This window comes from Vibrio sp. PSi01, from assembly GCF_054960695.1.
Window position 1 is genome coordinate 172,425 of sequence record NZ_JBHNYN010000002.1, and the last position, 115,343, is coordinate 287,767.

Below are 115,343 nucleotides of genomic sequence, written 5' to 3' on the forward strand. Positions count from 1 at the left end.
CTTATCGTTGCATCCATAGTCAGTTTGTTTTCAAGCAGTTATGCTTTTGCAAGCGAACCTCTTCACTACTACATTATTGCGAGCCAAGCGCAACCTTTTCAAATCGAATCTGACGGGTCATCTCACAGAGGAATGGTTTCAGATATTGTTGAAGCGGTATTCGACGACAGCCAATACGAGATCAACTACCACACTTACCCTTTCAATCGAATGATCGACAAGCTCGATGCTAGAGAAAACCCAAACTGGGTAACCTACGGCAGCCCTAGTTGGGGAAACATCCAGTCGGTTAATCTGTCTGAAGAGCCAATTTACAATGTAAAACATGTATTACTCAGCAGCGGCAAGGAGCCATTTGAGTTTAATACTATTGACGATCTAAACGGAAAAGCCGTTGTGTTGCTTGTAGGTTTCGAGTATCCGAACCTAGAACCTTATATCCAGCAAGGTAAGCTCAACGAAATTCGAGTAAAAGATTACACAGCAGCGTTTCGTGTACTAAATCGTGCGCCAGGCGATACCGTGTTTGTTGAAATGGAATCGAGAATTAAATACAACCTAAATCAGCAAAAGTTAAGTATCGATGATTATCAGATGCAAGAATTTGGTTCTGTGATCAATAACTACCCTATCCATTTGGCATTTGACCCTGAGATGGATCCTAAACTGCAAACGTTCATTAACCAGCGTCTCGATCAAATGAAAGACGATGGCCAGCTCGAAGACATCGTACAAAGCTATCTATAGCTTCAGTTGGTTATATTAGTTTTATATCAAGTTATAGGACCTCACTAGCCCTGTGGCACTTATTTATTTTTGCAGCGCCAGTATGACGCGGTAACGCGTTTTTGTACTTTTACTCACAATGAGTCAACTTCCCAAGAAAAAGGCCGCCCTGTTCGCTGAGCGGCCTTTAAAATTCAGTTTTGGTGACGACAAGTCGTTTAGTTAAAATCCAATAGACGAATAGGTTAATGCTAAGCGGTCAGATACAGTAATCGGTCAAATGTGATGGCTGAGTACGCAGTTGTTGTCGCACCGCCATCAATATCTCGCCCAAACGGTTCTCGCCAGTTCCATCGCCCCCATCCCCCCAAAAACTATCTTTGTGAGAATGTTCTTTAATCACTGAATCACCCGTATTAGTAAGAAACAAAGCAAACTGCGGATTCTGTCTGAACTTCTCGGCCACGATGAACTCCATCACTTCAACACGAATATCGTACCAATCCTCACGTACTTGGTCTTCATAATCACGACTTAAGGAAAAGGCTTCTGCGGGCGTTCTGGCTTCGAGAATGATATTGCGTAACGCTTGAGAGGAGAACTTCATCGCTTGGTAATAATGTTCGCTGGTAGCCCAAATTTGGTCACCAACCTCGATAGGACAAGCTGCAAAGTTTGAAAGGTATCCGTTTGGATCTTCAGGTTCATAAAACAGCACCTCTTTCGCGTGAGCCACAGAATTAGACATAGCTTTCTCCTTACCTTACCAACGACATCGCATATTTTTGCGTTAACTTTAAAATTAGTGGCGTTGAATATTGCTGTCAAACCACTTAGTTCAAGAGTATGTCTTGAGCGTATATTTAGTTAGAAAGAAGGCATATTAAAAAGACGAGGCAGGTTTCAAAGGCAGGAATAAAATCATCCATATTAGGGGTTGGACATAGAAGAATCATAAAAACACTTATAAATCAAAGGGTGGCATTGCACCACCCTCTTAAATGCAATGGGAATGATTAGTGAATCAGACCTAACTCCCTCGCCTCTTCCAGACTCAAACCGCTTTCTCTAATTTCTCTTAGAGCCTCGATACGGCGACGAGCTTCAGCAGATTTCATTTTCTTCTCTGGTTTGAAAGATACTTCTTCTTCAGCATCCCACTTATTTGCAATATTTGTCATTTCATCATGGTTGATAGAATTAATGGACATGTTTTCCTCCGAAAAGCACCATGTAATGGACAGGTAATCTGTAGCAAATGCTATTTCGGTTGTTAAGAAGTTCTGTACTGAAATGTGATGATTCCGACGCTTCACAAAGCTAATTAATAAATGCCTCATTTAAACTTTGCCAAAGCCATTTTCTGCAATTACATTTAAAAGATTCCCCATAAGAAATGTGGTTTGATCCAACTCTCATTTTCCCCTCTTTCAATGCTTCTCTTCTGCTGGAAATTCGTGAAATAACCCAAGATAAATTTCGAGGCACTTCATCCTTTTCGTGCTCATCGCTTCCACTAAATCCAACACATGCTAATGCTAATGATAATGGTTATCAATATCATTACTAAGTATCAATCATGTCTATGGAAAATTCAGATACACCTCTTCTTAAAGTAAAAAATCTATGTGTCGACTACATCACCGATGACGATGATTTCAATGCGGTCAAATCCGTTAGCTTTAGCACCGGCCAAGGCGAAATTTTCGGCTTAGCCGGAGAATCAGGTTGTGGCAAAAGCACAATCGCATTTGCCATTAACCGCCTGCATAAGCCGCCGGCTTTCATGTCAGGGGGAAAGATACTGTTTAAAGGGCAAGACCTATTGAGCTTGTCGGATAGCCGCTTGAATACATTGCGTTGAAGTGAGATTGCGATGGTATTCCAGAGTGCAATGAACTCTGGAATACCCTGTATTAACCATCGAAGAACAATTTGCCGATGTACTACGTCATCACAAAGGGCAGATCGTCGAATGGGGATCAACTCAGTCGATCTTGACCAATCCACAACACCCTTACACTAGTTGTTGATCTCTGCAGTTCCCGATCCCAATCTACCATTTGGCGAACTCGTCAAAAATGAGCCAAACTATTCAATAGGCGCTGATCGTATTCGAGATCAGAGCAGCGAAATACAGCATGAAATCAAACAAGTTGCCAATAATCACTTTGTAAAACAATGGGATAAAATTGCATGAATGAACTAGACACTTGGTTAGAGCGGATCGGAGATTGGTACAAAAACCGAAAGCATGATCAAGTGGACCGGTTAGAACCTTTGATCTTAACGCCTCCAGATGCACTCTGGGGGCCATTGATCACGAACGAGCAGAGCAAAGGCATCGCATGTTGGCTAGACGGATGCCTGAGAATCTTTACGTTTTATCGACATAAAGACGTAACGCTGACGACATCAACAAAGTTTGCAGCACCAAGCGTATCATCGCTCTCAAACGAGGCTGGTGGTTCGCACAATCAAGAAAAGGCCTATCAATACCTGATGTTTGCCTATAGCAAGCTGCAGGCCGTGTCATGCGACCCAAAATCAGAGCCTGACTTGCAAGAGTGGTGTACGCAGCGGCTCCAGCATTTATGTGTACTGGCTTTGGAATTTACTAACCAACAACAAGAACCGCGCTGGAAAGAAGAGTCAGAAAAACTGATCGAATCGCATGTGCGTTTTATGGCAAATCAGCACCAGAACGATGATCAAGGTAGTATTCAAAGTCACCTCCACTGATCAAGCCCTTCACGATCAAACATCAAATCAGAATCTCATCAGAGTTAGATCCGCAGAAAGAATGATCTAACCTTGATCATGCTTCGGCATCTAATTCTTTAAGCTATTGAATTTTAATGATTAGCTGAATTTCAGGCAAAAAAAAGCGAGTCCCTCAGGAACTCGCGAAAATCTATTCAGTATGATGTAACAAAATATGAGCCAATCTATTAATCATAAGAAAGGACAAAGGTTGTCTATTCGGGATAAATAATAATCAACTGGATGCGTTACATTGTCATCAATTTGTCAGCATTAGGTGCGATTTTAATCAACACCCAATGTGTTCAACCTATCCATTCATCGACCATCAATACGGGCTTACTGCTTGCGGGAAACGGATAATGGCTAATGGCCGATCGCCATTTCATCGAGCGCTAGGAATACATTCTCGTCCAAATGGCCTTCGTGAACTTGTTTACATACTTTGCGACGCACAGCCAAACCTGAGATCAAACGTTCAATCGACAAGTGTCGGTTGCTGGTGCTATCACGGTCGTTATACAACTCAATCAATCGACTCAACGTTTCGTATGGGATGACCTCATCTCCTACTCTCAGCCAATCAAGCTTCTCAATAAGCTCAGAGCACTCTTCTTTGATTGAGGCATGTGAGTGCCCTGTCATTGCAGATAAAGCCGTTATACTGCGCTCCAGAGCCTCTGCAGAGGTATATTTAGAGAGAGTTATCATGATCTCGTCGGCATTTATCTCAACAGAGTGTTTACGCTGTTTAACTCGACGTCCCAATTTACCTCTTGGTGACGGTGCTTTACGTTGGATAGGTTCAAACTCACCATCAATAATCTCAGACAGCTCTTCTAACTTCTGCTTAGATACCATCTCATTACGAAGTGGATTAGGTAACGTTGGTGCCATATTGCGCTTACCGGCGTTAGTGGTTCGTGCTCTTGAGTAACGTAATACCTCTTCCACGTTACACTTGATATCCACTTGGTAATCGGTCGTTTTTCCTTTTTCGATCAGCGATGTGATCGTCAAGTGGTAACCCCACAAGTTCACTAAGAAGGTGTCTTCTTGATCCCCGACTTCACCTAACTTTCTGAGTTCACGTACCAGATCCATCGAGAAGCGACGCCAATCGATGTTACGAGCTAGTTTCTGATTGAGTTCGCTCAACAACATACAGTCCGTATGCCGACGTGCCATGCGGCTTCTGAAGTAAGAATACATTTGGAAAACCAAGGTATGCTGCTTCAGGATTTCTGGCGGGAATAGGAAAAAATAATCACGGGTTAGAAGCTCTTCATAGAACGAAGGTTCCCAGACTAGGATATATAGGTTCGGTTTAATGCGAATTTCGCCGTCAGAGCCTTCTGTAGGCGCTTCTTCCGACGCGGTAATGGTTCTCGCTAGGAATCGGAAACGATCACTCTTAAAGCCTTCTGGCATGTTCTCACTAAGCCAGCGGCCAGTAAGTTCATGAAGTTGGAAATCGGTAAACTCGATACGATCAATACTATCGCGGATAGAGTCACGAGCTGGACCACTGTCCTTCTTGCCTCGTAATGACAAAATATCCGTAATGTAGAGCGGTGTTTTGTTCGGGGTATGTTTTGCGTCTAGATGGTAGTCATCTTGGTGATGATCATGATACTGAACAGTAAGTGTGAATAACGCAAATAACGTCATCAGATCATCAACCGTCATAATATTTTTAGAAGATCGTGTCTCGATCACAGCTCGAGTGCCAGAGATCGAAACCATCGATTTTTGGTAGCTCTTGCGCGTTCTTGGTGGCGCTAACGCTTGATCAATAATCCCTGCCCAATTGGTTGGCGAAACAATGAATTGATCCGCTTCGTCTTTCATCGTTGGCGGGGTATTGAGTCCGTGTTCATTCAATAAACGTTTGTTTACTTTGGTTTGCGCCAGCGCTTTAGAACGTTTTTGTTTTTCATTTTGCTTAACGCTTTCCGTTACTAAGCTAGTAGCACCTAATACCGATATTAATTGGTTTGGATTAACAAAGCGATGCAACATAGTTTTACCTGCAAGACCTTCTTCAAAGCGAACTGGAAGCTGCTTGAAAAGACCGATATTTACAGCGGCTCTAAGCCTTTGTTGCAAAGCAGCTCGAGTTACTTGACCATCGGTTGATTCGATAATCTCAGTGGTAGAAACATATCCGTCTTTGCTACTAAACCCGCGTAGTGAAATTAGGTTAAGAAGCTCAACTATGCTTTTAGTGACACCTTTGAAGTGTTGATATTGTTCTATCCATTCAACGGCTGTTTCAGATACCTCAAATAAATGACCATCTTTGTGGCTTCGTGCCTTAATTAACAATTTCTCTTCTGGTTTCATTTTTGATCCGTATCACACTAACCGTAATTTCACTATAGTTCCTAAATGATAAAGAAAGAATGATCATAAAGAAAGAGAATTTATCGGCTTTTAAATAACTGATCTTTTTGATTAATATGATCTTAAATGATTAAGTGATCTAATGATCTGTGTGCAAATTATAATTTAAGTGTTTGAATCTAAAGAATTAAAAAAAAATCTCTTGGAAAGCATGATCATAAAGAGCACGAAACTATGATCATTAAACTTAAGAAAGCATGATCACAGAACTTCAGAACTATGATCATTAAGTGATTGTAAGCATGATCATTATTGATTCGAAAGTATGATCATAGTGCTTGTACAGCTTATCCACAGTCCACAATTCTTCAAGCACCTCTTCATCACTTCTAAGTCGCCAATGTGGATATTTTTGACAGCCAATTCATCGGAACAATGATCAAGTAATGGGGCTTTTATATCGTTGCTCCCCTTTTATGTTTAAAAATTGGTCGAGATTGGTCACACCGTCAGTGGTTGGGCACTTTTAGCTCGCAACATAATAAATCAGGAAGCATGATCATGAAATTGTCATGTTTCTGCATTTCCATTCTGTGTCGATTGAATTTCTAACCAATCAGGCCTTATAGAGCTTGAATCCCCATTGCAAAAGCATTTGTCCGTAAGTTAGCTATAAATTTATATGCTTCCGGAACGATATTTACTTGATCATTTTTCCGGAGGTTGATCATTTCGAACGGACATTCATACGGATCAATATTGATGAGTTTACACCTTGATCATGCTTCATAATATGGACTTATCAATTTTCTGACGTGTTATATATACCATGATCATTCTTCCGGTTGAGGCTCAATTCTCTTTTGTTTAGTGACGTCTCATCTTCGCTTTGTTTTCTATTAACCAAGCTCTTTTTTAGGTTTTACTCTTTGTTGGTTGAAAATCTGTCAATTTCTAATGCAAATCACACAAACCGTAATCTACGGCTGTATTTCAATCGTTCCGAAGTTTTTTCTCTGAAATTCCATTTACATTGTAAATAAGTGATGCTGTAACATTTAAAATGTAAGGTAGAAATAACACTGTTATCGGTGACAAAAATGGATGTTTTTGTGTTCATCTAAGACTAAGTTTCATCAAATTGTAAAAACTCAGTCTATTTTATGTGATTTTACTCATAAATGTATGTTCACGTTTTTGTTGTGTTTGTTGTTAATCGCTGTACAATTTGTACTTGGTTAATCATTACGGAAACTGGCAATGAAAAGAGAACAAACGATTGATAAGCTCTATCAGCTAGCCGAACAAACTCAACAAGTTCAGGCTGACCGAATTGAGATTATTTTGGAAGAGCGAAGTGATGAACATTTCCCTCCAATGTCTAAAGCTATGATGGAGACTCGTTCTGGCTTAACTCGTCGAAAATTGGATGAGGCTATTACTAAGCTTGAAGCGGACGGTCATCAATTTACCAAGAACAACGCCAATCATTACTCGATTTCATTGACCGAAGCTCATATGCTTATGGACGCGGCTGAGGTGCCAAAGTTCCATCAACGCAAGCAGCATGTTGACAATAAACCGTGGATTATCAACGTACAAAACCAAAAGGGTGGTACGGGTAAATCAATGACAGCGGTTCATTTAGCGGCGTGTTTGTCTCTGAATTTAGATAAGCGTTACCGTATTTGTCTAATCGACTTAGACCCACAAGGTTCTTTGCGCCTGTTCTTAAACCCACAAATTAGTGGTGCAGAACACGACAGTATCTATTCTGCAGTCGACATCATGTTGGACAATGTGCCTGAAGGCCAAGATGTTGACCTAGAATTTCTGCGCAAGAATGTACTATTGCCAACTCAATATCCAAACCTAAAGACCATTTCTGCGTTCCCAGAAGATGCGATGTTTAATGCTGAAGCGTGGCAAAGCCTGTCGCAAGACCAGTCACTTGATATCGTTCGCCTTCTAAAAGAGAAACTGATCGACAAAATCGCCGATGATTTTGATGTGATCATGATTGATACCGGTCCGCACGTAGATCCTCTAGTTTGGAATGCCATGTACGCATCAAACGCACTTTTGATTCCATGTGCTGCAAAGCGTTTGGACTGGGCTTCAACCGTTAACTTCTTTCAGCACTTACCAACCGTATACGAGATGTTCCCGGAAGATTGGAAAGGGCTTGAGTTTGTTCGTCTAATGCCAACCATGTTTGAAGATGACAACAAGAAGCAGGTCTCTGTTTTAACTGAAATGAATTACCTGTTGAATGACCAAGTAATGATGGCAACCATTCCACGAAGCCGTGCATTTGAAACCTGTGCAGATACCTACAGTACGGTTTTCGATCTTACGGTGAGCGATTTTGAGGGCGGTAAGAAAACGCTAGCTGTCGCTCAAGACGCCGTGCAAAAAAGTGCTCTAGAATTAGAGCGTGTATTACATAGCAACTGGCCTTCACTTAATCAGGGATAACAACAATGGCAATTAAAACATCTGACTTAAATGCGAAGCTATTTGGTAAAGCAAACAAACGTCGCGTAGCAACGCCGCAAGAAGCGCAAACTGCTGCTAAAGAACAGGCTCAAGTCATCGAGCTTTCTGTTGCAGGCGAAGATTTGGTTTCATTTGAATTAGTTCGAATTCCAGCAGCTGAAGTTGCGACTCGAACGGTTGTTTTTGAAGAGAATGCACGTGAGCAATCTTTCTTAAATGAACATGCGCTTTCTGACGTTCTTACAACGTTAAAAGAGCGTGGTCAGCAATATCCAGCGGTTGGTCGTAAGAACAAAGACGGTAAGATTGAAGTTCTTGACGGTAGCCGTCGTCGTATGTCATGTATTTTGGCCGACAAAGAATTCCTAATTTATGTTGCTGAAAACATTAATGGCGAACACGCTAAGTTCTTATCAGACGTTGCTAATGCTCATAAACCACTTTCTCTGTATGAGAAAGGTAAAGAGATGCAAGCTAAGCTGGATAAAGGTGAAGCTGAAGACCAGAAAGCACTAGCGAAAATGTTCCAGTGCAGCGAGGCTTTGGTGAGTGGTGCGTTGAAAGCGGCTGCTTTACCGCTTGAATTGCTACAAGCTTACCCAAATGTGAGCGACCTTGGTCGTCCTACAATTGTTAAACTACACAAACAATTTGGTGGTTTGACTAGCGAACAGCAGCAAGCATTACTAGCGAAGTGTGATGCTTCAGAAGGCTTTGTATGGCAGCGTAGCGAAGCTCAAGGGGTCACTCGTTTAACGAAAGACGTGACAGAAACTTTGGAAGGTTGGATTCTTGAATTGGCGCCGGCTCCTGCGAAGAAAGCATCTCCAAAAGTTGAGCTTATTAAAGGTCGTGCATCATACAGCCGTAAGGGGTTGAACTTAGCACTAAACCTTAAGAAAGTGGATGATGCAACAATGGAAGAGATTCTAGCGTTCGTTCAAGCTAAACTCGATTAAGTCGACTGCTTTCCATCACTACTCTAGAGCCGCTTTATGCGGCTTTTTATTTGGCTGTGATAAACTGTGTTCAGACGAATCTGGACGCTAACTATGACAAACCCAACCGATACTTTTCTCCATACTCTTGCCGATATTGCCCAACATAATGATCACCGTTACGGCGTTGTTTTTGATGGTGACTTCAATTGGCAAAACATGGCTATTTCCGCCTTTCTTGAAAACGCCAAATCTCAAACTACTTTTCAGCTTGGTGGCGTTCCGCTTAACGACGTGACTCATGCTCCAGTAAAAAAAGGTCAGAAGCTACTTGGTCGCGAATGCCAAGTTCTTGTTTGTGATTTTAGAGAACAGTTTGACGCGAATGGTTTCAGTGCTGCATTGGGGTCGTTAATGGGGGGCGGTTTATTATTGGTGATGCCGCCAAGTGTTGGTAAATCTGAAACTGGGTTGGATTCAGATTTAGGCAAACGTTGGTTGAAAATGCATTTTGACCGATTATTTTCAGTTTCGCAGAGCAATGAATCCGTAGATGTGATTCAAGCGGGTAACTCACTTCCAGAAAAGAGAAAAACCGAAAAAGAAGTAGACCGATTTGAACAGCAAAACACGGCTGTAGATTTAGTTAAAAAAGTAGTCTTTGGACACCGTAAGCGTCCCTTAATTCTTACTGCCGATAGAGGTCGTGGAAAAAGCTCAACATTGGGTATCGCCGCAGCGCAACTTTTGCTTGAGCGTCCTGGTCTAAACATTATTGTTACCGCGCCTTCGATGAAAGCGATTGAGCCAGTTTTTTCTCACGCAAGCCAACGACTCGATTCTTGCGAAGCTATTAATGCGGCCTATATTTGCTATCAAGGTGGAAGCCTAAGGTTTGTAGCGCCAGACGAGTTACTTAAATCTAATCCAGATTGTGACTTACTTTTGGTGGATGAGGCTGCGGCTATTCCTGTTCCGATGCTTAAATCTATGGTCGATATTTATCACCGCATGGTTTTTTCGACCACTGTTCATGGATATGAGGGAAGTGGGAGAGGTTTTGGACTTAAGTTTGAAGCTTGGCTTTCTGAGTATCGCCCAGGCTGGAAAGGCTACAAACTTGAACAACCTATTCGTTGGAATAACAATGACCCGTTAGAACGTTGGCTGTTTGATTGCTTCCTATTGAATAGTGACTTATCAACTAATGACTCAGCTTTTAACGAGCTAGCTAGTTTTGCAGAAAATGGAATAAATCATCTTAACTTGGTTGAGTTGTCCAAAGAAGATGGTCTTGCTTACCCTGAAAAACTTCAACAATGTTTCGCACTGTTGGTCGATGCTCATTATCAGACGTCTCCAAATGACTTAATGCAGTTCCTTAACAACCCATCTATTCACTTATACGCGGCTTGGCAGAAAGATAACTGTTTAGGCTGTGTGTTAGTGACGGAAGAGGGCGGTTTGGGTGATGAATTAATTCTTCAAATCCAAACTGGGAAACGAAGACCACAAGGTCATCTCGCTCCGGTTTTGTTGGCAAATCAACTTGGCTGTGCACAAGCGGCAACGAATCGTTGCGTTCGAGTGATGAGAATTGCTGTTTCATCCCGACATCAAGGTTTGGGCATCGGCAGTTGGATGCTGGCTAAGTTGTCTGAGCAAATGGAACAAACCGATTATCTGGCGACGAGCTTTGGTGCGACTAGTGAGTTGATTTCTTTTTGGCGAGATAATGAATTTTTACCTGTCCATATTGGCCACCAGCGAGATCAGGCAAGTGGATGTCACTCTGTGTTAATGGTTAAGCCACTTAACAAGATAGCTCAACACTGGATCAGTAAGCTAAAAAATCACTTCGAAAGTAGCTTCTGTTTTTTGGTGTCCGGCTCTTTGGTCTCGCTTGAAACTGAAATGGTGCGAGCGTTACTCCCCAATATTTCTAATCCGATTTCTGAGTTCGAAATCCAACTTCTCAAGAACTATGTCGACGGTGGCAATAGCTACGACAGCATTGGTTTTAGTGTGTTGAAGCTGGTTTTGCTGAGTAATGCTTGTCAAATTCAGACAACTAAATCAGAGCTTGTGGGCAATGCTAGTTTCGTTGTCTCTGACTTAGTTATCGCGAAAGTGGTCCAACAGAAAGAGTGGGGGACATGTGTTGAACAATTTAGCCTTGTTGGACGAAAGCGAGCAGAGCTTCAATTTAGACAAGATGTCGGTGTCCTATTATCCAATTTACAGTGTAAATAGCGTAGCTGGTTTTTGAATTGGATTTACAGTGTAAATTAGAATGACGAATTTACACTGTAAACTGAACTTCAATATTGATTCCCAACCTTTCCCATTATCCCCAGACTCATTCATATCATTGATTTTCAATTTTCTCCTGCTATCACTAAATCATACTTTGGCTAAACTAGTTTGAATTTAGCTGATTCACTATTCATTGCGTTTAACTTTAAATGGCGAAAGACATCCCACTCAACCTTTGTAAATACGAATTTGAAGATAAAATGGGTAAGTCTTATTTATGAGTCAGCTTTGCAAGATCGAAAGTAAGTGATGTGACGCTGATTATTCAAATGCGGAGATTCTAAGGTCTGAACGAATTATATAGACTGAATATCAACTGAGTCATTAGGGATACTCAATTCGAATGTGGGATAACATCGTTACATTGTCAGAAGACAAGCAACAAGTAGTTGCTCGTCTACCATCGGGAGTTGTGGTCGACGCAAGCTTCGACAACAAGCCACTACCATCAGTTTTGGAAACGTTAGGCGCGTCTAACTATTTTCTTTTTGAAGAAGAGGTGTTGCGCTTTGTGACTCTTGCTAAAGAAGGAAAAGGTGAAGCGTACGACGGTATGTTGATTGCTGAGGTGCGTGATGCAAGTGTTGCTGTCGAACTGTCTGATGATGAGATGCTCGCGAGTCTTGTGGTTACTGGGCCGTATAATGGTAAACCACTGCTTGGTAGTGACATCATTCACTGCTTAGCTCTGGCACACATAACAAAAGGGATTAATAAGTTAGCGCTCAGAAAAGTATTGATGATGAGTAGCAAGCTGAAACCGGGTGAAAAGTTTATTCAGCCGGTTGCTAAAGGTACACAACCGGTAAAGGGTAAAGACGCTAAGTTTGCCGCGTTAGTTGAAGATATCACGCGACAAGTATTGAAGCCACGTAGTAAAGACGAAGGCAAAATTGATATGCGAGACTTAGGACAAACCATTACTGTTGGTCAAAATGATCACTTAATGAAGCGCACTCCTGCCACCAAAGGTATCGCTGGTTTTACGGTCCAAGGTCGAGTTATCCCGCCTCTTCCCGGACAAGACAGTTTGATTAAGCCCGGAAAAGGCACTTATATTTCCCCTGATGATCCCAATTTACTCCTCGCTTCATACCCCGGATTACCCATCATTAAAGATCGAACCATTGAAGTGGATGACGCCTTGTGTGTTAGCAACGTCGATGTATCCACCGGCCACGTTAAATTTAAAGGCAATGTGTTTGTCTCTGGAAACATAGAACCGGGAATGATAGTTAAGGCGACGGGGAGTATTACAGTTGGTGGTTTTATCGAGTCGGCCGAAGTTCAGGCTCAAGGTGACATTAAAGTCGCTAAAGGCATTATCGGCCACACCACAAAAGAGGGTGAGCCAAAAAGTTGTAAGGTATTTACGAAAGGATCTATAACAGCAAGCTATGCGCAGAATGCAGAGCTGCAAAGTGCGAATGACATCCGACTTGGCGTACACAGTATGAGTAACGACATTCGCTGTGGCAACAACCTTATTGTCATGGATTCTTTGAAGAAACACGGAACGCTCAGTGGGGGCGAAGCTAAAGTTGGCGGCAAAGTGGAATGTGTGTTCTTAGGCGTTGAGGGAGACACCGCGACCAAGGTCCATGGATTTGCACGTTACGATGGATATAGACAAAAAATTGTTGAACTAAAGGAAACTTATAAGCACGCTCAAGAGCAAACCATGGAAGTGATTCGTCAAGAGCTTGAATTTAAGAAACGCTCAAAAGCCGAGAGAACTGAGGCTGAAGCACTAGAAATCGAGCAGCAACGAGAAAAGAATAACCTCGCGATTGAGAATACCAAATCACACTTGGACACACTCGAAGCCGAGTTTGAAACCAACCTTGCTGAATGCACTGTTGAGGCTCATGAAAAGGTATATACCCGAGTTACGATTCAGTTTGGTGATGAGACAGTCACAACCAAGCGAACCCACGGCGGCAGCGTGTTCTCATTTAACCAATATGAGATCCAGTGTTCGTTTAAAATGGAACAAGAAGACCTCGCTCTGTAACCAAGAGATTTGGCGTTAATTAGTTAATTAGTTGATTGGTTGGTTTTGTTGAGTGGCTAATTAGGTGTGCGGCAAATATAAGAAAGGGGAGCTAATGCTCCCCTTTCTATTTCTACTCGCGTTTAAATTCGTTTCATTTTTCCAATTAGCTAGCAGCCCTTACTTTGCCTTGCTTGAGGTCTGATAGAACTTGTGCTTTTGGACCGTCGGCGATAATGCTGCCTTTTTCCATCACAATTACTCTGTCTACAATATCCAACATCGAAGTCTTGTGCGTAATAAGGATTAGGGTCTCACTTGGTTGCAATTGACTCAGCTGATGCTTGATGTGCATCTCTGAGCGATTATCCATGGCGCTGGTTGGCTCATCTAATAAAAGTACTGGCGGGCGACCTAGGAATGCTCTGGCAATGGCGATCGATTGACGCTGGCCACCAGAGAGCAAAGCACCGCCTTCACCGACTTGACGTTCTAAACCTGCAGGATCTTGCTGAGTAAAGGCGGTAACACCGGCACGGTTGGCTGCATCCATCACATCACGATCGTCGACTAGAGGGCGGCCTAATGTAATGTTGTCTCTCACTGAACCATAGAATAGGTTACTGTCTTGAGGAACACAGCCTATGTTGCGTCGTACGTCGACATGGTGCAGTTGTTCCATATCGGTGTCATCAATGCGTACATGGCCTTCTGTGGGCTTATACAGGCCCATAATCAGGCGTTCCAGCGTTGTCTTACCCGAGCCAATACGACCAATAATGGCAACTTTCTCACCCGGAGAAATGTTTAGGGTGAGATCTCTGATAGAAGCAACTGGAGAATCAGGATAATGAAACGTTACTTTATCTAGCGCAATATGGCCTTGGATAATAGGACGGTGGATGTAGCGTTTACCTTCTTCTTGCTCGTCTGGCATCGACATCACTTGTTCAATCAAAGTCATTGATGATTTCGCTTGGTTATAGCGGGTCGAAAGCAGCGACAACTGAACAAGAGGGCCAATGGCACGGCCGCTCAACATGGTTGCGGCAATTAAACCACCCATAGTGAGTTCACCTTCCGCGATGAGATACACCCCGAAAATGATCATCCCAACGTTGGTACTTTGTTGAACGAAGCCAGCAGTGTTTTGGATGCTGTCGGTGATACGTCGACTTTTAATGTTCCAGTTTGCCATATGAGCAACGGCTTCTTCCCAGCGGAACTGAAATTGGCTTTGCGCGCTGAACAGTTTAACCGTCTCTAACCCAGCCAAACTTTCAATTAAGTTCGCGTATTTTTGAGAAGCAAGACGTGACCCTTCTTCAATCGTACGACGCAGTGGTCCTTGGATTAACAGTGCGTAGATAATCAGGACTACTACACCAGCAACAGGAACAAACACGAGGTTCCCTGCCATTAACCAAATTAAAGCAAGGAACATCAACGCGAATGGTAAATCGATTAATGAACCAATAGTTGCAGAGGTAAAGAACTCACGAATAGACTCGAACTCTTGCAGGTTTTTTGCGAAAGCGCCAACTGAAGCGGGCTTGGCTTCCATGCGAATCCCTAACACTTTGCTGAAAAGCTTAGAGGAAATAAGGATATCGGATTTCTTACCCGCGACATCAATAAAGTAACTTCGCATTAATTTTAAAAGCAGGTCGAAAAGGAAGACGACAAAAATACCACTCGCCAATACCCATAGGGTTTCAAATGCGAGGTTCGGTACTACTTTGTCGTATACCAAACGAGTAAACATTGGCGCAGCAATCGCGAATATATTGATCAGAATAGAGGCAATCAACACATCGCGATAGATGTTTTTAGATTCCCAGATCGTACTCCAAAACCAGTGACCCTTACGTGTTTTTAGGACTTCTGGTGAGCGCTCATCATAACGGAACTGTTTTTTTACTAGGAAGTAACGACCGATGAATTGCTCTTTCAGCTCGTCTAGTGGAATGATGATCGGCACCATTCCACTCTCTGCTGTGATGATCTCTGCTTCTTGTTTTTCTGAATCAATACTATTCAGAACGCATGCCTCGCCCTGCTTGAGAAGTAAAATAGCAGGTAGAATGAGGTGAGGAATACTTTCTAAGTCGCAACGATTTTCTTTCGCCACTAATCCTGCTCGTTCAGCTGAACGAGGGAATAGGAAAGGGGTTAGCTTCCCATCAGATAGTGGTAGCCCATTGATCAACGCTTCGGGCGAGTTAGCTAACCCGTAATACCGGCTAACGTAGATCAATGAGTTCAATAGTGGATCTTGCATGTGATATAACCCTTACAACTATTTATCAACAATGAAGCCTTGGAACACTTCTACGTAGTTATCAGACAAAATGTCTAATTGAGTCTGAGTTTCGATTCGAGACGCAATAGTTGTCACGCCTAGGTTGTGAGCGGTTCTAGAGATTGATGTTAAGGTGAATTTCTGTTTTTCGTCATCAAGGTTATGTGTGAACAAGTAATCGAGCTTCACATAGCTTGGACGGTATTCGTTGATGTAATCGAGCGATTGGAAATTACGGCCGTAGTTATCGACACCAAACACCGCATCTGCGTTACGAATGGTGTTACACAATAGCGCCGTGTAGTGTGGAACATTGATGAAGCAACTTTCTGGAATCTCAAAGTGAAGCAAGTGTGCGATAGAAGCGTTTTGATCCAGAGTATTTCCAATCCAACGGATAAAGCTTGGTTGAGAAATACTGCTCGGTGAGATGTTGATAGCAATTGGGCTGGTCACCTCTTTTGCATTCAGTTTCTCAATCATCTTCTCGATAACGTATTGGTCGAGAATGTGGCTCATTTCAAGTTGTTCTAGTGCGTATAGATACTGGTTAGCCCCGTAACGAACACCCTCTTTCTCAATCGCAGAGAACACCTCTTGGTGATACGTTTTGCCAAAAGCGTTATTCGCCGCTTGCAGACGGAAAGTCATTAGGTCGTTGATGATCGCTTCTTCAACCAGCATGCGCCATTGTTGTTTGCCCATCACTGCACCGTGGTCATCAGCTGTTACGTAGCCGTAAGCTAGCTCGCGGTTTGCTTTCGCATTTGATAATGCGTTATCCACCAGCGACATAATTTCGGTACTGGTTTTTCTCTTGTTACTGTAGGTAACACCAAGTGCAATGTGTGGATTCGCCATACCGGTTGGATCTGAACCTAGGTTTTGAATGCAGTTTACGATACTGCTCGCGACGAGTTTAAGTTCGCTCTCGTCGATGTTTGGCATAATAAAGCCAAATTCGTCACTAGAAATTCGAGCTATAGTTATATCTGGCGATGAAATCGAAGCTTGCAGCAGATCGGCAAGTTGGTGTACCAATGCATCGCCTTCTTGATAACCTTTTTCATCGTACTCTTCACTAATAAACTCGGCTTTTAGTACCGCTAAACCACCTAAACTTGACTCTTCTAACCACTGAGTTAACTGAGACATGTAGTAAGCGCGGTTACCTAGTTGAGATACAGGGTCGATATAAGCGCGTTCACGTAGCTTCTGCGCTTCTTTCGCTTGGTTCTTAAAGGCCTGTTCAACTTGTGTCGACATGTGGTTAATTCCATCAACCACTAAGATCAAATCTTTTGTTTTCGGACGAACCAATGGTTCACCAAACTGATTCTTGGCGATTTGATCCATTTTGGTAATGATCAATGAAAGAGGACGCAGTGCTCGTTTAAGGATCCAAGAGATAGAGACCAAACCCAGCAAGAAGATGGCTCCAAATATGGTCACTAAGCGCGTAAATGCTTGCCAAAGTTGATCGTAGGCTGGGCCTGGATGGCTTACAATCTCGACTTCTGCCAGTTGCATCCAACCACTGGTAATTACGCGACGGTCATGAACCGGTTCAAACAGGTTAAGGTTGGTAAACCACTCTGGTACGCCTGTTGGTTTTACTGGGTATGAGCGAAGAATGTCGTCACCGCTGTCGAGAAAAATCAATCGTACGACAGAGTAAGAGCTGCCATCAAACAGGGCGTTGATAACAGACTCTACAGCCACCTTGTCCTTTTCTTCTAGGTAAGGGGCGAGAGCCAGTCCAACAGTATTAATGGTATTACTTACCTCAGAGCGTTGCTGCTCTTCTAAGTATCCACGGGTGGTGTTGAATTCGATCATAAAAACTGACGTCATCAGCAATATGAACACTGCAACCATCCCGACCACAAGCTGTTTATATAAAGTCATTGTACCTACTCATCGTAATTGATAATGGGTTTGTTTAATTTAAGAGAGCGCTCACGAGAACGTAAGTCGTTCCATAAGCTCAATCGTGAAGATTTCCCTGCTAGCTTTCCGCTGCCTGCTGCCGACTTGATCAACCAAAGGTTTTTACCGTTGAAACTGTATATCGGTCGCAGGTCTCTGCGTTTGGAGCCGCGTTTTATTTCAGGGTTTAAGTTGTCTAAAATTAGTGGTTCGGCACTGGGTGTTGAGTAGTATGCCAACACCATATGGAATTGGTTTAGCTCAAGTGCTTTTACATACACTAATCGTAATTTTTTATCTGAGACGCCCAGTTCAAGTAAAGAGAAGTACTTTGCGATAGTGAAATCTTCGCAGTCACCGGCGTTGCTTCCCAAAAATTCCAGTGGTGTCGCCCAATAGTCGTTCTTTCCCCAAAGTATGCTGTCGTCGACAAAGTACATTTGGTTAAAGAACTGGTTAACAGACTCGAGTTTCTCTTTTTCACTCAATCCATCGTATGACGTCATATTTGAACGCCATGTTGCGACTCGCTTTCCGGCTCTTTCCCCATAGGTTTCAGAGACGGCATCTATCCATCGTTGGTCGCTCTTGTTCAGCGCCCCAGAGGTAAAAGAGGTAAGGACTAACAACAAGAGCGAAAATTGAGACTTCATAGCCTCTGCTCTTGTCTGTTTTCCGAGTGTTTAAAGACGTTGTAAACCATCAAGCGTCCTTACTCTTTTAGTGCGTTATTTTGAGCGCTGAGGATCGGTTTCAACATGTACTCAAGCACAGTTCTCTTGCCGGTTATGATATCGACTGAAGCCGTCATTCCCGGAATAATAGGTAGCTCTTCATTGTGGCCAAAGCTGTATTTCTCGGTACGTACACGCACGATGTAATAGCTATTGCCCTCTTCATCTTGGGTAGTATCGGCACTGATGTGTTCTAACACGCCCTCTAGACCACCATATTTAGTGAAGTCATAAGCGCTAAATTTAACAATGGCGGGCAGCTCAGGGCGTAGGAATGCGATGTCTTGTGGGGCGATTTTGGCCTCGACTAATAGAGAATCTTCAGTCGGTACAATCTCTACGATGTCCATACCCGGTTGGATAACACCGCCCACGGTATTAATACCAAGCGTTTTAACGGTGCCAGTTACAGGAGAAACCACCACTGTCCGATTTACTCTGTCTTCAAGCCCAACCGAAGATTCTGTCATTGCTGAGAGTTTGTCTTGCGCTTGGTTGAGCTTTTCCTGTTGTTCTGAGCGGAAGCTCAATGCGGCATCGATACGGCTTAGCATCGCTTCTTTAATCGCTGAGCGTAGGAGAGGGATTTTGAGCTCGCTAGAGGTCAATTCTCGACGAGTATCATTCACTTGTCTTTGAAGCTTGAGTAGCTCAATTCTTGGTACTACCCCTTCATCTGCAAGTGGTTTGGTGATGTCTAGTTCTTGGCGAGCAAACTTATAACTCTGTCTCAAGTTATCGACACGTGCTTTTATCTCAATTAAATCTTGTTGTTTCTGTTCAACTTGTTGATCAAAAACGGAAAGTTGGTTTTTTAGGTTGTTCAAATCTTGGCGGTATTCTGCTTTTTGGCGATTGACCAATTTAGGCTGAAGCTCGTAAAGTGCGGGTGGGAAGGCAAGTTTACCGTAGTCTAGAAGGACACTTTTTTTCCAGTTCTCGACCGAGAACTCTTCATTGATCACGACACTGTTAAAGGAAGCGGAAAGCATTAAAACGTTGGCGGTTAAGTTGGCGACTTGTTGTTCGCGTTCTCGGAAGTCAGAACGAAATCGAGTATCATCGATCAAGAGCAACTGTTGACCTTTTTGAACTTGTTGACCTTCTCGAACTAATATCTCTTTTACCAAGCCGCCCTCAAGGTTTTGCACCACTTGAATCTGGGAGGAGGGGATGACTTTGCCTTGGCCAACGGTGACTTTGTCGATTTCGGCCCATGCAGACCACCCAATAGCAGCAATAAAAAACAGAACGATCACCCATAGCATAATACGCGCACTGGTTGGCGTATTGAGGAGCAGCGCCGCTGTCTTATCATCGACGTACTCAAGTTCGGTTTCGTTCAATTTGCTGAAATTCTTCTGACTCATAACAGTCCTTGTTCGCTAAATAAAAGTGCAAGCCTATTGAGTGTATTCTTACTTTTGATAAATGTTAAGATTTTGCTCCTTTAAATCTTTGAATTTATATATTTTTTAATTCTTATCGATTTTTGAAATCCGTTTTATCAAGTTGGTGCTTTCTTAGCTTGTCATACAGTGTCTTTCTCGATACTTGCAGCTCTTGCTGTACCTCTTTTAATCGTCCTTGGTGGCGATGTAGTGCTTCGATCAAGATGATTTGTTCAAAGCTATCAGTCCGCTGACTTAGTGACTGCTGTTGTTCTTCTATGCTGACATCAAGTTTATTCTCACCAACTTGCTCATCATCTTCATTACTGTCGAGCGGTGGCTGCTTGATTTGCGTTAGTACTCTGAGCTCGGCATGTTGACGAAGTTGTCGAATGTTTTCACTCCAATGAGTGGCAATTAACCGTTGAATCTCTTTTTCAGTAATAACAGGCGGTGGTAACTGATATCGACTTGCCGCACCGCGAGCAAAATGTTTGAACAAAGAGCCAATGTCTTCTGTTCTTTGCGCCAAAGGTAGTAAATTAAATCGACGTAGTTCATTGGTAATTGTAGTAGGAACTATTGTGGTTGCGATAATGATACAAGTTGCATTGGTCTTGCATGAGTTTTCACGAAGTAGAATGGGTTTTAGACGTGCCAACCACAGCCACTGTTCTTGAGTTAGTGCTTGTGTTTCATGAATATAGATCGTTCCACCTTGATATTTGTGGAACAGTTGTAAAACAAACTGCTGAAATGTCGCTTCATCGCTGCGTGGTAAATTGAAGGCGGCGATTGGACAAAGCTCTGCTGTGTGATGACTGTGTAAATCATGGGTGTATTGCGCTGTAACTCTTTTTCCTGTTCCTATGTCTCCAACAAACAGCAGTAGTGGGGTTTCTTTACAGTTCAGAGTGATTAACTCACGGCGTAAGGCCTGCATCGCTGGTGATTGACCGATCAGTTTTGGCCCTACTTGATTTTGCATTGCCAATTCTTTTCTTAATAGGTTGTTCTCTTCAACTAATGCGAGTTTATCTGCTGCTTTTTTTACTGCTGTCAGCAGATCGTCGACCACAAAAGGTTTCTCTAAAAAGTCATAAGCGCCGGATTTCATCGCAGATACCGCTGTTTGGACGTCACCATGTCCTGTGAGCACGATGATTTGAAAGTTGGGGTTATGGCTCAAAAGCTTGTGGGTGAATTGAATGCCATCCATTACTGGCATGTGAATATCTGTTATCACGATTCCTGCTTGCGCGACGTCGATCTGCCTCAATGCCTCAATGGCATTGGGGAAACAGACGATAGTGATGCCTTCTATGAGCATGGCTTGTTCTACAGAGTCCCTAATCGCGGGTTCGTCATCGACAAAATAGAGTTTGGGCATAGAGTGCAAAAGCCGAGTCCTTAACAATGGTGTGAAATTGGCATAATCGTGAGTAAACAAAACAAGGGAACTAACCCTGATTCTTATAGAGTGGAATATTTAACGAGAATACCATGCCTGACGGCTCTAACTGTGCTGCGTTAATCGTGCCGTGATACGCTTCAATGATTCGCTTCGAGATCGATAGACCAAGCCCTAAGCCTTCTGGTTTGGTGGTGAAAAATGGGTCGAAGAGCTGTTCAAGCTTATCTTTAGAGATACCTATGCCGTTGTCCCATATGATCAGCTGGCAGGTGTCATTCTTGCGCTGCCATTCCACTCCAATTTGTGGGATCGTTTGTATGTCTAAAGCTTCTAGCTTGGAGCTTTGCTCTTCTAAGATGCTTTGCCCCGAGGTTTTTAGTCTTGGAGTTGACTGTTCCATAGCCTGCTGCTGAAGTGCTTGAGTCGCGTTGTGAATCAGGTTAACCAACACTTGTTCTAGCTCAGTTGGGTGAATTGCTAGATTTATGTCATCCGGCATTGTACTTAACCTCAGTGTAATGCCTTGCTTAATCATCAGCGCACTGAGAATACTGGTGGCGTTATTGACCGCTTGATGCAAGTTTGCCACGTGATGCTCTTGCTTGGTGACTTTGCGGGTGAAGACCTTGAGGCGCGCGATGATCTCAGTAATTGATGTATTTAAAGCAATCATTTTATCTAGGTTGCTTTTGACTAAATCTGTTCGTTTCATTTCAAGCAGCTTCAAGCTGTTCTCGCTGTAAGTTCTCAGCGCTGCAAGTGGTTGGTTGATTTCGTGATTAATGCTAGCCGACAATTCGCCCAATACCGCTAACTTAGCCGTCTGAGTTAACTCTTGTTCGGTCTGCTTTAATTTCAGTTGTGACTCTTGGTATTGAAAGATGGTTTGTTGGAGCTGTTGGTTAGATTGCTTTAAATAATGAGTTCGTTTATCAACGGTCTGTTCTAGGTTCTCATTGAGTCGAGTTAACGCGACCTTCGCAATGTAGGTTTGACGCCACGACCAAGCAATCAGCATCACCAAGCTATAGATGATAATAAAGATGACGTCGATCTGTAGCACTTTAAGCAGCTCGGCTTTTGTCTCTTTTAGCGCAACGACTTGATACTGATTATTGCTAATAGGGGCAGGATATAGGTTGAAAGCACCAAGTTGAAACAGCTGATTGGAGACGAGTTCTTTTTGAATCTGATTTGGTTGAAGATCGTTAGGTTGGATTGTGTCGTTAGCTTTTTGTTGAAGCTTTGCCGATCGAAAGTCTTCGATGATCGAAATTTCACTTTGGCCGTATTGCCGCTGAGTCGCTATCTCTGTTTGTTGTTGTTCACTTAATGGCAACAGTGAATGATACAACCACGAAGTTTGGTTCGACAGAAAGACCACTTGGTTGGAATCGAGTACTACGATCTCAAAATCATCGCTGGTTAGGATGTTTTCGAGATTCTCTAAGCTTACTTTTACTGTGATAACGCCGACTATTTCTTTATCGGTGTACAGTGGCGAGGATAAGAAATAGCCTCGTACATTCGAGCGAGCACCGAGCGCCACGTATTGTGTGTTGTTGCCCTTTATTGCAGAGGCAAAGTAAGGGCGAAACGAGAAGTTTTCTCCAACAAATGTGCGGGGTTGTTGATAATTACTGGAAGCGACCACTGTGCCGCTTCGGTCATGAATATAAATGGTGTCAGCCTGGCTTTGGTTCGACCATTCAAACAACAATTTATTAAGCTGTGTTACGGTTATCTTGTCGGTTTGTGGTGATGAGGTGAAATAAGAGATCAGGCGTGGGTCATGACTGAGTAAATCGGGGATCTGTTTGAACTTATCCAGCTCGGAGTCGATTTGCAGATTCGCTTTGTTGGCTGCTTCGTTGAGTTGCTGAGTAACGATCTTCTCTTGGAATTGTACGGCAAGAAAGTGAGTTGCAGTCAGCCCTGCAGCTCCCAATATTAGTGAGAATAAAACAAAAGGTGTGATTAGGTTGGGCGATTTTTTAGTCACTATAAACTCAGGTTACAATCAGTTTACACATAGACTATCAATATGACGGTTAGCGTACCGAGATCTCGTTAACACAGAGCACCTTCTGTAAGACAAAACCAAGGCTTAGACTTGTGTTTCAAAGGATTACGGCGCAAAATCACAAAAAAATCAAAAGGAGCAACCAAATGGAACTGACAGACATTCGTCGTGAATACGCTCAGGGTGGATTGAGACGCAAAGACTTGGCCGCAGACCCAATTGACCAATTCAATCAATGGCTAGAACAAGCCATTGAAGCTAAGTTGACGGATCCTACTGCAATGACAGTAGCGACAGTTGACGAAAATGGTCAGCCATTCCAACGAATTGTGTTGCTGAAAAATGTTGATAAAGATGGCTTCGTTTTCTATACCAATCTAGGTAGTCGTAAAGCACACCAACTTGAGCACAATAGCAAAATTAGTTTGCATTTCCCTTGGCATCCTCTAGAGCGACAGGTTCATGTCACAGGTACAGCTGAAAAGCTGACCGCGTTGGAGAACATGAAATATTTCACATCTCGCCCGAAAGAAAGCCAATTGGCTGCCATTGCAAGTAAGCAAAGTAGCCGAATCTCAGCTCGCGGAATACTGGAAGGTAAGTATTTAGAGCTTAAGCAGAAGTTCGAGAAAGGAGAGATTCCAGTGCCTTCATTTTGGGGTGGTTTCCGAGTACGCGTTGATAGTATTGAGTTTTGGCAAGGTGGCGAACACCGTTTACACGACCGTTTCTTGTTTTCACGTCAAGACAACAGCTGGGACATTGACCGCCTAGCGCCATAATCTGTTTTATAGATTTGCTAACGGATTAACTGCTTTAAAAATCCCGTTGATTTGGTGACTAAACACATCAAACAACGGTATTTTTTTGTCTGACTCTCGCTCATTCGCTGTGCAGAACCACGGAAATCTGCTTTTTGAGCAGGGTTTCGGGGATCACTGAGCCCAACCCCGAGTCCAATGCATACTCAATCAATTGGCTTTTGCTGCTCGCATCAAATTTTTGCTTCAATCTGGCGACATGGCCTTCGACAGTCTTAATTGAAATATTTAACGTTAATGCAATGTATTGCGGTTTCTTGCCGAACAGCAGCAAAAATAGCACTTCTGATTCTCGCGAAGTCAGTCGTTTTTTGAGTTTAGATGTGCGTGGCGTTGAACCTGCAATGGATGTCTGACCATCTTTGGCACCTGTCGCCTGGCAAACCCAATGACCAACCTCTAAAATTGCGGTGTCAGTGAGTTCTTGACCGTAGAAGATCGTGCCTTGTACGTTGTTGTTTGCATCAAGCCAAGGGGTTTTGGTAAAAATATGCGCGTGCCAGCGTCCGTCTGGGTAGGGGTGAATATCAAGAATCTTCAGGGTAGTGCGTGTTTCCATCACATGCTTATCTTGAGCCCTGAAATCTTGCGCACACTCAGTGGTTTGACTCGGCATATCGAAATCGGTCAAGCCAGTGCAACTCTCGTTGGGTTTTAAGCCAATCAATTGGTTGTAGGCGAGGTTCGCGTAAACGAAAACCGACTCAGTATCTTTGCAGCCCCAGCAGCCTGGGAGTTGTTCAAATAAAGAACGATGTATGGCATTGAGTGACTCTGGCAAGGTTTTATCTCGTAAGCAGAAGTATGTTAATGATATCAGTTTCTTATAGCGCTGCAATGGCAATTAGAGGCTGAATCCTGAGAGATAAATAGAGCTTGAATCATAGTTAAACGAATTGTTGGTTTACTGTATATATCAAGAGTGATTGGTGATCGAAGTGACTGGTTAATAGCCGAAAAAAAGCCAGCCTGAAGAAGGGCTGGCTAAAGACAAGATATGTCTTGTCGACATGTAGAAGATTTCAGATTAATTCACGAGGGTCATGTAAATTAACCTAAGGTATCAGCTAGATACCTAGAGTGACTTACTACTCTATCGATAAATTTACTCCTAGGAATGCTTGTGCATAAGGGGGGAATTCCCCCATAAATACAACTCAATGCGATATTTGAGAGCCTAGCGTAAATATTAGAAACTATTGAGTTGGTTATTGAGTGCTACAGTTCGCGCAATACTCTGAAACCTAAGTAGTTTGCTGCCGTTGACGTTGGCACGTACAGTTCGTTAAACACTTTTGCTTCTTCTGGTGAAAAACTCCACGCACCACCTTTAGCCAAGCCTTTCTGAACGGTTGTCCATTCCCAAACGTTGCCAACCATATCGTAGAAGCCTGTAGGTGTTGGTAAGAATGACTTAACTGGAGAGGTGCTGATGTTTGACCACGGTGTGCCAGCCCAACCGGTATTGGCTTTACCCGAAAGGAATTCATTGCCCCACCAGAAGTTAGTATCTTGGCCTGCTCTTGCTGCGGCTTCCCATTCTTGTGGTGTTGGTAAACGGTAGGCATAGCCTGTATTTTTAGATAACCAGCGAGTATACGCTTTGGCATCACTTTGACTAACACAAACTACCGGTGAGTTATCAGCTTGCTTAAAGCCAGGGTTCAGCCAGTCATTGTCTGAAACCGTTGTGATCTCGGCATTAACGAAGGTATCGCAGGTGTTCATCAGTTCTGCGTCTGTCTGGTAGCCAGTGCTTTCAACAAACGCTTTAAAATCTTGAACGCGAGTTGGTGTCGCTGCTAATGCAAATGGCTGTTTGATCGTCACTTGTTTAGCGTTGTTTTCACCCAATAAATAACGGCCTGAACCCACCACAATCATTTCTGGACTTGGAGTGTCATTTCCCATTGGGTCGGCAAATTTGGTACCGACATTCAGCGAGTTTTGTTTGGCTTGTAATACCGCTCGTAGGTTGTGATCACGGGCGATTTTCAGTTCTTGATGGAAAGAGAGGTAGCCTTCTTTCTCAATTGTGACCATGTGTTGGCCTGTTGGTAGCATTACTTCAACCGGTGTGCTGCCATAGTCCACGCCGTTAATCGATACCTTGTCATTATATTGGTTTGAACGAACCATTAAGTTAACCCAAGCGACTTCTTTTTGCTGGCCATTGGCTTGTTGATCGCTCTGTGTGAAACAGTTTGATGACTGGATACCAAGCAAGCGACAAGGTGTGTTTTTGTCTGGGCGAGTCTCTAAGTTCGCTGCAATCACTGCTCGGTAACGGCTATCTTCAGAGAAACCAGAAGATTTCACTTTGTGTTGTAGAACGTGAATGTTTAGCGAAGCAGACGATAGGTGCTCTTTCACTGTTTTTGATTCAGTCGCGTTGTCTACCAAGCTATGCTGGAATTGCTTAACGGCTTTTTGAAGTGCCAAGGTCACCGTTTGGTCTGCACATTGCGCGAGTGTCATGTCACTGCTACAACGGTTGGTAAAGCTGACCGTTTGCTCTTTGGTTTGAGTGACCTCGTTTCTTAGTCGTTCAGCTCTTGCTCTGAGTTTATCTTGATTGAGGTTTGCGATTGAAGCTTCAGCAGCCGCTTTTTCTGCTTGGATGGCTTCTAGTTCCATCACCAAGCCTTGTTGCTTCTGTTCTGAGTCTGAAATAGCAAGCTTGCTCTCTTTTACAGTTTTCCAAGCGTTTTGGAAACTGTTTTGAGCCGGCGAGATGTCGAAGTCAGGCTCGTCAATCATGCGGGTGTAATCTTGTTCTAGACTAGCTTTCGCTGCTGCGAGTTTTTGCTCAGCTTGAGTGGATAACTTGGCTAGATTTGCCGTTTGCTTTGCTTGGTTATCGACTTGGTTTTGTTTGTCCGTCAGCTTCTTCTCGACAGCCGTTAAAGTGGTATACTTTTCGAAGAGTGAGCTTTCAATGTTGGTGACAGATGTTGTGATTGCTGGTGGTATTATTTCAGCGAAAACAGCTGGTGTCATTAAGCAAGGGGCAAGTGCAAATAATAGAGTGGGAAAACCTTGGCGCATGTTGGGCTACTTCAATCGTAAATTAGGTTAATCGAATAATCTAAACGAACACGCCATTTCGTTTGCAGCTACTTTTTATAACTATCAACAAAATGGCGAGTATTCATTCAGCTTTGTGAAATAGGCACGGCTATCTTAATTAGAGCGCTGAGCTATTCATACTGGACTTAGCTTTCCTTGCTAGGAAGAAGCTTAACCCAAATAGTGTCGCTACCGTTGATGGTAACTGTGCGGTTGTAAGACTCGTAACCTTGTTTTGAAATAGTCACTTGGTGACGACCGCTTGGGAGTGCAACCTCAATCGGTGTGCTGCCGTACTTAATGCCGTTGATCGTCACTGAATCATTGTACTGATCAGAACGTACCATCACGTTTGCCCACTGTTTATCACTCTTTTTAGCCACGGCAACATCACTGCCCTTTAAACAGTAGCGTGTTGAAACGTTCAATAAATTACACGCTGCTACCGCTTCCGGTTTTGCTTGAAGCTGAGCCTGCATTTGCACGAAGTAAGCGTTGTTACCAGAGAAACCACTCTTGATTGCTTGGCTGTCTTGAACATGGATATTCAGCTGAACACCTTGTAAGTTTTGCTTCGCTAGCGCGCTTTCTGTGAGCTGCTCAAGTAATTGGCTTTTGAACGTTTGCACGGCTTTTTGATTGGTCAAGTACTTGCCTTGAGCAGTACACTCTCCCAGTGTCATTGTTGATGCACATGTCGTGGTGTAGCTGGTCTCAAGAACGGCACTTTCACGGAGTTCTGTTGCAATACGTTTTACGCGAGCTTCAACTTTTGATTCTCTTAAGTTAGCCAGCTCATTGTTCAGGCGAGCTTGCTTTTGCTTGATTTGAGAAAGGTGAATTTCACTCTCGTTCATCGCTTGTTGGTTGTCTAACTGAGACGATTGGTTCTCTTTAACGGCCGCCCAAGCATCTTGGTAGCTTTTCTGAAAAGAGACCAAATCAGTTTCTGGATCTTCCAGTAAGCGACTGTACTGTTTGTCGAGTACAGACTTGGCTCTGTTACGTTTTGCCTTGAGTTCTTCACCTTCGCGCAACAACTTACTGTTTTGGTTCTGTAGTTGTTTTAGGTTTTCAGTCGCTGATACCTGGGTTGCTGAAATACGCTCAATATCTGAGTTTTTCTCTGTTAGCTTTGCATCGATAGCTGAAACGGGATCGACTTGATTCAGTTCTTCAGCGGATACCGATGCAGATACCCAAAGTGGGGATAGCGCAAGTAAAAGCGCTGAAATTCGAAAGTTAGTCATAGGTCCCTGCAACTTATAGATTGAAATTGGCTCGTTAATAAAGTGTCTACTTCCTAGTTGTGAGTCACTAGTTATTAGCAATTAACACAGTACCCGTCTTTATACCGTTTTATCGTCACCCAATCTACTCAAAAGCCGAGTTTCGCTACTTCGGATACACTTTTTACAAGTTAAAGCTAAATTATTTGAGCTATATAAGAAAATTATTTCTATATGTGGTGGTGAAAATACATCTATTTTAGATATGCATTGCACCTTGTTGCACTTGCTCGCTTTTAAGTACTGAAGCCGCCGGAACGATTGGTTTTACAATGACCGTAGTTTGTACACTCTTGATCATCTTTCCGGAGGCATGATCAAGACGATCTCCGACAATGATCTTTTGTTTAAGGCGAGGAAATGACTCTCATGATCATTTACAAATTCATCTTATGCAGATTTCAGAGTATTATTCTTACTATGTCGACCTGAGTATTTTGATGTTATGCCAAAACCTTTACCCTTTCCAAACCTAGACCTGTCCCCGCTAGGTCTTACGGGCCCTCGCCCGGCTGAGATCATCACTTTGCCATCGCATATGGATTGCCACGAGCATCATTATTCGCAGGTGGTGATTGGCTTAAAAGGTCAGGCGGAGTTTGAAGTCAGAGGTAAAGGGAATTTGGTTGGTCCCGGTCAAGGTTGTGTGGTAACGGCGAGCTCTGATCATGCTTTCGGTGGCGTGGTTGGTCAGTCGGATATTCTCGTACTCAATATGCCTGTGCCAACCGATGATGACCCTCTAATGTTGGAGAAGATTAACCAGCTAGAGTCATCGAACGTATACTTTCAATTAGACGCGCAAATTCAAAAGCTTATCCATATGTTGGTGCAAGAAATGCAGTCGAGCCCTGATGATTTGTTACTGAGTCGAGCATGCAATGACACGGTGATCGCGTTGATGCAAAGGCATATATCCGCATTCGAAACTCCGATTAAAGACTCGCGTTTTGATCTTGAAGCATTGGATCGTTACATCGAGCAACACCTTGCGAACAAGATCTCTGTGGCCCAACTTGCAGGCAGTGTGTTCCTGGGTGAAAGCCAGTTCCACATGCTATTCAAAGATCAAATGGGAATCACCCCACATCAGTATGTGTTAGGTAAGCGTATAGACCGATCTCGTCGTTTAATCGAACAAGGTAACCTTAGCCTTGGTCAGGTCGCTGAACTGGCTGGTTTCTCCGGTCAATCTTCCTTTACTCATACCTTTTCACGCCTTCAAGGCATGTCACCATCTCAATACAAAAAGAAAATTTCTGTTAAATAGTGAAACAAAACGGCATATTATTTTAAAGTTTCATATGTGACGTTGTGTTTGTTTTGTTAATAAAGCGAGTTTTTAGCAAAAAACTCGGAGTTTTTGACAAGTAATCCTTATATACTCTACATACACTGCAGCCATTGTAGAGATCCCGGGCTAATTCCGGGTGTGAGATTAAGGAAAACGCATGTTTACAGCTACTGATGTGTTAAAGCCAGAATTCAATGAGCAGTCGCTTACTGATCTATGGTCGCTTATCTCACCATTATATATGGTGGATGAAACCCAATGGCTAGAGCAACTTCTGCCACTAGCTACCCCTTCTGAATCTGAAAAGCAGCAGATCACAGCCAAAACGACCTCATTGATCGAAGCTATCCGTGCGGATAAGACTTCTATCCAGATGATCGATGCACTGTTGCTTGAATACAGCTTAGATACTCAAGAGGGCATCTTGCTGATGTGTCTGGCGGAAGCCTTAATGCGTATTCCTGATTCAGCTACTGCTGATGCGCTGATTCGCGACAAACTAAGCGTTGCGGATTGGAAGTCTCACCTTAAGAATTCTGATTCAGTGTTTGTTAACGCATCCACTTGGGGCCTAATGCTAACGGGTAAGGTGGTTGGACTTTCATCTAAAGAGCAGAGTGCTGGTCAAGCGGTTAACCGTTTAGTGAATAAGCTTTCTGAGCCGGTAATTCGTAAAGCGATGCACCAAGCAATGAAGGTGATGGGTCACCAATTCGTTCTTGGCCGCAGCATTGCTGAAGCGCAAAAGAACGGTAAGTCTATGCGTGACAAAGGTTTTACCTACTCATACGACATGCTAGGTGAAGCAGCACTGACTACTGCAGACGCAAACAAATACTTCAAAGATTACCTAATGGCGATTGAAGCCGTAGGTAGAGACACATACGTCTCTTCAAAATCGAGCCCAGCACCGTCTGTTTCTATCAAGCTTTCCGCACTTCACCCACGTTATGAAGTAGCGAACGAAGACCGCGTACTGACAGAACTTTGCGACACGCTAGAGCAGTTATTGCGCCGAGCAGTAGAGCTTGATGTTGCGATTACGATTGATGCTGAAGAAGCGGATCGCCTAGAGCTTTCTCTAAAATTATTCGAAAAACTGTACCGTACCGATCTTGTAAAAGGTTGGGGTAAATTTGGTCTGGTTATTCAAGCTTACTCAAAGCGCGCACTACCGGTTCTAGTATGGCTAAACCGCTTGGCGAAAGAGCAGGGTGATTTAATCCCGCTTCGCTTAGTGAAAGGTGCGTACTGGGACAGCGAAATCAAATGGTCACAGCAAGCTGGCTTTACTGATTACCCAGTTTACACACGCAAAGAAGCGACAGATGTAGCTTACCTTGCATGTGCACGTTACCTACTGAGCCCAAGTGTTCGTGGCAATATCTTCCCGCAGTTTGCGAGCCACAATGCTCATACGGTTTCTGCAATTGCAGTGATGACTGAACATAAAGATTTTGAATTCCAACGCTTACACGGCATGGGTGATTCTCTTTATAACCATGCGATGGAAGCTTACCAACAGTCGGTACGTATCTACGCACCGGTTGGCAGCCACAAAGATCTGCTGCCATACCTAGTACGTCGCTTGCTAGAGAACGGCGCAAACAGCTCGTTTGTACACCGTTTGGTTGATGCTCGCTGCCCTGTGGCAGAGCTAACACAACACCCGGTCGATATGCTTCTGGCGTTTGATACGCTGAACAACACTAAGATTCCTCTGCCGCCAGCGGTATTCCCTGAGCGTAAGAACTCTTACGGTGTGAACATTGATATCGAAAGTGAAGCTCACCAGTTTGAAGAGCAGGTTAAGTCTTTCCTTAACAATCAATGGACTGCAGGCCCTGTGATAAACGGTGAATCTCTTGCCGAAAGCATGATCAAGGCAGATCAGAACGTTGAGCAAGTCACCGCACCTTACGATCGTCGTATTCATGTGGGTCAGGTGGCTTTCGCTAACCTTGATCATGTTTCCGCAGCGATCACTGGTGCAGACGCAGCATTCGCTGATTGGAACGCGACTTCGGTTGAAACCAAAGCGGCTGCGCTTGAGAAGTTGGCTGACCTGATGGAAGACAACCTTGCTGAATTGGTGGCGATTTGTCATCAAGAAGCGGGTAAGACAATTCACGACAGTGTTGATGAAGTACGTGAAGCGGTCGACTTCTGTCGTTACTACGCAAAACAAGCGGACAACCTGCAAGGTTTCGAACTAAAAGGTTTTGACGGCCAAACTCGAATCGCTTCACGACAAGGTCGTGGTGTGTTCGTTTGTATCAGCCCTTGGAACTTCCCTCTCGCTATCTTCCTTGGCCAAATTACAGCGGCACTCGTCGCGGGTAACACGGTTGTGGCGAAACCTGCTGAGCAAACAAGCTTGATTGCAGCTCGCGCGGTGGAACTGATGAATGAAGCGGGTTTCCCTGCTGGCACGATTCAACTTCTACCTGGTCGTGGTGCTGAGATCGGCAGTGCGCTAACCAGCCACGATGCCATTGCGGGCGTTGCCTTTACGGGTTCAACCCCAACAGCACAACGCATCAATGTGTCATTGGCAAGCCGTAACGCTAAGCCAGTTCCGTTTATCGCGGAAACCGGCGGCCAGAACGCAATGATCGTCGACAGTACTGCACTGCCTGAACAGGTGGTTCGTGACGTGATTCGTTCTGCATTTGCTTCTGCAGGTCAACGTTGTTCTGCACTGCGTGTGCTTTACATCCAAGAAGACATTGCAGACCGCGTAATTGCACTGATTCACGGTGCAATGGACGAACTGAGTGTTGGTATTCCATACCTTCATAAAACGGATGTTGGTCCGGTTATCGATCAAACAGCGAAGCAAAAGCTGTTAGCTCACTTGAAAAATATGACCCAAACACAGAAAAAAGTCGCTCAACTTACATTGGGTTCTGATTGTGAACATGGTGACTTTGTTCCACCAAGTGCGTTTGAAATCGATGACATCAGTTGCTTGAAAGAAGAACAGTTTGGCCCTGTACTGCACATCGTTCGCTTCAAGGCGAGTGAGTTAGCGCAAGTGGTAGACCAAATTAACCAAACCGGTTTTGGCTTAACTATGGGTATTCACAGCCGTAACGAGACAACTTACCGTTGGATCGAAAAACACGTGCGCGTGGGTAACTGCTACATAAACCGTGACCAAGTAGGTGCTGTTGTTGGTGTTCAACCATTTGGCGGTCAAGGTTTGTCAGGTACAGGCCCTAAAGCAGGTGGTCCTCACTACCTATATCGCTTTACTGATGTTCATTTTTCGCAATCACAAGACAAGGCATAAGGAGCAGTATCATGGTTCATCAAGTGACAGGTTTTTCTGATGCATTGCTTGCGTGGGAACAATGGAATCTGACCGATTTTGATTATAAGAGTGCTCAGGTACTTGCATTGAAATCAGAGATTGAAAGTCAATCTGCGCCTTTGGCTGCAGTGGCGACTTATCATCTAGAACAAGCGTCAGCACTACTTGCGGAGCATCACCTTATGGCAGGCCCAACGGGCGAAACCAATGAGTTGTATGCTGCAGGTCGTGGTGTGGCTTTGGTAATTGTTGATGATTGCCAAGACAAACTGCCAGCACTACAAACGGCAATGGCTCTGATTACTGCTGCACTATTAGCAGGTAACAGCGTTCAATTGTGTAGTGATGATGTGCAGTTTAATACCTTAGTTGCCGATGCAGCTAAGTCGGCTAATTTGCCAACTAACTTGGTGCAGGTTGCCTCGTATGACGCTTCTCAACAGTTGTTGTCTTGCGATGTACGAAGTGTGGGTTATGTCGGTAACTCACAAACGGCACAAGCTATTAATTTACAGCTTGCTAAGCGTGACGGTGCCATCGTCGGTTTAGTCGCTGAAACGGATCTGAATGCAATGAATGTTGCTAACGATCCACACCTATCGCTGCGCTTCATTACCGAGCGTACGCGAACTATAAATATAACAGCTGTGGGCGGTAACGCGACCTTGCTCGAACTTGGAAGCGAAGCTCACTAACCTTCAGTAAAATTGGCTCTAAGGACTTTTGGTTTTCTCCATGAGTGCTTTGGAGCCTCAATACCTAACTCAATGCACTCGCTCGCCTTTACGGTGAGTGTCTTGCATTGAATTAGGCATGGAAGGCTTTCTACAAAATGAGGACTATCAAATGATAGAAAACAGTTTTGCAATAACGACGACGTTCATTGCGTATCTAATTATGATGCTAGCGATCGGTGTTATTGCTTACAAACGTACATCTAACTCAACTGACTACTTCCTAGGTGGTCGTTCGTTAGGCCCATGGCCTGCTGCACTTTCTGCGGGTGCATCAGACATGAGTGGTTGGTTGCTACTTGGCTTGCCTGGTTACGCTTATGCTGCTGGTTTTGAAGCGTTTTGGCTTGCTGGTGGCCTACTTGTGGGTACTTGGGCAAACTGGTTAATCAGTGCTAAACGTCTACGCACTTACAGTATTACAACAGAGTCGCTGACGTTGCCTGAGTTTTTATCTCGCCGCTTCAACGATAACTCTAAGCTGATTCAAACAATCTCTGCTTTCTTTATCCTTTTATTCTTCCTTTTCTACACAAGTTCAGGCTTGGTAGCAGGTGGTAAATTATTTGAAACGGTATTCGGCCTAGATTACACAACAGCGGTAATTATCGGCACGGTATGTGTGGTTTCGTACACCCTGTTTGGTGGCTTCCTAGCGGTATCTTGGACTGACCTAGTTCAAGGCTTGCTAATGTCTGCTGCACTATTGATTGTACCCATCGCAGCAATGAATGGCGGCCTTGGTCAGTTATCTAGCGACCTACACAACATCAACCCAGAGCTACTCACGTTATGGAATGATGCGAAGGGCGAGCCTCTTTCTGCAATCGCGATCATCTCGCTAGCGGCATGGGGTCTAGGTTACTTCGGTCAGCCACACATCCTTGCTCGTTTCAAAGCAACACGTAGCAATAAAGATCTAACAACAGCGCGTCGCATTGCGGTTATCTGGACTGCGCTGTCTATGGTTGGTGCAATGCTTGTGGGTCTTGTTGGTCTGATCTATGTGACTAACTCTGGCGCACCTAAGCTAGACGATGGCGAGAAGATCTTCATGCTTCTTGTAAATGCGATGTTCCACCCAGTAATCGCAGGTATCCTACTGGCTGCAATATTAGCGGCAATCATGAGTACTGCTGATTCACAACTTCTTGTTTCTTCATCTGCAATGGCAGAAGATCTGTACAAGCAAGTTCTGAAGAAAGATGCTACGTCAGAAGAGATTGTTCGTGTAGGCCGTTTCGCGGTTATCCTGATCTCTCTTATTGCACTTGTGCTAGCGATGACGCCAGACAGTTCAGTACTTGGCCTTGTGTCTTACGCATGGGCTGGTTTTGGTGCAGCATTTGGCCCAGCTATCGTATTGAGCCTGTACTGGTCTCGCATGAACCGTAACGGCGCTCTAGCGGGTATCGTGGTTGGTGGTGTGACTATCGTACTTTGGAAACAGTTCACGGGCGGTTGGTTCGATGTGTACGAAATCGTACCAGGAATCATCCTATCGACTCTTTCTATCGTTATCGTGAGCCTAATTACGGGTGAGCCAGAAGACGAAGTGAAGAAGCAACACGCTGAGTTCGAGAAGAATCTGGTAGAACTAGACTAATTTACATTGTAAAACAGATGTGAATTAGCAAAGAACATGAGCTAAAAATAATAGAGTCACTTCGGTGGCTCTATTTTTTTGCCTATTTCCCTAATGCTTTCGACCTCTTTCTGGTCTATATGTCCAAACACTAAAACCCTATGCGAGCGGTCAGATCCATCGCCTCACACGGCTTATGCCAGATCTGAATGAACATTGACTCTGTCCGATATGTTTTTTATTCGTACTTTCTATCATTGTACTTGTGCTGAAATGGAGTACTAAGCCAGAGGATATTGCTGAGCTGTAATTTATAAAATTAAGTGTTAATTCGACTAAAGTGCAACGTAGTTTTGAGGTTTACAATGTAAATTGAAACTAGGTTTTAGTGGGTGATAAATGAAAGAGGAAATATCTTTACGACGTTTGATGTCAAAAAATAGAAGAGAAAAATGGCTATTTTTTGAACTTGGCGCTCACTTTTGTTATTAGCTCGGTGAATTGTGGAACCGAATTGGACATGATATGTCAATTGTCAGTAACCACTAAAGACCTATAGGACAAAGGTATGCCTGATCTCTATTGCAAAGGATGTAAAAAAACAACACTACATAAGTCTATAATGAAACGTTGTGAATCAGAGCCCGAGACAGCTTCTGGCCGTATGATGCAATGGACGTCAAAGCTATTTAGTGGAAACCTGTATTACGATATGGAAACTCAGCACTTTTGTCGAACGTGCAACTGTCGTTGCGAAACGGCAAGTTCTGTTCCCCAAGTTGGTTTGGCTTAAATATAGTAAGTGCTTACTAACTTAGATCAAAAAACCTCCGTATAGGAGGTTTTTGCGTTTCTATGCGGCTTTGAGTGTCAGCTTTGTTTCAATGGCACAGCCATCAATCTTCACTTCCCACCCATAGTTTGAGTACTCATTTGCGAGTGCTTGAGCAACATCTTTAGAAACGGTAACGTGTGTCCATGGGCCAATACCGTATGGCTTGTATGCGAGTTCTTGTGTTTTCATAATAGAGTCATCCTTTCTCTTTGATAGTCATATTATTCACTTTGACCTATATCCTTTCTTTCGTTTCTAGCTCAACTTATTTGTTCTTAAGGTCATTTCTATAATAATTTGTTAATGGTCAACGACTGATTTATAAGGCTTGTTATTGGTGTTTGTTGATTTATATTTAATGTGAATAACGCAAGTGTATTTAGTTTTTTAAATGTGTGAGCGGGGTTTTGTCTGATAGCCCTCACTATAGAATATACTGAGCCGAATTTAGAATGTTTAAGGAATATTATGTCTCAGCATCAACTCGACCGTATCGATAAAGAGATACTAAGAATTCTGCATATGAAAGGGCGCTTGCCCGTGGTCGAGCTGGCAAAGCAGGTCAATCTAACCACTTCCCCTTGCTCTGATAGACTCAAGCGATTGGAAAAAGAGGGGTACATAACGGGTTATCACGCTGAGTTATGTTCTGAAAAGTTGGGGCTGGATGTCCAAGTTTTTATCCATATTCGACTCGATCAAACCAGCTTTTCGATTTTTGATAAATTTGCTCAGGCCGTTGAATTGATGCCTGAAGTTGAAGAGTGCTATTCGTTGTCTGGTGATTTTGACACCATGATCAAGGTGCGGGTAAAAGACATGAAAGCGTACCAGGCGTTTATGGCTACTAAATTGGGGACATTACCTGGAGTGATTCAGACACGCAGTGAAGTGGTGATTGAAGAACATAAAAAGGGTTTTGGAGTGAATCCGGAGCTATTATCAACCTTAAAGTAGGGGCTTTCTAGTTAATTCTCGGCAGTTTCTCGTTGCTGTAGCGAATGTTATTCAGATATAAAAATGGAAGCTATTGAGCTTCCATTTTTTATTGAGTGCGGATATATCGGCTAAACGATCGAGTTAGCACTGATAGACAGTTTACAGCGTGATGGCCGCAGAGATTAAGCCAATCACACCACCGAATACACCGCCCCAAACCACTAGCCAGCCAAGGTGCTTCTTGATCATGGTTTGAACCATCTCTTTCACGAGTTTTGGTGTTAGTTCATTCAAACGCTGGTCGATGATCGCTTCAATGTTCTCTTTGATTTCATCCATCATTGCAGGCGATTCAAGTTCATCTTTGATGGCATTTTTTACAGAGTCACTCTTGCTGATTTCAATTACTGACTCTTGCATCTTCTCTACAAATGGCGCTTTCATCGGCTGCAGGGCTTCTGTGCCGCCAACCATCGCCAACATGCCACCAAACTGTGAGTTCTCGATAACATGAACCAGTGAATCGAATGCAGGGCTAAAGTCGATCTTCTTAATCACGGGTTCTAGATTCAGCGACTTTCCGGTCATCTCACTGCTTAGGAAGCGGTCGATGTTACTTTCGGTAAAAAATTGTTCCATCATCAGTTGTTTAATGGCCGCCTTGAACTCTTCAAAGCGCGCTGGAATAACGCCAGAACCGTATAAACCGGGCACTTTCTCGAACAACATGTGAATTGCAAGCCAGTTGGTGATGGCACCAGAAAAGGCAAATAGGCCTGCATAAAGTAAGTATTGGTTGGTCGTCGCATAGCCGCTAGCAAGTAGTAATAACGCTATTACGTTAGTTAAGACACTTTTGTTCATGGTTGATCTCTCGAAAGAATATTGCGTATTGCGCGCATTTTAAGAAAAAAACGCCAAGAAAAAAACAAAAGGATCGACGAAGTTTATCGTGCAGACAGAATAGATGAGAAAGGGCCGAAGCTGAACAGGTATAAAAAAGGCTAGCCTCCCCCCGAAGTCTAGCCTTATTCCAGAACGCGCAAGCGAAGCGTCTTGTCCCGTTAATGTCATTATATAATTACGACATAACATTCTGCTATGTGTAATTTACCAGTAATTGACAAATTGGTGTGAAACACGCCGCACTTTTAAAGTAGCACATAAATTAAACGTTGGTCGCTTGCTCAAGATCATCTGCGATGAAGCCACCCGTTTGATGATTCCACAATTGAGCATAGATGCCATTTTGTTGAATCAACTGTTGGTGCGTGCCTTCTTCTACGATATTACCTGCATCGAGTACGATCAAACGATCCATTGCTGCAATCGTTGATAAACGGTGTGCAATCGCGATGACCGTTTTGCCTTCCATTAGCTCAATCAAACTTTCCTGAATGGCGGCTTCCACCTCTGAATCGAGTGCTGAAGTTGCTTCATCTAGAACAAGCAGTGGAGCATTCTTTAGTAGGACGCGAGAGATAGCGACACGTTGACGCTGACCACCAGAAAGCTTAACACCACGCTCACCTACTTGTGCATCGTAACCAACGTTACCAAATGGGTCGGTGAGCGTTTCTATGAACTCATGCGCGTGCGCTTGCTTCGTGGCTGCATACACTTCTTCATCCGATGCTTCAGGTCGACCGTAAAGAATGTTGTCTTTGATTGAGCGGTGAAGCAATGAAGTATCTTGAGTCACCATACCGATGTTACTACGTAGCGAATCCTGGGTAACGCTCGAGATCTCTTGGTCATCAATTAGGATGCGGCCGCTTTCTACATCGTGGAAACGTAGCAGTAAGTTAACTAGAGTTGACTTACCCGCACCTGAACGGCCAACCAAACCGACTTTTTCGCCTGGTTTGATGTTGAGGTTTAGGTTGTTGATCACCCCCTTATTCTCACCGTAGTTAAAGCTCACGTTATCGAAGTGGATGCCGCCTTGCGGAACTTTAAGTGGTTCAGCTTCTTTTTTATCTTCGATAGCGATAGGTTTAGATAGCGTTTTAATACCATCAATCACAGTACCTAGGTTTTCAAACAGACCACCGATCTCCCACATGATCCACTTAGACATCCCGTTAATACGTAAAGCCAAGCTGACAGCAATGGCAATCGCACCGACCGTGATTGCGTTATCTAGCCATAGGTAGATAGAGATACCAGCAATGCTGAACACCAATAGGTAGTTAGCGAATTCAACGCAGATGTTAAAGCCGGTAACTAAGCGCATCTGACGATGCACAGTATCAAGGAAGCCTTCCATGCCTTCTTCGGCGTATTCGGTTTCTCTTTTACTATGCGAGAACAGTTTCACCGTCGCGATGTTGGTGTAGCTATCGACGATACGACCTGTCATCAGTGAACGAGCATCGGCTTGTTCGGAAGAAACATCTTTTAACTTAGGGACAAAGTGCAGTTGGATACCGACGTAAATGAATAGCCAAATTAGCATTGGAGCCATTAAGCGCCAGTCTGACTCCGCGAGCATGAATAACATCGCCGTAAAGTAAACCGTCACATAGACGAACACATCGACCATTTTAGTCACGGTTTCACGCACCGCGAGCGATGTTTGCATCACTTTTGTCGCAACACGCCCGGCAAAATCATCTTGATAAAATGACAAGCTTTGCTTTAGAAGGTAGCGGTGTGCTAGCCAACGAATCGACATTGGGTAGTTGCCCAGTAAAGTTTGGTGAAGCAATAGCGAGTAAACACTGATTAATATTGGCATCACAATCAACAGCAAAACACCAAGACCCATCAGAGTGGATCTATTGTCGGCCAAAAAGGTGTCTGGGTTGCTTGTTGATAGCCAGTCCACCAGTTGCCCCATATAACCAAACAGTGCAACTTCGATGATCGCGATGGTCATACTCATTAATCCGAGCACGATTAATGGTTTTTCAAAGCCTCGAGTGTAGTGGCGACAAAACGCCAGTATTCCTGTGGGAGGTTGTATCGGCTCTCCCTTTGGAAAGGCTTCGGTAAAGCCTTCAAATTTCTTGTACATAGATTTCCCTTTATAACTAATGCATCTATTAGCAACTGCATCGTCGTGAAGCTTGTTTTTATAAATTTGGTTTGAAATTTTATAAGTGCTAATGAGTTCTTATCAGTATGACCTCATTAGATAGATTTTCGTTGTTAGTTCTTTTTAAGTGACGCAGGAAAGGTTCAAAGAGTGTCTTTCACGACGCTTATTTTAGATTGATACGGACTGGAAAAGTTAGGCTTATTTCAAACGTAATTGATTGTTATGCAACGGTGATAATCCTAACGTTAAATGAATTAAATTGTAACCTAAACTCGAGCCAAGCTAGAGAATGACGTTGGGATATTTATTCATCAGTTTCTCTAACTAATATGCAAACAGTTGGTTCTTTCTGATGTGCTGTTATCTTGCAGTAAAAATTGCGGAATAAACTGATTTTTGCAGTAATTGTTTGGGATAAATATTCAAATCATTATTATTTTCAGTGAATCTTGTCGTAACAAGTTGTTTACAATTCTGAGGTAGATAAAAGATAGGGACGGTTGAGATGTTAAACCTACACAAAAAGTCACTTCACATTAGTAGTGTTCAAAACGCCAATTGCGTTGTTATGGTGCCACCAAAAGAGTTTCGTTTTAACGAAGAAACTGCGCGTGATAATGAGTTTCAGAACAGAGTGAATCTGACTGAAGCCGAGGTGAAGCTAGAAACGATGGCCGAATTTAAGGCTATGGTGGTTTCGTTGCGTAAAGAAGGTGTGCAAGTTGTAGAGTTTGATTACCCTGAATTGGGTGTAGAAACCCCTGATGCGGTTTTTCCCAATAACTGGTTTAGCACTTGCAGTGACGGTAGTTTATTCACCTTTCCTATGGCGTGTGAGAACCGCCAGCATGAAGTTAAGCCACATGCTCTTATTGAAGCGTTAGAAGCCTCTGGCCGCATTGTTAATCACAGTGAGTCTCTAGAGTCGTATATTGACCAAGGTTCCTATCTAGAGAGCACTGGTGTGATGGTGATCGATCATATTAATAAGACGATCTATGCAGCGCTTTCTCAGCGTTGCGATCGTGAAGTATTAGAAGATTATGCGAAGCGTATTGGTTATTCGCGCGTAGTTTCCTTCCAAACGGCATTACCGTCTGGTCAGCCGATTTACCACACCAATGTGATGATGGCGATTGGTGATAACTTCTGCGTGATCTGTGATGAAGTGATTCCTGAATTTGAGCGTCGTTTTGTGGTGAAATCTCTTGCTAAAGACAAGCAGGTTGTCTCTATTTCAATTGACCAGATGAACCGATTCTGTGGCAATATTTTGCAACTCGAAACGGTGAATGGCGATAAGGTGATTGCAATGTCTCAATCTGCTTATGATGCATTCTCTCCAGCGCAGTTAGCCCAGCTTTCGACACACGGAAAACTGCTGCCATTCAATGTAAAAACGATTGAAGACATTGGTGGTGGTTCGGTTAGATGCATGTTGGGTGAAGTGTTTTTGCCAACACGAGTGAATCTTTTGTAGCTGGCTGCTTATTTCTAGTAATGAATCTTTTAATACCACTCTATCTGTAGAGTGGTATTTTTGTTTTATAAGGGAGTGTATTTAGTTTTTGGCTTTTAGCTATAAAAACCTAGAACCCAAGAAAGCGAAAAACAGCTAATCAGGCAGCTTTGAAAGCTCGGTGCTCTATGAACTGGGCAGAGAGAGTGACCACTTCTTTCGAATATACGAGCGCTGTGTGGTTGAGCTTGAGAGCACAGGTGTCTGTAGCGCCTCTTAGGTTCGCATCTTCGAGTGTGACCGTGCCATCGCCTGGATTCTTGCCTAACACAATTCTTCCTACACCAGCGTCGTAGGTGCCAGTGATCACACCTATCGGCACGTCGATATCATAGTCACCTAAGCCATCACTTAAGATCATTTTGCTCGAACCAAATATAAACCCGAGGCCATGATTAGACAGTGTTTTAGCGATGGTTGCCCCATTGTGAGGTGTACCTGCGGTAATAATGCAGGTGTCTGCAAAGTTGGGTTGGTAGAATTTAAAGTAGTGGCGAATCAGTAAGCCACCGAGTGAATGGCCAAAGAAGTAGACTTCATCATGCTCATCAAACCGCGCATTTATAAAGCGATTAAGGCGCTTTGCAGCAGAAGGAAAACGCAGAGAGTTGTAGGCGAACTTGTGCGTTGTAAAGCCACGTTTTTTGAAGTTCCTATCCAGATATTGCATGATCAACGCAGGCATATATAGACCATGAATTAAAACTATATGTTTGTTTTTATTATTCATTTTTATCCTCCGTATGATGGTGTCTCCAGTATATTTAGTCGCAAATCTAAACTCAATAAAACTTGCGGCTAATGGGACACAAAAGACAGAGGTGTACGTTATAGACAGAGTGCTCGTTATAGATAAAGAGTGGTTACTCCGATCTCACTCCACCATAAACATCAATGGTTAAGCCACCGTTTAGCGTAAGTATCGGGTGTCAGACTTTTTACCTTATTGAAGCTTCTCTCTAATGTTTTTTATTAGCAAGTCACTTGTCACTAAACTCTGCAATCGGTTTTGAACTAAGCACTGTTAATACCTTACGGGTCGGTTCGTTGAGTCTATAAATCTTACGATTTTGAATTTTCAGCTTTGATGAGTTTTGTATCGACAGTTTCACTCTTTAACTCAGGCTCAACTAGTACCTTTATCACGCCTTTTTGTAGGATCAGGTTATTAGGGTAGGTGATGATGTTGCCCGAACTGTGTCGAAGAATAACGTGGAACATGGTGATATCGATGATCACGCCACTGATATCTTCGTCTTTCTCTGCGACTCTTACTCTGTCGCCAATGCGATAAGGGAAGACGAAAAATATTAGTACGCTGGCTGTGAGGTTACTTAGAATCGACCATTGCGCGAATAAAGCGACACCCAGCACCGCAAATATGGATGACAAGAACAGCGAAATATCACCAAAACCCAAGTTAAGAACAATCGTAAACACAGCGATGAAGAGCAGAAACAGTAAGATATTGAAACACTTAATCACGAACTGTTTTCGCTTCAATTCGACGCGCTTATTTTCCGCTAATGTTTCTATCCAATTTTTCCCCAAGCGTTTTATCACCCAATACACAGTGATAAGAAGTAAACCTAAACCCACTTGTTTAAGCCACATATTGGATTGCAAAAACTCAACCATTAAATAAACCTTAATTTTTTCAAAATAACGACTTCAATCGCAACGACCATCAACAGTCCAATACAAAACAGCGGGAATGCCACAGGGTTGTCTGTTCCTGGGATTCCAGCAATATTGACGCCCAATAAACCGGTGAAAAATCCGGCAGGGAGGAAAATACCCGCAATGATAGAAAATAGGTATGTATTTCTATTCATTTTTTCAGCTTGTTGCTGACTTCTACTCGCCAAAAACACATTAATCTGGTCGATATAGAACTCAACGGATTCGTTAATCCTCAAAATGGTATCAAGACTGTTTTTGATATGACTGTTGTGCTTACTCAGCGGGGCTGGTAAGTCATTCATTAAATCCTCGAAAACGTATTTCTGTGGCTTCAAATAGCGTCTTAGTCTGAGTAGCCTAGAATGCAGAGCATTGATGGACTTAATATCGTGATGAGATTCAGACTCTAGCTCATCAATCAGTTGTTCAACGGGAGTCAAGAAGCTTGATATGTAATGGTTGATTCCTCGGATCATGCCTAGTAATACATCAGGTAACGATGTCGGGCCTTGGCTTTGTTTGAGATCAGATATTAGGTTGCTAACCGCTTTTGAAGGGACCTTGCGTGTCGATATTAAAGTGCCTTTGTACCATAAGATACGTAGGCTAAGCATGTCGTCAGGGTTGGCACCTTCGTTTAGATTAATGCCTCGCAGAATCATTAAAAAGCAGTCGTGCCCAAATTGTTCAAATCGAGGACGAGTGTCATCGGTAAGTAGTGAATCGATGATGGCGTTTGGAACCGTATTACTGTGGAGCCATTCTCTCAAACCGTCAGCATCTCTTTGGCAATGATACCAAGTTGATTGCTCGAATTGGGCTGGGCTGGTGGTGTGCTCATGTGCCACACCTTCTGAAAATTGCCAGCTTGAAATTATGAAAGCGTCCATTCGCTGTCCTTAATGATATGACGAAACCATCGATATTAGAGCACGATTTAAGTGCCTATATTAGCTCTATTTTCTTAGAGAACGAGAGCCGAGATAACAAGTGCTGGTAGAACGTTTGGTTAGAGAAGTTACTCTTATGAGTTCTCGGATTTATAAGTACCGTTCCCTAATAAATGTAGCTCATTGTTTCGTCGTTATAAATTAGCACTCTGGTCCCATGTTAGCGACAAAAAAAAAGAAAAGACCGAGGTCTTTTCTTTTGAGAGAGAGTTGAGGAGAGCTTGTCAGGCAACTCGAGTTTTCCGATGGTTTACATAAGCAAAAGCGCTAACGACACGGTGCGAAGATATCTTGTTCCTCTCTATACTCTTTGGTTTGTACATCCATCAGGCCAAGCAATGAATCGAACAAATTGTCGTGAGAAAAGCTCTGTTCCTTTCCTTCTTTACGCAAGCAAGTGTCACTGAGCCCTTTCTCTGTAGCAAAGTCATCAGACATCCATAGAATCATCGGAACATGGGTTTGTTCTTTCGGTGCTAATGAATAAGGCATGCCGTGTAAGTAGACGCCATTTTCTCCCAATGACTCTCCATGATCGGAAATGTACATCAGCGCGACATTGTACTTATCGGTGAGTTTTTCTAGCTTCTTAATAGCCTGTGAGAGAAAGAAATCTGTGTACAAAATAGTGTTGTCGTAGGTGTTGACGACTTGCTCTTTGGTACAGTTTTCGATGTCAGAACGTGGACAATCTGGCATAAATTTCCTATGTTCTTCAGGATAACGCTCATAGTAAGTTGGGCCGTGAGAACCGGAAATATGATAGAAAATGATACTATCTTGCTTAAGATCTTGGGTATCTTGCTCAAAGCTCTCTAACATCGCTGTGTCGTAACACACATCGTTGTTACATAGCGGGTCGCTGTCTTTGGCGACGAGAGTCATCTCTTTGATTCGGTGCGCAACGGCTTTGTCTCCACCATCATGTTCTCTCCAAATAGAGTGAATCCCTGCGCGGTTCATGATGTCGACTACGTTGTCTTGGTTGTAGGCTTTGTCGCGATCATAGTTGCTGCGATTCATGTTAGAAAACATACACGGAACAGAAACTGCAGTGGCCGTTCCACACGACTGAACATCAGAGAAAAATATCGGATTGTAGGGCTTGGTATGAGCATTGGTTTCTTTCTCATAGCCATAATATTGATAGTTGTATACACGTGCTGTTTCACCAAGAACAAACACCAATAAGGTTGGTTTTTCTGCTTGTTTAGTTTCTGGTTTTAGCTGTGCGTCTAAGCCTATTTCTTGGTACGGGATTGGCTCTTTGATATAAGTATTATTGATGTACTTAACGGTTGATGCCACGTACTCCGTTGGAATGATCATCTTCTTGAGATGAGAATTATTTCGGCCAATCGATACGTAATCTTTGTAAAATAGCCCTGCAATAATGGCAATGACGATTAACGAACTCAATAATCCTATCGATTTCCAAATAGCAAAATCTTTCCAAGACTCTCTTTCAAGGTTCGTCAATAAAAGCACTAGTGATGGTATACCACCCATCAAAACAAACCAGAAAATAGAATATAGGCTTAAATAACTGGCGGCTTCTCCACTGTTGGTTTCAAAAACGTTTTCTATCATTCCATAGTCAACAAAAATGCCATAGCTGAACATGCTGTAGCTGACCAGAGAGGAAGTAAGCAGTAACAAGATGAAAAAGGCCTTGGCGAATATCGGCCAGTTAAAAACTTGAAAGATAAAGTTGAATGCAGCGAGAAAGAAGAAGGGAATTGAGATTATGAACCCAATACTTTCCGTTTTTGAGGCACTCAGAATGTTGAATAGCTCGCGCGAAATAGGCAGGTTAATGACAAGTAGGTAATACACAGCCAGCACGAAAGGGAGTTTGTTTATCGACATATTTAAGCGCGGTAGATTCATTGTCTTGTTTTCCTGCGTCTCTTGTCCCTTTATTTTAGTCTCGCTACCAAGAAAGCTCTAATATCAATGCATAAAGCTCAGGAAGTGATGGAGAGCGATAAACCGGCTAAAGTGAAATGATGCGATAGGGCGTGTAGAAACAAAAAATTCACTTTACTGAGTGACCTTCATGACAAGGTGGAACAGCAAAGTGAATTAGTATATTTAGCTTATTCTATGTAATTCAATCACATTAGAAGTTGTATGAACCACCGAAGCTAATGCTGTTGAAGGCAAGTGTTTTGTCTTCTTTCTTAAAGCCGTAGTCGTTCTCAACACTCACCGCATCTGCTTGTGAAATTAGGCGAAGTGTTAGGTGTTCGATTGGCGTGTATTCAACACCGACACCAAAGTGGAAACCAGTACCACTGTCGTCATCATAACCAGCACTCTTGTTTGCATTTAGGTCAACAGAACTTAAACCAGCCAATACGAATGGACGGATAGTATTGTCGAACGTGTAACCGATGTTTGCAGATGCTGAAATAGATGTTGGCGACAGTTTTGCTGCCCCCTTTTTGTAGTCTGCGTAATCGTTGTAGCCAAGCTCAACACCAATGATGCGATTGAATTGGTAACCGCCGTATAGGTTGTAGCCCATGCCATTTGAATCTAAATTACCTTGACCATCTGTATCAGAATCTTGGTAGATACTAAGTCCGCCACCAATGTAAGCACCGCCGTCAGTTCCTGCTGCTAAAGCTGGAAGAGAAACTGCGCCAATTAAACCTAGTGCTAATGCTGATTTCGCTATCTTGTTCATCTTTGTTACTCACTCTGTCATGTCTTCAAATGTGATTGTCAGTCACTATCGATTGTTAATCGTTTTTAGTTTGTGGCCTCTAGACCGTTGTTGACAATTATCCCTGAGTTTTTTACTCATTACTGTATGGCTTTGTAAGTTGAATCGTTACATAGAAACAAAAATTCACTTTACTGTGCTGTCTTATTACAGGGCAGAGCAGCAAAGTGAATTTTGGTTATTTACTTACTATGTAATCACTGGGAGCACATCAGAAGTTGTATGAACCACCGAAGCTAACACTATTGAACGCAAGTGTGTGATCATCACTTTTGAATGAGCCGTTACTTCCGAAGGAATAGTTGTCTTCCACATTTACCGCATCCGCTTGAGAAATCAGGCGAAGTGTTAAGTGCTCAATTGGTGTGTATTCAACACCGACACCAAAGTGGAAGCCAGTGCCACTGTCGTCATCATAGTTTGCTGCGCTATTTGCATGAAGGTCGACCGAGCTTAAACCTGCAAGTACAAATGGACGAATGGTGTTGTCGAACGTATAACCGAGGTTAGCTGATACAGAAATAGACGTTGGTGAAAGTTTGTCTGTGCTGTTCTTGTAGTCTGCATAATCGTTGTAGCCAAGTTCCACGCCAACGATACGGTTGAATTGATAACCGCCGTATAGGTTGTAGCCCATTCCGTCTGAATCTAGGCTTGGCGCACCGTCTGTGTCTGAGCCTTGATAGACACTAAGCCCACCACCGAGATAGGCACCTCCATCAGTGCCTGCTGCTAAAGTTGGAAGTGAAACTAAACCAATTAAACCGAGTGCTAATGCTGATTTTTTCATGATAATACCTTGTTTACTTATCCTGTGATGGAAGTCACGGTATCGCTGATTTTTGATCTGTAAAACCCTCAGAAATGAAACCTATCTTCTCATTCATCGTGCGATTATATGCGGCTCTAGAGTTTTCAATAGTTAACGAGATTTTGCGCGGTTATATTGTATATAAATAAAATTCATATATTGACAAATGGTTAAATTTGCTAAATAAAACGATGTTTTTAATTTTTCCTTGATTGGCTTTTTATACTAAACTATTGAAATAAAAATATTTTTTAATGGCTCGCTAGCGCTGTAGGTGATTTTTTTTGATAAACCCAAGCGTTTGATTCATCCATAACAAGGAAAAAGTAATGCTAATCAAAGAAAAGACAGGCTTGGTTGTTGTGGATGTTCAAGGCAAGTTAGCGTACCTCGTCGATGAGAGCGATACGCTAATTTCTAACTGTAGAAAGTTGATTAAGGGCGTGCAGGTTTTGGGGCTGCCAATTGTTAGCTTGGAGCAGAATTCTGAGAAGTTAGGTGCTACGGTCGACGAACTTAATGACCTATTGAGTGATGCTAAGCCGATACAAAAATTTACGTTCAACGCGTGTAACGAGCCCAAGTTTGTTGAGGCAGTGCAAGCCAAAGATGTGGATACGTGGTTGGTTTGTGGTATTGAAGCTCACATTTGTGTCTATCAAACCGCAGTGGGTTTGTTGGAACTTGGGTTCAAGGTTCAAGTGGTTAGTGATTGTATTAGCTCGCGAACCGCACTCAACAAAGGGCTGGCAATCCGTCGACTAACCGATGCTGGTATCCAAATCACAGGATTGGAAATGAGCTTATACGAGCTAGTGAAAGATTGTCGTGCACCAGAATTTAAGTTCATTCTATCCTTAATTCGTTAACTTGGGTTTCGTTTAGGTTCGATTCGTTAACTTTCCATTTTGAAGAGGTTTATTTGAACAATCTAATCGTATTTACCGGAGGGCCGGGATCTGGAAAAACCTCAGTCATCGATGCTTTGAAAAGTCTGGGCTATCGCTGCGCACCAGAAGTTGGACGTAAAGTGATTCAGCAACAAGTCGAGCAACAAGGTAGAGCCTTGCCGTGGTTAGATAAAGTGGCTTTTCGTGACGAAATGGTGCGAGAGGAGTTAGCGAATTACCAAGCGTTTGAGGAAAGTGAGCAACTCGTTTTCTTTGATAGAAGCATCGTAGATTCATACGGTTACAGCTTGTTAGAAACGTTGCCTATTTCAGAGTCTTTGATGAATAACTGTAATGAACTGGAATACAACAGCAAGGTATTTATCTTCCCGCCATGGGATTCGATTTTCATCAATGACCAAGAGCGCAAGCAAGATTTTAATGAAGCGATCGCCACCTATGAAAAGATGGTGACAGCCTATAATCAGTTTGGTTATCAGCTGGTGGAAGTGCCTAAGCTATCTGTTGAGGTACGAGTCGAGTTTATCTTAGCCTCGGTTGGTTAGATTAATCGAAACAGTCGGTGTTACGGCTCTTGAGAGGCGATTGTCGAACCGCCACCTATACCGACAGCAATGATTTGTCTGGTGCTATGCAGCCAGCTGGCTGCGGTTTCAACGTCTTGCCCTTTGAACAGAGTGCGGTTCATGTGTCAGACACGAATACCTACCAAGATGTACTCTCTTAATAAGCTAAAATATATACGAGTCAATTATCGTAATTTTTGAGTCTTATTAGTAACTACTCACTATCACTATTCTGTAGCGTTAACGTGAATGTCATGCCTTGATCTGGGTTGTTCTTCGCTATCAAGGTACCTTGCATATCCCGAACATTGTTTGCTGTTATAGCCAGCCCGAGTCCTAAGCCTTCGCCCATCTTTTTTTTGGTATGGAAGGGTTCGAAAATGGTTTCGAGTTGGTCTTCTGATACGCCGCAGCCATTATCTTGCACTTTGATGATCACGCGTTGTTGATCGGTATGTGCGCTGATAACAATGGTCGCGGGTGTTTGATTTTGAGTGGCGTCTATTGCGTTTCGAATCAGGTTTCCAAGAACTTGGCTTAGCCTGGCTTCTTCACCCATCACCATAGAAATATTGGAGGCGATTCGTACTCGAATATCGACGTTTTCGAGATCGGCTTGGTGAATGCGTAGGGTTTCTTGCAGTGCGTCTGTCAGTGACACTGGGTATGGTTTTTCAAGTCTTTTAAAGGCGAATGACTTCAATTGGCTGGTCATGTTTGCCATTCGGTCGATAAGACTCATCACGAGATCCATGTTCGCTTTCAACATCTTGGTCTCGCCTCGTTCCATCAGTAATTGATTACTTGAAAGCAGAGTTTTTAGTCCTGTCAGTGGCTGGTTAAGTTCATGAGTGATCGCACTCGACATCCGCCCTAGTGCGGCAAGTTTGCTTGATTCAACCAGTTCTTGTTGTGCGTCTTTCAGGTCTTGTGTTCGCTCTTCTACACGTAGTTGAAGCGTTTTATTAGCATTTTGCACTGCAATTTCTGCTTTTTTACGCTTACTAATATCGATCACGGTACACAGATAATAAGTGGTCGCATGCCAAGGAAAAGCACTTATAGAGAACAGTACCGGAAAGTAGCTACCATCGCTGCGCCTTGCCATAGTTTCGACGCTGGTTATTTCGGCCAGTTCTTGGTGTTGCTCTAGGTTCTGAAGCAATTGCAAGGTGGTTGAATTTGGATTGCCTGCCTCAAATAACTGCCAAGCTTTGATGTTACTGATCATTGAATCGGATAGTGAGAAGTAGTTCTTGGCCATGAGATTAATATCATGGATATGACCATGTTTGTCGATCAGCACTAGCCCAACGTGCGTTTTATTGATCATCCCAGACAGACGCTTTTCCGACTCTTCGATGAGTTTTTGTATTCGTAAATTGCTGAGCTTTTTCTGACGTCTTTGATAAAGAATAACCAGCAATAACAGAATGAACAGACAACCTACTGCGACGCTCCAACTTATCCAACTTGTGGTTTGGTTTAGGCTGGTTAACGGCGTTAGGTAGGTTAAGCGCCAATTCAGGTCGTCTAACTTTATGGATTGAATAAGGTAATCTTTATCTTTCAGTCGCCATACGCGAATGTGGGTTTGGTCATATAGCTCACGCTTTGTAGCGAGCGGTTGTGAAGTGAAATTTTCATTGAACCAATCTGCATTCAATCGGTGATCACTCGATAGAAAAAACTGATCGCGAGGGTTTTGAAACAAGATGGCTTCACCATCGGCAAACCATTGGTCGATCAGTAATGATAAATCAATTTGTACTGCAACAATGCCTACCACATCGGATGCTCGATAAACGGGTGCAGCAATAAAATAATCGGGTGTGACGCCTTTATTTTTGGTTACTAGGGAGATCGCACCGCCTTGCTGGTGGATCTTAGCGACAATAGTGCTGGCGCTTTTTTTACTGAGTTTGTTCCTTTCTACGCTAGAAACAAGCAAATCACCGTTTGCAGAGAGTAGATACCATCCTTTGGTGTTAGCCGCTTTGTCTAACTGAATCAGCTGTTTTTTAATGTGTTTTTGGAGGCGAATGTCACCATCAATAAAACGCACGCTGGTTTCATCGTTCGTCACGAGATAAGGCAAATAGTAAAAACGTTTGAGCGTGCGTCTTGCTTCGGCAATGTATCCAAGGAAGCGCTGTTCTGCGTAACGCTGAGCTTGTTCTAGCTTCCATTGGCTTATGCCACTTTTGGTAGTTACCTGAACTAAACCAATCAATAAACAGGCAAACAGGAACAACCAATATCGATTTTTGTTAACCATTCTTGATTAAATCCTTTTTAAATTATTGAGTTGAAAAGCTGCGTTTTATTACCACATGGAAGGTTGAATCTGGAACAAATTGAAGCTAGCAAACATTATAAAACTGTTAAAGGAGTGTTATTCAAAGTGGGAGCTAGCTCCTTTTAGTCTGCGGCTTTTTTACATACCGTGGTCGATATTATTTAGGTGTAAGCGATGGGAAGAGATCATGCAACGTATTGCTTTGATTGAAGATGATGCAATTGTGCGTCAAGCAACCAGCCAATGGTTGCAGTTGGCAGGCTTCGATGTCACCGCATTTGAGGTTGGACAAGACGCGTTAGATGCGGTCGTGGAAGGTGATTTTCAGACCATCATTAGCGATGTGCGCTTACCTGATATTGATGGTGTTGAACTGTTAAGTCGCTTTAAAGATTTGGTGCCAGAAGTACCTGTTATCTTGATCACCGGACATGGTGATGTCGATATGGCCGTTAAGGCATTACAGCAAGGCGCGTATGATTTTATAGAAAAGCCGTTCGATCCAGAGCGTTTGTCTCAAACGGTATCGGAAGCGGTAGATAAACATCAAAGTGGTCAAGATAGGATAAATCGTCAAAGCTATTTGGATAACCTGAAGGGCATTGAACAAGTTCTGATTGGCCGCAGCAGAGTGATGTGTGCATTACGAGAACAAATACAAAAGGTCGCCTCGATTGATACCAATGTGATCATTTATGGTGAAACCGGCTGCGGTAAAGAGCTGGTCGCCTCTTGTCTGCATAAATTTAGTCAGCGTAAACCTCATCCTTTTGTGCCACTAAACTGTGGTGCGATTCCAGAGAATCTATTTGAAAGCGAGCTGTTTGGTCATGAAGCCGGGGCATTTACTGGTGCTGCTAAACGACGCATTGGTAAGCTTGAATTTGCCGACAAAGGTACGGTCTTTCTTGACGAAATAGAAAGTATGCCGTTGTCGATGCAAGTAAAAGTGCTACGTACTTTACAAGACAATGTTGTTGAACGTGTCGGTGGTAATCAACAGCAACATGTTGATTTAAGAATAGTTTCAGCTTCGAAATGCGACCTTTTAAATCATCCTGACTTTCGCCAAGATCTTTTCTATCGTTTGAACGTTGCTCAACTGCATTTACCTCCCCTTAGTGAACGAGAAGACGATGCTCTTATCCTTTTTGAACACTTCACTCAAGAAGCGAACAGCGAAACCCGAGCGGCCAGTGAAGCCGATCGCTATGCCTTGTTGTCGTATGCATGGCCGGGCAATGTGCGTGAACTGCGTAATGTTGCGATTCGTTTTGCGCTGGATGAAAGCCTGACCGTTGGTGATATTTTGGCGTGTCGTCCTAATTCTGTCACAGAGTCCACAACGGCAGGCATCCCGTTGGCGGTTCAAGTGCAGAGCTTTGAACGGAAAGTGATTCATGATGCGCTAGTGCGTTATCAGGGACGCATCAATGATGTTATGCAAGACTTGGATTTACCTCGTCGAACATTGAACCAAAAGATGGTGCGTTATGGGTTGAATCGAAGTGACTACGTCGATTCTCAATGATCGGTTTGACAGTCGTGTTTATTGGATATTGATGAGCAATAAATGGCTCATCGTATATTTATCACTTTACAAACATTGATCACATAAATATAACATGATGTGACCTGACCACCTTTAAGGGGATGTTAACTGCGGCTTTGGATAAGCAAAAAATAGCTTACTCATTAGTAGTGAAATAAGCAGAAAATGGCTTACTTTAGGTGGCTTTTAAAATAAATAATAATAAAAACAGTAGTTTAAAAATTGGCATTGTGCTTGCTATCTAGTGATTGTTGTTAACAAAAATATAACGTGAATAACCCTACATGGAGAGTAACAATGAAATACAACAAGCTAGTTAAAACTTTAGCGATAGCAATGGCTTCTCTTGGCCTTATCAGTCATGCGTCAGCTGAAGAAGATCGCAGCTATATTTTAGCGACGGCCTCAACGGGTGGTACTTACTATCCGGTAGGTGTGGCCTTAGCGACATTGAGTAAAGTTAAGCTTGCGCCTAAGCAGCACTTTTCTTTAGCGGCTATCAGCTCTGCGGGCTCGGGTGAGAACGTAAAGTTGTTGAACGAGAACGAAGCTCAGTTCGCTATTCTACAAGGTTTGTATGGTGCTTGGGCTTGGCAGGGTTTAGGGCCATATGAGAAATCTGGCAGACAAACTCAACTGCGTTCAGTTTCCATGTTATGGCAAAACGTAGAACACTTTATTGTGCGTTCAGATCTAGCAAAAACAGGTACGGTAAGCGATCTAGAGAACCTAAACGGTAAGAAATTCTCTATCGGTAAGAAGAACTCTGGGACTGAAAACTCAGGTCGTCAAATCATGCAAGGCTTATCCGTGGACCCAGAACAATTTAAACTCGCCTTTATGGGTTACGGTGGCAGTGCGAGCGCATTACAAAATGGCACAATTGATGGTATGAACACGCCTGCTGGTGTTCCTGTTGGTGCGGTGACGCAAGCCTTTGCAGCACTGGGTGAAGATATTCAAATCTTGTCGTTTACCGATGCACAAATCAAACAAGCGAATGGTGATTACAATATTTGGACCAAGTATGAGATCCCAGCAAACACTTATCCAGGTGTCGATAAACCAATTACTACGATTGCCCAACCTAACTTCCTAGCGGTTCGTGAAGACATTTCTGAAGAAGATGTGTATCAACTGACCAAAGCTATCTATGAAAACCTACCTTTCCTACAAGGTATCCACAAAGCAACCAAAGCAATGGCACTTGAGAAAGGGATCGCAGGCCTTCCTGTTCCGCTTCACCCAGGTGCTGCTCGTTACTATAAAGAAGTGGGTATAGAAATCCCTTCTGAGTTGATCGTCGACTAACCCTTTGTCTTCGATTAGCCATTTATCTTTAACTCGCTATTTGGCGTGAACTGAATATTCGCGTTAATTAATTGCTTGGTGCGTTTTCATCTGTTTCGGCTACTTTGTCTGATTTGACCGTCTCCGACTCGTTCGATTATTTGAAGTGAAAACGCACCACCTTACTTTATGGATTTTCTCTGCGCGTTTGGCTGTGGAGAGCAGGAGTTTTCTATGAGCGATTCGCTGCAGCAGGAACTGAAAAAATTCGAATTGCCTACCCGAACAGATTTCCCTTGGGTAGGCAAAGCAATAACGACAATGGGAGTGATACTCTCCCTCCTACATATTTGGTTTAATACCTTATCTACCTTGCCAGAGCTTTGGATTTCGGCGACGCATTTCGCTGGTTTCGCAATCATTTGCGCACTTTGGTATCCCGCCCATGTCTCGCTTAAAAAAAGCAAAATAGCATTAGCTATCGATATTGGGATTGCCTTGGCTGCTTTAGCTTGCCTTATCTACATTCCCTTTGCCGAAGATGCGTTGTATGACCGAGGCGTAAAATTTATCGCCAGTGATTGGTTTTTCTCTATCTTGGCGATTGCCATCGTCATTGAGCTGATTAGACGCACTATGGGCTGGTTCATTCCAGTGCTTATCTTAGTGTGCTTAAGTTATGTAGTGCTTTGGGGACAATGGACCAGCGGTATTTTTCATTTTCCGGGTTTAAGCCTTGAGACGTTACTTTATCGAAGCTTTTACTCATCAGAAGGGATGTTTGGTTCGATCTCAAGAATCAGTTGGACCTTCGTGTTCATGTTCATCTTATTTGGCGCATTTTTAGTTCGATCTGGTGTCGGCGACTACATTATTGATGTATCCCGTGCCGCGGCGGGCAAAGTGATTGGTGGCCCTGGTTTCATTGCCGTTATTGGCTCCGGCTTGATGGGCTCTGTCTCCGGGTCGAGCGTAGCAAACACAGTATCGACGGGCGTGATCAGTATTCCCTTGATGCAAAAGGCAGGTTTCCCTTCGCGTTTCGCGGCAGGTGTTGAAGCGGCTGCATCCACTGGCGGGCAGTTGATGCCACCTGTGATGGGTGCGGGCGCGTTCATCATGGCCTCTTACACGCAGATCCCTTATGTCGATATTATTGCGGTTTCCTTTGTTCCTGCGCTTATCTACTTTTTGTCAGTGGCCTTTTTCGTGCGTATCGAAGCGAAGCGTAGTGGTGTACAAAAGGTGACCTCTGGCTGTGAACCTTTGTTAAAGGTATTGCTGTCGGGCTGGCACAACCTGATCCCATTGGCCGTGTTAGTGACTTTGCTCGTTCAAGGCTTTACGCCGACTTACGCTGCGGGTATTTCGATTCTTTCTGTGGTGGTGGCATCATGGTTCTCTAAAAATCACAAAATGGGACCGAAAGCGATCATTGAAGCTTTGTCTCAAGGCGCAAAAAACATGGCGACAACGGCTGTGTTACTAGTTGGTATTGGTCTAGTTGTTAATGTCATTAGCACTACGGGAATTGGTAACACCTTCTCTTTGATGATCAACAGCTGGGCGAATGGCGAGTTACTGGTGATGATTGCGTTGATCGCACTGGCGTCTTTGATTCTGGGTATGGGGTTACCTGTAACGGCGGCTTATATTGTGTTGGGAACATTGTCTGCTCCTGCCTTGTATAAATTGATTGCTGAAAGTCAACTGCTCGACTTGTTGGTGTCAGGGCAGCTTCCTGAGCAAGCTAAAGCCATCTTTATGTTGGCTGCGCCAGATAAGCTTGATCTATTGAACGCACCGATGGCGTTGGAAACGGCGAAAGAGATGATTGCGTTAGTTCCTGCTGATTTTGTGGAAACTCTGCTTGAACAGAGCCTTGGCTTAGAAGCTATCAGCCTTGCACTGCTTTCGGCTCACTTAATTATTTTCTGGTTATCGCAAGACAGCAACGTGACTCCGCCTGTTTGTTTAACTGCATTTGCGGCTGCAACCATTGCTAAAACACCCCCGATGAGAACGGGCTTAATGGCATGGAAGATCGCCAAAGGCTTGTATTTAGTACCATTGTTGATTGCCTACACTAACTTGGTAAGTTGGGATGTGGCCTCCGTGTTAGTCACGGGTGGCTTTGCTGTTATTGGTACTTACGCGTTTATCGCGGCGATTGAAGGTTATTTAGAGAGCGAAGTTAATATTGTTACTCGAGTAGTGTTGGTTGCGATAGGTATAGCTCTAGTATGGCCTGATGTTTCAGTCGTGATCCGTTTGGTATGTGTTGCCATTTTTGTTGGTATCTTCATCTACAGCGGTCGTAAATACGATGCAAATCAAGTGAAAAAGGAATCAGAAAGTGAGGAAAAAAAGTTACCTCAAACCGGATCTAACACTGTCGCGTCTTCCCTATAATTAAAGGATTGAATGTAGGAATATTATGAACTCAACATACGACTATATTATCGTTGGTGGTGGCATCGTTGGTGTGTCGACGGCATGGCAATTACAGCAAGCTCACCCTGATAAAAGTATCCTTTTAGTCGAAAAGGAGCGTGGCTTCGCGCAGCACCAAACTGGCCATAACAGTGGTGTGATTCACGCTGGCGTTTACTATGCTCCAGGCAGTTTAAAGGCCGATTTTTGTAAGCGTGGCGTCGAGCGAACTATCGCCTTTTGCAGCCAACACGATATCCCTGTCGAAAACTGCGGTAAGTTGTTGGTCGCAACCAATGAGCAGGAAGTCGAGCGCATGAATGCGCTCTATCAACGTTGTCATGATAACGACATTGATGTCGATTTGTTGGACCAAGCGCAACTGAAACTTGCCGAGCCTAACATCACGGGCTTGGGCGCGATTTATGTCAAAACCACCAGTATCGTCGACTACAGAAAAGTGACCGAAGTAATGGCTCAAGAGTTTGTTGAGACGGGTGGCAAGCTCAGTCTAGGCACAGAAGTGATCATGGCGGATGAACTGGAAGATGAAGTACAGTTAACGTGCAAAGTAGATGGTCAAACTCTACAACTGAACAGCCGATTCTTGATCACTTGTTCTGGTTTGATGGCCGACAGAATGACTAGCATGCTTGGCATTGAAACCGACTTTCAAATCGTGCCTTATCGTGGTGAGTATTATCAGTTGGACGCGAAACACAACCAGGTGGTGAATCACCTTATCTATCCGATCCCTGATCCAGAACTGCCTTTCTTGGGGGTGCACTTAACACGTATGATTGATGGCTCCGTAACAGTAGGGCCAAATGCAGTTCAAGGTTGGAAGAGAGAAGGCTATGGCAAGCTGAACTTTAGTTTTAAGGACACTTGGCAGATGTTGAGATTTGCGGGCTTTTGGAAAGTGACTGCGAATAATCTGAAAACCGGTTTGGTCGAGCTTAAGAACTCGTGGTGGAAGCCGGGCTATCTAAAATTGGTCAACAAATATTGCCCGAGCATTACGGTGTCAGATTTCAAACCTTACCCAGCAGGCATACGCGCTCAAGCGGTGCTCAAAGATGGCACTTTGGTTCATGACTTCCTGTTTGCAGAAAGCCCAAGAAGCTTGCATGTGTGTAATGCGCCATCGCCTGCAGCGACTTCTGCGATGCCGATTGGCGAATACATTTGTGGCAAGGTGATGAAAAAGACGGCTTGTGATAACTGAAGATCATTGATCGAACTTTTCTCCGAAGATAATAAAAAATCCGCCAGCTCCATTCTATTTAGGATCGAACTCGCGGATTTTTAGTTTTAGCCGTGTTTGCTCGAGTTAGTTGCTAGCAACTAAACTTAAAGCTAATCAGGAACGAAGGTTGCGACGATAGTGACATCGTTAAAGTTACGATAACCATGCACCATGATGTTGAATTCACCGGCTGGTTTGTTCAATACACACTGTTCGTTGCTGCTATTTTGGTATGGGCGGCAATCGTAGCTTGTTTTCGATACTGTACCATTGTGTTTCACATATAAATCCGCATCACCACTACGAGGGCCTGTTAATGTCACCGTTAACTGACCTGCACTTTCCGTTGTAAATGTGAAGAACTGCTCTTCACCATATCCTGCAGTAAGCCCTTCAACAGGCACGTCATTTTGCAGCTCTTTAGGGCCTGCAACGGGCGAATCAAGGCTGGTTTCGACAAGGTAAGCAATGGCCAGTTTGGCGAACTTGGTCGCATGTGTCGCTGTTGGATCGGAGTTCTCAAGCGTGTCGTGCTGAGTATGAATGTTTGGGTTGTAGTCGTTGAACATACTTTCGAATGGCATGGCTGCTGGGTAGCCAACATTGTGCCAAGAGGCGTGGTCAGAACAGGCATAGCCACAATCATCGAAACCGTAACTGATGTCGCTAGCGTAAGTGTCGATCAGCTCGCTTAAGTAGGCGTTTAGGTTGCTGTCGGTATAGTCCGTGATGAAGGTGATATCGTGCGCTGAACCGTTGTAGTTGGTCATGTCTAATTGCAACACCGACACAACGTTTGCTTGCTCGTCTCTTAAAGCGTTGGCGACATCTTGTGAGCCGCGCAGCCCTACTTCTTCTGCTGCATAACCATAGAACTTAATTGTTTTGTCGGGCTGAATGCCACTGGCGATCATCAGGCGAAGCGACTCAGTTACGGTCGCAATACCAGACGCATCATCATCGGCTCCCGGTGAGATGGTGCCTTCGCTTGTCCAAGATCCAACAGTCGAATCAAGGTGTCCGCCAACAACGACGATCTCTTCAGGATATTTAGCGCCAAGCAGTGTCACTTCAACGGATTTTTGCGGATATTCGGCATGAGTGATCTGGCGTGCAGACGCATACGGTACGTCTTTAATTTCTGATTCCCAACGATCTAAAAGCCAATCTGAAGCAGCGACACCAGTAGAAGTAGTATAAAAACGGTTGGTGAAGTTGGTTAGATTTTCGATGGTCGTGACCATGTTGTTCGGCTCGACCTGAGCGAGTAGGTCGTTCACTGTGTCTTGATGGCTGATCACCGGCTTTTCGAAGGTGCTCATTGTCAGTGGCATCGCTGCGGCTTTGAGTGCGCTTGCTTTGTCTTCATGCACCATGTAGCCACCACAGCGGTGGGTTTCTTCGTGCATGTGGCTAGAGAGTTTAGCCAGCTGTTTTGCGTTGATTTTCGCGACGATGGAATGCTTGTTTCCAGTCACGCTTGGGTAAACCGTTGCGCCATGCTGAGTCATTATATGCTGTGCGTCAGCATCGGTGGTGATCCAAACCTCCTCGTTCGCTGGTGGTGTGATGCCTAGGGATGCGTAAGCCGAAGTACTGTTGATTAAGGCTAGAGAACCTCCGAGTACAGCTAAAGCTAGCATGCTTTTTTGAATAGCCATTTGTCGTCCTTTTTATGGTGAGTATTGTTATCTTGATGGGTGTGATTTTTGTGTAATGCGTGGATGTTTTTGTGTAGATGTTTCATGCGCTAAACAGACAATAGAGAAAAGGGCCCCTTGCGGAGCCCTGAATTTGCTATCGATTACTGTGCTTTAATGAAACGGTAGTGCTTGGTTTCTGAACAGATATCGCTTGAGGTACACACTTGGTACTCCACATCTACTGTGCCGTTGTGACGGAACTTGTCTACGTATGAGTTGAAGTCTGTCGCACCAACATTCTTGCCGTTACGCTTAATCACGAAGTAGTCGTTGGTGTCGTAATCCCACGCCAGCTTAACGCGAGCCTTGCCGTTCGGATTTTTGTTACCAAACTTCAGTTTTAGTGGGAAGCCTTCCGCTGAATCACCTTCAATCGTGATCGACTTGCTTGTTGATGTCGCAACACCTGCATCGTCAGTCACTGTTAGGGTAACCACGTAGTCGCCAGCTTCAGCATAGGTATAACGAGTCACTTCACCTGTTTGCGTGTTGCCATCGCCTAGATTCCATTGGTAAGAGACGATCTGACCATCGCTGTCCGAACTTGTGCTGCGCAGCTCTACTTCTTTACCTACAATGGTGTGTTCGAAAGAAGAAACTGGCGGTACGTTAGCGTTGCCTGATTTGTACGATGCTTTTAGGTTTGCACCTGCGTAATCTGAGTAGCCTAGAATGTTTACTGTGTAGCGACCTGAGGTTGGGTTCTCAATCACACACACTTCGTCAGTCACGGTTTCACTCTTACAAATATTTTCTTGAGAGCTTGGCGCATAATCTAGACCGACATACATATCCGGGTCACCAGTAGATACAGCAAGATCAATCGTCAGCTTGTCTTGGCCTTCTGGTACTTCGATATCGAAGTAAGTTTTTGAGCCTGTTTCACCAGCAACTGCCGCTTCAACACCATTTTCAAGACGTCGATATTCAGGTTCTGGCGGAAGTGGTGGCTCGCCACAAGGGGATACGCCCACTAAGTTGAACGCAGAAACCACGTCATCGGCACTGTAGCCAAGATCGGTTGCTGAGTTCTTCACGCCACAAGCGCCCTGCCAGAAATCACTGTTTTCAGACCAGTAGATTTGGTTGGCTAACACGAACAGTTCGAACGCTTTTTTAGTATCCCAGCCTTGCGTGGTTGCAAGGTGGTAGAACGCTTTGTTGAACACACCTGAGCTGTAGTGCACGTTCAAGCCATCGTAGTATTCAGATGCGTTGTTGATTGAAGAGCCATCGCGTGATGGATCGTCCATGTAACGCAGAGCGCCTTCGCCTTTGAAGATATTGCGGCCGACCATCCAGTCGTTGGTGCCCTTCATGTAGTATTCAGCCGCTTCACCCGCCATGTCAGAGAAAGCCTCGTTCATACCCCCGGATTGATTCGCGTAAACCAAACCTGAGTTTTGCTCAGTGAAACCGTGGCTCACTTCGTGTGCTGACACGTCTAGGCTAACAAGTGGATAGAAGAAGTTTTCACCATCGCCAAAGGTCATTGCCTTGCCGTCCCAAAATGCATTCTCGTAGTTGTTACCGTAGTGAACACGCATCATGAGTTTAAAAGAGAGTGGCGCTGTGTCGAACCAGTTCTTATACATGTCGAACACGATGTTACCGAAGTAGTGTGCATCGTTGAGCGGAGAGAAGGCTCCATTCACTTCTTTATGTTCGTTACGAGGACATTCATAGCTATACGTGGTGTCGCCGTCGGTCGCACCATTTAGGTCAACGGTGACAACATTTTCCGATTCCATGACACACTCTGTGCCATTTTCTACCACATCAAGGTAGTGGTAGTCGGTACCGTATTCGTAAATGCCTGTTTTTTCGTTACCACCGGGGCCTGTTCCGATCTGTGCGTGAGCAATACCTTCCCAACGGTCGATAACTTCGCCTGTATGTGCATCAAGCATGGTGAATGGTCGAGTCGGCTGTTCTCTGCCTTCAACGAGATAAGAGACAACGTAGACTAGGCGTGTTTTGTCATGTCCTTGTTTTCCTGAACTTTGATAAATAAACAGTTCATGTTGGACGTTGTCTAAAGATTTGCTGGTTAAGCCCTGAACTTTGAGATCTTTACTCGCAAGCTCAACCGCTTGAGAGCTGTTGATCGATGGCTTAACAAAAGATCGCTCTAGGGTCGACGTTTTAAGGTAGTTGCCTTGAACAGACTTGAGTGCGCCACCTTGGACACTTTGGGTGGCATTTAGGTAGTGCCCCCAAACAGGTGTTCCCCAGATGTTCTGTTGGATCTTAACTTTGTAGATACCACGCTTTTTGAGGCTCACCTCTTTTAGCATCTTAAAGCTAGAGGCATTACTGACACCTAATTGAGCATTTAACCCAGAAAAGTTAGTAAAATTGATCGGTTGATTGATTTGAACGGATTCACTTGCGTGCACAGACAAAGACATAGCGCTGGCTATAGCAACGGCAACTAAACGTTTCTTTATTTTCATTGTTATTTTCTCTTTCCATGTAAAAACAAAGACGAAAGTAACAAACTCATTACAAATAATTTACATCATTCGATCTGATTAATTAGTAGCATGGCAATGATCGCTTTTATTCATGAAACTTATATCTTGCACATTTACAGCTAGTAATCATTTCTGTTTATTTTTGAACCAATTCACCTTTTTTGTTTATAAAATGATGACACTTTTATTAAGTGTTTATTTTTCAAGAGAATTAAGTTTTTTGCGAAAATTGAACTGTGCCGCAATTTACGTGCGATGGGTTGATAGAAGGATCAACGATTTGGGGAGTTCAGTTTGAACGAAAGACTATTAAGCCGAATTTAAAGGAAATTTTGATAAGGAATTGACGACTTTTGGTCTTATTTTCTGAATTGTTAGTTACAAGAGAGTTAGCCAAGTGGAGCTTTATCTAGCACAGAGCACAAAATAAGTGGTATGAAAAAGCCAGCGACGGATAGTCACTGGCTTAGAATGTTTCAGCTTTCTAAAGCTAGCGTTTAAAGGTACGCAAGCTTTATCAAGTTGCTGTTTTTTTAAGAATTATTGCTTTTTACCGCCCACTTGAACGTAGTCGATGCCGATAATACGGTTGATGATACCCATAACAGAGCTTGTATCAGAGTTTGTTGAGCGAATTGTTTCAACCGTTGCACCTTCTGGCACTAATTCCATTGCACGATCTTGAGTGTTACCAGGAACTTGGAAACCCACAATATTGAAGCTTTCAGCGTGTGCAGTGTAAACTTCATCGTTGTGACTAATACCTGAACAACCTGCTAGAGAGATAACGCCTAAAACACACAATAACTTTTTCATAAAAATACCTTAAGAATGATTGGGAATTTAGATAGTAAGCCCATGGCTTCAACTGCTAACAAAGTGCGAGTTAACGAGTAACGGTTTACTTTGCTACTACTTAGCAGTGCTGTAATGACAAGCCATAAACGACAGTGTCATGATTATCTAGACTCAATAAGTTCATTGGGAGACAGCATCTCCCGACCGATGTTGAACATTATTCCAGAGGTGTTTTGTAGTTACTGTATGGGTTTGTCAGCTGAATCGTTACATAGCCGAATTATTACATATCTGAATGGTAATGGTGAATACGGCTCCCTTTAAAGTTTGGCTCTGGCCAACTTCCACGGTTGCGTTATGTTGAGCACAGATCTTATCGACGATAGAAAGCCCCAAACCATGGCCGCTCTTGGCTTTGTTACGCGCTTTGTCGCCAACGTAAAAAGGTTCAAACAGGCGAGCTTGGTGTTCTTGTGCCACGCCATCACCATCGTCATGTACCGCAATCTGTAGTTGATCTTGATGCACGCTAGCCTCAATCGACACCTGTGAACGCGCAAACTTCATTGCGTTACGTACTAGGTTATCTAAGGCTCGGTTAAGCAGCGTTTCATCTGCTAGTATCGAGCTAGGTTGTTCTGGCAGTGATAAGCTGATGTTGAGTTCTGTATCTTTGTTCCAGCGTGTCATCGCATGTTCAAGAAAGTCTCTTATCTCTAATGGCTGTTGTAGGTTTTCGAGGCCAATGCTATCAAGTTTGGCGTAGCACAACAGTTCGTCGACCATCTTTTCCATCTCTTCTGTGTCTTCGACGATACTTTCAACGGTGTGTTGTTGCGATTCATTGAGCGGCGTGTCTTTGAGCATTTCAGCTTGCCACTGTATACGAAATATTGGCGTGCGTAGCTCGTGAGCAACGGCATTAGTAAGTGAGCGGTTACTCTCAATTAAGCGATGAATACGGTCAGCCATTAGGTTGAAGGATTTATTGAGTGAGCCAATGGCTATGCCGCTTGAAGTCTCTGCTCGTGAAGAGAGATCCCCTTCCGCAAAGCGTAGGGTGGCGTATTCAAGTTTTTTGACCCGTCGGAAAATAATAACTAGGTGGCATAAGCCGTATAAGATAAAGCTTGCTAGGAAAAACAACCAAATGAGATCATCTTCAAGCTCGATTTTTTGCCGAACGAACGCTTCATTATCAGGTAAGTAATGGTAGGTATTATCACTGCCTGTGAGGCGAAACCATAGATCTCGTTCATCATCGTGAAAGATAAAGGTATTCGGGTTAGTACTGAAGAACTCTGAAACGGGGGTTGGTATTTCATCTTTTGGACTGAACATGACCAGTTTATTTCGTGTGGTTTCGACAAACTGATTTATCGCTTGTTGAGCTGCTTCAAGACCTTGATTTTTAGCGATGTTTTCTATCAGTTGTTGGTGGGCCGTCGCTTCGTAATCTTCCATTACATATTCGTAGTCGGTATTGAGCTGGTAGACAGAAATTTCGTAGGCAACAAGGCCGGTCATAAAGCAAACTAACAGCCCAAGCAGGGACTCCAAATAGATACGTCGCATAATCGCTCTCTTTCATTACGCTCGTATTGAGCGAGGTTAATGCCAGGCGGTCGAAACAAATAAGTAACCTTTCCCGCGAATGGTCTGAATTTTCTCTGCTGGTGTGTGATCGTCACCGAGTATCTTTCTTAGACGCACAACCTTGTTATCAATTGTCCTATCGATCCCGTCATACTCAATCCCGCGCAGTGTTTGGGTTAAATAGTCCCGTGATAACGGCGTATCTGGGTTGCTTGCCAACAACCAAAGTAGATCAAACTCGCTGTCTGTGAGTGACAAAACAGCACCTGCAAGTTCACACTTCTTGTATGTGTTTTTCAGTACGAGTTGATCAAATTGAAGGTTATCAGAGTCATCAATTGAATGAGCCACCGTTTCTTGACGGCGTAATAGTGAACGGACCCTTGCTAGCAAAACTCTTGGTTTGATTGGCTTGGTGACATAGTCATCAGCCCCTGTCTCTAAACCAGCGACATGATCAAAGTCGTCATCGCTAGCGGTGAGCATCAAGATTTTACCTTTATAGTGCGTACGCGTCTGTCGGCAGATTGTCAGCCCATCGGTTACAGGAAGCATTAAATCCAGCAATACGATGTCAGGTTGTTCGGCAAGAATGGTTTGCGCGGCATTACTGCCATCGTCCAGAACCAATACATCAAAATCTTGCGCGACAAAGTAGTCTTGCAACATTTTCTGAAGTTTCAAATCGTCTTCCACGATGATCATTTTAGGTTTTGTCATTCCATTCCCAGCCTTATCGTGTGTTTAGCTTATACGAGATTACGTGAGTGAACCTTGTTTAGTAATTAATCGCTATTGCATATTGAGTCTAATTGCTTCGCGAAAAATATCTGAGATGAATGATTAAACACTTTTTAAGCTAGTTCAATGCTGATATGAAATTAATAGGAAAATAAAAAACAATGTTCAAAAAGAACATACATACTCTTACATTCTCAAGACAGATAATTCGAGAGCTAAATAATAGAATTTCCCTATCAAATATTTTGGGAAAATGGCATGAACCACTATCAAAAGATTTTACTAGCATTACCTTTGATTCTCTTAGCGGGCTGTAATTCAAGCTCTAACTCGGGTAAAGCGGCAAACAAAGTGCAAATGAAACCTAAGGCCGATTATGTATTTTCATCGGCTAAATTGGGTGAGTTATATCAAGAGAGGCAAGATCTCCAAGAATCCATGAAACTCACCTACGATGGTGTGCTGTATGAAAATATTCAGTTTGCTGAAGACATCAGTGATAAGCAAAAAGTGGTAAGGCTAGCAAGTCGCCTAGGTCAGAGCGTTGATCTGTATCTTCCTGATGCAGGAGTCGATGACTGTGCGATTTACAGTGAGGGTAATTTTTATGACTCCTTTGATTGCGGTACTGCGTTGCGCTCTGTTTCTAATGAAACTACGTTAATTCAAACGAGCGCGACCAGTAAAAAAGCGGTTGAGCTTGAGTATCACAATGAGATGTCGCAATACGTGACGAGTCTTGGCTCTACGATTCTGAGCAAAACTAAAAATGGTAACAAAGTCACTATCATTACTTCATTTGCCTTTAACGCATTTTACCGTGATGTACTCCAGAACACTGGTGCTGTTGAGCGAATTACTTCTACTCTTGGGGTTACAACCTATTCGCAGCTTTTCGATATCGTTAAGCTATACCCAGGCAGTGAAATGATCTTGAAATTTAATAACCATATTGGTGGCAGTGCTGATGATGATATCAACATGTACACCGGTCGCATGATCAATAGCAACAATATGACCACAATCGTTACTCCAACGGGTTCGGTGTTCTCTGGCGGCACGGATCTGTTCGCGGCGGGTAACCCACGAGTTTTACAACGAGCAGATACCACCAAAGCCATTGAGCTTAATAAGCAAGTGGGCGTTCATAGCTGGGCTGAGGGTGATAAAACAGCTAAAGAATTCCCATACACCAACGAAAGCCATCTCAAGCAAGCGACCTACTTTAAAAAGGTCATGGGAGACAAAGGGATCGACTTCTACATCTTCACTTTAGATTCTGCCCCTGCTTCGGGTGAACACTGGATGACAAAGGCCGATTCTGACAAGTATGGGTTCATTACACGTATTGAGTGAGCCTAGGTAGATTCATCGCTTTAGATTTAAAGCTCCGTAAAGGTTGATAATGGTTTGGTCATTATCAACCTTTTTTTATGCACTTTTTCACTTTATATCCTTCCTGCATCAAACACTACTTTAAGGTTTTTACTCGAGGTTCTAAATATCGTTAACCTGATTGATTTTTACTCTTTTTCGCTAAAAACTTTCGACCAATAACCATCACACCTCAAATCTTTAATTAATTTCATTAGTGGTCTAAATGATATTTAAGTATATGTTTTAATGGATATTTAATCGTTTTGAATGCTGTGTTGTTACGGGTTTGTTTTAAATAATCATTTGAACCCTAACTAAATTTCTGTCATTTTATATTTAACTGAACGTTCAATATAAAATAAAAGGACTGAGAAATGCCGAAGGTTGGGATGCCTGACATACGTAAACCACAGCTTGTTCAAGCCACCATGACGGTGATTGACCGAGTGGGTTTACACGCCGCGAGTATTGCGTTGATCAGCAAAGAAGCGGGCGTGTCTACAGGTATCATTAATCACTATTTTGGTGGGAAACACGGTCTGCTCGAAGAGACGATGCGTGAAATCCTTCGCCAATTATCCAACACCATCACGACTTCACTAAAAGCGCTTCCTGTTGATGCTCACCAACAGAGAATAAACGCGATCATCGATGGTAACTTCGAAGGTTACCAAGCCGAAAATAAAGTCGCGAAGGCATGGTTGGCATTTTGGTCCTATTCAATGCATGACCAACAATTGAAGAGACTACAGCGTGTGAATGAAAAACGTTTGATTTCACATCTGCGTCTTGAGTTGAAAGGTATTTTGAGTCATGAACAGGCGGATCTCGTTGCTCACGGGATTGCTTCTCTGATTGATGGGTTATGGCTGAGAGGCACGTTAAACCCTGAAGGTATCAATGCTCAAAAGGCTCGTGCCATCATCAATGATTATCTTGATAAACAACTGACGTTTTACTCGTGTAACACCGCATAGAACGTGGTCGTCGCATTGCAATCATAGTACTTGAACGATAAATACTCACACATAGACCAGCAGAGTCTAATAACAATAATTAAGTCAGAATCTCAAATGGAAATGAACTCGTTATACATCGATGGCGCAGCGGTTAAAGCTACGTCTGGTGAAACCTTTGATAGTATCAACCCGGCAAACGGCGAACCTATCGCAACGCTAGGCCAAGCCTCTTCAGCGGACGTGGATAGCGCTATTGAATCTGCGAAACGTGGATTTGCGGTATGGTCAGCAATGACGGCCATGGAACGCAGTCGTATTCTTTTGAAAGCGGTAGCGATACTTAGATCTCGAAATGATGACCTTGCAAACCTTGAGGTTGTTGACACGGGTAAGCCACTGCAAGAAGCGATTGAAGTAGATGTAGCGTCTGGTGCCGATGTGATTGAATACTTCGCAGGCCTCGCTCCTACACTTCAAGGCGATCAACAACCCCTTAGTGAATCTCAATTTTTCTACACTCGTCGTGAACCGCTTGGCATCTGTGCCGGTATTGGCGCGTGGAACTACCCAATTCAAATCGCGATGTGGAAATCGGCTCCGGCATTGGCTGCGGGTAATGCGATGATTTTCAAACCTTCCGAAGAAACCCCGCTAACGGCACTTAAGCTTGCTGAGATATTTACCGAAGCAGGCCTTCCAGATGGTGTATTTAACGTGGTTCAGGGTGACTACCGTGTCGGCCAAATGCTAACGGCTCATCCAGACATCTCTAAAGTGTCTTTCACAGGTGAAACCGGCACTGGTAAGGCTGTGATGGCGGATAGCGCTAAGACGCTTAAATCGGTGACCATGGAACTTGGTGGCAAATCGCCAATGATCGTGTTTGATGATGCGAAATTGGATGATGCGGTTTCCGCTTCTATGGTCGCAAACTTTTACACCCAAGGTGAAGTGTGTACCAATGGTACTCGTGTTTATGTACACGAAAACATCTACAACGATTTTATCGACCAACTTAAGACACGCACTGAAAAACTGATCATTGGTGATCCAATGGACATGGAGACTCAAATTGGTGCGTTGATTTCTAAAGAGCACCTTTCAAAAGTTCTTGAAGCGATTGAGCTAGCAAAACAGTCTGGCGCAACATTGCTGACTGGCGGTTATCAAGTGACTGACAACGGGCTAGCGAACGGCAACTTTGTTGTCCCAACCGTGTTTGTGGACTGCGAAGACAACATGCCACACGTCCAACAAGAGATCTTTGGCCCTGTAATGTCGGTGTTGAAGTTCACTGATGAAGACGATGTGATTCGTCGTGCTAACGATACTAAGTACGGCCTGGCTGCTGGCGTGTTCACGCAAAACCTTTCTCGTGCTCACCGTGTTATTCATCAAATGCAGGCAGGTATTTGTTGGGTTAATACGTGGGGTGACTCACCTGCAGAAATGCCTGTTGGTGGCTACAAGCTTTCGGGTGTTGGTCGTGAAAATGGCCCAGAAACTCTACTCCACTATACGCAAACGAAGAGCATTCTTATTGAGCTAGGCGGTTACGCCAGCCCTTATGCCTAACGCGTAACACTTAATTCAACAGGCTAGCTTAAAAGAGCTAGCCTCACTGACTCATCTCAGGGAACTTAAAATATGGAACAACGCTACGATTATATTATCGTCGGCGCGGGTTCGGCCGGCTGTGTGTTAGCGGATAGGCTAACGGAAAGCGGTGAACATAGCGTTTTATTACTGGAAGCGGGTGGTACGGATAAGAGCATTTTTATCCAAATGCCAACGGCGCTTTCCTACCCGATGAATACTGAAAAATATGCATGGCAGTTTGAGACTCAACAAGAGCCAGGCCTTGATGGACGTGAACTGCACTGCCCACGCGGCAAAGTGTTAGGTGGTAGCTCATCAATCAATGGCATGGTTTACGTGCGTGGTCATGCTTGTGACTTCGACCAGTGGGAAGAAGAGGGTGCTGCCGGTTGGAATTATCAAGCGTGTTTGCCTTATTTTCGCCGTGCTGAATCATGGAACAAAGGTGGCGATCAATACCGTGGCGACAATGGCCCAGTAGGCACTTGTAACGGTAACGATATGGATCTGAACCCGCTTTACCAAGCATTCATTGATGCAGGTAAAGACGCTGGTTACCCGGAAACACAAGACTATAACGGCTACCAGCAAGAAGGCTTCGGCACCATGCATATGACGGTAGACAAGGGAGTGAGAGCCTCAACCTCTAACGCTTATCTGCGCCGTGCATTGAAGCGTTCAAACCTGACCTTGAAGAAAGGCATCGTGGCGCGCCGTTTCTTACTTGAAGCACAAGACTCAACTGGCCAATCAGGTCTGAAAGCAGTCGGTGTCGAGTTTGAAAAGTCAGGCAATACTCAAGTCGCGGTCGCGAACAAAGAAGTGATCTCTTCTGCCGGTTCTATCGGTTCTGTTCAACTGCTGCAACTTTCTGGTATCGGCCCGAAAGCCGTGCTTGAAAAGGCTGGTGTAGAGCTGAAACACGAACTCAGTGGCGTCGGTGAAAACCTACAAGACCACCTAGAAGTGTACTTCCAATACCACTGTAACGAACCCATCACGCTTAACAGTAAGCTTGGTTTAGTTAGCAAAGGCATGATTGGCGCGGAATGGATTCTGACTCGTAAAGGTTTGGGTGCTACTAACCACTTTGAATCATGTGCGTTTATTCGTTCACGCAAAGGATTGAAGTGGCCGAATATTCAATACCATTTCCTACCAGCAGCTATGCGTTATGACGGTCAAGCGGCTTTTGATGGTCACGGTTTCCAAGTTCACGTTGGGCCTAACAAGCCTGAAAGTCGCGGTACGGTTGCGATCACTTCGGCTGATCCGCATGCCAAGCCAGAGATCATTTTCAACTACATCTCGACCGAGCAAGACCGCCAAGATTGGCGCGATTGTATTCGTCTGACGCGTGAGATTTTGTCTCAACCTGCGATGGACGTTTACCGAGGCGAAGAGATTCAGCCTGGTCTAAATATTACTTCCGATGAAGCGATTGATGAATGGGTTAAGCAGAACGTTGAAAGCGCGTATCACCCTTCATGTGGCTGCAAAATGGGGGCTGATAACGATCCAATGGCAGTGCTTGATGAGGAGTGCCGTGTTCGCGGTATTGATAATCTGCGTGTTGTCGACTCGTCTGTTTTCCCAACTATTCCAAATGGAAACTTGAACGCCCCAACCATTATGGTTGCCGAGCGCGCTTCCGATTTGATTCTTGGTAAGCCGATGCTTAAAGAGCAGGATGTTCCAGTGTGGATTGCTCCTGAGTGGGAAGACAAGCAAAGAACAGATAAACCAGTAAGAGAAGTGTAAGTCTCTGTTATTGAATAGAAAATAGAAAAATCAGTAATAATAAAAATAGTAACAACAAAAATTAGTTAAAAGTCAGCAAAATTGCCCTGATTAGTATGAGTTAGGGCAGAACAAGGAAAGATAAAAAGGAATCATTATGACGACTCAACATAAACAGACCGCTACAAAAACGGCATTAGTAACATTAGCCATCAGTTCATTCGCGTTCAGTGCTTACGCTAACGCTTCAGTAGAGCCACAACAATGTGAAAACGTTCGCTTTGCTGATGTGGGCTGGACAGACATTACTGCAACAACCGCCGTTACTTCTGAACTATTAAAAGGCCTTGGTTACAAAACCAAAACCGACCTACTTTCTGTACCGGTGACTTACTCTTCAATGGCGAATGGTGACATTGACGTGTTCCTAGGTAACTGGATGCCAACCATGGAAGGCGATATTGCTAAGTATCGTGAAGCGGGCACTGTAGAGACAGTTCGTGCCAACCTTGAAGGTGCAAAATACACATTAGCTGTACCTAAGTACGTATACGACGCAGGTGTAAAAAGCTTTGCAGACCTAGCAAAACATGCCGAAAAATTTAAAGATCGTATCTACGGTATCGAGCCGGGTAACGATGGTAACCGCTTAATCCAATCAATGATTGATTCTGACGCGTTTGGCTTGAAAGACTTCAGCCTAGTGGAATCAAGTGAAGCGGGCATGGTATCTCAAGTATCGCGTGCGGCACGTCGCAGCCAATGGATTGTTTACCTTGGTTGGGCTCCTCACCCAATGAACAGTAATGTTGAAATGGAATACCTTGCTGGTGGTGACGACTTCTTTGGCCCGAACTATGGTGGTGCGAATGTCTACACCAACGTTCGTTCAAACTATTTGTCAGAGTGTTCAAATGTGGGGCAGCTTCTGCAAAACCTAGAGTTCACTCTAGAGATGGAAAACCAGTTGATGGAAGAGATTCTTAACCAGAAAGCTAAGCCAGAACAAGCCGCTCAACAATGGTTAATCAACAATCCACAACAAGTTGAAGCTTGGTTAGACAACGTAAAAACACATAAAGGTGAATCAGCAACTCAAGCCGTTACTGAATACCTAAAGCAAGTAAAAGCTTAGTTCTACCTATCTCAACAGCTACATAAATAATAAAGGTGAGCTTCGGCTCACCAATAATGAAAGGCAATATTGTGAATTTTATTACGGAAAACAAAATCCCTGTCGGACAATGGATGGAAGCTGGCGTTGACTGGTTAACAATCAACGCAGCAGGCTTTTTTGACGCTGTCTCTATCTTTTTAGAAACTGTTATTCTGTTTTTAGTCGATGTATTTAAGTGGATGCCTCCTGCATTACCTATTGTTATTACGGCAGCCCTTGCATGGTATCTACATCGCAAACTGTCTTTGGTGATCTTCGTCGTCGCCGCGCTTCTGACGATCCTCAACCTTGGCTATTGGCAAGAAATGCTGGAAACCTTTGTTCTCGTCTTTGCGGCGACAACGATTTCCGTATTAATTGGCGTACCGGTTGGCATTATGGCGGCTCACCGTCCTTGGCTATACACGCTGTTGCGCCCGATCTTAGATTTAATGCAGACCGTTCCAACCTTCGTTTATCTGATTCCGACTTTGGTTCTATTTGGCTTAGGTATCGTTCCAGGCTTAATCTCGACCATTATTTTCGCGATAGCCGCGCCGATTCGTTTGACCTATTTGGGGGTGACTAAAGTCCCTGAAGAGTTGATTGAAGCGGGTAAAGCCTTTGGTGCAAGCCGCATGAAGTTGTTGTTAAAAGTAGAACTTCCAGCCGCGCTTCCAAGCATCATGGCAGGCGTAACGCAGTGCATTATGTTATCACTTTCTATGGTAGTGATTGCGGCTCTTGTTGGTGCTGACGGCCTGGGTAAACCTGTGGTTCGAGCGCTAAACACAGTGAACATTTCACAAGGCTTTGAAGCCGGACTGGCGATTGTACTGGTCGCTATTATTCTTGATCGCTTGTGTAAGACACCAAACCAGAAGGAAGCTTAATCATGTCTTTAGTAAATAACGCTATGTCTCAAGAAAGCAAAGCCGTACCTCAAGAACATAAAGCGAATTCTCAAGAGCAGACTGCAGTGGACGCGATTACCATCAAAAACCTTGATGTCGTGTTCGGTAATAAAGCCAATCAAGCACTTGAACTTCTAGACCAAGGTAAAACTCGCCAAGAGATTATCGATGAGACTGGTCAAGTTGTTGGTGTGGATAATGTGTCGTTGACGGTTAAAGAGGGCGAGATATGTGTATTGATGGGTTTGTCGGGCTCGGGTAAATCTTCACTGCTTCGCGCTGTAAACGGTTTGAATGAAATTAGCCGAGGTTCTTTAGCAATCAAAGATGGCGATAAACTGGTGGACTTAGGCGAGCAATGTGACGAAGCGACTCTTCGTCACTTACGTACTCACCGCGTATCAATGGTATTTCAAAAGTTTGCACTGATGCCTTGGTTAACCGTGTTAGATAACGTGGCATTTGGTCTTGAAATGCAAGGCGTAGCCAAAGATGTTCGTCGTGAAAAGGCGCGTGAACAGTTAGAGATGGTTGGTTTAGCTGAATGGGAAACCAAATTCCCTCATGAGCTTTCTGGCGGCATGCAGCAACGTGTTGGTTTGGCGCGAGCGTTTGCGATGGACACAGACATTCTGTTGATGGATGAACCTTTCTCCGCGCTTGATCCACTGATTCGAGCACAGCTTCAAGATGAACTGCTTACATTGCAAAGCAAGCTTAATAAAACGATTTTATTCGTGAGCCATGACCTTGATGAAGCGTTAAAAATTGGTAACAACATTGCGATCATGGAATCGGGTCAACTGATCCAACACGGAAAACCAGAAGAGATCGTATTAACGCCAAAAACCGAATACGTAAAAGACTTCGTTGCCCACACCAACCCATTGAACGTACTTAAAGGTCGTTCATTAATGCAGCCTCTTGGATCATTGACACAAGAGAATGACAGTTGGAAGATCTGTGATGCAAAAGATCTATGGATTGAACTGAATGAAGGTATTTTATCTGTAAAAGGTGAATCCGCTTTGGCTCTTGTTAAGTGGAGTGAGTCTGATGACTTGACCGCAATCAACGCGTCGAGTGTTGTGGTGGCAAGCCCAGAGATCGGTATGCGTGATGCCATTAAGCTGAAACAGATCAGCAATCATCCCATTTTGCTTGTCGAAGACGATCTGTTGGTCGGGATCTTGGACAACAGTGAGTTTTACAGCGCTCTTACAGGTAATTTTCAACTTAATAATGCCGCTTAATGGTTTGAGTTGAGATAATTTGTTCTCTAAGAGATAAAATAGGTAGTGAGACAATGGTAATCTCTCTACCTATTTGATTATAAAATCTTTTTCTCTACCAATGTTTGTGATTTTGGTTACTTTTTTCTTTGTTATATAAATAAAAATCGGCTCTTATTGAGCAAAAGTGTTGGTCTGCGCAGATTCAGATGCATAGAAAAGATTGAGAATAGTATGAACATCAGTACAATGCGGAAAATTAATGAAGTAATTTATCAATTTACAGTGTAATTCGAACGCACCTGACTCAAGAGTTCAGGACATTTCATTGCTTCGATACTGTAAATCCACTCACAGTATATTAGTACAAAGGTCTGCATCTTGGACAAACATGACGAAATCCTGGTCGCTATTCGCCAAATTATTCGCGCTATCGATTTACACTCGAAAAAGCTGAGTAAAGAGTATGGTTTGACTGGCCCTCAATTAATCTTAATGAGAGCAATCCAAGATATGGGTAATGTGACGATCAAAGAGTTGTCTAATCAAACTAATGTGAGTCAAGCAACCACGACTACAATCATCGATCGCTTAGAATTGAACGGCTATGTACAACGAGTACGTAGTGAATCTGATCGACGCAAAGTACACGCAAACCTGACTGAAAAGGGTCAAGAGTTGTTGAGCAATGCACCACCGCCGCTACAAGATAACTTCGTGAAAAAATTCCAAAACCTTGAGCCGTGGGAGCAAAGTTTACTGCTTTCTTCGATGCAGCGAGTCTCATCTATGATGAACGCAGAAGATATCGATGCTGCTCCAGTACTTCAACTTGAAGGCATTGCGAACGTAGCCAAGAGCTAACGTTAGTTTTAAATTGTATATTTAAAACAAAAACTTAAAGAATTATCAAATGGTCGCATTCAGCGGCCATTTTTGATCCCGCCATTCAAAATCTTCTAATTATCCCTCAGTTATTAGTTACGTATTTTTATTTAAACGCCCCTGATCTATTCCCAGCTTTTGAATGCCTCTTTTCTGGTATTCAAAAACGTATTGACGATTCTCTGACAATAAACTTGTGGACCGACCGGTTTGTTTTGGATTATTGTGTGCTTATATTAACCACGAGGTGATGTATGAAACATGAATTGACGGCTACACAAATGACAGAGACGTTGAAGAATATGCAGGACGCTTTTGCAGATGATCCGATGCCCACTGTGCCGGTGAGAATAGAACAGTTGCTTGCGCTGAAATCTGCTCTCATCGATTACACAGACCGTTTGTGTGTCGCGGTAAGTGAGGACTATGGTCACCGCAGTCGACAAGACACATTGGTGGCTGACATATTGCCTTGCATCGGGAATATTAATTACAGCATTGAGTGTTTGCCTCATTGGTCGACATCTTCGATTCGTCATTCGGGCCCTTTGCTTTCAACTTCTCGTATTGAAGTAGTTTATCAACCTAAAGGCGTGGTAGGGATCATTGCCCCGTGGAATTTTCCAATTATGCTGTCGGTTGGCCCGCTTATATCGGCTCTGGCGGCAGGCAATCGCGCAATGATAAAAATGAGCGAATTTACCCCAGAAACAAATCAAGTATTAAGAGCACTATTGGCGGAAGTTTTTGATGCTGATGAGGTGTGCTTGGTTGAAGGTGAGGTAGAAATCGCAGCCGCATTTTCGGCATTGCCGTTTGATCATCTTCTGTTTACGGGGTCAACCCAAGTGGGTCGCCAAGTGATGAGGTCAGCGGCTGACACGCTAACTCCAGTCACGCTAGAGCTAGGCGGTAAGTCACCGGTTATCGTTGCAGAAGACATGCCAATTGATATCGCGGTTGAGCGAATCATTTATGGTAAGAGCCTCAATAACGGGCAGGTGTGTGTGGCTCCTGACTATGTATTGCTACCTGAAGGGAAAGTTGAATCTTTCATTCAAGAGTATAAAAAACAGTACCAATTGCTATTCGATGAAGGGGTGTATTCCGAGAGTTTGACGTCCCTAATCAATCCTCGTCAATGCGACCGGATAGTGGGTTTGTTGAATGAAGAACGACAAGCTGGAACGCGAACCGTCGCTTGCCATGACGAAGCGATGGACTTAGATAACCACCGCTTGGTGACGCACCTGATTGTTGAACCAAGCCTGTCATCCAAGGTGATGAACGAAGAGATTTTCGGCCCACTATTACCCTTGATTACGTATCGCAATATCGAAGAGGCGCTCCAAGTCATCAATAGCAAACCAAGGCCGTTAGCACTCTACCTGATGAGCTTTGATTTGAGTTTACAGGGTCAGGTTAAGCACCAAGTTCATTCCGGCGGAATGTGTATCAATGACTGCGTTTTCCATTTAGCCGTTGATGATGCGCCGTTTGGTGGCATTGGTGAATCAGGGCAGGGTAATTATCACGGTAAAGAAGGTTTTCTGACTTTCTCTCATGCAAAAACAGTTTTGGAAACGGGCTTAGATCATCGAGTTAAGCATCTGTTTTCAAGAGAAGACAACGAATTAAAAGCAGCTGTGATGAGCATGCTAGGCAAGTAAGTTATACCTGATATTACGTTATTCATTATTAAAAATTTATATAAGAGGCTATTTATGTTGGAACGTTTTTTTGAAAGAACCATAAAGTCGTATTTGATGATCACGGGATTCTTGACTGCCACTGCTTTTTCCACCTTTCTGGCACCGGACTGGAGCATGCAGACGTTGTTCTCGTACAACGATACGATGTTGGAAAGTAGCACGTATTTGATGGGCACATATCAGCACTGGGGCGTTATGGTCGGTTGTATCGGCATATTGTTGATGGTCTCGGCGAAGTACAAATCGCTGCGTACTTCGACTATGATTTACAGTGCATTTGAGAAGTCGATGTTTGTGGGCATATTCTTATACAACGTATGTATCAACGATTATGAGTGGTTTTACGGTTGGAGCGGTGTGTTTGCGCTCGATGGATTTGTGACTGTCTACTCTTTAGTTTACCTGTACTACTACCTCACTAGAGACAAAAGCAAGGTGCCAGCTCATCTTCGTTAATAGTTAATAGTTAATAAGTTGCTCATGGTGAGTCAATGACACTTATTTAATGATCACTCACTAACTTATTACTACAGCCCGCATTTGCGGGCTTTTTTCGTTTTGGGGCAATGATCCATAAAGATCTTAATTGACATATCTTTGACATTAACACTCTAGACCGACCGGTTTGTATTGGTTATTGTTTAGTCATCAACTAGAAATGAGGTAAATACCATGACAACCAATAATTTTAACTTTCAACTTAAAACCATTGTTCATGCTCAAGAGAATGGCATTGAAAATATCCCTTCTCTTTTTGGTCGCTTAGGTGCGCAAAGAGTCGTGCTCTTTTCTGATAAAGGCTTGGAGTCTCTTGGTTTTGTTGAGCAGTTCTCGGCGTTGTTTGTAAACGAAAAGGTGAACCAGCCAGGTAATGAACAAGCAGTTCAACTTGTTGGTGTGTACACCGATATCGCGCCAGACGCGACTTGCGACAACATCAACGCTGCCATTGAGTTTGCAAACAGCGTCAATGCTGATGCGATCTTGTCTGTTGGTGGTGGCAGTGTGATTGATGCTTCTAAAGGTGTGAAATACGCATTTCATAAACAGATAGATGATATCCGTACGGTGATTGCGGGCGGCGGTCATATGGATGTGTGGCCAAACAATGAAGATATTCGAGTGCCACACATTGCGGTTCCGACAACGGCTGGCACGGGCGCAGAAGCCTCTCCGATTGCTGTTTTTTACAATGAACATGAAAACATTAAGGCAAGTCTAGTCGCGTCTGGATTGGAAGCTGATATCGCGATCCTTGATCCAACGGTGACCACTAATCTGCCTGATCATCTGACTCGTTCTACCGCCATGGATGCACTAACACACGCTGTTGAAGCGATTGTCTCGCCAATGAGTAATGCATTCACCGACGCTTACGGTATTCAGGCTGCAAAATTGATTGTTGAAAACTTACCCTTGGCATTGAAAGAGCCAGAAAACCTAACGGCACGCGGCAACCTTCTTCAAGCAAGCACCATGGCGATTTCTGCTTTCTATTCGTCTTTGGGCGGTATTCCGATTCACAACTGTGCTCATGCCTTTGGTGCGATTAGCCACATTCCACATGGCGATGCCAACACGGTATTAATGCCGGTTGTGATTGAAGCACTGCCAGAGTTCTACATGCCGAATGCGGCGAAGTTAGCTCAAGCTTTCTCTGTCGACACTACGGGAACCGATGAGATGGTTTACCAGAGAGTGTTGGATTTCTTAAATAACTTCCAAACCAGTGTCGGTGCGATGAAGCGTTTCAGCAGCTGGGACTTTGATGAGCAAGAGAAGAGCAACATTGCAGAAGCGATTGAAAAAGACATCTGTTTTCAGTTCTACCCAATCTCGAAACAGACGATTGAAACCATCATAGAGAAAGCGATTTAAGTCTCTGTCTTAATCGACTGAATGTTATGACCATTTAATTCAGTCGATGATTCACTCAACAATCATTACTCGAGAGCCAATTATGAAAATTGAAAACGTATTGCTATCAAGCTTATGCATCATCGCGCCATTCCTACTTTTCACCTAATTCATTCAACAGGGACGTCGTGAACTTTATTCCCGAGGAGGAAATAAATGCTCAATAAACGTTTAACTACCGTGATTTTGGCGGGTGTTTTGGTTGTTCTGTTTTTTGCCAAGGCAAGCTTTGGAAGCGAGAGCTTTGAGAATGAAGCCATAAATGATCAAGTACAGCAGCATCAAGATGTCGTGCAACTGTTGGATGAAGCTTACCAAGGGCAATTGGATGCCCAGCTCTCTGTCGCTTACTTATATCTGAGCGGAGATGGCGTAGAACAGAATGATGAAAAAGCCGCGGAGTGGTTCGTCACCGCAGCCAATAACGGTAGCCCTGAAGCTCAAACACAGCTTGGGTTGATGTATATCTCTGGAAGTGGCGTTCAAGCCAGCCAAGCGGAGGCTGTCACCTGGATTGGCATGGCAGCAGCTCAAGAGTATGACCCCGCGCTCGACTTATTACATTGGATGTCGCAAGCCGCGCACTAATTCAAATCCTAACTCAGGTTAATCACAGAAAGGTTAGCCTCAGAAAAAGTTATTCGCAGAAAAGTTAATTACTGAAAAAGTTAATCACAGAAATTGGAGAACGTCTTATGCAGACATTCAAGAAATCTTTAGTCTTCACTGCAATGGCCGCGGCAAGCAGTGCTGCTCTGGCCGCAGAATCAGAAAAACCGAATATTGTTGTCATTGTTGGCGATGATGTGGGATTTGCCGATACTCAGCCTTATGGCTCAGAAGCCAATACACCAAACCTAATGGCGCTGGCTGAAGAGGGGGTTAAGTTTACTAACTTTCACGCGTCACCAACCTCATCGGTAACGCGCTCTATGATGTTAACCGGAGCAAATAGCCACGAGGTTGGGCTAGGCACCTTCGACTATGCTGTCTATCCGGGTGCGATTGGCAAGCCGGGTTATGAAGGTTACCTCACCAAGAAAGGGGTTACGGTCGCAACGCTGCTTAAAGAGAGTGGTTATAACACTTACCTCTCTGGGAAATGGCACTTGGGGCACGACGATGGTTTCTTACCTGACGATCGAGGTTTTGAAGAGAGTTACGGTATCTTAGCGGGCGGCTCGAATCACTTTAATCGAGATATGATGTTCCCGGCCAAAAATGCCGCGACAGCGGATGCGCTGCAAAAAGGGGATATTCCCGGCGTCGAAGTTGAGCCAACTTACCGTAACGGTGAAGTGGTTGAGGACAAGTACAAAGGCGAGTACTCAGACCAAGTTTACACCAACGAGATCATCAAGATGATCGACAGCAAAAAAGACGACGGTAAGCCTTTCTTCGCTTACGTCCCATTCACCGGTATTCACCTGCCATTGCAAGCGCCTGAGTCTGCCTATCAAGATAAAGTTGATTACTACGTCGAGCATGGTTGGGACTCTGTTCGAGAAGATCGTTTCCAACGCATGAAAGAGATGGGCGTGATTCCAAAAGACGCCGATATTTCAGATCGTAACGCATTAAGCCGCCCTTGGGACTCGCTTTCTGAGAAAGAACAAAAGTGGTACGGCAAGAAAATGGCTGTCGCGATGGGCATGATGGAAATGCAGGACCAGCAAGTGGGTCAGATAGTCGATTACCTGAAAGAAATCGGGGAATACGATAATACTTACATCATGTACCTAGCGGATAATGGCCCAGAAGCGGCGGATATTACCGGTGAAAATATCAGTGATTTGATCCGAACGTGGACTGCTCATCATTTCGATAATTCGACTGAAAACTTAGGTAAGGCGAACTCCAGTGTGTCACTTGGTCCTGAGTGGGCAAGCGCTTCAACCGGTGGCCTATCTTGGTACAAAGCTTACACAGCAGAGGGCGGTATCCGTGTGCCATTTATCGTTAAGCCAGCCAAAGCGCTTTTAGCCGCTGAAGATGCGTTGCAACCGGGAACTCAGACAGACGACTTATCCCAAGTGAAGGACATTGCAGCCACGATTCTTGAGATTGCAGAGGTTGATCATCCAGGAACGGAATATCAAGGTCGAGAAGTGGCGCCGATGAGTGGTGTGAGCTTGTTGCCTTACTTCAAAGGGGAAACGGCAGACGTGCACAGTGCCAACAATGCGATTCCATTTGAATTGTTTGGTAGCGGGATTTTGCTTAAAGGTGATTACAAGATTATCCGAATTTCTACGGGAATGGGCGGCGACAGTGAGTGGCACCTATACAACACCAAGAAAGATCCAGCTGAGCAACATGACTTGAGAAATGAAATGCCAGATCTGTTCCTTGAAATGGTCGCTGAATATCAAGAATACGAAAAAGCGCAAAATATCGTCCCAGTTGACGAAGCGTGGAACCCGTTTGAAAACGTGAAATAGAGGAAAAAAACCACTCGGCCAACCTAATGCCATTAAGCTTGGTTGGCCGATGAACACCGTGTAAAGGAATTACGAATTGTTTTGGCTAATACAATAACTTTACATCGAGGCACTTTTCATGACGACATTATCGCTATCAAATTTGAGTTCAGTTCCGCAGTTCAATGGCAAAGCACACAGCAAGCTTCAAGCGCTAGCAAAACCGATTGGGGCGGTGTGTAATATCAGTTGCACCTACTGTTATTACTTAGAAAAACAGCAGCTGCTTGAATACCCAAAAGGCTCTCTATATACGATGGATGAAGTTCTGTTAGATCGTTATATCAAGCAGTACATAGAAGGGCAGAATACGCCTGAAATTATCTTTTCTTGGCACGGTGGAGAGCCTACCTTGTTGGGGATTGAGTACTTTCAAAAAGTCGTCGAGCTGCAGAAAAAATATTGTCCTAGCTACAGCAAGATTAGCAATGACCTTCAAACCAACGGCACGTTACTGAATGATGCGTGGTGTGAGTTCTTCAAAAAGAATGACTTTATCATTGGTGTGAGCATTGACGGCCCAGAGCACTTACACAATCACTACCGGACCAACCGTGCAGGCAAAGGCACTTTTTCTCAAACAATGCGTGGCATTCGCTACTTGAAGCTGCATAACGTCGAGTTCGCGACCCTAAGCTGCGTGAATGATGTGACAGGAAAATATCCATTAGAGGTCTATCGCTTTCTGCGTGATGAAGTGGGTTCGAAGCAATTGCAGTTTATTCCTGTGGTCGATAAGCGTGAGGCTCATACCAACAATAAATGGTTGAGCAACCAACAAGCGATCATTCCCGTATCAGGCGAGGTTGAACCTTGGAGTGTCGATTCAGTGCAATGGGGAGAGTTTCTGTCGACGGTTTTTGATGAGTGGTTCGAACGCGATTTTGGACAAATATTAGTGCCGTACTTTGAAAATTTTGTCGGAGTATGGATGGGCAGAGAAAGCACCATGTGTACCTTGAGTGAGATCTGTGGAAAAGGGTTAGCAATTGAACCTAATGGCGATGTGTATTCGTGCGATCATTACGTCTTTCCTGAGTTTCAGTTAGGTAATATTCATGAGAAGCCGCTATCGACGCTAGCGTTTTCGCCTGCTCAGCAAAATTTTGGATTCGCGAAGCAAAAGTCGTTGCCCAAACAGTGCCAAACTTGTGAGTTCAAATTTGCTTGTCATGGCGAGTGCCCTAAGAACCGAATTATCAACAGTCGTGATGGTGAGGCTGGGCTAAATTACCTGTGTAAAGGGTGGCTCAAATTCTTTCAACATATCGACCCAGTACTCAATGCTTTGCTTAAAGCCAATAACTTAGCGCCACGGATGGGATAATCGAATCGATCACGTGATAAGCTGAAGCCTAGGTAGAAAAAGAACAAGCCTGAAAAACAAAAAGGCTCGCTATATAAAGCGAGCCTTTTAGTGTGTAGGAGCGGGTTAATTTTTTGAACTCATCGCAAGCAATGTCTCTTCCATGGCATTGTTGAGAATCGAACGGTTGCGCTGCATCGCTGCCATTAGCGTAGAGCCCAGCCATAAGCCATAAAGCGTGCGAGATAGTGATTCAGGATCTACGATATTGAAATCACCCGCTTCATTGCCTTCTTCGAATAGCTTAGCCATACGTAGGATTATCTTTTCTGAACCCTCTGCCATGGTTGATTGTAACGAATTAGCTGTTCCTGCTACCTCTCCGGCTAGTTTTACCACAAGGCACTGAATATTGAAGTCTTCAGTCAACTTCGACGCGCACCAAAATTCGAAATAGGCTTTAACGCGATCACGACGAGAAAGCGACTCATCACTTAAAAAGTCATCTAGCTTAGCGAGATGCTCATCAAAGTAGTTAGTAAGAAGGATCTCACCAAAGTGTTCTTTGGATTTGAAGTAATGGTAAAAAGAACCCTTCGTGCCTTCCGCTTGGTTGATGATTTTCATCAGGCCAACACCAGCAAACCCGTGTTCATTAATAAGGCTAAACCCTGCATCGAGCATAGCTTGTCGCATGTCTTTCATTGTTCTTACTCTTTATGCTGAGAATGAGGAATAGTGTAACGAGCAACATACCAACCGTCCAGTCTAGCGCGTTAGGACGCGGTCAATAATTGACTCGTTCCGTCAAAGTAACATTTTCTCTTATTGGCACTTCTAAGCGACAAAACTTTTTTCAAGATAAGCACATCCTATAAATCGAAAATAACAACCTTAAAGGGCTTGTTTGGTGCCTTAAAATGGCTAAATCAGGGTATTTTAAGTTACTGTTTTTGTTGGTTTTTAATTTGGTGTTTTCTTGAGATCGCAATGGTAGTCTTAGCTTAATTTCTTTAGGGGGCTAAATGGACACCAATAACAGCACTTATCATCAGCACAGTTTTGCTCAGCAAGATTTATCAGAGCTTACATTTACAGCCTGCACGTTTATCCGTTGTGATTTCAGACGTTCGAACTTACGTGATGCAACGTTCATTAACTGTAAATTTATTGAGCAAGGCGATATTGAGGGATGCCACTTTGATATTGCCGACTTACGAGATGCAAGCTTCCAGAATTGCCAGTTGGCGATGGCGAATTTTAGTAACGCGAATTGCTATGGTATTGAGCTACGTGATTGCGATTTGAAAGGGGCGAACTTCACTCGCACTAATTTTGCTAACCAAGTCAGCAATCGAATGTATTTTTGTTCTGCTTATATTACAGGTTGTAACCTGTCATACGCGAATTTTGAACAAGCTTGTTTAGAGAAGTGTGAGTTATTTGAGAATCGTTGGATAGGTACTTACCTTGGTGGCGCGTCATTGAAAGAGTCTGATCTCAGCCGTGGTGTGTTCTCGGAAGACGTATGGGGGCAATTCAGTATGCAAGGTGCCAATTTATGCCATGCTGAATTAGAAGGGTTAGACCCAAGAAAAGTCGATACAACAGGCGTTAAAATTGTTGCGTGGCAGCAAGAGCAACTGCTTGAAAGTATGGGTATCGTAGTGATGCCAGATTGATCTTTTCTGTTTCTGAATACCCATAATATTCAACAAGCCATCACAAGTGATGTAGGACAAACTGAGAACAAGTCTGAACTCTTCGATCAGTCAAATTCGTCAGTTGAAAATTCTACGTGGTTATTGATATTTTTCATAAGCTTGAATGATCAATCTATGATTACGATTAGTGTAAGCTGGATTGGCTATAAATAAAGCCCAATGACTGAAAACGCCCAAAGCGAACAACTTTGGGCGTTTTTACATTTGATTCATTGTCCGTACTGCTGACACTTAAGGCCGTGATTAATGCATACCTGAACGCATTTTGTCGCTGAGTGCGAAGAAAACAAAAAGCACAATACATACCAAAGCGACACACAGCGACACTAAGATAGTTGTAGCGTCAGTCGACATTAACGGGGTAACGAGAGAAGCTAACGCTACTAACATAATCGTGATGTGAACGATTCGTCCGAGGATTGGATTTTTGTGACAGAATGAAGCCCAAAGGTAACGCATTTTTAACACCATTATAAAATTAGTGGGTTTATTCTATTTTCTTAATGAGTGTTTTGTAAATAAGTTTTCGTTACAGGTGACTGTAAATATGATCTCAGTCAGCTTAGTATAAAACTAGTTAAATAACAGTGGTTTATTGGTCTGTCTATGAAGAATTATCATTTAAATACCAACCATAATATTTCGTATTCTTTAGAATGGTAAGCCAAATGTTGCACCATTTTCAGTTTCTTGACTAAGGATCTCATTTATTGAACGTATGATTAAGAGCCCATTTGCTTATCAGTATTCAATGTAAAATAAATTCGAGTAAGCTCCTATCCAGTGGATCAAATTTTTCTATTTATCAGAAAGAGTTTTTCGATTTGAGAGCACGGTAATCTTGTCTACCATTCTGTTTGGTATACTCAATGCTTATTCGGAAAGGTGATGGAGATAATATGTCGAAAACCGCGAAGATCATTAATGAAGATAAACTAGTGAAAAAAGCAGTTGAGGTCGGTTTTAAAATGGCTAAATTGCAAGGTTTTGATTTGCCACATTCATCTCAACCAATAAAGGTCAAAGCGGTGTACTTGTTTCTTGTTGAAGTAAATCAGATCACGCCGTTACCAGAAAGTAAGCTTGATGGGGCAAACATTAAAAAGCGTCTGGCGCTATGGATACATAAAGCATTGCCTGACAATGATCCCTTGAAGTAAACCTTTTCCAAGCTGATATTTCTGGACTCGTTTCCTCTGAGTTCATTATTCATCGATATGTTAGATAAGAAACCTAGCGAGCTCTCGCTAGGTTTTTTTGTTTTTGAGGCCGATATTTTAATAGTGGATAGCGAGTCACTGCCATTCGAAGCGTTGTTATCTACTCGATAGAATGTTCAACACTGAGAGTGTTGGTGATTTATGCCGCTTGATTGGCAATCTGAGCACATAATTTACTAATGACTCTAACCTTCTTTTGACGCTTATTCGGTTAAAGACATTTTCTTAAGATCTCCACCGATCAAATACATTAGAACTCAAAGTATTATTTAATTCATGCTGACCGCTATTAAATGTGATACAGATCACTAATTTTTGTTTTTTAAAGTTAAGGTGTTGATCTTAGTAGGGGGTAAATGCTCATAATAAAAAGGAATTTAATTAGAGTTCAAAGGAATTTCTCGGTATGATTACATCAGCGCCTTGGGTGTTGTGTCCAGAAGTGATAGAAAAAACGAGTGAAGAATGGAGTTTTCGCGAGCCCAAAGCTTCAGATGGCAACGACATTTATCGACTGATTTCAGAATGTCCACCACTAGACACCAACTCGTCATATTGCAATTTTTTGCAATCCACTCACTTTAGTAAAACTTGTATTTTGGTTGAGAACAAAGGTGAGCTTGCGGGCTTTATCTCGAGTTATCAAAAACCGAGTGAGCCTAATGTTCTCTTTATTTGGCAAGTTGCAGTTGCTCCTCGATTTAGAGGTCACTCTTTAGCTTACAAGATGTTGAACAGCTTACTTCGTCGAGAGTGGCTGAAGAGTATAGAAGCTATTGAAACAACCATTACTAAGTCAAATCAAGCGTCTTGGGCACTCTTTAAAAAGCTAGACGCAAAAAATAGTAGCACTGGAAAAGTGACCACTTTCTTAGATGAAAATGTTCATTTTAAAGGGCTGCACGATACTGAGTATTTGTATCGAATACCCCTTAAATAATCATTAACTTATAGGAATCAAATAACGGCCTTATCATGGATATTTTTAAAAAGCAGGAATCTAACGTACGTTCATACTCGAATAGTTTTCCAGTCACTTTTGCTAAATCAAAAGGCTGCTGGCTTGAAACAAAACAAGGTGATCGTTACCTCGATTTTCTTGCTGGAGCAGGATCTCTCAATTACGGTCATAACAATCCAATACTTAAGCAAGCTTTACTTGAGTATATTGAAATGGATGGAATTACACATGGCTTGGATATGCATTCAGAAGCCAAAGCTGAATTCCTAGAAGCTCTTAGTCGCTTTATTTTGGAACCTCGAGCATTAGATTACAAAGTTCAATTTACCGGCCCGACAGGAACAAATGCGGTTGAGGCAGCGATTAAGTTGGCGAAAAAAGTAAAAAGTCGAAGCAGTATTGTTGCATTTACCAATGGTTTTCATGGTTGTACGGCGGGTGCATTGGCTGCTACAGGCAACCAACACCACAGGCAAGGTGCGGGCTCAAATCTCAACAACGTTACGCGTTTGCCATTTGAAGGTTACGCTGGAATCGATGGTTTAAAATTATTTGAAACGATGTTAACCGATAATTCCGCTGGTATGGATAAACCTGCTGCCGTTTTATTGGAAACGGTTCAGGGTGAAGGTGGGTTAAATGTCGCTTCAAATGAGTGGCTACAGAAGTTAAGCAAAATCTGTAAAGCCCACGATATCCTACTTATTGTGGATGATATTCAAGCCGGTTGTGGTCGAACAGGAACGTTTTTTAGCTTTGAACCTTCAGGTATAAAACCAGATATCGTTACGCTATCTAAGTCGATAAGTGGTTATGGCTTACCGATGGCTGTGGTTTTATTAAAGCCTGAACTAGACAAGTGGGAGCCGGGAGAACACAACGGCACCTTCCGTGGTAACAACCATGCGTTCATTACTGCTGCTAAAGCGTTAGAAATGTATTGGTCAAATGATGATTTTGAAAATCATATTCAACGTAGCTCAAGAATGGTCGATGATGTCATTCAACGCAATCTCAAGCGTTTCCCTGAGCTATTTGTTCAACGCAAGGGACGCGGAATGATGATTGGCATTGAATGTAAAGATGGGAACACAGCTGATGAGATTGCAAAAGTGTGTTTTGACAAGGGCATGGTAATTGAGACCGCAGGTCCAAACGATGAAATCTTGAAGTTCTTTTGTCCATTAACCATTTCAGAATCGGAATTGATGCAAGGTTTAACTATTTTCGAAGACTCAGTTGAAGTGGTAGCAACCAAGCATTTCAAGAAAGCATCGTAATAGGGAGAGTAAAATGATTGTTAGAACACTTGATGAATGTCGTAATAGTGAAAGACGTATTGTATCGGATAACTGGGAAAGCACTCGCATGTTATTGAAAGATGACAATATGGGATTTTCTTTTCATATCACAACAATTTACGAAGCGACAGAAACACATATCCATTACCAAAACCACTTGGAGTCTGTGTTTTGTATGAGTGGTGAAGGGGAGATTGAAGTCGTTGGTGGTAAAACTTACCCAATCAAACCCGGTACGTTGTACATCCTAGATAAGAATGATGAGCATTATTTACGCGCATATAAAAACAAAGAAATGACAATGGCTTGTGTGTTTAACCCACCAATTACTGGCGCTGAAGTACACGATGAAAACGGCGTTTATCCACTCGTTGATTAACCCATATATTCAGGGGTGATATCTCACCCCGCTCCCTATTATTTAGTCTTTAATCTCTTCAAGAACAAAAGGTCTTTTATGACATTTACCGTAGAAAAAATCGGCGGTACATCAATGACAGCATTTGATGCTGTGCTCGACAATATTATTCTCCGCCCTCAAAATCCTTATAACCGAATCTTTGTTGTGTCCGCTTACAGCGGTATGACGGATGCATTGTTGGAATGTAAAAAAACAGGTAAGCCTGGTGTCTATCAATTGATAGCGATGCGTGACGATTCGTGGAAGGATGCTCTATCTTATATTGAACGCCGCATGCTATTGACCAATGAGCATATTTTTGCGGATCCAATGAATCGTATGAGAGCAGATAAGTTCATCCGGTCTCGTATTTCAGAAGCCAAAAACTGTATTACTAACATTCTTGAAACGTGCCAATACGGACAGTTTTCACTGAGACATTATTTACCACAGATTAGAGAGTTTCTTTCTTCAATTGGAGAGTCACATAGTGCATACAACACGGCTCTTAAATTAAAAAACATTGGTATAAATTCGACCTTTGTTGACCTTTCTGGTTGGGACAACATAACCCCTCAAAGTTTGGACGATACGATTAGAGAGGCTTTCTCTGACATTGATGTTACTGAGGAGCTTCCCATAGTAACTGGTTATGCGTATTGCAAAGAAGGTTTGATGCATACTTATGATCGTGGTTACAGTGAGATGACGTTTAGTCGTATCGCTACTATTACTGAGGCATCATTGGCGATCATCCATAAGGAGTATCACTTTAGTTCGGCTGACCCAAAAGTCGTTGGTGTAGGTTCGGTTAAACCGATTGGGGCAACTAATTATGATGTTGCCGATCAACTGGCTAACCTTGGTATGGAAGCTATTCACTCTAATGCGGCTGCTGGGTTACGAGAAAGTGGCATAGAACTGCAAATCAAAAACACCTTCGAGCCAGAACATGAGGGAACACTGATTTCTTCTGATTACCGACCAGACACGAATCACATTGAGATCATTGCCGGAAAACAGAAGGTATATGCGTTACATGTTTTTGACCAGGGAATGGTCGGTAAGGCGGACAATGTTAGTTATGAGTTAATGGAGATTATCGCAGATGCTAGAGTGAACCTTATTGGTAAAGAGATGAACGCCAATTCTATTACCTATTATCTAGGTGGTAGCACCGAGAGTTTAAACAAGGTGTCTTATAAGGCTGAGAAACGTTACCCTCAGGCATCTATTTCAGGTCGAATGGTCGCTATAATCTCAGCGATCGGTTCTCAAATTGATACCAATAAAACGCTCGCTAATGGTGTATTGGCTTTGATGAACCATAGTGTTACGCCTATTGCATTACATTCGTCTATGAGAAACGTAAATGTGCAATTTGTTGTGAGTGATGACAAGTATCAACAAGCGATTTGCGCGTTGCATGAAGAATTCTTTGACCAAGATAAAAGAACCGAGACATCGGTGAATGCAGCATAAAATTTAACAGTGGAGGGCTCACCCTCCACTGTTAAATTTTCATGGAAAAGCAAAACATCAACTGCAAATTAACGATCGCCTGTATATATTTTGATCACACAGCAACATCAGATATGAGTATTACTACTCTTGATACTTATCGAGCTTGTTATAAAGCGTTTTGATGCTGATTCCCAAGTCTTGTGCTGTTTCCTTTTTGTTGCCTTCATTTTCTTCGAGCGTATTGATAATCGCCGCTTTCTCAATCTTCTCGAGAGAAACACCCGCCGGAACCATATCCTCAACGGTAGTCCCTGTTTCTAAAGGAGGAGTATCAAAAATTAGGTGTTCATCTTTAATAGTCTCATCTGCCAATATAAAAGCTCTTTCAATACAGTGCTTTAATTCCCTGACATTCCCTGGCCATGCATGGGCTGATATTTTTTGAAGCGCTGATGTGAAAATGGTCTTCGCAGTGGTTTCATTTGCGTTGCGATGAGCAATAAAATGTTTTGCTAAGCCGACGATGTCGTCGCCTCTTTCACGCAATGGAGGGACATGTATAGGGAAGTGAGCCAACCTGAAATAGAGATCCTCTCTCAAAAACTGTTCTTCAATAGCGACTTGTGGATCTCGGTTTGTCGCTGCAATGACTCGAGTATTAGCGATACTCGTTGCATTACTGCCTACAGGGCGATATTCACCTGTTTCTAAAACTCGTAGTAATTTGACCTGGTGCTCAAGTGGCATTTCGGTGATTTCGTCGAGAAACAATGTGCCACCTTCTGCTTGCCTAAACACCCCTTGGTGTGTGCGATTCGCCCCTGTAAAAGCGCCTTTTTCATGACCAAATAATTCACTATCAACTAACTCAGGGCTGATAGCACCGCAGTTGATCGCAATAAAAGGTTGGTTTTTACGATCACTGGCAAGGTGAATCGTTTGTGCTACTAATTCTTTACCTGCCCCACTTTCGCCGACAATCAAAACATTGGTGTCAGTCTTCGCGACTCTTCTTAAAGTTCGATACAGCTTATGCATGGGCTTAGAAGAACCGACTAACATACCGAACTGGTCTAAATCGCTGGTGGACACTTTACGCCCTTCTTCTTGCTTCTGGAGGAAGTATTGACTGAAGTCTGCAAGGGTATCTTCCAATATTTGCATGTCGACGGGCTTTCTATAATGGAAGATTGCGCCATGGTTCATCATCATGTCTAAATTTTTGTTTGGCGTACCTGTACTGATAATAATCAAGTCCATTTCGTCCAATCCTGTTGCACTCGATAAGGACTTAAAATCATCGTTAGTAAATCGAGAGACTTCAACAATAGCAGTATCTGGTTGCAGTTGTTGTAGCTTGTCAATCCAATGAACATCCATAGTACTTTGAATTATTTCAAAGCTTGATAATTCATCTAGAGAGTTTATTTTAGACCGCAATAATTCATCTTTTAACTCTATAAACAGTGTCGGTAATGACATGATTTAACTCTCTTTTTTGTACGACAGAAAACGACCTTGATAATAACATGATGTCCTTCAAATACGAATCTATCATTTACTATACGCCACCTTTTCAATGTAGTTACAATATTACTGATAGTAGAAGTGGCTAATTAATAGTATTGATATTAATTATTCTAGGATCTCCATTGATGATAATTTTTACAAAATACTCGTGTAATTAATACACCTCCGATTATTTTACCAATGGTAAATTTTCAAAATTAAAGTGTAAATCCTTTATTTTCAGTCAGTTAAAAAGTTGGCATGCTGGTTGCAATTGTACAAGTGTCAGTTAACTAGAGGAGATAATTAATGAGAAATACTGCAAGTAAAATATTATTAGCTACTTTGATTGCAACTTCTTCATCAACTGTTTTTGCTAATAGCATGTGGGAAAAAGAAACTTTCGATGCGTGGATTGATGGAAAAGCAGAAACGACTTTATTACTGAATACTAATTTAAACTCATTTGACATCAACACCTACGTTAAAAATCGAGTGGTTACTTTAACTGGCTCGGTTAAAAATGAAACAGAGAAAGATTTGGCAGAAGAGTTAGTGCTAAGCCTAGATGACGTTAAGTCTGTAAAAAACGAACTTACAGTGATTGATGAAGACAAAGAAAAAACACCCGCAGCCGTACAAGCTTTGACTGATGCTCACATAAAGACACTGGTAATCACTCGTTTATTAATGAATACCAATGTTAGTGGTAGCGATATTCAAGTTAAAACCGAAAACAGTGTGGTTATCTTGAAAGGTTCAGTTTCATCAAGCAGTGAACACGACTTAGCTTTATCTATAGCAAATAATACCCCGAATGTAGAGAAAGTGGTGGATAAATTAAATATTATTTAACCTCTCTACAATTGGTAATTTATTAAAAATTGGGGAATAACGATGATTCGCTGGTCGCTAATATTTTTTATTGTCGCAATTATTGCCGCCCTATTGGGATTTAGTGGTATCGCTGGGGCTGCTGCGACAGTAGCAAAGATCATATTTTATATATTTGCAATATCACTACTGGTTTCAGTGGTAATTATGTTGCTGAATAAAAACAAACATTAGGAGTTTATATGAACATCAAATCGAACGCTTACCGTTTTTTAACTATTGTGGGTATTACATTTGCACTTGTGGCATGTAGTGATGAAGGTCCGATGGAACAAGCCGGGGAAAATGTAGATGAGGCTGTAGAGGATACTCAAAACGCAATAGAAGATAGCTGTGAAAATATTAAAGAGCATTTAGATGCGAAAGATGAAGATTGCTAGAACTGTCATCTAGAGTGCAATGAGATGCCAAAATCCTCATAAAAGTAAACCAATGAAGTAGGAATTAGACATGAAAAATATATTTGATGTGCTCAAAGACAGTCATGAAAAGCAACGACTTTTGATGGATGCGTTACTCCAAACTTCGGGAGACACACAAGCTAGGCAAGAACTCTATGTTAACCTTAAGAATGAGTTAACCAAGCATGCGATTGCAGAAGAGCGCCATTTTTATGCACCTTTGATCGAGAGTGATCAATCCATTGACATGACTAGACATGGAATCGCTGAACATCATGGAATCGACAAAATACTCGCTCAACTCGATGATACAGAGATGTCTTCACCAGCTTGGCTTGTTTTAATGAAAACATTAAAAGATAAGGTTGAACATCATTTAGAAGAAGAAGAGCAGCGTTTTTTTCAAACCGCAGGTCGAGTCTTAGATACTGAACAAAAAGAAACATTAGCTCGTAAATATGAAAAAGAGGTTGCTTGAATCACGAAGTAATCAAATTCTTTAAATAAGTATAAAACTGCTTTGTTATCAAGCTAAGGGCTCATTCTTGAGCCCTTCTTTTATTTAATTTAGAGATAGATAAATTTACGGATAAATATATTTAAATTCACGGATAAATTAAGGCGTAACATGTTTATTATTAAATATTATATGCTTCTTGCTATAGCTTGTTTTTTTGCTGCTGCTCTTATACCACAGCTAATAATCCGTGGTGTTTTTGCCTGGTGTAGTTTGTCGATGTTCATCGTTAGTGTTGCCTACATCTTCGATATGCCGTCAATATTTAGGAAGACTAGCGATGGGAAAATAGTGTGGTGGATTAGATGGATCTTCATTCCATTCTTCTTAGGTGTTCGACTGTACAATGCATGGGCAATTAAAAGAGATAAAGTTGAACCAATACAGAAGGTTGGAAAAGGTTTATATGTATCTCGTCGTTTGTTCCCTTCAGATTTATCGTTCTTAGAATCTCAAAACATCCATTGTATTGTAGATGTTACAGCTGAGTTTTCTGGTTTAGAAAGTGCAATGACCGGTGATCAATTTCGCTATTTAAACACCCCGGTTCTTGATCATAAAGTCCCTAAAATGCATAAGCTTAAACATGCTATAAATTGGATCGATACCCAAATCAATCAATCTAGATCGGTTGTTGTGCATTGTGCTCTCGGTCGAGGACGTTCTGTCTTTGTCGTAGCTGCCTATCTTTTAGCAAAAAATCCGTCACTTACTGTAGAGCAGGTCTTGAAAAGTATTAACGACGTGCGAAGTACAGCCCAATTGAACCATCTACAACTGAAAACACTTCAAGCAATCAGTGATAAAGGTTTGCTCACTCTTGGCCATAAAGCTTGCCTTATTGCCAACCCTGTTGCAGGTGGTGGTAAATGGTTGGCGAATGAACAACAGGTTATTCGTGAACTTACGAGAAAGTACAGTTTAGATATTTTTCTTACTAGCCAAGAAGTATCAGCAGAAATATTAGCTAAGCAGGCCAAAGACCGGAATACTGCGCATATTATCGTTGCAGGTGGCGATGGGACGGTTAGTGAAGTCGCAAGGCAAGTTAGGAAGACTGATACACAACTCGGGATTATACCTTTGGGTACCGCGAACGCTCTATGTCATATGCTTTATGGATTGACCTCGAAAATATCGCCTGTTGAAAAAGCGTGTGAGGCTATTTTATCTGGCAACTCAAAAAGAATCGATCTGGCGTTCTGTAATCAACAACCAATATTACTGCTTCTTGGTATTGGGTTTGAAGAACAGATGATCGATTACGCACATCGAGAACAAAAAAATGAAAAAGGGCAATTCGCGTATTTGACTGGGTTCTTCAATGCAGTAATCACCGACGATAATCAACATTTTCAAATTTCAATCGATGACCAACCATCACAAAGTATGAAACTACAAAGTTTGGTCGTGGCGAACTCTTCCCCTTTTAGTACTGTGCTTGCTCAAGGGGGACAGCCTCCTAGGCCGGATGATGGGAAGCTGCATATTACCTATTTGGAAAACACAAATTCACTTAGTAAACGAGCTATCGCTCTATCTGATCTGTTGTTATCGAGTCTTGGAGCGAAAGAACAGGCTAGTTACTTTACTTATGCTTCGGCACAGCTCGTTAAAATTGATTCTGACCGACCTATTTCATACGTGATTGATGGAGAGACGTATTCGGCTGATTCACTGGAGATAAGTATTGATAAGCAAGCCTTAACGGTTTGTATTCCATGAATGTATTGAATAATCCACATATTGAATAAGAAGGAGACACCATGGAAATGAATCTCTCTTTTAACTTAGAGAAGTTTCAGCATCTGATAGAGGGTAAGTTAGAGCATTGGTTAGTTGAAGCAATTAAACTTATCCCTAACCTGATTGTTGCTTTTGTTACGTTTCTTATTTTTATCTTTGTTGCCAACATAAGCGGCAAGTTGTTTAAAAGATTGAGCAATAGAGTTGTCGACTCTCAAGAAGTCATTAACTTACTGGCTTCTATTGTTAAGGTTACCATTGTTACTATTGGATTTTTTGTCGCGTTAGATTTTGTTGGGCTCCAAGGTACGGTTACATCGTTGCTTGCCGGTGCCGGTATTCTAGGTTTAGCTATCGGTTTTGCTTTTCAAGATATGACTGAGAACCTCATTTCAGGTATTACAATGAGTATTCGTAAACCTTTTAAAATTGGCGATGTTGTTGGTTCCAACGATGTCATGGGTACCATAGTCAAAATAAACTTACGAAATACGCTGGTTGAAACGTTCTCTGGTCAACACGTCATGATTCCCAATAAGATGGTTTTCCGAAATATTTTGACGAACTACAGTCGAAAAGGACGAAGAAGGGTCGAGATCCCTGTGGGGATTTCCTACTCAGACTGTCCCAAAAGAGCCGCTGAGGTGATAACCAAAGCGATAAACCAAAAGTCTTATGTTAGTCGGAAAGAAGATACGACGGTTTACGCTTCAAGCTTTTCTGATAGTAGCGTTAACTTATTGGTTTGGTTTTGGATTGAGTACCCAGGAGGTTTTGGTTATATGGACGCAAAGCACGACGGTATTATAGCGGTTAAAGAGTCATTATCAGAGGCTGGAATGACAATACCGTTTCCGATTAGAACACTTGATTTTGATCCCAAAGGCGGTAAAAGTCTGTCTAGAATGATGACTGGGGCTGTCGATGACGCTTCCTAGAATAACATAGCGGTCCCTCTCGTAAAAAAGCGTCAAGGCAATATGCCTCGACGCTTTTTATTTTGAGTGATGTCAGAATTAGATCAGAATTAAACCTAGATTATTCCCACTGTTTAATGATTGTGTTGTAGGCTTTGATTCTCTTCTCAAGTTAATTAATCGTATCTATTTTAGATGGGTTATATCTGTTACAAATGCTTTGCTATCTCATCATTTTCAACTTGCAACGCCGCAACCCAATAGGAGAAAAAAGCAGACATATGTTGATTGTTAAACTTTCTAATAGTGTTTTTGAGGTAAGAAATTAGGCTTAAATTACTCTGGTACATATCGTTATAACTAACAATTAACGCAGGGGGCTGACTCAATATGTCATTGTCATTAACTTCATTGTTAATGCAGAACTTGGTGTTTACTTCGTTTATTAATGAACGTTCAACTTTTATAAATCGATTTGCAGCTCTTGCAATGTTCCCATGTGCTTTCTGTTCAATTAGGTCAACACATGAGAAGTAGTGATCTTTCAATGTACATAGTATTTTTTCTATGCCTTTATAGTGAATTACCTCAAGGGGATCATTGTCCTTTTTAAACAACATATCATTACTCCTTTTTATCTCAGTAGTATTTATAATTTCAGTTGATTTATAATAATTAAAATAAGCCTTTTCTTTGATTCTGATTTCCAACCATCATTCGCTAATAACTAATTATGACGCATGTTGTGTATTTGGTCTCGACATGATTCCATTTCATTTTTTACCACTTTTAATCTTCTTCTCCCTTCTAAATCAGGGTTAGTTTCTAGCAGTGATTCAATGTCGGAAATGATCTTTGTCTCGACACCTTCTAGGTGCTTTAAATAGAGCTCTTGATTGTTTTTACCTTTTTTATCTTCCGCTTCAATACAGCGCTCTCTGGCATTTATCGTATAACTAGCGGGTATCTGTTCTTGATGTATTTTTGAGTAGTAAGTTAAAGATTGTAACTTTAACTCTGCACATTTCTTTACCGTGTAGATATCAAAAAGATTTTTTGCCATCTTTTCACTTCTTATGTTGGATATCGCTTTTTCGTAAATAATATTTCCACTTTTTATCAGGTTAACAATAGATAATATACTTTGGTTTCTCATGAATCCTCATTTGGTTCTAAGCTGTATTTGGTTTATTGCATTTTTTATGCCAATTAATAACCCTATATTCAGCTTGTTTCGTCTAAGGTTTTACTTTGCTTTTGTAAAAAATACATTAATAGATGTTTTCTAGTGAAATTATTACATTGATTAATGCCATTTATTAATGATATGGGAGCTTATCTTCAATTATTCTGGTACTTGTGAAAGTTGGCACGATGCTAGCATTGATTATTAAAGTAGCTAGAGATTAATATTATTCTCTGGCTTATGATAATCAAATAAGGAGAAAACTTATGCCAAAGTCAAACGCTAAAAATTCAGAAGCCAAACAACAAATTGAAGAAACTTATGAAAAAGCTGAAGAGGCCGCAGTAGAAGTTATCGAAAATGTGAAAGAGGCGGTCCATGAAACTCTCGAGGCCAGCTCTGAAAGTGTGAAGAACACGTCTGAGAAAGCGGAAAACATCATTAAAGAGCGTCCATTATTGAGTGTTGGCTGTGCGTTTCTCGCTGGTTGGGCTGTCTCGAAGTTAATCAAATAGCCATATATCAACATCGCAATTGAGAGAGCACCGTTATGCAGGTAAATAGTCAAAATGATCCAGTAAACTCTGCCAATGATAAATCGAGCGATCGTAAGGTGGATGATCTTAAACGTTCTGCTTCTGAGTTAAATGGATTGTGGAAAGACTTAGCTATATTACAGACACATACCCAGCAATGGTCTCAATCGACCTTAGAGCTTTTCTTATTGGAGTTTCGCAATAGTGTTGATGCATTTAAAAAGCGTCTTGTGTTTCAGCTCCTCTTTGTTGCGTTGTTACCGCTGTTTCTTTTTAGTATCGCCGTCGGTGCTGGAGTAGTGATCTACTACTTCACTTTGAATCTGTTAGCGGGTTACGGCGCGTTTATATTCACACTCGGTTTGATTCTAATATGCTTGGTACTTCGTTCTAGTTACTTAAAGCAATTTATAGGTTTTGAATGTACGAAAGAGCAATTGAAGGAGGGGTTACATGTCAGCACTCAAGAATCGACAAAGACAGATTCAAATGAAAAGACTTGAGGGGAGAAGTAGAGCTCGTCAAGTTGCACTTTGTATGGGACTTATTCGTCACAAAGGAAAAGAGTTTGTTCACAAGCACCCCTTGTATGCTCTTGGCATCACAGGCCTTGGTGTTGTAATTTTGAATCGAACTCATCGTTTTAAATCGTCTGTTTTTGGTTATAAACAGCTATCGCTAATACTTAATTTACTTAAGTAACCATCATTTTTAATTCAAGTTAGTGTTGGCTGACGGTATCGAGTGCCTGATTCAAATTGACGAAGCCTCAAAAACAAGACCTCCTACTCATAGGAATAAAATGACATCAAAAAAATACAGTATTCTTAGACAACGAAGTGTGTTGCAAACTAGTTTTATGCTCCTTGCTGTTCTCATGATGTCTATTTTTACATTACATATCGCCAAGCCATTTTTGTTGCCAATCATCTTTGGTGCTTTTATTTCTTTGCTATGTAGCCCTCTAGTTAACTACCTTACTCGCTTCGGTATCCCTCGAGTCATTAACGTAATGGCTGTACTTATTGGTTTTATTGGCTTTGTTGTGATTAGTTTGAATATGTTGAGTGAGCCCGCTCAGCAATGGTGGTCAAAATTACCAATGTTGGTTGAGAATGTATCTAATGAAGTGAGTGAGGTTACTCAAAACAGTCGCTTAACTGACGCCACCGGGTTCTCCATGAGTAGTACTGTTACCAATGATGGGCTTACCAATAACACGGCTTTTTCCATTATAGAATCAGTGCTTACGACAACACCAACCATTGTTACTCAGTTGTTGGTTGCGTTTCTTATGGCGTATTTCATGATGAATTACGGTCGAAAAATTTATTCTCAAAGCTTATCTCTTTTTGAATGCTTTTCAGATAAGCGTAGGGCTGTTGAATTGGTTAAAGTTGTTCAAAAGGATTTGTCTCGTTACATAGGCGCCATCACCATCATTAATGTTTGCTTAGGACTCACTGTTGGCTTTGCTTTTTATATGATGGGATTGCAAGACCCTTTCCTTTGGGGCGCTTTTGCAGGCTTAATGAATTTTATCCCCTATCTTGGCCCGATGGTTTCAGTTACGTGCTTTGCTTTAGTCTCTTTTATACAGTTTGAGTCGTTTAGCTACGCATTGACGGTCGCTGCGATCTTCCTGGCGATTAATTTGATAGAAAGCCAATTGGTTACTCCTACATTACTGGGGAAAAGGTTTAGTCTCAATCCGCTGATTTTATTTGTATGGCTTGTATTTTGGGGTTGGCTATGGGGCTCTATGGGAATGTTAGTAGGGGTCCCATTACTTGTCTGTGTGAATGTATTTTTTGAACAGTTAAGACATCCAAGGTTGAATGCTCATAAAGGTCAGTAGAGCAGAAGTAAGCCTTGATAACCACTCAGCGTCACTTCTTTCACATAGTCTCCAATGTTGCCATTTGTATCGACCGGCCTCATGGGTTTTTTTAATGGAATATTGAGTTTAGGCGCTGAATAGAAGTCTGGATTTTTGCCGTAGAAATCGGTGCGGAAGAGTACGCGACCATGCTCAAACTCACGTGCGACCACCATTTCTTGTGGGCCGCCTTCCACTGCGTTTTCATCTGTTCGATAAGCGAAATAGGTATAGGTTGGTAACAGTCGAACCATACCGTTTGGCAGCGCTGGGTGCATGATGTGGTTGTTAGTTGAATCGCCAATTATGGTGTAGTCGTTGGGGGTAGGGTTTAAGGTCGATATCATCAAAGGAATCGGTTTCAAATGAGTAGGAATCTGGTTAGTTGGATTGCCGAGTTCTATCTTAAGTAACTCCGTTGGTTGGTAGGCGATATTTTTTGGTACACCACTTTTCCAATAATTATCTTTAGTTGTGTTACCACTTCCATACACATAACTGCCACTCCATTGATTAAAATAGCTATGTGTCGGTTGAGCGTTGAGGTAATAGATTACGAGGTTAGAATATTGATCTTGTTGCCAATTGTCCTGATTGTTACCTAGGAACTGAACTCGTCCAAAGCGAGTGGTGGCCTGAAATATAACGTTAGAGCCAGCATAGGCAAGTGCTGAGTTATCCCAAAACTTAGACAACCCGTTAAAGCCGCTAAAACCGGTAGAGGGGAATAAGTATTGCTCCCGAAAGTATAGGTCTCCAGCTTTAATCAAGTGTGCCTGTCCATTTCGACCATAAAGGTTTGCTGTTCCAATGTTGAGACCTATTGAGGGTCTATCTTGGTTAATCTGCAGACCATTCAGAAAAGCAGAGAATTGCTCTTTGTAGACATTGTCAGCCTCGACAGATCCTACGATAAACCCAAGCTCACAGACGGTTCCTCCGGAATAAACCTCAAATTGATTGCGGCCAATGAGTTTATTGGTATCGTCGTTGTAGGCCCCAGCCAGCCCTTGTTCCTCCCAGGTTTTGGAATAGTAATTTTGTAGAATCATTAACAGGTTTGGATTGGCCAAATTGGTCAGCGCCCATGATGAGTTTTGGTTCCACATTCGCCCGAATGGGATCACGCGAGATTCCCAACGAAAGCGAGCCGTGGCTGATTTGTTGTTCCTGTTTTCATATTCATAAGGGGATAAATAGTTGTCTTGATTGAGATCCGCCGATTGGTCAAAACCACGAACCTTTCGCCATTGCTTTGTTTCGTTGTGAGATCTTGAATTCGTATTTGTGATCTGAGATAGAAGGTCTTTGGCAGCGATTTTTTGGAAGCTGTCTTTCAATTGAACTCGATTCAAGCGAGGTCGGATATCACTTGAGTTGCCTTGCCAACGGATTCTGACAACGTATAAACGGCCGCCATCTCTCACCAATGTAGAACCAAAATATTGCCCACCACCGTAACTCTGGCCGCTGCTATCATGAGTTGTTGCTCTGACCCAATCAGAGGGCACTCGCCAGCTTACCGCTTGGCTTTGAGTCATATTGTGTGTGTGATCATTAGTTATTTCTAAGTGAGCCCATGCCGTAGATTGGCCTAGATCATTCATCGATATGGGGTATTCAATATGGAATTCTCCGCCTTGCGCAAAGCGCGAAAATTCGAATGTTAAGCTATCGAATTTCTCCGAATGGTAAATGTAGAGTGCGCCCCCTTTGTCGAAATGTTCAAATACATCTGCATTCCAAGGCGGCTGCTGATAAAGTGCATAACCCGCATGCTTTTCGTTTTCGGTATAGCCAATGATCATAGGCTTACGGTTTAATAGCGTATTGTCACCGTGTGTAGTATCGAGTTCAGCTAGAATGGTGTCTTCTGCAAAGTGTAGAAAAAAATCTTCGTAATCTATCCCGTTTTTCTCTGCCGTGTTTCTAATTTCGTTTTCCAACTCTCCTGAATTCAGCTCTAACTTTTGGTTGTACATATAGCCGATAGTTTTAACTTTTTCGTTATCACGTTTATTGCCGAAAGCGCCAAACACTAAGTCACTATTATCGATCTCCCAATCAACCACGTTGTCTGCTGATACAGCAGAGCCTTGCAGGTTAATCCCTTGTTCATGCTGGCCTGGTAATACGATCGCATAGCCAGCGTAGCTAGAGTTACATATGAAAATAGAGCAGAAGGTCGCTGTGGAGAGCAACAAAGCTTGGTGTTTTGTCATTGGCTTTCCCAATCATGGTGACGTTGGAGCTACATCTGTTCGAAAAAATTATCATGAGTTTATTTCTATCTAAGTGTAGCTAAATTACGAATTTTGATAGGGGGGAAGGGCATTATCATCATTAAACAATCATATAGAAGAAAAGCCACAGCGTTCGCTGTGGCTTTGTTTGCTCCGAGAGCAGTTAGCTATCGTCTTTGCTCAGTATTCAAATGTCGAATCAACTTGGCTGGCGTGCCTCCGTATAAGCAGTCTGGTGGCACATCACTATTGACCACAGAGTTCGCTGCGATAACAGAGCGAGCACCAATCGTCACGCCTTGGTTAATCACCGAGTTTCCGCCAATCCAGACATCATCTTCGACTGTAATAGGTAGACAAAACGTTTCCCACTTACGGCGACTGAGGTGATCCAATGAGTGAGAGGCTGTGTAAAATTGAGCACTTGGCCCCACCAATACATTGTTACCAATTCTGATATTGGCGCCGTCAAGCATGACAACATTCATGTTGATAAAGGTGTTGTCACCGATCTCAATGGTTTTACCAAACTCGCAATGAAAAGGAGGTCGGACAACGCTGCTGCCTACTTTCCCAAATAGATTAGCTTGAAGGCTTGGCTGCTGAGTATCGTCTGAACATTGATTGAAGTCTGACTGAGCCTTGCTCGCGTGAGTGCGCATGTGGTCTATCTCATGGTCTGCGCCATCAAAAATTTCACCGGATAGCATTTTTTGGAGTTCTGTTTTCATTGTTTGCATCTCACTAGTCAACATGGGTATTAGAATACGGAGATACAGACATAAAAAAAGAGAAAAGCCTAAGCCTTTCTCTTCCTGTTTTGTGCCTTTAAGCACTAATGCTAAGTGAGCCCAGCTATTCAGCAAAAGGCGCGCTTTGTTAAATTAGATTTGCTTAACGAAACCCATTAGGTGTTGTTTCACTTCGTCTGAAGCAAAAGCGCTCTCCACAGAGTATTTGTAGATCTCTGCGTAGTCTTCTTTTGTTAGACCGAAAGTTTCACACACACGCTTCACTTCGTTGGTCATAGTGGTGTTCGACACAGTGCGGTTATCTGTGTTGATAGTGACAACGATGCCGTCTTTCTTGAATTCAGCAATTGGGTGGTCGCTAAATTTGTGAATACATTTGGTTTGAACGTTACTTGTTGGGCAAGTTTCAAGCGCAACCTGCTTCTCTTTAACGATGTTGTATGCGTCTTCGTTTCCTTGGATGTGAACACCGTGGCCGATACGCTCAGCATCAAGCATTGTCACTGCATCGTAAACGTTTTGACCATGCCATTGCTCACCAGCGTGCACGGTAATACGGTACCCTTTATCAAGAGCGTATTGCGTGTATTCTGGGAATTCAGCACAGAAGCCTGGCTTTTCACCGCCAGCGATATCAAACGCCACTACACCTTTACCTAGGTAAGGGTGGCCTGCGTCGATTACGTCTTTGATAGAGTCTTTAGGGAACATACGAAGTACAGACATGATGTAGTTGCCCTTGATGTCGTATTTCTCTTCAGCACGCTTCATGCCTTTAACTGCACTAGCGATGATTGCATCGAGAGATAGACCTTTGTTTACGTGCAGAATCGGTGCAAAACGAACTTCTAGGTACTTAACGTTTTCTAGTGCAGCGTCTTCGTAAAGCTCAAAAGAGATACGTTCAATTGCTTCTTCAGTCTGCATTACTTGCAATGGTAGGCTGAAACAAGCTAGATACTCATCTAGGTTTTTGCAATCTTCTGGCACCGTTAGAGATTGAACAACCGCGTCGCGATCTTCAGGTAGTTCGATATTGTACTGTTTTGCTAGGTCAATAATCGTATCTGGGCGAACACTTCCGTCGAGGTGGCAGTGCAAATCAATCTTTGGTAGTGCTAGAAAATCCATGAGTAATCCTTAATTCTATTATTATTTGAGCGTGTTAACTCACATACACTAAATTTACCAAGACAATGATATGATTTAAAGTGACAAATAATCATCATTAACCTGAATTTAGGGAATATCATGGTAGATGTTAAAAGCTTACTTAAATGCGATATGAATTTGCTGCTTTGCTTACATGTTCTGATTGAAGAGCGCAGTGTGAGTAAAACGGCAGAGCGACTCTTTTTAAGTCAGTCTGCGGTAAGTAAACAGCTCACCAAGCTCAGAGCTTTGTTTGATGATCCTCTTTTTGAACGCGAGTCAAAAGGTCTGTTTCCAACCCCGAAAGCGACTTCTCTTGCGCCTAAGATTCATCAAATTCTTTTGCAAGTTGAGCAGCTAACTGTACCGGATATTTTCGAGCCAAAAGACAGTGAACGGACTTTTAATATCGATCTTGTCGAAACCGCTTATACCGCAATTTACCCTAAATTCATGCCTAACGCGCTGTCAGATGCGCCGAATATTACGGTAAACAGCACGACTTGGAGTAGCGAAACCTTTAAGCGCTTATTAAAGCGTGAGGTCGATTTTGGGATTGGGATTTTTGAGCTCGATGAAAGGGCGAGTACCCATATTCAAAATATCCCTGCCGAGCTAAACCATGTCGAATTGCTGCAAGATTACTCTGTATGTTTGATGCGAAATGATCATCCAGTGCTTCAAGAAGAGTGGAACCTGCAAGCCTTCCTTAAATATCGTCATATTCAGTTAGTGACCGGTGGTGTTGGCGACTGGCTGCTACTTGAAATTTTGCAAGCCAAACAGCTCCAAATCAATAAAGCCGCCAACGTGTCGGACATCACCAGCGCAGTAAAACTGTGTAAACAAAGCGATTTACTGATGTGTTATCCGTACAACTCGGTTCGTGACTATATTGAGAGTGGTGAGTTGGTGATGAAGCCGATTCCTATTGAGTTAGTTCCCGGTGGCTTGTTTCTGCTTTGGCACCGTTACTTTGACTCTGAACCAAGTCACAAATGGCTTCGAGACCTGATAGTCAATAAGACCCAAGATACCCAGATGTGAATCATTAACTCGAACACTCAAAGAAATGAAATATTTTTCGTTTTTATTCGTCTTTCTAGAATGGGCATCGTCTTAGTAGAGTGCTTAATCTGAGTTAATAGTGAGAAACCAAAATGAATCCAATGCTAACGTCATTGATTCCGCAACAAATTATTGAAGACGCGTGTGAGTGGGCAATCATGCACGGTGTCGCTTTTCGTCAGTCTGACAATACCGCGAGGCATTGTCCTTTCAGTATTGCGCCAATGACAATGGAGCGCGAGGTTTATGATCACTTGCGCCGAGTCACTCCGCTTATCACTAAGTTGATCAGTAACGTGTCGGAAGATCATGATTTTTTACAGTCATCATTGAGCGATATGGCTCAAGCCGATCCGTTCTTTGGTCACTTGATGGAGTTGCATCAACAAGCCCATGGCAGTGTGGATGAGCGCTTGAATCCTGCCCGTCAGCCACTGTTGTTGATGCGTACTGATTTTATGGACGATCGCCAACACGGTGCAAAAGTGATTGAGTTTAATGGTATTGCTGCAGGGATGGCTCCGTTTGGTCAACGTGCAACAGAATTTCACTCATTCATGCAAAACCAATGGCCAAACGTTTATAACCATTGGTTGGAAGAACCGTCAGCAACACCGGCTGAAAACCAAGGCTTAACCCAGTTGGCTTATGGTATCGCTAGTGCTGCAAAGCAAGTTAAAGCGGAATTCAATGAACAAGGCAAACCGATTTCCTTGATGGTGGTACAGAAGAACGAAGACAATGTTTATGACCAACACCTACTTGAAGTTGAGTTACAAAAACAGGGTGTTCGCACGGTTCGCCGTACCTTCGATCAATTGAGCTCTCAGCTCTCAACGGGCGATAACCAACGTCTGCTTTTGCAAGATGTTGGTGCAGTCGATGTTGTGTACCTAAGAGCGGGTTATCAGTATTCAGACTACTGGGCGCCTGAGCTTAATGAATCCGTTTGTTGCGACACGCTAAGTCAGACGCGTTTGTTCATCGAACAACACCATGTCGCTGTGAATGCTACCTTCAGCCAACAGCTAGCAACCAGTAAAACCATGCAGATGCTCCTAACCATGATGCCTGTATCAGAATACGCTCGTTGGGGGTTAACGCTAGAAGAAGCTAAATTGGTGAAAAGTGTTTTAGCAGATATGAAACCAATCACCAGCGAGTCGATTGAATGGTTTAACACACAAGCTGATAAGCAAGAATGGGTGCTGAAAAACCAAGGTGAGGGCGGCGGCCATTGTGTGTTCGGTGACGATATCAGCGAGCAACTTAGTCGACTTAAGCCAGAAGAGTACGACGCGTGGACACTCATGCAGCGCTTGTACCCACATGAGCGAGATATGCCAACTATTGCGGTGAGAGACACTCAACAAACACTCGTGACAGATTTAGTCAGCGAAGTCGGTCTATTTACCGCTTACTACCAAGGTAGGCCAGTGACCGAACTTGACGGCTACGCGGGCTATTTAATCCGCAGTAAGCCAGCCAGCGAAAATGAAGGCGGGATCCACAGTGGAAAAGGCATTTTAGATTCTTTAACACTGATTGAATCCTAATTTGACTAAGCAATAATCTAGTGGTTTTGATAATTGAAATCCCGCATCTACTAATTGGATACGGGATTTTTTGTTTTACAGGACAACAAAAAGATCTCATTGACATGGGTAGAATGTTCGCTCTACCATATGGGTAGAGCAGTTATTCTACCTATCCCTGTTACTTACTACGATTGGTATTCAGTATTAAGAGAGCACTATGTTAAGAGAACAGATTGCAGCAAGTCTTGAAGTGGCGTTTAGCCAACAAGGTTTTGCTGAGCCGAGTGTGGCTCAACTAAAAACGGCGTGTAATGTCAGCCTACGTACGCTCTATAAACATTTTCCATCGAAAGAGGCGATGATAGTGGGCGCCTTAGAGCACCGTCATCACCGTTACCTAAATTTTCTATTAGAAAATGTACCTGCAGGTGGCCTTGAGTCGATGCTTGATATCTTCAACAAGTTACAACAGTGGATGGAAGAGTATGCGCCGCACGGTTGTATGTCGATGAATGCGATGGCGGCTTTTCCTGACAACGAGATAATTAACCAAGCTGTTACTGAACATAAACGAGAAGTAAAAACACTTCTGGGTAAGCAGAGTCAACGAGATGATCTTGCTTCAGAGCTTTTTCTACTTCATGAAGGTGTATCAAGCGCGTGGCCAGTATTAGGCGAAGAAGCCGTTACATCAGCACAGAATATGGTGACAAAATTACTCAAGGAAACACGATGAAATTCGAATTACCAAAAACAATGAAAGGCGTAGAGATGTTAGGACACGGCGGAGCAGAAATGCTTGGTTACCGTGAAGATATCGCTGTTCCTGAAATAGAACCTAATGAAGTGTTGATCAAAGTGATGTCTGCGGGCGTGAACAATACGGATATCAACACTCGAATCGGCTGGTACTCAAAAAGTGATGACTCAGACGACGCAAGTTGGTCGGGTGAAGCGTTGCAGTTCCCTCGCATCCAAGGTGCTGATGTATGTGGTTTCATCGTGGCGGTCGGCAATGAAGTCTCTGCTGATCGCATTGGAGAGCGTGTTCTTATCGAACCTTGTTTGACTGAAGTGTACGGACGAGATTTACCACAACCATGGTATTTCGGTTCGGAATGCGATGGTGGTTTTGCTGAATACACCAAAGTGGCGGCGAAACACGCTTATGCGGTGAACAGCACCATGTCGGATGTTGAGCTAGCGTCTTTCCCGTGCTCTTACTCGACCGCAGAAAATATGCTAACCCGTGCCAACGTAATCGAAGGTGATCGCGTGCTTATTTCTGGCGCATCGGGTGGTGTGGGCTCGGCTGCTATTCAACTAGCCAAAGCTCGTGGCGCTTATGTTATTGCCATTACTAGCCCAAGTAAAAACCAACAGTTACTTGAATTGGGTGCTGATGAAGTGGTTGCTCGTGATGCTGATCTGGTTAAAGCGTTAGGCGCAAACAGCGTCAATGTGGTTATCGACTTGGTTGCCGGTGACAAGTGGCCTCAGTTCCTTGAAGTACTGAAACCCCGTGGCCGTTATGCCGTATCTGGCGCAATTGGTGGCGCTATGGTCGAGCTCGATGTACGAACTTTGTATTTGAAAGATTTAAGCTTCTTCGGTTGTACTGTGCTGGAGCCTGAAGTGTTTCAAAACTTAGTTAATCGAATTGAACAACAACAGATTAGCGCGATAGTTGCGGAGTCGTATTCCCTTGTTGATATTCATACAGCACAAGAGGAATTCTTGAAAAAAAAGCACGTCGGCAAGATTGTTCTGGAAGTGGCTCAACGCTAACGTTATAGAGATTCACGGTTCAAATATAGGCAAGAACGAGTACATGTTACCTGCTCGTTCTTTTCGTTTGGGAGAAGGTGAAATAGAGGTGGGTCTGGTTTTAAGGCTTGTGAGTATCTGATCTTATACAGCTAAAAAATAAGTGATTGATTTATCACTGTGTGGTTTATGAGTTATCTGTGCAATAATCACTGCTGTTATATATCCCGATCTGTTTTATATCCATCTAGGAGCCGTATTGATGTTTAAAAGGGTATTGCAGGCACTATTTTCCCCTTTTGTTTCTAATCAAAGTAAGCAAAATGATTCATCAAAGAGTGTCTCTCAACAAAGCGTTTCTTCTGATTCCGTTCTTGAGCAAAGCACTGCACCATCTCATTCTTCTATTTTTGTTCCGTCCTCATCGGCTCATGAATCATCACTCATTGTTGATAAAGCAATAAGCTTGCACGATGCTGAGTTTCTTGACTATTTATTTGGAGAGTCTCGCCTGCGAACGGAGTCAGATCCGTTTAGTGACTTTGTTGCTTGTCAGATCGAACGTTTGATTCGCTCTCCAAAAGCCTTGCTTAATGAATTGCCAGTGATGCCAGCCTCTGTGACCACATTAATGGCAGAATTACAGAGTGACGAATTTGATGTAGATGCTCTGTTGAAAGTAATTGAGCGAGAGCCGAGTATGGCTGCCGATGTAATTAAACTGGCTAACAGTGCTTTCTACAAACGCAGTGAAAAACAGGTAACCGACCTAAAAACAGCATTCCTAAATATGGGTTCTCAAGGACTTGTTGAAGGGGTTGTGAATAGCTACATGAAGAACTTCACGCCGGGCAACAATATTTACTGGCGTCATTTCGGTGAGAAAATTTGGAATCACAGCGTTCAAACCGCGTCTTTTTCTAAGGAGTTGATGAAAGATTCTTCATCCCAAGAAGATCAAGCGGCGGCGTACTTTGTTGGGTTGATTCGCAACTTAGGCAAGATGATCATTTTCCAAATGATGGTTGAAGCCTTCAAGCATGTAGATCCTTCTGTTCCGCCTAACTCGTTAGCGTTGAAGCGCCTGATGAACAGCTACTCTATTCGCCTGACTTACACCATAGCTAAGTTCTGGGAGTTGCCAGAATCTGTGCTGACGGTGATTGGTTACCAAGAGTCGAGCCGATATGAATGCACGCCACTTGGTCAAGCTGTGTTTGAAGCTAACTACTTGAGTGAGTTGTTTTATTTACTAGAAGAACAAACGATTGAAGTCGAGCAGTTTAAGCGCAGATGCAAAGAGACCCTAACTTTGCCTGCGGCATACAACGTGGCCAACCGTATCTATAAAGAGTCTGAATTGGCGCTGGTGGGATAATAACGACTGGCGTTGGCTAGATTGGTTCTTGAGGTTGCCATAAAGCGGTATTTTCTAAATGGTCTAACTAAGCAGTAAAGCAGTGAGACCATTTCTGTATCTAGCTTCGATTAAGGGATCTCAGTCAGTTCTTGCTTCAATTTATCGGTTTTACGCAGTTCTTTTTCGATCTTACCCTCATATTTTCGAATCTTATCCGCTCTATCGTCTTGTTTTGCTTCTTCTAAGTCGGCTTGGTATTCAGCTAAATCTTGTTCATTGGATTCAATCTTCTCACGCAGATCATCCTTCAAACCTTCATTGGTGCAGTTCTCTTTCGCCGCTTTCAACGCTGTGGCTAATCGCTCCACTTTGTACTGATTGTCGTACTGCTCAGCCTTCTTTATTTGATATTCGATCTCACAGAATTTCTTTTCACAGCCTATAAGCGCATCGCATTGGGTACTCGCCATGCTGTTAAAAGAGAGCGCGCAAAGAAACAATAATGGGCCTTTTAAGTGTCGAGTCATGGTTTACCTTCTCACTGGTTTATTTAGCTTGAGCTTATTTTGTTTTTACTGTTCTCAAGCTTACCTTGGTTGAGACTAATTTAGCCTAGCCTCATGTCTATATTACTTTAGCACCTGATAATGACGCTATTGGCAGCTGAATGTTAAAGATAAGTCTTTGTGCCCAATGATTTCTTTCAGGTCTTACTCAGAAGTGGCTAATCCACAATTGGTCGAGTTCGCACCAACCGAATCCATTTACTTGCGCGCCGTGTATCTTTTCAGAAACCTCTAAGTTGAACGCCTCTTGCTTGAGCTCAATCACAACCCCAGAGTCATTCAACCAATGCCGAAGCTTCATCAGTGCATTCATCGCTAACTCCAAGTTTGGCTGGTTTTTTATTGAGGTTAAGCCATGTTCGATTGTCTCTAGCATCTCAGCAGGCAAAGTTAAGTCCTCAAACGGGAAGCGAGTGAAAAAGCTTAACCACGAAGTGAAGGTGTCGTTCTCATCAATAATGCTGCACAGCGCGACGTCTTTGGTAGTTAGGTAGTTAGTTAGGTAGTGTCCATATTCCACGCTGGTTTTGTGATCGCCAGACACAGACAACAGCTCGAAAAGGGCTTGGCATTCAGAGGTGTCTTCAACGGTGAATTCACGAACGGTTTTCGACAACATCGGGCTTTGAATCTTGAAGAAGGTTGAGCCGAAATCCGGTTGGGAAGAATGGTCATCGCCACGCGCGGTGGTCGTCTTTTCAGGCAGTTTCACGCACACCTGATTTTGAGCGCAAGCTTTGCTCTGTGCCCATTCCGGATAGACCCACAACTCGACTCGATTGAGAATTGGAGTGCTGTGTGAATACGCACTATTACGGCTTAATCTCAACATCTTGCTTGAGAAAATGTCTAATGAGAACGCGCCAGATCCAATTAGCCTATCTGCCGGTGATGAGTGATCAAATACAGAGGCTTCAACTCTGGCAAGTAAGCGCGGTAAATGCCAATCCGGTTGATTCAACTTCACGACAACCACATTACCAGCCGAAGCAGAAACCTCATCAATATGCTGATAGCAGCGACGCCATATTTTGCTTTGAATTAGCGAGTTAAGATTGCGTGCTATGTCTTGAGGTTCGAGTGTTCTGCCGTTATGGAACTGAACGCCATTGCGAATTTGAAAGTGCCATTGCGTAGCGTTTTGATTAGGTTGCCAATGATACGCCAAATCGCCGCTGAGTTTGCCGTGTTGAACGGTGGTTAGGCGCTGGCAAACTTGCATCACTAAGAAACGTTCGGTGCGTCTAAGCACTCGTTGAGGATGAAGTGCTTCGAGTTCTCGGTGAAAGGGAATGTACGCGACGTTCTGCGCAGATTGATTAGCGCTGTTTAGAAAGGCTTGCAGTTCTGCGCCTGCATCGCGGCCGTTGAAGCTTAAGGTGCTAAACACTTGTTCTATGTTGCCCGCATCGGCTTGGGTTTGTGCGTATTGGTAACACGCCTCAATGGGCTCAACCAGACACATCAGTTGTGCTTTCTTGCTTCGGCCTGAGCTTGCTTGCCACTCAATCCAACCTTGTGCTGTCATTACTTTGAGTAAGGTTTGAACGTGACGTTCACTTACATGCAGCAGCGTGGCCAGTTGGTTGATCTGACAGTGTGATACTCCTGGCCCAAAAGCCTGAAATATCTTTTCATACAGTTCAAGCTTGCGCTTAAGGTTGCCCAATTTGCTTTTCCTAACGACGAGGTTGAGTTAAATGTTTATAGCCAGAGTCAATGAGTGCTTTTTCCATCGTATCGAGCACTTGAAAGGTTATCTCTGGGTTTAGGATATCGGACTCAGTTTTGCCTTGAAGGACTAACTCTGAAAAATGGTCAATTTCAAACTCGAATCCATTGCCCGTCACTCGTTTGTTGATGGTCGACTTCTGCCCTTGATGTTCAATCTCAATAAAGGCCGGATTCCACCATTTTTCGTGAATGGTGATCTTAGTGTCGGGCCCAGTCAAGTGTGCTGATCGGGGAAGGTTTTGCACCGTTGATGCAGATATCTTACCGTTCATACCACCAGAGAAGGTAAAGCACGCATCGGTATCAACATTCGCCCCCTCATACAGGCATGACACCTCTACTTGAGGTTTTGAAGGGTTAACACTCAGAGTTCGACACAGGTCGTAGAAGAACCAAAGCCCGTAGACCCCAACATCGAGCGTTGCTCCACCTGATAACTCTGGGTTGAAGATAAATAACTCTGGGTCATAGTCGTGATGGTTACCAAAGCTGGCTTCGATTGAGTCTATCTGAATGTTGTTGTCGACCAAGAATGATTGGAGCTCACGATACGCGGGAAACACCACGGTCTTCATCGCTTCTAGCAGCATCACGCCATTTTGTTTCGCGAGAGCTTTCATCTCAAGCCAATCAGCAAGGTTAGTGAAAGCTGGCTTCTCGACCAATACGTGCTTATTGTTCTTTAGAAATAACTCGGCAAGTGGCTGGTGGTATGGGTGAACGGTGGCGATGTAAACCGCTTCTACTGCTGGATCATTCGCCATCTCCTCATAAGAGTCATAAGCCTTAGCGCAACCAAATTTATTCGCGAACGTGGCTGCGCGTTTATGGTCTCTCGCGGCAACCGCATAAAGTTCACCACGCAGACAGTGCTCTGTTACAGAGGTTGCGAATCGATTGGCGATGTTGCCTAGCCCTGCGATGCCCCATTTAATTTTTCGTTGCGTGTCGTTCATCAGTTGCTCCAAATCGTTGTTTTGTATCAGTGTACTCAGAGACGCCACATACAAATAGAGAACAGATTTCTCAACCTGTTCTCTATTTATCTAGATTGTTGTCGTGATGTTATTATTAGCTCTGTATGGAACGTTTCCAATCCGCCAAAACTTGAATGTGTTTTGGACCGATGCCACAACAGCCACCGACGATATTCGCGCCCAGTGCGTGCCAACGTTTGGCGTAAGTTAGATAACCTTGACCATCCAGTTCACGCATTTCTTGAAGCATGTCGTTTGCTTTATGTTCGCTGCTGATAGGTGCAAAGTTATTGGCGTAGACACCAATTTCTAAACCACTACCTAGCTCATCAATCACTTTCTTCGCCTCAATGATCGCTTGATCCATCACTTCAGGCACTGAACAGTTAAACATAATGCCTTTCGCGTTTGATTGGCAGGCAAGTTTAATGGCATCCGCTACGCTCTCTCCAGAGCGAATGTTCGCAAAATCGCCCTTGGTATCTTCCAAACTGAATGCGTAGTAACACGGCTTATGTGAGTGCTTGAGTACCGCGTGAATTGAGTCGAATTCTTGCAGGCTACAAATCGTTTCCGCTATCCAAAGGTCGATGTTTGGATCTTGAGCATCGTAAAGCGTTTGAATGATTGGTGCTGCTTCTTCTACCTTGAACAAATCTGGTCGGTAGCTGCCAAACGGCGGTGGAATCGCGCCCGCAACTTTCACTGTGTGAGGAGCATTATCAGCAACCGCCTTCGCCAGTTCGCCAGATAGCGCTGCTAGTTCAAAACCTCGTTGCTCGAAGAGCGATTCACCCAAATGAAAAGGTACACATGCGTAACTATTGGTGATCAGGATTTCAGCGCCAGCATCGACAAAATTTTGATGCGCTTGGCTAACAAGATCAGGGGCTTCAATCAGAGCTTGAGCGCTCCAAAGCGGTTGAGAGAATGGCGCGCCAATTTCTTTGAGTTCTCGGCCCATGCCGCCATCAAGTATGGTTAGTGTTTTCATATTTAATACTATCTAAAACAGTTGCTGAAGTTCTGCCGCCACCATATCAGACAACCTTGTCAGACAGAAGCCATCAAAGTGGAAGTAGTTTAGCTAAATCAATACATCTCAATAATTAAAGGAAAAAGGGCTGGAGGGGTAATTGGTGCTATGCTGCATTGGGTTTCAAAGGTATGTTTATCTCATCAACCATCCCAGAACGCTAAATACTAAGTCACCACAATCTGTAGAGGAAAAGTGCATTGAAGTTAACGAATAAACTCGTACGTTACCCGCACATTGATGTTGATCGTGCGTTTGAAAAAGAAGCTGAATTATTGCAGCAAATACAGGCGGGTGAGATTGGACAAGCCTTAATGCTGTGGCAAGCAAAAACGCCAACGCTCGTTTTACCCGCAGGTAAAAAGTGGCCAGTGACGATAGAGTCTAGAAAGCAACTCGCGGAACAAGGCTGGCAACTCACTTCTCGAAAAACGGGTGGCGCTCCCGTTCCCCAACTGCCGGGGATCATTAATCTGTCGCACATTTACCATTGGCCTCGTGATGAAGCCTACAACATCCAAACAGCGTATCGACATTTATGCGATGTCTTAACCCAGTTTTTTAAAGAGCTGGGCATTGGTGTGGATGTACACGCAACCCCTGGCTCTTATTGTGATGGTGACTACAACCTCAATATCAATAAACAAAAAATAGTGGGTACTGCGCAACGTGTATTGCTTAAACAAGGGGGTGGCCAAATCGTACTTTCTCAAGCTTGTATCTTGTTAGATGTAGACCTAGAGAACATCGTTGAGCCCGTGAATTTTTATAATCAAATTTGCGGGAATCCAACTGTGGTGGATGCGCAGGTTCATACTCCGTTGTCCGCGCATTTGACGACCCTCCCCAACGTAGACTCACTCTTTCAGCAATTAAGCCAAGCATTCATCAAGCATGCGTAATGCCGTTATTTCGTTAACGCTATGCCAATTTGTTGGGAGAGGAACCATTTCAATTTTACCTAAACAATCGATGAAGTTCTCTCGTCAAGATATCGGTGAGTTTGGGGTTTTGGAGCGCTCCTAAATATGGAACACTCCTTGTATCTGGCTAGCGAGAGTAGAGGTGTTCTGCAATCAACTGGTCTATGGTGGTCACCAGTTTGTGGTTTTTGTCTGTGTCTAAAGCATCAGAGTGAGGGTCTTTAAATAGCCCTGAGTCATTATCAAAATACTTCCCAGAAGCGTTGGAAAACTCATCAGACAATGCCGCTCTAGATAAAATGTCAGCACCAATACCTAGGTCATTTCCTTCCAACCCGTAGGCATCTTTGACTAATTTACTGCCAAGGAATGAAGCTGGATTGACAGGAATAATCGATGGTCCGTTAGCTCCGATTTTGTGAGCGAGGCTGATAGACCACATTGTGAGGGCTAACTTGCTTTGCGCATAAATAGGGCCATCTAACTCTCCTGCGTTTGAGCTGGTCATCAGATCAAGATCTACAGGGGCCTGTGCTGCTGAAGATAAGTTGACGATGCGACCAGAGGAATCAAAAAGTGGAAGTAGTAATTGTGTGAGTAGGTAGGGGGCAATCGTGTTAACGACGAATCGAACGTCTAGATTATCCTGAGTTGTGATCTTATCTACCTTATAAACGCCAGCGTTGT

Annotated in this window: 96 protein-coding genes and 3 pseudogenes (2 of these 99 cut by a window edge); 58 read left to right on the forward strand and 41 right to left on the reverse strand. The window is 43.1% G+C overall.

The genetic code is table 11. The features are described 5' to 3' along the window. A protein-coding gene (locus tag ACFI6G_RS03930) for a substrate-binding periplasmic protein (protein WP_010432210.1) crosses the window boundary here: on the forward strand, window positions 1–747 show its 3' portion. The gene continues 12 nt to the left of window position 1, outside the view; 747 of the gene's 759 nt are visible here — the last part of the coding sequence; its start codon lies beyond the left edge, outside the window; it ends in the stop codon at window positions 745–747. 238 nt (window positions 748–985) lie between these two features. On the opposite strand, the gene ACFI6G_RS03935 is transcribed toward ACFI6G_RS03930, so the two are convergent. Further along, window positions 986–1,474: an NADAR family protein gene (locus tag ACFI6G_RS03935; protein ID WP_010432208.1), complete on the reverse strand. Its 489-nt coding sequence runs from the start codon at window positions 1,472–1,474 to the stop codon at window positions 986–988. Window positions 1,475–1,742: 268 nt separating this feature from the next. Further along, window positions 1,743–1,937 carry a PA3496 family putative envelope integrity protein gene (locus tag ACFI6G_RS03940; RefSeq protein WP_004736928.1) on the reverse strand — a complete coding sequence of 65 codons (195 nt, stop codon included), beginning with the start codon at window positions 1,935–1,937 and terminating at the stop codon, window positions 1,743–1,745. A gap of 368 nt (window positions 1,938–2,305) precedes the next feature. Between ACFI6G_RS03940 and ACFI6G_RS03945 the strand changes: the two are divergent. The 3 genes and pseudogenes from ACFI6G_RS03945 to ACFI6G_RS03955 all read left to right on the forward strand — a co-directional run. Continuing rightward, window positions 2,306–2,690 (forward strand): annotated as a pseudogene (locus tag ACFI6G_RS03945) (ATP-binding cassette domain-containing protein); the annotation flags it as partial. Beyond that, window positions 2,682–2,926: pseudogene (locus ACFI6G_RS03950) on the forward strand (ABC transporter ATP-binding protein); the annotation flags it as partial. The pseudogenes ACFI6G_RS03945 and ACFI6G_RS03950, both read left to right, overlap by 9 nt. Further along, window positions 2,923–3,468: a hypothetical protein gene (locus tag ACFI6G_RS03955; RefSeq protein ID WP_016785443.1), complete on the forward strand. Its 546-nt coding sequence runs from the start codon at window positions 2,923–2,925 to the stop codon at window positions 3,466–3,468. The pseudogene ACFI6G_RS03950 and the gene ACFI6G_RS03955, both read left to right, overlap by 4 nt. Before the next feature lie 387 nt (window positions 3,469–3,855). Here the strand turns inward: ACFI6G_RS03955 and ACFI6G_RS03960 are convergent, their stop codons facing one another. Then, the gene (locus ACFI6G_RS03960) at window positions 3,856–5,835 is read right to left on the reverse strand and encodes a replication initiator protein RctB domain-containing protein (RefSeq protein ID WP_010432193.1); all 1,980 of its coding nucleotides are present in this window, start codon (window positions 5,833–5,835) and stop codon (window positions 3,856–3,858) included. Between the two features lie 1,260 nt (window positions 5,836–7,095). On the opposite strand from ACFI6G_RS03960, the gene ACFI6G_RS03965 reads away from it, so the two are divergent. From ACFI6G_RS03965 to ACFI6G_RS03980, 4 genes are all read left to right on the forward strand, one after another. After that, window positions 7,096–8,313: a ParA family protein gene (locus ACFI6G_RS03965; RefSeq protein WP_010432190.1), complete on the forward strand. Its 1,218-nt coding sequence runs from the start codon at window positions 7,096–7,098 to the stop codon at window positions 8,311–8,313. 5 nt (window positions 8,314–8,318) lie between these two features. Next, window positions 8,319–9,293: a ParB/RepB/Spo0J family partition protein gene (locus tag ACFI6G_RS03970; RefSeq protein ID WP_016767931.1), complete on the forward strand. Its 975-nt coding sequence runs from the start codon at window positions 8,319–8,321 to the stop codon at window positions 9,291–9,293. A gap of 93 nt (window positions 9,294–9,386) precedes the next feature. Continuing rightward, the gene (locus ACFI6G_RS03975) at window positions 9,387–11,525 is read left to right on the forward strand and encodes a GNAT family N-acetyltransferase (protein ID WP_462710144.1); all 2,139 of its coding nucleotides are present in this window, start codon (window positions 9,387–9,389) and stop codon (window positions 11,523–11,525) included. 406 nt (window positions 11,526–11,931) lie between these two features. Beyond that, the gene (locus ACFI6G_RS03980) at window positions 11,932–13,602 is read left to right on the forward strand and encodes a DUF342 domain-containing protein (protein ID WP_010432183.1); all 1,671 of its coding nucleotides are present in this window, start codon (window positions 11,932–11,934) and stop codon (window positions 13,600–13,602) included. A 145-nt stretch (window positions 13,603–13,747) separates the two neighbouring features. Here ACFI6G_RS03980 and ACFI6G_RS03985 read toward each other — a convergent pair whose 3' ends face one another. From ACFI6G_RS03985 to ACFI6G_RS04010, 6 genes are all read right to left on the reverse strand, one after another. Further along, entirely contained in the window at window positions 13,748–15,862 is a 2,115-nt protein-coding gene (locus ACFI6G_RS03985) for a type I secretion system permease/ATPase (protein ID WP_010432180.1), read from the reverse strand. An 18-nt stretch (window positions 15,863–15,880) separates the two neighbouring features. Further along, window positions 15,881–17,791 carry a bifunctional diguanylate cyclase/phosphodiesterase gene (locus ACFI6G_RS03990; RefSeq protein WP_010432174.1) on the reverse strand — a complete coding sequence of 637 codons (1,911 nt, stop codon included), beginning with the start codon at window positions 17,789–17,791 and terminating at the stop codon, window positions 15,881–15,883. Between the two features lie 5 nt (window positions 17,792–17,796). Beyond that, complete coding sequence (locus tag ACFI6G_RS03995) at window positions 17,797–18,465, reverse strand: transglutaminase-like cysteine peptidase (RefSeq protein WP_010432171.1); 669 nt, start codon at window positions 18,463–18,465, stop codon at window positions 17,797–17,799. A gap of 59 nt (window positions 18,466–18,524) precedes the next feature. Next, the gene (locus ACFI6G_RS04000) at window positions 18,525–19,916 is read right to left on the reverse strand and encodes an HlyD family type I secretion periplasmic adaptor subunit (protein ID WP_010432168.1); all 1,392 of its coding nucleotides are present in this window, start codon (window positions 19,914–19,916) and stop codon (window positions 18,525–18,527) included. A gap of 112 nt (window positions 19,917–20,028) precedes the next feature. Further along, on the reverse strand, window positions 20,029–21,327 hold the full coding sequence (locus ACFI6G_RS04005) for a sigma-54-dependent transcriptional regulator (protein WP_010432165.1): 1,299 nt from the start codon (window positions 21,325–21,327) through the stop codon (window positions 20,029–20,031). Window positions 21,328–21,397: 70 nt separating this feature from the next. Beyond that, window positions 21,398–23,353, reverse strand: a complete 1,956-nt coding sequence (locus tag ACFI6G_RS04010) for a sensor histidine kinase (RefSeq protein WP_016767928.1) — start codon at window positions 23,351–23,353, stop codon at window positions 21,398–21,400. Window positions 23,354–23,520: 167 nt separating this feature from the next. Between ACFI6G_RS04010 and pdxH the strand changes: the two genes are divergently transcribed. After that, entirely contained in the window at window positions 23,521–24,156 is a 636-nt protein-coding gene (gene pdxH / locus ACFI6G_RS04015; protein ID WP_016767927.1) for a pyridoxamine 5'-phosphate oxidase, read from the forward strand. 100 nt (window positions 24,157–24,256) lie between these two features. On the opposite strand, the gene ACFI6G_RS04020 is transcribed toward pdxH, so the two are convergent. The 3 genes from ACFI6G_RS04020 to ACFI6G_RS04030 all read right to left on the reverse strand — a co-directional run bounded on the left by ACFI6G_RS04020 (window position 24,257) and on the right by ACFI6G_RS04030 (window position 28,514). After that, the gene (locus ACFI6G_RS04020) at window positions 24,257–24,976 is read right to left on the reverse strand and encodes a helix-turn-helix transcriptional regulator (RefSeq protein WP_010432139.1); all 720 of its coding nucleotides are present in this window, start codon (window positions 24,974–24,976) and stop codon (window positions 24,257–24,259) included. 437 nt (window positions 24,977–25,413) lie between these two features. Then, a complete protein-coding gene (locus ACFI6G_RS04025) occupies window positions 25,414–27,243 on the reverse strand; it encodes an SUMF1/EgtB/PvdO family nonheme iron enzyme (RefSeq protein WP_462710145.1) in 1,830 nt (609 codons plus the stop codon). Window positions 27,244–27,410: 167 nt separating this feature from the next. Next, window positions 27,411–28,514, reverse strand: a complete 1,104-nt coding sequence (locus ACFI6G_RS04030) for a PEGA domain-containing protein (RefSeq protein WP_010432133.1) — start codon at window positions 28,512–28,514, stop codon at window positions 27,411–27,413. 484 nt (window positions 28,515–28,998) lie between these two features. Between ACFI6G_RS04030 and ACFI6G_RS04035 the strand changes: the two genes are divergently transcribed. From ACFI6G_RS04035 to ACFI6G_RS04055, 5 genes are all read left to right on the forward strand, one after another. Beyond that, window positions 28,999–29,823, forward strand: a complete 825-nt coding sequence (locus tag ACFI6G_RS04035) for an AraC family transcriptional regulator (RefSeq protein ID WP_016767923.1) — start codon at window positions 28,999–29,001, stop codon at window positions 29,821–29,823. 181 nt (window positions 29,824–30,004) lie between these two features. After that, window positions 30,005–33,142: a bifunctional proline dehydrogenase/L-glutamate gamma-semialdehyde dehydrogenase PutA gene (gene putA, locus ACFI6G_RS04040; protein ID WP_016789982.1), complete on the forward strand. Its 3,138-nt coding sequence runs from the start codon at window positions 30,005–30,007 to the stop codon at window positions 33,140–33,142. Window positions 33,143–33,153: 11 nt separating this feature from the next. Continuing rightward, window positions 33,154–33,858 (forward strand): 1-pyrroline-5-carboxylate dehydrogenase, encoded by a 705-nt coding sequence (locus tag ACFI6G_RS04045; protein ID WP_016785434.1) that lies wholly within the window; start codon window positions 33,154–33,156, stop codon window positions 33,856–33,858. A 118-nt stretch (window positions 33,859–33,976) separates the two neighbouring features. Next, complete coding sequence (gene putP, locus ACFI6G_RS04050; protein ID WP_016767920.1) at window positions 33,977–35,503, forward strand: sodium/proline symporter PutP; 1,527 nt, start codon at window positions 33,977–33,979, stop codon at window positions 35,501–35,503. A 547-nt stretch (window positions 35,504–36,050) separates the two neighbouring features. Beyond that, window positions 36,051–36,275, forward strand: coding sequence for a hypothetical protein (locus tag ACFI6G_RS04055; RefSeq protein ID WP_065099303.1), 225 nt, complete (start codon window positions 36,051–36,053; stop codon window positions 36,273–36,275). A 60-nt stretch (window positions 36,276–36,335) separates the two neighbouring features. Here ACFI6G_RS04055 and ACFI6G_RS04060 read toward each other — a convergent pair whose 3' ends face one another. Next, the gene (locus ACFI6G_RS04060) at window positions 36,336–36,506 is read right to left on the reverse strand and encodes a hypothetical protein (protein ID WP_010432118.1); all 171 of its coding nucleotides are present in this window, start codon (window positions 36,504–36,506) and stop codon (window positions 36,336–36,338) included. 279 nt (window positions 36,507–36,785) lie between these two features. Between ACFI6G_RS04060 and ACFI6G_RS04065 the strand changes: the two genes are divergently transcribed. Then, window positions 36,786–37,274 carry an Lrp/AsnC family transcriptional regulator gene (locus ACFI6G_RS04065; RefSeq protein ID WP_010432115.1) on the forward strand — a complete coding sequence of 163 codons (489 nt, stop codon included), beginning with the start codon at window positions 36,786–36,788 and terminating at the stop codon, window positions 37,272–37,274. Window positions 37,275–37,415: 141 nt separating this feature from the next. On the opposite strand, the gene ACFI6G_RS04070 is transcribed toward ACFI6G_RS04065, so the two are convergent. Together ACFI6G_RS04070 and ACFI6G_RS04075 are read right to left on the reverse strand one after the other, a co-directional pair. After that, a complete protein-coding gene (locus ACFI6G_RS04070) occupies window positions 37,416–38,120 on the reverse strand; it encodes a DUF445 family protein (protein ID WP_462710146.1) in 705 nt (234 codons plus the stop codon). Window positions 38,121–38,424: 304 nt separating this feature from the next. Beyond that, on the reverse strand, window positions 38,425–40,275 hold the full coding sequence (locus tag ACFI6G_RS04075) for an ABC transporter ATP-binding protein (RefSeq protein ID WP_016785433.1): 1,851 nt from the start codon (window positions 40,273–40,275) through the stop codon (window positions 38,425–38,427). 529 nt (window positions 40,276–40,804) lie between these two features. Between ACFI6G_RS04075 and ACFI6G_RS04080 the strand changes: the two genes are divergently transcribed. Beyond that, complete coding sequence (locus ACFI6G_RS04080) at window positions 40,805–41,779, forward strand: arginine deiminase-related protein (protein WP_016787458.1); 975 nt, start codon at window positions 40,805–40,807, stop codon at window positions 41,777–41,779. Between the two features lie 139 nt (window positions 41,780–41,918). Here ACFI6G_RS04080 and ACFI6G_RS04085 read toward each other — a convergent pair whose 3' ends face one another. The 6 genes from ACFI6G_RS04085 to ACFI6G_RS04110 all read right to left on the reverse strand — a co-directional run bounded on the left by ACFI6G_RS04085 (window position 41,919) and on the right by ACFI6G_RS04110 (window position 47,972). Beyond that, window positions 41,919–42,548, reverse strand: a complete 630-nt coding sequence (locus ACFI6G_RS04085) for an esterase/lipase family protein (RefSeq protein ID WP_010432104.1) — start codon at window positions 42,546–42,548, stop codon at window positions 41,919–41,921. A gap of 332 nt (window positions 42,549–42,880) precedes the next feature. Next, window positions 42,881–43,456: a mechanosensitive ion channel family protein gene (locus ACFI6G_RS04090; protein WP_010432101.1), complete on the reverse strand. Its 576-nt coding sequence runs from the start codon at window positions 43,454–43,456 to the stop codon at window positions 42,881–42,883. Further along, a complete protein-coding gene (locus ACFI6G_RS04095; protein ID WP_010432098.1) occupies window positions 43,456–44,391 on the reverse strand; it encodes a CorA family divalent cation transporter in 936 nt (311 codons plus the stop codon). The genes ACFI6G_RS04090 and ACFI6G_RS04095 overlap by 1 nt, the downstream gene beginning before the upstream one ends. A 327-nt stretch (window positions 44,392–44,718) precedes the next feature. Beyond that, window positions 44,719–46,341 (reverse strand): phosphoethanolamine transferase, encoded by a 1,623-nt coding sequence (locus ACFI6G_RS04100; protein WP_102386487.1) that lies wholly within the window; start codon window positions 46,339–46,341, stop codon window positions 44,719–44,721. A 232-nt stretch (window positions 46,342–46,573) separates the two neighbouring features. Continuing rightward, a complete protein-coding gene (locus ACFI6G_RS04105) occupies window positions 46,574–47,143 on the reverse strand; it encodes a porin family protein (RefSeq protein WP_010432091.1) in 570 nt (189 codons plus the stop codon). Window positions 47,144–47,393: 250 nt separating this feature from the next. Continuing rightward, window positions 47,394–47,972, reverse strand: coding sequence for a porin family protein (locus ACFI6G_RS04110; protein WP_010432088.1), 579 nt, complete (start codon window positions 47,970–47,972; stop codon window positions 47,394–47,396). Window positions 47,973–48,322: 350 nt separating this feature from the next. On the opposite strand from ACFI6G_RS04110, the gene ACFI6G_RS04115 reads away from it, so the two are divergent. Beyond that, on the forward strand, window positions 48,323–48,862 hold the full coding sequence (locus tag ACFI6G_RS04115; RefSeq protein ID WP_010432085.1) for an isochorismatase family protein: 540 nt from the start codon (window positions 48,323–48,325) through the stop codon (window positions 48,860–48,862). Window positions 48,863–48,915: 53 nt separating this feature from the next. Further along, window positions 48,916–49,449: an AAA family ATPase gene (locus ACFI6G_RS04120; RefSeq protein WP_065100689.1), complete on the forward strand. Its 534-nt coding sequence runs from the start codon at window positions 48,916–48,918 to the stop codon at window positions 49,447–49,449. Between the two features lie 23 nt (window positions 49,450–49,472). Here the strand turns inward: ACFI6G_RS04120 and ACFI6G_RS04125 are convergent. Both ACFI6G_RS04125 and ACFI6G_RS04130 read right to left on the reverse strand, forming a co-directional pair. Continuing rightward, window positions 49,473–49,592, reverse strand: a pseudogene (locus ACFI6G_RS04125) (transcriptional regulator); the annotation flags it as partial. 92 nt (window positions 49,593–49,684) lie between these two features. Continuing rightward, complete coding sequence (locus ACFI6G_RS04130; protein WP_016786011.1) at window positions 49,685–51,748, reverse strand: ATP-binding protein; 2,064 nt, start codon at window positions 51,746–51,748, stop codon at window positions 49,685–49,687. A 208-nt stretch (window positions 51,749–51,956) separates the two neighbouring features. On the opposite strand from ACFI6G_RS04130, the gene ACFI6G_RS04135 reads away from it, so the two are divergent. From ACFI6G_RS04135 to lhgO, 4 genes are all read left to right on the forward strand, one after another. Continuing rightward, a complete protein-coding gene (locus tag ACFI6G_RS04135; protein ID WP_010432074.1) occupies window positions 51,957–53,300 on the forward strand; it encodes a sigma-54-dependent transcriptional regulator in 1,344 nt (447 codons plus the stop codon). 318 nt (window positions 53,301–53,618) lie between these two features. After that, window positions 53,619–54,632, forward strand: coding sequence for a TAXI family TRAP transporter solute-binding subunit (locus ACFI6G_RS04140; RefSeq protein WP_016789976.1), 1,014 nt, complete (start codon window positions 53,619–53,621; stop codon window positions 54,630–54,632). Between the two features lie 213 nt (window positions 54,633–54,845). Then, complete coding sequence (locus ACFI6G_RS04145) at window positions 54,846–57,023, forward strand: TRAP transporter permease (protein ID WP_102397462.1); 2,178 nt, start codon at window positions 54,846–54,848, stop codon at window positions 57,021–57,023. Window positions 57,024–57,048: 25 nt separating this feature from the next. Further along, window positions 57,049–58,272 (forward strand): L-2-hydroxyglutarate oxidase, encoded by a 1,224-nt coding sequence (gene lhgO / locus ACFI6G_RS04150; RefSeq protein ID WP_462710147.1) that lies wholly within the window; start codon window positions 57,049–57,051, stop codon window positions 58,270–58,272. Window positions 58,273–58,403: 131 nt separating this feature from the next. Here lhgO and ACFI6G_RS04155 read toward each other — a convergent pair whose 3' ends face one another. The 5 genes from ACFI6G_RS04155 to ACFI6G_RS04175 all read right to left on the reverse strand — a co-directional run bounded on the left by ACFI6G_RS04155 (window position 58,404) and on the right by ACFI6G_RS04175 (window position 65,587). Then, window positions 58,404–59,954: a M28 family metallopeptidase gene (locus ACFI6G_RS04155; protein ID WP_016794862.1), complete on the reverse strand. Its 1,551-nt coding sequence runs from the start codon at window positions 59,952–59,954 to the stop codon at window positions 58,404–58,406. Window positions 59,955–60,097: 143 nt separating this feature from the next. After that, window positions 60,098–62,452, reverse strand: a complete 2,355-nt coding sequence (locus ACFI6G_RS04160) for a M4 family metallopeptidase (RefSeq protein ID WP_102297806.1) — start codon at window positions 62,450–62,452, stop codon at window positions 60,098–60,100. 561 nt (window positions 62,453–63,013) lie between these two features. Then, complete coding sequence (locus ACFI6G_RS04165; protein ID WP_010432049.1) at window positions 63,014–63,289, reverse strand: hypothetical protein; 276 nt, start codon at window positions 63,287–63,289, stop codon at window positions 63,014–63,016. A 249-nt stretch (window positions 63,290–63,538) separates the two neighbouring features. Beyond that, window positions 63,539–64,846, reverse strand: coding sequence for a sensor histidine kinase (locus ACFI6G_RS04170; protein ID WP_010432046.1), 1,308 nt, complete (start codon window positions 64,844–64,846; stop codon window positions 63,539–63,541). Between the two features lie 36 nt (window positions 64,847–64,882). Continuing rightward, a complete protein-coding gene (locus tag ACFI6G_RS04175; RefSeq protein WP_010432042.1) occupies window positions 64,883–65,587 on the reverse strand; it encodes a response regulator in 705 nt (234 codons plus the stop codon). A gap of 279 nt (window positions 65,588–65,866) precedes the next feature. Between ACFI6G_RS04175 and ACFI6G_RS04180 the strand changes: the two genes are divergently transcribed. From ACFI6G_RS04180 to ACFI6G_RS04245, 14 genes are all read left to right on the forward strand, one after another. Continuing rightward, entirely contained in the window at window positions 65,867–66,964 is a 1,098-nt protein-coding gene (locus ACFI6G_RS04180) for a hypothetical protein (protein WP_016789972.1), read from the forward strand. 395 nt (window positions 66,965–67,359) lie between these two features. Continuing rightward, window positions 67,360–67,962 (forward strand): transcriptional regulator BetI, encoded by a 603-nt coding sequence (gene betI / locus ACFI6G_RS04185; protein ID WP_016797845.1) that lies wholly within the window; start codon window positions 67,360–67,362, stop codon window positions 67,960–67,962. Between the two features lie 96 nt (window positions 67,963–68,058). Continuing rightward, window positions 68,059–69,519: a betaine-aldehyde dehydrogenase gene (betB, locus tag ACFI6G_RS04190; protein WP_462710148.1), complete on the forward strand. Its 1,461-nt coding sequence runs from the start codon at window positions 68,059–68,061 to the stop codon at window positions 69,517–69,519. A gap of 72 nt (window positions 69,520–69,591) precedes the next feature. Next, window positions 69,592–71,304 carry a choline dehydrogenase gene (gene betA, locus ACFI6G_RS04195; protein ID WP_010432031.1) on the forward strand — a complete coding sequence of 571 codons (1,713 nt, stop codon included), beginning with the start codon at window positions 69,592–69,594 and terminating at the stop codon, window positions 71,302–71,304. A 136-nt stretch (window positions 71,305–71,440) separates the two neighbouring features. Continuing rightward, on the forward strand, window positions 71,441–72,418 hold the full coding sequence (locus ACFI6G_RS04200) for a choline ABC transporter substrate-binding protein (RefSeq protein WP_102270320.1): 978 nt from the start codon (window positions 71,441–71,443) through the stop codon (window positions 72,416–72,418). 71 nt (window positions 72,419–72,489) lie between these two features. After that, window positions 72,490–73,332, forward strand: coding sequence for a choline ABC transporter permease subunit (choW, locus tag ACFI6G_RS04205; protein ID WP_010432025.1), 843 nt, complete (start codon window positions 72,490–72,492; stop codon window positions 73,330–73,332). A gap of 2 nt (window positions 73,333–73,334) precedes the next feature. Further along, a complete protein-coding gene (choV, locus tag ACFI6G_RS04210) occupies window positions 73,335–74,606 on the forward strand; it encodes a choline ABC transporter ATP-binding protein (RefSeq protein ID WP_016787449.1) in 1,272 nt (423 codons plus the stop codon). Between the two features lie 360 nt (window positions 74,607–74,966). Beyond that, window positions 74,967–75,449 carry a MarR family winged helix-turn-helix transcriptional regulator gene (locus ACFI6G_RS04215; protein WP_016768998.1) on the forward strand — a complete coding sequence of 161 codons (483 nt, stop codon included), beginning with the start codon at window positions 74,967–74,969 and terminating at the stop codon, window positions 75,447–75,449. Window positions 75,450–75,724: 275 nt separating this feature from the next. After that, a complete protein-coding gene (locus ACFI6G_RS04220) occupies window positions 75,725–77,140 on the forward strand; it encodes a coniferyl aldehyde dehydrogenase (protein ID WP_016768999.1) in 1,416 nt (471 codons plus the stop codon). A gap of 54 nt (window positions 77,141–77,194) precedes the next feature. Next, entirely contained in the window at window positions 77,195–77,638 is a 444-nt protein-coding gene (locus ACFI6G_RS04225; RefSeq protein ID WP_010432014.1) for a hypothetical protein, read from the forward strand. Between the two features lie 216 nt (window positions 77,639–77,854). After that, the gene (locus tag ACFI6G_RS04230) at window positions 77,855–79,060 is read left to right on the forward strand and encodes an iron-containing alcohol dehydrogenase (protein WP_016769000.1); all 1,206 of its coding nucleotides are present in this window, start codon (window positions 77,855–77,857) and stop codon (window positions 79,058–79,060) included. 195 nt (window positions 79,061–79,255) lie between these two features. Then, window positions 79,256–79,687 (forward strand): tetratricopeptide repeat protein, encoded by a 432-nt coding sequence (locus tag ACFI6G_RS04235; protein ID WP_010431998.1) that lies wholly within the window; start codon window positions 79,256–79,258, stop codon window positions 79,685–79,687. A gap of 107 nt (window positions 79,688–79,794) precedes the next feature. Continuing rightward, the gene (locus tag ACFI6G_RS04240; protein WP_010431995.1) at window positions 79,795–81,540 is read left to right on the forward strand and encodes an arylsulfatase; all 1,746 of its coding nucleotides are present in this window, start codon (window positions 79,795–79,797) and stop codon (window positions 81,538–81,540) included. Window positions 81,541–81,658: 118 nt separating this feature from the next. Beyond that, complete coding sequence (locus tag ACFI6G_RS04245) at window positions 81,659–82,906, forward strand: anaerobic sulfatase maturase (protein ID WP_016769001.1); 1,248 nt, start codon at window positions 81,659–81,661, stop codon at window positions 82,904–82,906. A 105-nt stretch (window positions 82,907–83,011) separates the two neighbouring features. Here ACFI6G_RS04245 and ACFI6G_RS04250 read toward each other — a convergent pair whose 3' ends face one another. Next, window positions 83,012–83,590, reverse strand: coding sequence for a TetR/AcrR family transcriptional regulator (locus tag ACFI6G_RS04250; protein WP_010431988.1), 579 nt, complete (start codon window positions 83,588–83,590; stop codon window positions 83,012–83,014). A gap of 320 nt (window positions 83,591–83,910) precedes the next feature. On the opposite strand from ACFI6G_RS04250, the gene ACFI6G_RS04255 reads away from it, so the two are divergent. After that, window positions 83,911–84,567, forward strand: a complete 657-nt coding sequence (locus ACFI6G_RS04255) for a Qnr family pentapeptide repeat protein (RefSeq protein ID WP_010431985.1) — start codon at window positions 83,911–83,913, stop codon at window positions 84,565–84,567. 285 nt (window positions 84,568–84,852) lie between these two features. Here the strand turns inward: ACFI6G_RS04255 and ACFI6G_RS04260 are convergent, their stop codons facing one another. Continuing rightward, window positions 84,853–85,068 carry a hypothetical protein gene (locus tag ACFI6G_RS04260; RefSeq protein ID WP_010431981.1) on the reverse strand — a complete coding sequence of 72 codons (216 nt, stop codon included), beginning with the start codon at window positions 85,066–85,068 and terminating at the stop codon, window positions 84,853–84,855. Window positions 85,069–85,508: 440 nt separating this feature from the next. Here ACFI6G_RS04260 and ACFI6G_RS04265 point away from each other — a divergent pair, with 440 nt between their 5' ends. From ACFI6G_RS04265 to ACFI6G_RS04285, 5 genes are all read left to right on the forward strand, one after another. Continuing rightward, window positions 85,509–85,769, forward strand: coding sequence for a DUF5062 family protein (locus ACFI6G_RS04265; protein WP_010431978.1), 261 nt, complete (start codon window positions 85,509–85,511; stop codon window positions 85,767–85,769). Between the two features lie 466 nt (window positions 85,770–86,235). Next, a complete protein-coding gene (ectA, locus tag ACFI6G_RS04270) occupies window positions 86,236–86,769 on the forward strand; it encodes a diaminobutyrate acetyltransferase (RefSeq protein ID WP_010431975.1) in 534 nt (177 codons plus the stop codon). A 35-nt stretch (window positions 86,770–86,804) separates the two neighbouring features. Beyond that, complete coding sequence (ectB, locus tag ACFI6G_RS04275) at window positions 86,805–88,070, forward strand: diaminobutyrate--2-oxoglutarate transaminase (protein ID WP_462710149.1); 1,266 nt, start codon at window positions 86,805–86,807, stop codon at window positions 88,068–88,070. Window positions 88,071–88,083: 13 nt separating this feature from the next. Continuing rightward, window positions 88,084–88,470, forward strand: a complete 387-nt coding sequence (locus ACFI6G_RS04280) for an ectoine synthase (RefSeq protein ID WP_010431969.1) — start codon at window positions 88,084–88,086, stop codon at window positions 88,468–88,470. A 78-nt stretch (window positions 88,471–88,548) separates the two neighbouring features. Further along, on the forward strand, window positions 88,549–89,973 hold the full coding sequence (locus ACFI6G_RS04285) for an aspartate kinase (protein WP_016793244.1): 1,425 nt from the start codon (window positions 88,549–88,551) through the stop codon (window positions 89,971–89,973). A 123-nt stretch (window positions 89,974–90,096) separates the two neighbouring features. Here the strand turns inward: ACFI6G_RS04285 and ACFI6G_RS04290 are convergent, their stop codons facing one another. Beyond that, on the reverse strand, window positions 90,097–91,437 hold the full coding sequence (locus ACFI6G_RS04290) for a sigma-54 interaction domain-containing protein (protein ID WP_010431963.1): 1,341 nt from the start codon (window positions 91,435–91,437) through the stop codon (window positions 90,097–90,099). Window positions 91,438–91,773: 336 nt separating this feature from the next. Here ACFI6G_RS04290 and ACFI6G_RS04295 point away from each other — a divergent pair, with 336 nt between their 5' ends. From ACFI6G_RS04295 to ACFI6G_RS04320, 6 genes are all read left to right on the forward strand, one after another. Continuing rightward, complete coding sequence (locus ACFI6G_RS04295; protein ID WP_010431961.1) at window positions 91,774–92,319, forward strand: BON domain-containing protein; 546 nt, start codon at window positions 91,774–91,776, stop codon at window positions 92,317–92,319. Between the two features lie 42 nt (window positions 92,320–92,361). Next, a complete protein-coding gene (locus ACFI6G_RS04300; RefSeq protein ID WP_010431958.1) occupies window positions 92,362–92,532 on the forward strand; it encodes a DUF1328 domain-containing protein in 171 nt (56 codons plus the stop codon). An 8-nt stretch (window positions 92,533–92,540) separates the two neighbouring features. Next, a complete protein-coding gene (locus tag ACFI6G_RS04305; protein WP_016793243.1) occupies window positions 92,541–92,738 on the forward strand; it encodes a hypothetical protein in 198 nt (65 codons plus the stop codon). A gap of 70 nt (window positions 92,739–92,808) precedes the next feature. Further along, window positions 92,809–93,237: a hemerythrin domain-containing protein gene (locus ACFI6G_RS04310; protein ID WP_016767331.1), complete on the forward strand. Its 429-nt coding sequence runs from the start codon at window positions 92,809–92,811 to the stop codon at window positions 93,235–93,237. A 150-nt stretch (window positions 93,238–93,387) separates the two neighbouring features. Continuing rightward, a complete protein-coding gene (locus ACFI6G_RS04315) occupies window positions 93,388–95,001 on the forward strand; it encodes a diacylglycerol kinase family protein (RefSeq protein ID WP_010431949.1) in 1,614 nt (537 codons plus the stop codon). Between the two features lie 41 nt (window positions 95,002–95,042). Next, window positions 95,043–95,960 carry a mechanosensitive ion channel family protein gene (locus tag ACFI6G_RS04320; RefSeq protein WP_010431946.1) on the forward strand — a complete coding sequence of 306 codons (918 nt, stop codon included), beginning with the start codon at window positions 95,043–95,045 and terminating at the stop codon, window positions 95,958–95,960. Window positions 95,961–96,148: 188 nt separating this feature from the next. Here ACFI6G_RS04320 and ACFI6G_RS04325 read toward each other — a convergent pair whose 3' ends face one another. Both ACFI6G_RS04325 and ACFI6G_RS04330 read right to left on the reverse strand, forming a co-directional pair. Next, a complete protein-coding gene (locus tag ACFI6G_RS04325; RefSeq protein ID WP_010431943.1) occupies window positions 96,149–96,559 on the reverse strand; it encodes a hypothetical protein in 411 nt (136 codons plus the stop codon). A gap of 107 nt (window positions 96,560–96,666) precedes the next feature. Beyond that, window positions 96,667–97,095, reverse strand: coding sequence for a DUF2383 domain-containing protein (locus tag ACFI6G_RS04330; protein WP_016800436.1), 429 nt, complete (start codon window positions 97,093–97,095; stop codon window positions 96,667–96,669). Between the two features lie 296 nt (window positions 97,096–97,391). Between ACFI6G_RS04330 and ACFI6G_RS04335 the strand changes: the two genes are divergently transcribed. The 4 genes from ACFI6G_RS04335 (at window position 97,392) to ACFI6G_RS04350 (ending at window position 99,519) form a co-directional block, all read left to right on the forward strand. Further along, complete coding sequence (locus ACFI6G_RS04335) at window positions 97,392–97,640, forward strand: hypothetical protein (protein ID WP_010431939.1); 249 nt, start codon at window positions 97,392–97,394, stop codon at window positions 97,638–97,640. Window positions 97,641–97,675: 35 nt separating this feature from the next. Continuing rightward, the gene (locus ACFI6G_RS04340; RefSeq protein WP_010431936.1) at window positions 97,676–98,164 is read left to right on the forward strand and encodes a hypothetical protein; all 489 of its coding nucleotides are present in this window, start codon (window positions 97,676–97,678) and stop codon (window positions 98,162–98,164) included. Beyond that, entirely contained in the window at window positions 98,151–98,363 is a 213-nt protein-coding gene (locus ACFI6G_RS04345; RefSeq protein ID WP_010431934.1) for a hypothetical protein, read from the forward strand. Before ACFI6G_RS04340 ends, ACFI6G_RS04345 begins: the two co-directional genes overlap by 14 nt. Window positions 98,364–98,463: 100 nt before the next feature. Next, the gene (locus tag ACFI6G_RS04350; protein ID WP_010431932.1) at window positions 98,464–99,519 is read left to right on the forward strand and encodes an AI-2E family transporter; all 1,056 of its coding nucleotides are present in this window, start codon (window positions 98,464–98,466) and stop codon (window positions 99,517–99,519) included. On the opposite strand, the gene ACFI6G_RS04355 is transcribed toward ACFI6G_RS04350, so the two are convergent. The 3 genes from ACFI6G_RS04355 to add form a co-directional block, all read right to left on the reverse strand. Next, window positions 99,513–101,762, reverse strand: a complete 2,250-nt coding sequence (locus tag ACFI6G_RS04355) for a hypothetical protein (RefSeq protein ID WP_010431929.1) — start codon at window positions 101,760–101,762, stop codon at window positions 99,513–99,515. The genes ACFI6G_RS04350 and ACFI6G_RS04355 overlap by 7 nt on opposite strands. 188 nt (window positions 101,763–101,950) lie before the next feature. After that, entirely contained in the window at window positions 101,951–102,514 is a 564-nt protein-coding gene (locus tag ACFI6G_RS04360) for a sugar O-acetyltransferase (protein WP_016793241.1), read from the reverse strand. Window positions 102,515–102,667: 153 nt separating this feature from the next. Beyond that, window positions 102,668–103,666, reverse strand: a complete 999-nt coding sequence (gene add, locus ACFI6G_RS04365; RefSeq protein WP_010431924.1) for an adenosine deaminase — start codon at window positions 103,664–103,666, stop codon at window positions 102,668–102,670. 120 nt (window positions 103,667–103,786) lie between these two features. Between add and ACFI6G_RS04370 the strand changes: the two genes are divergently transcribed. From ACFI6G_RS04370 to ACFI6G_RS04390, 5 genes are all read left to right on the forward strand, one after another. After that, window positions 103,787–104,734: a LysR substrate-binding domain-containing protein gene (locus tag ACFI6G_RS04370; protein ID WP_010431921.1), complete on the forward strand. Its 948-nt coding sequence runs from the start codon at window positions 103,787–103,789 to the stop codon at window positions 104,732–104,734. Between the two features lie 122 nt (window positions 104,735–104,856). Then, a complete protein-coding gene (locus tag ACFI6G_RS04375; RefSeq protein ID WP_016789960.1) occupies window positions 104,857–106,311 on the forward strand; it encodes a glutathione synthase in 1,455 nt (484 codons plus the stop codon). Between the two features lie 199 nt (window positions 106,312–106,510). Next, window positions 106,511–107,029, forward strand: a complete 519-nt coding sequence (locus ACFI6G_RS04380; RefSeq protein WP_010431914.1) for a TetR/AcrR family transcriptional regulator — start codon at window positions 106,511–106,513, stop codon at window positions 107,027–107,029. Further along, window positions 107,026–108,081, forward strand: coding sequence for an alcohol dehydrogenase family protein (locus tag ACFI6G_RS04385; protein WP_016793240.1), 1,056 nt, complete (start codon window positions 107,026–107,028; stop codon window positions 108,079–108,081). Before ACFI6G_RS04380 ends, ACFI6G_RS04385 begins: the two co-directional genes overlap by 4 nt. Before the next feature lie 241 nt (window positions 108,082–108,322). Then, window positions 108,323–109,438: an HDOD domain-containing protein gene (locus ACFI6G_RS04390; protein ID WP_016787429.1), complete on the forward strand. Its 1,116-nt coding sequence runs from the start codon at window positions 108,323–108,325 to the stop codon at window positions 109,436–109,438. 110 nt (window positions 109,439–109,548) lie between these two features. On the opposite strand, the gene ACFI6G_RS04395 is transcribed toward ACFI6G_RS04390, so the two are convergent. The 4 genes from ACFI6G_RS04395 to ACFI6G_RS04410 all read right to left on the reverse strand — a co-directional run bounded on the left by ACFI6G_RS04395 (window position 109,549) and on the right by ACFI6G_RS04410 (window position 113,691). Further along, a complete protein-coding gene (locus tag ACFI6G_RS04395) occupies window positions 109,549–109,947 on the reverse strand; it encodes a DUF1090 domain-containing protein (RefSeq protein ID WP_016793239.1) in 399 nt (132 codons plus the stop codon). Window positions 109,948–110,134: 187 nt separating this feature from the next. Continuing rightward, window positions 110,135–111,655, reverse strand: coding sequence for an SgrR family transcriptional regulator (locus tag ACFI6G_RS04400; RefSeq protein WP_016793238.1), 1,521 nt, complete (start codon window positions 111,653–111,655; stop codon window positions 110,135–110,137). 10 nt (window positions 111,656–111,665) lie between these two features. Continuing rightward, window positions 111,666–112,676 carry a Gfo/Idh/MocA family protein gene (locus ACFI6G_RS04405; protein ID WP_016787427.1) on the reverse strand — a complete coding sequence of 337 codons (1,011 nt, stop codon included), beginning with the start codon at window positions 112,674–112,676 and terminating at the stop codon, window positions 111,666–111,668. A gap of 115 nt (window positions 112,677–112,791) precedes the next feature. Further along, window positions 112,792–113,691 (reverse strand): homocysteine S-methyltransferase family protein, encoded by a 900-nt coding sequence (locus ACFI6G_RS04410; RefSeq protein ID WP_050613091.1) that lies wholly within the window; start codon window positions 113,689–113,691, stop codon window positions 112,792–112,794. 242 nt (window positions 113,692–113,933) lie between these two features. Here ACFI6G_RS04410 and ACFI6G_RS04415 point away from each other — a divergent pair, with 242 nt between their 5' ends. Then, window positions 113,934–114,635, forward strand: coding sequence for a lipoate--protein ligase family protein (locus tag ACFI6G_RS04415; protein WP_016767344.1), 702 nt, complete (start codon window positions 113,934–113,936; stop codon window positions 114,633–114,635). A 148-nt stretch (window positions 114,636–114,783) separates the two neighbouring features. Here the strand turns inward: ACFI6G_RS04415 and ACFI6G_RS04420 are convergent, their stop codons facing one another. Further along, on the reverse strand, window positions 114,784–115,343 hold the 3' portion of the coding sequence (locus tag ACFI6G_RS04420) for an SDR family NAD(P)-dependent oxidoreductase (protein WP_010431869.1). The gene runs 259 nt beyond the window's last position; only the last 560 of its 819 coding nucleotides appear in the window; its start codon lies off the right edge, out of view; the stop codon is at window positions 114,784–114,786.

Excerpts from the sequence above, each read along its gene's own strand:
- ACFI6G_RS03935 (WP_010432208.1), bottom strand. The coding sequence starts at position 1,474 with ATGTCTAATTCTGTGGCTCACGCGAAAGAGGTGCTGTTTTATGAACCT.
- ACFI6G_RS03940 (WP_004736928.1), bottom strand. The coding sequence starts at position 1,937 with ATGTCCATTAATTCTATCAACCATGATGAAATGACAAATATTGCAAAT.
- ACFI6G_RS03955 (WP_016785443.1), top strand. The coding sequence starts at position 2,923 with ATGAATGAACTAGACACTTGGTTAGAGCGGATCGGAGATTGGTACAAA.
- ACFI6G_RS03960 (WP_010432193.1), bottom strand. The coding sequence starts at position 5,835 with ATGAAACCAGAAGAGAAATTGTTAATTAAGGCACGAAGCCACAAAGAT.
- ACFI6G_RS03965 (WP_010432190.1), top strand. The coding sequence starts at position 7,096 with ATGAAAAGAGAACAAACGATTGATAAGCTCTATCAGCTAGCCGAACAA.
- ACFI6G_RS03970 (WP_016767931.1), top strand. The coding sequence starts at position 8,319 with ATGGCAATTAAAACATCTGACTTAAATGCGAAGCTATTTGGTAAAGCA.
- ACFI6G_RS03975 (WP_462710144.1), top strand. The coding sequence starts at position 9,387 with ATGACAAACCCAACCGATACTTTTCTCCATACTCTTGCCGATATTGCC.
- ACFI6G_RS03980 (WP_010432183.1), top strand. The coding sequence starts at position 11,932 with ATGTGGGATAACATCGTTACATTGTCAGAAGACAAGCAACAAGTAGTT.
- ACFI6G_RS03985 (WP_010432180.1), bottom strand. The coding sequence starts at position 15,862 with ATGCAAGATCCACTATTGAACTCATTGATCTACGTTAGCCGGTATTAC.
- ACFI6G_RS03990 (WP_010432174.1), bottom strand. The coding sequence starts at position 17,791 with ATGACTTTATATAAACAGCTTGTGGTCGGGATGGTTGCAGTGTTCATA.
- ACFI6G_RS03995 (WP_010432171.1), bottom strand. The coding sequence starts at position 18,465 with ATGAAGTCTCAATTTTCGCTCTTGTTGTTAGTCCTTACCTCTTTTACC.
- ACFI6G_RS04000 (WP_010432168.1), bottom strand. The coding sequence starts at position 19,916 with ATGAGTCAGAAGAATTTCAGCAAATTGAACGAAACCGAACTTGAGTAC.
- ACFI6G_RS04005 (WP_010432165.1), bottom strand. The coding sequence starts at position 21,327 with ATGCCCAAACTCTATTTTGTCGATGACGAACCCGCGATTAGGGACTCT.
- pdxH (WP_016767927.1), top strand. The coding sequence starts at position 23,521 with ATGGAACTGACAGACATTCGTCGTGAATACGCTCAGGGTGGATTGAGA.
- ACFI6G_RS04025 (WP_462710145.1), bottom strand. The coding sequence starts at position 27,243 with ATGCGCCAAGGTTTTCCCACTCTATTATTTGCACTTGCCCCTTGCTTA.
- ACFI6G_RS04030 (WP_010432133.1), bottom strand. The coding sequence starts at position 28,514 with ATGACTAACTTTCGAATTTCAGCGCTTTTACTTGCGCTATCCCCACTT.
- ACFI6G_RS04035 (WP_016767923.1), top strand. The coding sequence starts at position 28,999 with ATGCCAAAACCTTTACCCTTTCCAAACCTAGACCTGTCCCCGCTAGGT.
- putA (WP_016789982.1), top strand. The coding sequence starts at position 30,005 with ATGTTTACAGCTACTGATGTGTTAAAGCCAGAATTCAATGAGCAGTCG.
- ACFI6G_RS04045 (WP_016785434.1), top strand. The coding sequence starts at position 33,154 with ATGGTTCATCAAGTGACAGGTTTTTCTGATGCATTGCTTGCGTGGGAA.
- putP (WP_016767920.1), top strand. The coding sequence starts at position 33,977 with ATGGAAGGCTTTCTACAAAATGAGGACTATCAAATGATAGAAAACAGT.
- ACFI6G_RS04055 (WP_065099303.1), top strand. The coding sequence starts at position 36,051 with ATGCCTGATCTCTATTGCAAAGGATGTAAAAAAACAACACTACATAAG.
- ACFI6G_RS04060 (WP_010432118.1), bottom strand. The coding sequence starts at position 36,506 with ATGAAAACACAAGAACTCGCATACAAGCCATACGGTATTGGCCCATGG.
- ACFI6G_RS04065 (WP_010432115.1), top strand. The coding sequence starts at position 36,786 with ATGTCTCAGCATCAACTCGACCGTATCGATAAAGAGATACTAAGAATT.
- ACFI6G_RS04070 (WP_462710146.1), bottom strand. The coding sequence starts at position 38,120 with ATGAACAAAAGTGTCTTAACTAACGTAATAGCGTTATTACTACTTGCT.
- ACFI6G_RS04075 (WP_016785433.1), bottom strand. The coding sequence starts at position 40,275 with ATGTACAAGAAATTTGAAGGCTTTACCGAAGCCTTTCCAAAGGGAGAG.
- ACFI6G_RS04080 (WP_016787458.1), top strand. The coding sequence starts at position 40,805 with ATGTTAAACCTACACAAAAAGTCACTTCACATTAGTAGTGTTCAAAAC.
- ACFI6G_RS04085 (WP_010432104.1), bottom strand. The coding sequence starts at position 42,548 with ATGAATAATAAAAACAAACATATAGTTTTAATTCATGGTCTATATATG.
- ACFI6G_RS04090 (WP_010432101.1), bottom strand. The coding sequence starts at position 43,456 with ATGGTTGAGTTTTTGCAATCCAATATGTGGCTTAAACAAGTGGGTTTA.
- ACFI6G_RS04095 (WP_010432098.1), bottom strand. The coding sequence starts at position 44,391 with ATGGACGCTTTCATAATTTCAAGCTGGCAATTTTCAGAAGGTGTGGCA.
- ACFI6G_RS04100 (WP_102386487.1), bottom strand. The coding sequence starts at position 46,341 with ATGAATCTACCGCGCTTAAATATGTCGATAAACAAACTCCCTTTCGTG.
- ACFI6G_RS04105 (WP_010432091.1), bottom strand. The coding sequence starts at position 47,143 with ATGAACAAGATAGCGAAATCAGCATTAGCACTAGGTTTAATTGGCGCA.
- ACFI6G_RS04110 (WP_010432088.1), bottom strand. The coding sequence starts at position 47,972 with ATGAAAAAATCAGCATTAGCACTCGGTTTAATTGGTTTAGTTTCACTT.
- ACFI6G_RS04115 (WP_010432085.1), top strand. The coding sequence starts at position 48,323 with ATGCTAATCAAAGAAAAGACAGGCTTGGTTGTTGTGGATGTTCAAGGC.
- ACFI6G_RS04130 (WP_016786011.1), bottom strand. The coding sequence starts at position 51,748 with ATGGTTAACAAAAATCGATATTGGTTGTTCCTGTTTGCCTGTTTATTG.
- ACFI6G_RS04135 (WP_010432074.1), top strand. The coding sequence starts at position 51,957 with ATGCAACGTATTGCTTTGATTGAAGATGATGCAATTGTGCGTCAAGCA.
- ACFI6G_RS04140 (WP_016789976.1), top strand. The coding sequence starts at position 53,619 with ATGAAATACAACAAGCTAGTTAAAACTTTAGCGATAGCAATGGCTTCT.
- ACFI6G_RS04145 (WP_102397462.1), top strand. The coding sequence starts at position 54,846 with ATGAGCGATTCGCTGCAGCAGGAACTGAAAAAATTCGAATTGCCTACC.
- lhgO (WP_462710147.1), top strand. The coding sequence starts at position 57,049 with ATGAACTCAACATACGACTATATTATCGTTGGTGGTGGCATCGTTGGT.
- ACFI6G_RS04155 (WP_016794862.1), bottom strand. The coding sequence starts at position 59,954 with ATGGCTATTCAAAAAAGCATGCTAGCTTTAGCTGTACTCGGAGGTTCT.
- ACFI6G_RS04160 (WP_102297806.1), bottom strand. The coding sequence starts at position 62,452 with ATGAAAATAAAGAAACGTTTAGTTGCCGTTGCTATAGCCAGCGCTATG.
- ACFI6G_RS04165 (WP_010432049.1), bottom strand. The coding sequence starts at position 63,289 with ATGAAAAAGTTATTGTGTGTTTTAGGCGTTATCTCTCTAGCAGGTTGT.
- ACFI6G_RS04170 (WP_010432046.1), bottom strand. The coding sequence starts at position 64,846 with ATGCGACGTATCTATTTGGAGTCCCTGCTTGGGCTGTTAGTTTGCTTT.
- ACFI6G_RS04175 (WP_010432042.1), bottom strand. The coding sequence starts at position 65,587 with ATGACAAAACCTAAAATGATCATCGTGGAAGACGATTTGAAACTTCAG.
- ACFI6G_RS04180 (WP_016789972.1), top strand. The coding sequence starts at position 65,867 with ATGAACCACTATCAAAAGATTTTACTAGCATTACCTTTGATTCTCTTA.
- betI (WP_016797845.1), top strand. The coding sequence starts at position 67,360 with ATGCCGAAGGTTGGGATGCCTGACATACGTAAACCACAGCTTGTTCAA.
- betB (WP_462710148.1), top strand. The coding sequence starts at position 68,059 with ATGGAAATGAACTCGTTATACATCGATGGCGCAGCGGTTAAAGCTACG.
- betA (WP_010432031.1), top strand. The coding sequence starts at position 69,592 with ATGGAACAACGCTACGATTATATTATCGTCGGCGCGGGTTCGGCCGGC.
- ACFI6G_RS04200 (WP_102270320.1), top strand. The coding sequence starts at position 71,441 with ATGACGACTCAACATAAACAGACCGCTACAAAAACGGCATTAGTAACA.
- choV (WP_016787449.1), top strand. The coding sequence starts at position 73,335 with ATGTCTTTAGTAAATAACGCTATGTCTCAAGAAAGCAAAGCCGTACCT.
- ACFI6G_RS04220 (WP_016768999.1), top strand. The coding sequence starts at position 75,725 with ATGAAACATGAATTGACGGCTACACAAATGACAGAGACGTTGAAGAAT.
- ACFI6G_RS04225 (WP_010432014.1), top strand. The coding sequence starts at position 77,195 with ATGTTGGAACGTTTTTTTGAAAGAACCATAAAGTCGTATTTGATGATC.
- ACFI6G_RS04230 (WP_016769000.1), top strand. The coding sequence starts at position 77,855 with ATGACAACCAATAATTTTAACTTTCAACTTAAAACCATTGTTCATGCT.
- ACFI6G_RS04235 (WP_010431998.1), top strand. The coding sequence starts at position 79,256 with ATGCTCAATAAACGTTTAACTACCGTGATTTTGGCGGGTGTTTTGGTT.
- ACFI6G_RS04240 (WP_010431995.1), top strand. The coding sequence starts at position 79,795 with ATGCAGACATTCAAGAAATCTTTAGTCTTCACTGCAATGGCCGCGGCA.
- ACFI6G_RS04245 (WP_016769001.1), top strand. The coding sequence starts at position 81,659 with ATGACGACATTATCGCTATCAAATTTGAGTTCAGTTCCGCAGTTCAAT.
- ACFI6G_RS04250 (WP_010431988.1), bottom strand. The coding sequence starts at position 83,590 with ATGAAAGACATGCGACAAGCTATGCTCGATGCAGGGTTTAGCCTTATT.
- ACFI6G_RS04255 (WP_010431985.1), top strand. The coding sequence starts at position 83,911 with ATGGACACCAATAACAGCACTTATCATCAGCACAGTTTTGCTCAGCAA.
- ACFI6G_RS04260 (WP_010431981.1), bottom strand. The coding sequence starts at position 85,068 with ATGCGTTACCTTTGGGCTTCATTCTGTCACAAAAATCCAATCCTCGGA.
- ACFI6G_RS04265 (WP_010431978.1), top strand. The coding sequence starts at position 85,509 with ATGTCGAAAACCGCGAAGATCATTAATGAAGATAAACTAGTGAAAAAA.
- ectA (WP_010431975.1), top strand. The coding sequence starts at position 86,236 with ATGATTACATCAGCGCCTTGGGTGTTGTGTCCAGAAGTGATAGAAAAA.
- ectB (WP_462710149.1), top strand. The coding sequence starts at position 86,805 with ATGGATATTTTTAAAAAGCAGGAATCTAACGTACGTTCATACTCGAAT.
- ACFI6G_RS04280 (WP_010431969.1), top strand. The coding sequence starts at position 88,084 with ATGATTGTTAGAACACTTGATGAATGTCGTAATAGTGAAAGACGTATT.
- ACFI6G_RS04285 (WP_016793244.1), top strand. The coding sequence starts at position 88,549 with ATGACATTTACCGTAGAAAAAATCGGCGGTACATCAATGACAGCATTT.
- ACFI6G_RS04290 (WP_010431963.1), bottom strand. The coding sequence starts at position 91,437 with ATGTCATTACCGACACTGTTTATAGAGTTAAAAGATGAATTATTGCGG.
- ACFI6G_RS04295 (WP_010431961.1), top strand. The coding sequence starts at position 91,774 with ATGAGAAATACTGCAAGTAAAATATTATTAGCTACTTTGATTGCAACT.
- ACFI6G_RS04300 (WP_010431958.1), top strand. The coding sequence starts at position 92,362 with ATGATTCGCTGGTCGCTAATATTTTTTATTGTCGCAATTATTGCCGCC.
- ACFI6G_RS04305 (WP_016793243.1), top strand. The coding sequence starts at position 92,541 with ATGAACATCAAATCGAACGCTTACCGTTTTTTAACTATTGTGGGTATT.
- ACFI6G_RS04310 (WP_016767331.1), top strand. The coding sequence starts at position 92,809 with ATGAAAAATATATTTGATGTGCTCAAAGACAGTCATGAAAAGCAACGA.
- ACFI6G_RS04315 (WP_010431949.1), top strand. The coding sequence starts at position 93,388 with ATGTTTATTATTAAATATTATATGCTTCTTGCTATAGCTTGTTTTTTT.
- ACFI6G_RS04320 (WP_010431946.1), top strand. The coding sequence starts at position 95,043 with ATGGAAATGAATCTCTCTTTTAACTTAGAGAAGTTTCAGCATCTGATA.
- ACFI6G_RS04325 (WP_010431943.1), bottom strand. The coding sequence starts at position 96,559 with ATGTTGTTTAAAAAGGACAATGATCCCCTTGAGGTAATTCACTATAAA.
- ACFI6G_RS04330 (WP_016800436.1), bottom strand. The coding sequence starts at position 97,095 with ATGAGAAACCAAAGTATATTATCTATTGTTAACCTGATAAAAAGTGGA.
- ACFI6G_RS04335 (WP_010431939.1), top strand. The coding sequence starts at position 97,392 with ATGCCAAAGTCAAACGCTAAAAATTCAGAAGCCAAACAACAAATTGAA.
- ACFI6G_RS04340 (WP_010431936.1), top strand. The coding sequence starts at position 97,676 with ATGCAGGTAAATAGTCAAAATGATCCAGTAAACTCTGCCAATGATAAA.
- ACFI6G_RS04345 (WP_010431934.1), top strand. The coding sequence starts at position 98,151 with ATGAAAAGACTTGAGGGGAGAAGTAGAGCTCGTCAAGTTGCACTTTGT.
- ACFI6G_RS04350 (WP_010431932.1), top strand. The coding sequence starts at position 98,464 with ATGACATCAAAAAAATACAGTATTCTTAGACAACGAAGTGTGTTGCAA.
- ACFI6G_RS04355 (WP_010431929.1), bottom strand. The coding sequence starts at position 101,762 with ATGACAAAACACCAAGCTTTGTTGCTCTCCACAGCGACCTTCTGCTCT.
- ACFI6G_RS04360 (WP_016793241.1), bottom strand. The coding sequence starts at position 102,514 with ATGAAAACAGAACTCCAAAAAATGCTATCCGGTGAAATTTTTGATGGC.
- add (WP_010431924.1), bottom strand. The coding sequence starts at position 103,666 with ATGGATTTTCTAGCACTACCAAAGATTGATTTGCACTGCCACCTCGAC.
- ACFI6G_RS04370 (WP_010431921.1), top strand. The coding sequence starts at position 103,787 with ATGGTAGATGTTAAAAGCTTACTTAAATGCGATATGAATTTGCTGCTT.
- ACFI6G_RS04375 (WP_016789960.1), top strand. The coding sequence starts at position 104,857 with ATGCTAACGTCATTGATTCCGCAACAAATTATTGAAGACGCGTGTGAG.
- ACFI6G_RS04380 (WP_010431914.1), top strand. The coding sequence starts at position 106,511 with ATGTTAAGAGAACAGATTGCAGCAAGTCTTGAAGTGGCGTTTAGCCAA.
- ACFI6G_RS04385 (WP_016793240.1), top strand. The coding sequence starts at position 107,026 with ATGAAATTCGAATTACCAAAAACAATGAAAGGCGTAGAGATGTTAGGA.
- ACFI6G_RS04390 (WP_016787429.1), top strand. The coding sequence starts at position 108,323 with ATGTTTAAAAGGGTATTGCAGGCACTATTTTCCCCTTTTGTTTCTAAT.
- ACFI6G_RS04395 (WP_016793239.1), bottom strand. The coding sequence starts at position 109,947 with ATGACTCGACACTTAAAAGGCCCATTATTGTTTCTTTGCGCGCTCTCT.
- ACFI6G_RS04405 (WP_016787427.1), bottom strand. The coding sequence starts at position 112,676 with ATGAACGACACGCAACGAAAAATTAAATGGGGCATCGCAGGGCTAGGC.
- ACFI6G_RS04410 (WP_050613091.1), bottom strand. The coding sequence starts at position 113,691 with ATGAAAACACTAACCATACTTGATGGCGGCATGGGCCGAGAACTCAAA.